We start from the raw sequence: 115,343 nt of genomic DNA, 5'->3' as shown, positions 1-115,343 counted from the left end.
TTTACCGGAATCGGTGCCCAGCAGGATCCTGTCTTCGAAGCCGTCCTTTTTGAAAGCTGCGAGTTCAAGGATGCGGTTCGAGTCCGGCTGGTACTTGATGCGGTTCGTGCCGTCTATCTCGAGATAGACACCGAGGTCCAGAATCCGCTCCAGGTAGTAGATATCGGCATTGCGTTGGATGTGGCCGATGGCGATGCGGTCGGCGGGAACGCCCATCGAGATCAGGGTCTTGGCCTGCTCCAGCCCGCAAGTGCCGAAGGTGGTGTGCGTATTGATCGGGCATCCGGTTTGCAGCGAGGCTTTTGCGGCCGCTTCCATGCATTTGTGCTCGAATGGCGTTATCGAGCCATAGGCGGTGCCGATTTTGATGATCCCGGCCTTATAGGGGCTTCTTTCCACAATGGGGCCGCTGTAATCGTTCTTGTCGATTCCTTCCTCGATATCCGCCGTGACCAGCTCGGCGATGGTGTCGCTGCTGTACCGGTTGATCCAATGGGATTGTGTTTCCAGGTAGACGTGTTCGCGGTGGAATCCGGTTGCGGCGATGATCTTCAGATTGTCGACGCCTTTGCCGACTTCGGCGAGCTTATACGGGTCGCGGCCGCAATTGATGGGGCACATATCCACCACGGTGCCGCCGTCCTGACTCCAGCGAAGCGAGGCTTTGGTGAAATATCCGGCCTCTTCCTTCGCCTTGTCGACCGAATCGAGCTGGTGGTCCTTGTCCAGATAGACCTCGCCTGCTCCGACTCGGATCAGATGGTCGTGGCTGTTGACGACGCCGAGGGTCTTGGGATCAACATCGCCGAAAATGGTGCGTGCGAATGACATCGGAACTCCTTTGTTGCTTGCTTCCCCACAGCCGGTATGCGTTGTGGGCTATGTCACTGTCGAAAGTAGGGTCGGCGTGGTCTTGCTGCAATGAGACCGGTGAACAATTGTTCGCGATATATGTGAATATGTCGGAGGCTTCGTCAAGTTTGGCTTGAATATTGGGGTGTCTGAAGAAAAAAACTGAAAGCGCTTCTCGAAAATCTGGAATAAGATGAGCATATGTTTATCAAAGATGATCAACTGATTTCATCCTCTTCCAGGGAACACGTCGATCTGCTGCTCCGTATCGCACGACGGTACTATCTCGATTCGAAGACGCAGACCGAAATCGCCAAGGAGTTCGGGTATTCCCGGGCGAGCATCGCGCGCCTGCTCAAGGAATCCCGGGAGCGGAATATGGTCCATATCACCGTCGACCATCCCTTGGAACGTCTTGAGGAGTTGGAGCAGGGCCTTGTCGAACGCTATGGATTGCATTACGCGCGTGTCGGGGAACCAGCCATCGGGGAGGATCCGATTGCGGTGGTTTCGCAGTGCGCGGCTTCATTATTCGTCGAACACATGCGCCCTGATTCCTTGGTCACCGTTTCCAATGGCAATGCCGTGGCTGCGACGGTGCGCGAAGTGGCGCCGCAGAACTGGGAGAAAACCAACGTCGCGCAGATGATCGGATCCTTGTCTCCCACGAATCCGATGACCGATTCCCCTGAAATATGCATGATGTTGGCGCAGCGTCTGGGCGGCTCATTCACGAAACTGCCTGTTCCGATGATCCTGTCTTCGTCGGGGGTCGCCCAGGCCATGAGGAGGGAGGGGCAGATCGCGGCCACGCTTGCACTTGGCGGAGGGGCGGATATCGCATTGGTGGGTGTCGGGGCGGTGGCGAATATGCGCTCCGGTCACATCTTCGACGCATACGTCGATGCCGATGTGGTGAAGGAAGTGGTCGGCAAAGGAGCGGTGGGGCACATCTGCGGCCACCACATCGACAGCAATGGCAGGCATGTGCATACCAGTCTGTGCGATCGAACGATCTCCATCGATTTTGAAAGACTGCGTAGAATCCCCCTGGTCATAGGGGTGGCCTGGGGATCCACGAAGGTCCCCGCGATCCGTGCCTGTCTGCTTGGAGGGCTGATATCCGCCCTGGCGACCGACAAGGAAACCGCGGAGCGTCTGCTCGACGGCTGAGCCCGGGTCTTTCCGCCGTGCCAGAATACTGTCTGTCGAACGGTCCGATCCGACAAACGGGGGGAGAGGTTGCGGGATGATTCTGGTGAGTTCCTGTCTGGCTGGTTTCGCGGTACGCTACGACGGCGCGGATGCGCGCAATGAGATCGCGCAGTGGCTGGTCGAGCGTGGACAGGCTATATCCGCGTGCCCGGAGATCCTCGGAGGTTTCGGGATTCCCCGTCCGCCTGCGGAAATACGCGGATCGGATCAGAACGTCCAAGGGCGCAGGCGGGTGTTCGAATGCTCCGGAGGCGAAGTCAGCGACGCATACGAGCTCGGAGCTCGTCGCGCTCTGGATATCGTGAAACGCAACGGCATCACAGTGGCTTTTCTGAAGGATCGCAGCCCATCGTGTGGTGTGGATCTCATCTACGACGGAAGTTTCAGAGGCGTGAAAATCGCCGGAATGGGCATAGCCGCCAAGCTTTTCGCCGACAACGGGGTGAAGGTGTTCCCTGACACCCGGCTTGATGTGCGGACGGTGCTGCCGTATGTGGATGCGGAGCTACGAGGGGATCTCGAGCGTTCATTCCCGTACTGAGGTCCGATCCGGGCGGGGCCGCCGGATCAGGCCCGGGTCGTCGAGCGGAGCCTCAGCGATGGTTCCAGCAGGACCGAGCTGTGCACATGCGTTTGCGGATTTTGTATTTCATCCATCAGCAGGTCCATCGCTTTGCGTCCCATCTCCACCCCGGGTGCGTTGATCGTGGTCAGCGGGATCGGGGAGCCTTCCGGTATGAATGAGCCTTCCGTGCCCACTATGGAGATGTCTTCGGGGATGTGCAGTTTGTTCTCATGCGTGATGGCCGTCACGATGCCACCGGCGATCTGATCGGTCCCGGCGATAATGCCATCGGGAAGATCGTCGCGGTCCATGCCGCTGAGTTGCAGGCCGATCTGGTAACCGTCCTGGAACAGTATGCCGTTGGAGTCGATCACATCCAAGGAGATCGGAACATCCGCTGCTCGGACCGCGTTCTGCACACCCTGGAATCGATCCTGGATGGCCTGGTAGTCGAAGGAGTGGGAGGCGAAGGCCAGCTTCCTGCATCCGGTGCGAATCAATTCGTCGGCGGCAAGGCGGCCACTGGAGACATTGTTCTCCAAGGATGAGCACACCGGCGCAGTCGATGGCGGATCACTGTGGTCTATGAGCACGATCGGGATGCCCGCACGCCTTGCCGCCATGATGTCCTCGTGCGAATCATGCACGGTACTGACCAGGATCCCAGACACCCCGAGGCGGATGAATATCTCGACCAGCTCGCTCTGCCGTGCCCTGTCGGAGTATGCGTTCGCGCCGAGTACCTGCATATCCTGGTCCTCACAGGATTCCTGGATGCCTTCGAATACCGCGGTGAATAGGGTGTGTTCGATGTCTGTCATCACGTAACCGACCAGAGCCGGCGAGTCCTGAGCGTCATCACCGCCGTTGCCGCCGGAGGCGATGACCGGAAATCGGCGTCTCTTGGGAATGTAGCCGAGTTCGTCGATGGATGCTTTGATGCGGGTTTTGAGCGCGGCGGATACACGCTCGGGGTAGTTCAGATAATTGGATACCGTGCCGATGGATACGTCGGCCTTCTCGGCGATATCCGCGACGCCGACCTTATGCGAGGTGACGCCGTTGCCTGCGCTCGCGTCCCGACGTTCCGTTTTCTGTGACACTTCCCAGTCCTTCGTTCACTGTTCCTCACTCATTGCCGACCCGTCTGCTGCCGGACCTCTCCGAGCTTACTCGAAGTGCTGTTGCCCAGAACGAACAGAGGGGAGGAAGGGGTTTCGCGAGGGGATGAAGGGCAAGCGAAAACAAGCCATATTGAAATTTTCAAAAGAAATTGAAATTTTCAAAAATGATGCTATCGTCGTAACTACTGGTTGGTGATGACATCGAAAACGGGATTGCACAGGTCGGTTCGCGCACATGCGCAGCCGGTTCCGTCTCCCGTTCCGATGCCCACCGGTATATCCGATCCTTTCGGTGAGGTCACCGTTTGGAACACGATATTTCAATGAGGAAATGTTCTTGGGGGCGCAGACCTTCCAAGATCGGAAAGATGGGTGAGTGGCATGGCTACGCAAACTCCACAGGGCTCCAAAGGGCTGGGGCAGTATCTGCCTTTGGCCTTGGCGGCAGGTGTGGGCTCGATGTTGGGCTCGGGAATAATCGTCGGACTCTCTTCAACAATCACGGTATGGCAGGATGGGCTGGGCCTTGATAACGGTCAGGTCGGGGTGTTGTCCGGTGTGCTGACCTTCGCGATCGCATTCGGTTCATTGTTCGGCGGCCGCATCGCCGAGCGTGTTGGCCGCGTGCCCTTCTTCAACTGGATCAACCTCCTGTATGCGGCAGGCGCGCTGGCATGCGTCTTCACGAACAGCTTCGCGGTGCTGCTGGTCGGGCTGATCATCGCAGGCTTCGCCTCGGGTGCGGATCTTCCCGTGTCGATGACCGTGGTCTCACATGATGCTCCGAATGATGCGATGTCCGCGAGACTCGTATCCGCGACCCAGGTGTTCTGGCAGCTTGGTGTGTTCATCTCCTTCATCTGCGCATTCCTGGTGTCGACGATGAGCGGCGCGACGGGGGGACGCATCGTGTTCGCGATACTCGCCGCCTTCGCGGTGTTCACATGGCTGTGGAGAACGCTCTCACCGAAGCTGCGCGAACTGCACAAAGCCGCCGATGAGCGCGCCGCGATCCGTCATGATGCCTACGCCGGCAAGAAGGTATCTGTATTCCAGGTGCTGTTCGGCAAGGACAAGAAAATCCTGCTGACCTATTTCATCAGCATCCTGGTGTTCTATGTGGGGTGGAATCTCCTGGCGAACACCTGGGGACAGTTCCAGACCTTCATGTTCGTGAAGGCCGATGCCTCGCAGACGCTTGCGACCGGACTGGGCATCGTGCTGAACCTGGTCACGCTGATCATCAACATCGTATTCGCCTCCATCGCGGGCGGCAAATACCGCAACCGGGCTTTCTTCGTCGGCATCGGCATCACCTTCGTGGCGATGGTCTCGCTCGCCCTCGGCGGCACGAATCTGTGGATCATCGTCGGCGCGGTCGCGGTGATGAACCTCGGCAGCCCATTGGCCGGGGAGGCCATCTACAAGGTATGGACGCAGGAATCCTTCCCGATTGAGATCAGAGCCTCGATGCAGGGCTTCATCAACGGATTCTCGCGACTGGTCTGTGGCCTGTTCGCCTTGGTCACACCGGCCCTAGTGCTGCCCGCCACTATCAAAACGACGATGTGGGGTTTCGCGGTGATCGTCATCATCGAAGCCGTGGCCGGAACCATCATGATCAAATCGCAGAAGCGGTACGGAACGGATGAAGAGCGGATCGAGGCCAGCATGTCCGACAAGGCCTTCACCGCCCAAAGCGCTCAGTGACGTAGCGGCGGATTCCGTTGGAGAGCCCTTCGTGAATCCGCCCGAAGGCTGGTCTTGGCAACAAAGACGCTGTGAAAGGACAAGTAATGACTGATATCCGTAACGATGACGCGTATGGGCCTGTCGGAGGCGACCCGGCCGGAACCGGCGTTGCCGATTCCAAGGCTGGGGAGCTGAAGCCCACCCAGGATGAGGCCTTGCTGACACATCTGCGCGCCGAGCATTTTCCCGGCGACGTGCTTGGGATCGGTGAAAGCCGTCCGCGGCTGTCCTGGGTCTATTCACAGCCTCCGAAGGAGGGATCACAGGTACTGATCAGTCTGACGAGACGCGTCCCGGGGCATCGGCCGGTCAAGGAAAGCACCTACGTGCCCACCGAGCAGTCGAATCTGCTGCCATGGCAGTTCATGCCCCTCGTCTCCCGTGAGCAGGCTGAGCTCACCGTGCAACTGGTTTCCGTGGATCATAGGGCCTTGAGCCCGAAATCGGAGATGCTGCACATCGAGGCGGGACTCTTGCTTCCGCATGAGAGACTCGCACGATTCGTCGGGCCATCCTGGACCGAGGCGGAAACCGACCATCGCCATCTTCCCCTCGTGCGATCGGAGTTTCAGCTTGATGACGAGCCGGTGGGCGCAAGGCTGTACCTGACGGCATTGGGTCTGGTGGAGGCGGAGATCAACGGACGCAGAGTCGGCAACGATGCGCTCACCCCCGGCTGGACCGTGTATGACAAGCGTCTGGAATGCTGGACCTACGACATCGGTGATGAGCTGCACCGTGGGGACAACGCCATAGGGTGCTGGCTGGGTGATGGTTGGTACCGTGGCAGGGTCGGCTTCGATGGCGGCCGCGTCAATTTCTATGGGGATCGCCTCGGCGTGTTCGCGCAGATCGAGGTGGAATTCGCCGACGGGACGACGCAGACCATCTATTCCAACCCTTGGGATGGGAAATGGAAGGCCGCCCTGGGGCCGATTGTGAGTTCGGATCTGTATGAGGGCGAACACTACGATGCCCGGCAGGAGATCGCAGCCTGGTCCTCGCCCGGCTTCGATGACAGGCAGTGGAGCGCGGTCGCGGAGAGTTTCTATGATCCCCAGCTGATCGAAAACCACGCGCTTTCGGCCGTGCAGTCACAGGAGGTCAACGCCCCTGCGGCAATCACAAGCATGGCTCAGGGACCGGATGCAGAGGGAAGCTGCTGGATGGTCGATTTCGGACAAAACGCCACCCAGCGGATGCGTCTGCATATGCACGGCCTGGCGGCGGGGGACCGTGTGATCATCCGCCATGCGGAAGTGCTGAACGCGGATGGGACACTCGCTACGAAGATACTGAGGCGCGGCCAGCAGTGCGACACCTTTGTATCCAACGGTGAAGACGCCTGGTGGGAACCACGCTTCGCGATGCATGGATTCCGCTACGCGACCATCGAAGGCTGGCATGGCGAGTTGCGTGCCGAGGATATCGAATGTCGTGTCTACCACAGCACGATGGAGCGGAGCGGATGGTTCGAGAGTTCGAATCCTCTGCTGAACAAGCTGCACAGCAATGTGCTCTGGTCGATGCGATCCAACTTCGTTTCCATCCCGCAGGACTGTCCGCAGCGTGATGAGCGGATGGGCTGGACCGGTGACATCGATCTCTTCGCACCCACGGCCGCATATCTGTATGATGCGCAGGGCTTCCTCTCCAGTTGGCTCAAGGATGTGCGCTTCGAGCAGCAGGCTTGGGGAACCGTGCCCTTCTATGTGCCCTTCGTCCCTTTGGGGGTCTGGGCGAAGCCGGAGGCCATCGCGATCTGGGGTGATGCCGCTGTGGCGGTTCCATGGGCCTTGTATATGGCCGGTGGGGACGAGAGGGTGCTCAGCGAGTCCTATCCGCTGGTCAGCGCCTGGATCGACGAGGTCGCAGCATACATCTCACCGGACGGCGTATGGGATCGCAAGCCGGACTATCTGCTTGGGCAACTCGGTGATTGGCTTGACCCATCGGCGCCGCCGGAGGATCCGACCCAGGCCGTAACCGAGAAAGAGCTGGTCTCCACCGCATTTTATGCGCGCAGCTGCGAGTACGCTGCCAGAATCGCCCACATCCTCGGTCACGATGACGACGCGAAGAGCTTCACGGGTCTCTTCGAACGGGTGCGAAGGGGGTTCCTCAATCGCTTCACCCGTCTGGATGGGACGATGACCTCCGATACCCAATGCGCCTACGCACTGGGCATCACATTCGGCTTGTTCGAAGGGGAAGCGGTCCGTAGGACCAAGGCCGGTAACCGTCTGGCGGAGCTTGTCAGAGAGGCCGGAGGCAAGGTCGACACCGGATTCGCGGGCACGCCCTACGTCCTGCCGGCGTTGAGCATGACCGGACACACGGCGGAGGCGTATGAACTGCTGCTGTCCACGAAATGCCCGAGCTGGTTGTATCAGGTGTCGATGGGAGGCACAACCACCTGGGAGCGTTGGGACTCGATGAAGGCCGATGGAACACTGAACGATGGCGGCATGACCTCCTTCAACCATTACGCCCTCGGATCCGTCATCGACTGGGTCCATTCACATGTGGGCGGTCTGTCTCCTCTGGAGCCGGGCTGGAGCCGGTTCCTGATCGATCCGCAGCCGGGAGGCGGCATCGACCATGCTGCGACATCGCATCTGACACCGTATGGCGAGGCATCGGTGCGATGGGAATGCGGGGAAGGACTGATGACGCTCGATTTCTCCGTTCCGGTGGGAACGACTGCGGTCGTCGCGATACCGAATAGCGACCGGCGCGAATTCGGCCCGGGCGCTCACCATATGCAGTATCAGCGGTGATCCTCCGCTGAGTGGTGTCCTACCCCCATATGGGGGGTAGGACGAAGCAGATGGATGCTTCCGCGCGAGACGAAGCGTGGGGCATCCCGAAATATCGGAAGAAGACATTATGACACTCAATGAAGAGATGGCATCGTCGACCCGTCAGCAGGATCTGGCTCCGGATACCGGGTTACGGATGTCCAGACAGACCAAGATTCGTTTCGGCATAGGATTCGTGCTGTTCTCGCTGCTGTGGATGACCGCCGGGTCGTCGGGATCCCAGGTGCTTTTCCCGCAGCGCTTCACCGAACTCGGCATCGGCGTTCCCGAGGTTATTCTGGGCACGATGAACTCGGTTGGAAGTGTGTTCGCGCTGGTGGCCAACTGGCTGTTCGGTGCGCTGTCCGATATGACGAGAAGCCGCTTCGGCAAGCGTACCCCGTGGATCGTCGCAGGTGGCGTGGTTACCGCGGCGGGATACCTGTTCACTTCGTATGCGCCCAGCGTTGCCCTGATCGTGGCCGGATGGTGCGTGGTGCAGGTAGGTGTGAACATGATGATCGCACCGGCTGTGGCCGTGCTCTCCGATCGCATCCCCGAGTCGCATCGCGGAACCTTTTCGGCTTTGTATGGAGGGGCCGCGATCGTCGGCCAGTCTCTCGGCACGCTCATCGGCGCGCAATTCATTGAGAGCATGCGCAGCGGCTTCATCATCGGAACGGTGCTGTTCCTGATCACGGGAATTACGACGGTTCTGGTGTGGCCGCGCGAAGGTGCCGCATCACCGGCCGTGCCGCAGGGTGAGGGCCAGCATGCCGAGCACTCGTCGAAGCTGACCTGGCGGATGGTCAGGGATTCCTTCTCCCCGCCGAGGAAGGACAGCCGGGACTACTACCTCGCCTTGGTCGGAAGGTTGGCGCTGCTGATCGGTTGGTCGATGATCTCCACATATCAGCTCTATATTCTGCAGAAGTACTGCGGCCTGTCCGTCGGTGAATCCGCGGCCGTGATATCCAGTATGTCGGTTATCTCAATGATCGCGTTGATCGCCACGACGGTGATCTCCGGTCCTGTGTCCGACAAGCTCGGGAAACGTAAGCTGCTGGTGGCGATTGGTGCAGTGGTGATCGCCGTGGGCATGGCGATCCCGTATTTCATGCCCACAGCCACCGGCATGATGCTCTATGCGGGTATTGCGGGCGTGGGCTACGGCATCTACACTGCGGTGGACCAGGCGCTGAATATCGATGTGCTGCCCAATAAGCAGGAGGCAGGAAAGGATCTGGGTATCCTCAACCTTGCGAATACGGTCGGACAGGTTCTGGCTCCTGTGCTGGTGTCCGCACTCGTCGTCGAGACCGGTAACTACGGCCTGATATTCCCCGTCGCGATAGCAACCGTGCTTGTCGGCGCCGTCGTCATCATGCTCATCAAGCGGGTCCGTTAGCGGATTCTGCCACTTCGGGGGCGTTGGTCATCTCAAGGGCCAGCGTCCCCTCGTCCTCGTGAGTGATGTGGCCCGTCGAATGGATGCCCATATGTTCGTAGAATCCTATGGCATTCGTGTTGTCGAGGAACACCGACAGAGCCACGCGGGGTTTGGGTATCTGTCTGAGCGCGGCTTCGATGAGCGCACGTCCCACACCCTGATGTTTGGCCTGGTCGAGTACATACAGGGCACCGATTTCGGAAGCATCCGGCGTAAGGATGCCGTCTCGTGACTCGGGCAGGTATTCCAGAAATCCGATGATGGCATCATCCCGTAAGGCCAGCAGCGTGAGGTCGGGGTCATGTCTCCTGGTTACGGCCAGCGCGAATTCCGGGGTGATCTTGTTGACGAAGTCATCATGCAGCATTCCGGAATACGTCTGACGCCAGGTCAGGGCGTGGACCTGCGCCTTCTCCTCGAAACGTGAAGGGTTGAGTCTTTCGATCGTCACATCGGTATTCATAATGTCCAATGCTAGACACGCCCAGAGCCGTGTGTCGCCTGAAGCCCGGGGAGATATTTCAGCCGGAGCGAAGCTAGGGACGAAGCGGATGCCATGTGCGGGGAGAGCCGTGGGCGAATTGTCAAGTCTTGATTGCCGGGAGCAATGCTGCTTTTAATGGGGTCGGCGAAGCGTCACGATGCAGACGATGTCGTGAGCATTCAAGGAGGGGCGCGTCATGGGGGATTCAGCGGCGGATAGCAGAAGCATCACGATTCTGGTGGCTTCGGAAACGGGGAACTCGCTGGAGGTCGGCGAGGATCTGCAGGCCGCGGTTGCAAGCGTATGCGGCCGCGTGCGCCTCATTGAGGCTTTCGACTACGACCTGGATGATCTGGAGCATGAGGACATCCTGCTTATGGTGACCTCGACGCAGGGCGAGGGAGAACCGCCATATGGTGCCGAGGATCTCTACGATGCGGTGGTGCTCGCCAAGCGTACGTTCTCGCTTCAGGGTGTGGCATTCGCTGTTCTGGGACTCGGGGATAGCGCATATGCGGAGAACTACAATCTGATGGCCCGTCAATTCGATGCCCGCTACGAGCAACTGGGCGCACGAAGACTGTTCCCGCACGGGGAGTGTGATTTCGACTATGAAGAAGCGGCATCCCATTGGATAGCGGAAATCATGCCGGTGCTGCGACGCGAGCTGGCAGACGGCGAGGTGATGGAACAACGCGTTGATCAGGAGCAATCCACTCCGGCTCCTGCTGCTGGCATCGCCACGCCCAAGACCGCAGGATCCGACGCCGAACCCCATGCGGCGAAGAGATCGGCAGCCAATGCCGGCGCTCCCAACACGGCGACCCTCATCGAGCGGGTATTGCTGACCACACCTGAATCGGATAAAGAGGTGTACCGCATCCGTTTGGATCTCGGCGAGGGCAGCGAGTATCACCCGGGCGATCTGCTTTCCATCCGATACATCAATGGGGACGACACCGTCCGCCGTTTCCTGGACGACGTTTTTGGTGAGGGTGGCGGTGAAGCCCACGAGAAGTTGTTCGCGACCCTCAAACACACCAGGGACATCACCCGGCTCACGCCCGCCTTGATCGGAAGATACGCCGAGCGCTATGGGAATGCGGAGTTGCTGAGGCTTGTGGATGATGAAGCGTGGTTGGGGCGGTACCTCGCCGGGCATCGGCCTTCCGCGCTCTTCCGGGACTACCCGCCGGAGAGCGTCGGCCTTACGGATGATTCCGTGCTGAGCGTATTCACATCCCAGAACAGACGTATGTACTCCATCTCGAATGCGCAATGCGATTCAGGGACCCTTGTCGACCTGACGCTGACCAAGGTCGAATACGACGGCTGGTATGACGCTGCCCATGACTGCGGCTCTGACGGTATGCAGGAGGCTGTGCATGGTGCTCACCATGTGGGCGAATGCTCACGGTATATGACCACCGCCGCGATCGGCTCACGGATCGAATTCGCCTTGCTCTCCAATGAACGCTTCCGCCTGCCGAAGGATGCGAGCCGGCCCATCGTCATGATCGCCTTGGGATCGGCCATCGCTCCATACCGGGCGTTTCTGCAGGAGCGCTCACAGAACAGGAAGTCGTATGGGAAGAACTGGCTGATGGTGGGCAACAGAAGCCCGAGTGAGGATTTTCTCTACGGTCAGGAGCTTGAGGCGTATGCGAACTCGGGGCTGCTGAGCAAATTCGACACCGCCTGGTCGAGGTATGGCGATATCCACGAGCATGTCCAGGATGTGATGCTCAGACGTGGCCTGGAACTGTGGCATTGGATCGCAGCAGGTGCATGCGTGTATTTGTGCGGGCATGGCAGATCCGCCATCGATTCGATTCAGCAGGCTCTCGTCCAGGTGATCGGGGAGCACGCCGGTTTCACCGAAGAGCAGGCGGAGGAGTATGTGAAAAGCCTGAAATCCTCAAGCCGTCTGCAATATTGATCCTCCGATGCCGCAACCAGCACTTCCGCGTGAAAGCGGGGGAAGGACCTTGGTCAGACACTCGTCATACGGATGCCACGCACGACGATCCACCCTCATGTGTCCAGTCTGTTCAGTCTCTGCAGGGCGAGGTTGCGGTAGGCCAGATCGTCGCGAAGACTGAATCCCTGCCGCTCCCAGAAGCTGTTGCCCGCAAGGTTCGAGCTGAATGCCACCAGGGCGACTTTTGAGATGCCCAGGTCTTTGAACGCCGAACAGGCATGCTGTACGAGAAGGCTTGCTATTCCTTGGTGCCTGTGGTCGGGGGCGACCGCGGTGTGGTAGATATACCCCCTTCGCCCGTCATTCCCGGCCATGATGACACCGGTGATGTCTCCTGTGGGAGCTTGTCCTGATTCATCCAAGGAAACGAAGCAGGTCTCAGGATTACGTTCCAGAAAGCGCCTTACACCTGATTCGCTGTCGTCCACATCGTTGAGGCCCATGCCGGCGCAGGCCATCCACAGATCGTAGACCTGCCGGTAATCGGCGATGGCCATCTTGCGTATGATCATGCTGTCCTCCTTATTACATGGTGCGTGCATGGATGTGCATGCGAGTTTCGGTGACTACCCGATGATCTCAGGACAGGAATGCATCCACAAGCGATTGTTCCACCGGCCGGTCAGCATAGATGCAACGCTCCGCATTGGCCGCCGAACCATCCTCATCCCTGGCGACCAAGAGCAGACCAAGGTGTGCGGCCACTCTTACCGAGGCCGTATTGCGTTCGAGCACATTGATGATGACCGGCATGTTCGGATGGAGTGAATGGGCCGTGCTGAGAGCTTTCCGGGCGATTTCCGTCGCATAGCCGTGGTGCCACTGTTCAGGGGCGAGCCGGTAATAGATATTCCAGCAACCGTGGCGCATCCGGATGCCTCCGACACCGACGAAAGCTTCGTTGAGGTCCCGGATGATCCAGTATCCGATGCCTTCGTGATCCCAATCCGTGATCCAACCCTTGAGCATGCTGCGTGATTCCTCAAGTGAGGTGTGCCTTCCCTGAGGGAGATGCGTCCAAACCCTCGGATCGGCGTGCAGCTTGTGGACCACGTCCAGATCATCGACCGTCGGCCGACTCAAGAGAAGGCGTTCCGTGCGATTGCTTCCCATATCCGTCCTATCTGCTGAGTGTGACTTTTCCGATCATATGACCACTTTCCACCATATGATGCGCCTGCCTGAGGGTCCGTGCATCGATGGGGCTGAGATGTTGGGTGACCGTGCTGCGGATAACGCCCTGATTGGCCAGGTCGGCGAGTGATTCGAGGATCCGGTGCTGACGGATCATGTCGGGTGCATGATGCTTCGCACGGGCGAACATGAACTCCCAGTGCCAGGACAATGCCTTGTCTTTGAGCGAGTACCAGTCCAGATCACGCTCGTCATCGATGGCGACGATCTCCCCGAACGGCCGCATGACGGCATTGAATAATGCGATGTTGCCTTTGCTGTAGGCGCTGAAGGTCCAGTCGACACCATCCGGTGCCTCTTGACGGATGGAGCGTAGCGCGTCCTTGCCGTGATAGTCGATGACACTGTCTGCACCAAGATCATTAACCCAACGCCGTGATTCCTCCTGCGATGCCAATGCGATAACGCGCACCTGGGTGAGCTGCTTGGCCAGCTGTATGATCATCGAGCCGACGCCCCCTGCCGCGCCCACGACCAGAAGCGTTCCCCTGCTCCCCTCATGCAGCTTGAGCTTATCGAATAAGGCCTCCCAAGCCGTTAACCCAGTCAAGGGGAGTGCGGCAGCAGAGGCATCGTCCAGGGATGACGGAGCATGCCCAACGATTCGTTCATCCACAAGCTGGTACTGCGCATAGGACCCTGGGTGCGTGATATCACCGGCGTACCAGACGCGCTCGCCTGCTTTGAAGAGCGTGACATCCGGTCCTGTTGCGATGACCTCGCCGACCGCATCCCATCCGAGTATGCGTTCTTTGCCGGAACGATTGCCGCCGGCCCGGATTTTCACATCCACCGGGTTGACGGAGATGGCCTTGACGGCCACCAGCAGATCGTGCCCCTTCGGGCGATCGGGCATGGCGACAACGGCGTCGGTCAGCGCGTCCGGGTTGTCGAGCGAACCCCCTGCTCGTGACACTACCGCGGTCATGGTCTCGGGGCTGTGGCTATCGATGTTGTTCATATTCCTCCTCCGTTTTCCTGTATCTTCGGTGGCATCCTAGAACGGACTCCCCGCTTACCCGCAAGGGGCCCTGCTTACCTTGAGGTAAGGGCACGGCGTCCCCCGCAGGCCATGCTTATCTTGCGGATCCTGCCGTAAGGGCGAGGGCCTGGTCATAATGCGATTCCGCCCATACGCGCAGTCCTCGCAACGGTTCAACGGCGCTGAGGCCTTCCGGGGTCAGCGAGTATTCCACGCGTACCGGTACCTCGGCGAATACCTGACGGCTGATGAGTCCGGCGCATTCGAGACGACGAAGATTCGCTGTCAGCACTTTGGCCGAGATGCCTTCCATGCGCCGTTGCAGTTCGCCGAAACGCATCGGCCCGGCCTGCAGGGATTCGATGAGGAGCACCGACCACCTGCCGGATATGACATCAAGCAGTTCCCTGCACGGGCAGTCGCGGGAATAGACATCACCGTGCAGGCTTTGACCGGATTGGCTCCGATGGCCGTCGGATTGCGGAGGATGACTCTGAGGATTCTGTTCCCGACCACTGCGCTTTCGAATATTCATAACAACCCCTAAGAAAGTAACTTACTTAAGGTTAGCGCGGTGTTCGACATACGCCAAAGTCTGATGCCGGACGCCTGCATCGACCGGGGATGCCGACGGTGTGCACCCGGTATCTCATGAAGCGGTTTATGATTGCTGTGACATCGAGGGATGGAACGGGGCGGCAGGGTATTCGGATGACCCGGGGTCCCGGCATCCGGTCCCGAAATCGCTTGGGCATACGATACGACATGAAATCGGCGGGAAAATGGATTCCACATACCTTACGGATATCTTCAACCAGTATATGGAGAAGTCGAGCCTGCTGTATCAGACGTGGTTCATCCACAGCGAGGAACGACTGCACGCCTTCGGTCAGGTGCGTAAGGGCTCCAAACGGGTTGTGGACACCATACGAGACGGCACCTTTCCACGTGACCTTCATGGTTCGGCATTGGAATCCGTTATGGATGTAATCGCCGCACAGACCGAGATCTTCAAAGGCGCCAAGCATGCATTCATGTGGAAGCCCAAGCTGCGCATACCCGATATCTACGAGAACCGGGACAACCAGGCCGCCTTCGCCGATATGCTTGCGGCCGTTCTTCAGAACGGTGACGGCATGAAGAAACTGATGGCGGTCAATGATCTTGCCAATCGGAAGATCAAAGGATTGGGGCCGTCCGTCTCCAATATCCTCTATTTCCTGGAACCCACCATCTTCCCGCCCTTCAATACAAAAATCGTCGCTGGATACAAGCTGCTCACCCACGAGAACATACGTCTGGGCAATTGGGATGATTATTTCAAACTCCGTGACGGGATCATCAGGCTCAACGAACAGGGCGGTCTTTTCTCCAAGGATCTGGGTGCCATCAGCGCATTCCTGTTCGACATCGGTGCCCTTCGCTATGTGATCCCGGAGAATTCGGAGGAGTATCTCATCGCTGAGGAACAGCACTCGACGAAGGCCCAGCTTGAGGAGCTGGGCAGACAGCAGCGACAGAAGGATCTGCACTATCGGATCCAGTACATGCTGGCCGACATCGGGAACAGCCTGGGGTACAGGTCCTGGATCGCAAGCAACGATCACAATCGGACCGCAGGCGGTAAGCGGCTTGGGAATATTTCAATACCCAAATTGCCGGCATCCATCGGGGCCCTCTCCGAGCACGATCGGAAAATCGTCGGCTTGATTGATGTGCTGTGGTTCACTCCGGACGGCAGACCCGTATGCGCCTTCGAGGTGGAAAAATCGACGTCGATCATGTCCGGGATGAACCGTATGGATGATCTGTACGAGTCCCTGAAGACGGACATGATGCTCTATATCGTTGCACCAGACAATCGCGAGCAGGAGGTCCTGGCACAGTTCAACAGACCTCATTACATGCATCAGCATGACCTGCACGATCATATCTGCTACATACTCTTCGAGGATCTGAGAGAGAACTACGAATCACTGAAGCGTTTCGGCCACGATTTCTCGATTCTGGGACCCATTTCCCATTTCGCCGATGGCCGTCTGGTCTCATGAGCCGATCCCTCTGGCCGGGGGAGTGGCGACCTGATGACCGTTGTTTCGGCGGTATCCGTATGCCTCAGGGCGTGATTATCGATTCATATGAGGCATCGTTCCAGAAAGCACAAAACCCGCCGGATATCAGCGGGTTTCAGGATGGCGGAGGATACGAGATTCGAACTCGTGAGGCTGTTACACCAACACGCTTTCCAAGCGTGCGCCATAGACCACTAGGCGAATCCTCCATGCATATGCCGCCTGCCTGGGACGAAACTCAGGCGATGCGATTTATGCAACCTCAATAAGATAACACGAGTCATGGATGAATGATTAATGGTTGGGCGTGTGCCGTGGTTCCGTGGTCCGGGATGGGTGAGGAAAGCTTTCTCCGAGCGCACGGGAAGCGCTTGATGGGCCGGCCCGTCGATCAGGTGCTAAGCCGATTTCAGTTCAATGATGTTTTGAAATCGTAGGTCGAACTTGCTGCGTCGAACACGGTCGGTGGGTTGTATGTTGCATTGGGCGTATATCCGGTGCCTTTGGTGGCCTCGTCAAGGGCCTTCTTCCATGACCCATCGTCCACCATCTTCTTCAGCGCCGCGTTGACCTTCTTGACGGTCTCCGTTTGGCCTTTCGGGATCCCTACGCCGTAGCGTTCCTGTGAGAACGGCTTGCCGACCACCTTGAGCTGTCCATCGCCCTTCGCGGCCGCCAGGCCCGCAAGAATGATGTCGTCGGTGGTGACCGCGTCCACGGTTCCGGAGATCAGCGCCGTGGTGCATTCCGCGAAACCGCTCTGTTCCATGAGCTGTACCTTATCCGCGTAGTGATCCTTGATGATCTGTGCGGAGGTCGATCCTGTGACCGAGCATAGTTTCTTGCCATCGAGAGAGTCCGGGCCGGTGATCGACTTGTCGGTGCTCCGGATGAGCAGATCCTGTCCGGCAACGAAGTATGGGCCGCCGAATTCGACGACTTTCTTGCGGTCGTCGGTGATGGAGTAGGTCGCGAACACCAGATCGACATCGCCGTTCTCCAAGAGGGTCTCACGCTGTTTCGACGGTGCTTCCTTCCATACGATCTCGTCGGAGGAATACCCCAGTTCCTTGGCTACATACTTGGCCACGCTGACGTCGAAGCCGGAGTAGTCGTTGCCGTTCTTGTACCCGAGTCCGGGCTGATCGAATTTGATGCCGATGTTGATGGTGTGTTCGGATGTCGCATCCGAAGAGGCGCTCCCACAGCCCGCAAGGGGCGCGATGGTGAGAGCCACGGTTGCCATGGCGATGAGTTTGGTGCTCGTTTTCAATGATCTCTCCTGTTGTTCCGATGCTTCGAATTCGTGTGGCACGGTTCGATGCGGTTTCCATTCGTGGGCGATCTGCTGGCTGTGCGGGTGCAAGAGCGGTTTGAGCAGTCTTCAGACAGTATAAAAATGAAATGTAAAGAATGCATTAACGAAAATATATGAATAAAAAAGTATGCATTGTGGTGTAGCGTGTATGCCGAAGGCTTGATGCGGAGCTCGTCCGATGATTCGCAGCACTTCCGTCAAGAAGCTTCGACACACAGGCATCAGATGAGGGACAGGGGTTGGATATGGTGACGAAATCCGCGACGTTGGTGATGAATGAGATGATGCAGCACGCTGCTGAACAGGGACGTCCAGTGATCAATCTGGGGTTCGGGGAATCCGGTCTGCCGGTGCTGCCGGTACTGCGGGGGATATTGTCTGATGACTCGGCGCGCAACGCCTATCCCGCTGTCGAAGGTTCGGCGGCTGTTCGTACCGCACTCTCCTCGTATTTCACCAGACGAGGCATCCCCGCCGATCCCGGCCACTGTCTGATGGCTCCTGGCAGCAAGGCCCTGTTATTCGCGCTGATGCAGGCGCTCAAAGGCGATATCGTATTGCCCAGGCCATCATGGGTCACCTATGCGGCCCAAAGCACCATGCTCGACAAGCGCATCATCTGGGTTGACGCACCGGAAAGCGCAGGCGGCGTACCCGATCCTGCGCTGCTGCCCGCCGCACTCGAGAATGCGCGTCGACGGGGGCTGAATCCCACAACCTTGCTGCTCACCTCTCCGGATAATCCGAGCGGTACGGTGGCTGGCCGGTCGGTTATCGAAGCGTTGCTTCGTATCGCCCGGGAGCAGAAGCTCTTCATCATCTCCGATGAGATCTATCGTGATCTCGCATACGACCACATTCATTTCACCAGCCCGGCCGAACTCGCACCTGAACGCACCTTCGTGACCACCGGACTCTCGAAGTCGATGGCTTTGGGAGGATGGCGCATCGGTGCGGCGCGTTTTCCCCAGAACGACCTGGGTGACCGGATCATGCGGGAGGTCATAGGCACCGCCTCTGAAATATGGTCAGGCATGCCCATCTTCCTGGAACCGGTGGCGGAGTACTGCTTCTCGGAACCTGCTGATGTGCTCAAACGCGTTGCCGCAAGCAGGCTCCTGCACCAACGCGTCTCAACCGAGATGCATCGCATCATGGTGGAAGCCGGGGCGTCCTGCAGAGCGCCATCAGGAGCCTTCTACATCTATCCGACCTTCCAAGGCTCCTCCTTTGCGCGCTCCCTGGACGTGACCGATGACACTTCGCTCAGCCGCGTGCTCTTCGAGCACTTCGGCATAGCGGTGCTCCCCGGCAGCGCATTCGGTGATCTGCCGGAGCGCATGGGGCTGCGGGTCGTCACCTCGATGATCTACGGCGACAGCGATGAGGAGCGTTTGGACACCTTGTACTCCTCTGATCCGCTGGAATCCGACAGCGTCAGGAATGGCTTGGAGCGTGTCAGGGATGTATTCCTCGGCGTACCATCAAAGGGATGAAACAGCAGACGAAGCACAGCGATGCACGCCGTCCCCTGATGGCCGCGGATCAGTCCGGCCAAGGCGCCAGGCAGGATGAGGATGCGTCCAAGCGGTCCTGGGGCTCTGAGCAGTTGGCTGCCTTCGAGGATCGGCTGCGCCATCTGCGTCTGACGCCATCGCAGCAGTCCCTGGCATCCGTCGTATTGGATAATCCGCAGCAGGTGGCCATGTCGACGATCCACGCCCTTGCCGGGGAACTCGGCGTGAACGAATCGACGATATCCCGTTTCACCGCGGCCCTGGATCTCAGTGGATACGCCGAATTGAGAAGCGTCTGCCGGGCTTTGGCCAATAGGTATTCCGGCATGCTGTGGCGCTTCATGCGCGCGGACCATGGTGCTGAGGCTGATTCCGAGAGCGGAGCGAATCGTTCTCAGGGTGATGGGAAGGACCTTGCCGGGAAGAACGGCACCTCCGGGCAGCGCGAACGCAGGGATATCCTTGCCGCGCAGGACAGTTCCTCAATAGCGGCGAGCTTCGCGAGGATCGATGGAGTCCTATGGGACGAAGTGGTCACACGCCTTGGCCATGCCGAGCATATCGCCGTTATCGGTCTGAGACAGTCGCAGGCCGTGGCCGCGATGTTCGCCTATCTGCTGGGGCTCGTGCGATCGCAGGTCAGTGAGCTGTCCGCAGGCGGTGCGCGATATCTCGATGCCTTGCGAGACCTTGGCCCTCACGACTGTCTTTTTGCGATAGCCACACAGCCGTGCAGCAAGGATACCGTCAATGTCGCGCAGTGGGCGAAGTCTCATGGGGTGCCGGTGATCGCGCTTACCGACGAGGTGCTGGGGCCTCTGGCCGAGCTGGCCGATCAGGTCCTGATAGCAGGCACGGAGAGTGATTCGGTGCTCTCATCCATGACAGCACCGGTTTCAATGGTGCAGGCTCTGGCCAATGATGTCGCCGCCGTCGATGCCGCAGGCACACGAGCGCATCTGGAGCGGCAGGAAGCACTGTTGAAATCATTCGGCGCGTATGCCGACAAAGACCTCTGATATTCCCGGTTGCCGAGAGGGGAGGGCGGGAATCCCCCGATGCACTGATGTCCGGAACTGCCATCATCCCAGGCGCATCAGGTGATTCCCGTCGGTCGATCATTCGCCTCCGCCGTATCGGCAGGGAGTGGGATCCTCCTAGAGTGTGCGCCCAAGCTCGTCGGCAGCGCGCAGCGCGGAGGCGACATCATGCGGAGTCACCTCAAATGGCATGTTGCCCATCGTATCCGCCGCGTCGCAGGCCAGTTCTCCGACCTTGAGCAGATCCTCGTCACTCGCATCGGAAACGCCTATGTCCTCAAGGGATACAGGCAGACCGACCTCGCGGAAGAAACCGTATACTTCGCGCAGCTCCTCCACATCGCTGTCCTCCAACACCATCTGGGCCAGGGTGCCATAGGCGACCTTCTCGCCGTGCAGCATGGCATGGGTGCCTTCAAGCGCGGTCAAGCCATTGTGGATCGCGTGGGCTGCGGCAAGTCCGCTGCTTTCAAAACCGAGTCCGCTCAGGAGCGTATTGGCCTCGATGATGTTCTCCAAGGCCGGGGTGCGGACGCCTCGACGGGCTGCGGCAACGGCCTTCACTCCATCCGCCAGCAGAGTGTCATGGCAGAGTTGCGCCAAAGCGAATGCGGCATTCGTCGCGTGCCCTCCTGCCATCGTCATCGCATTCGACTGCACGCATGCCGCGGCCTCGTAATAGGTCGCGAAGGCGTCGCCCAATCCGGAAACAAGGAAGCGTACAGGAGCCTTGGCGATTAGTTCCGTATCCATGATCACGGCCTCAGGGTTCTTGGGCAGAGGCAGATAGTGATCGAAAGTGCCGTCGGAGGTGTATACCACCGAAAGACGCGAGCAGGGCGCGTCGGATGATGCTGCGGTCGGCACGATCATGACGGGTTTCCCGGCGAAGTGTGCCGAAGCCTTGGCCGTATCCAACGTTTTGCCGCCGCCTATGCCGATCAGCGCATCGTAATCGTCGGACTGCTCACGGTGTTTGTCGATTTCCTCGGTGGAGCATTCCCCTCCGAACACCTCCAGACGGTAGGCGGTTCCCGACTCCTCGAAACTGGAGATGATGGCGTCGTGATAATGCTCGTCGATGAAGGGGTCGACCAGCAGGTACGCGCCTGCCGTTCCGATGCCTTCATACTCCTTGGATAGGGAGAACAGCGCATTCTCCTGTTGAATATAGCTTCCTGGTGAGCAAAGTACTTTTCGCATGTGTGACTCTCCTTCGAATCGCGTGTGTGCAGGCGGGCAGACGTGGATAAACCGTCCTATGACGACCCCCATGTCCCCTTGCCACCAAGTATAGAGGAGCGGATGCCGCCCGATGAAGAAGGTGAGTCCCGTGCGGTATTCCCTCCCTGCGCACTATGCGTTCCGTGGGGAAGGCTCCGGCGGTATGGCCCCTCGGCGGTTGCCGGATGCGTGAAATGAACCACGGATGAACACCAGGCGACGATTCGCCAACTGTCGATGAAATCTGTATGGACGCTGACGTGTACCGATTCGCCTCCCCATAGGGTGAACTCGGTCCAACAGGCGATGTGAGCCTTGGTGGAGAAGAGAGACAGTTTGCATAATCGCGGGGGGATTTGCATGGACGTGAAGCGAAGAAGATTCATCAGTCGAACGGCAGCGGTGCTGGTTGCGGCGGCGATGACGATGACGGCGGGCCTGGTGACCACTTCGGCACAGGCCGCGACGGGCAGTGATGCGAGCATCACCGGCGGGATGCCGGTGGTTATCACGGAGCTCGCTGTGAAAACGAGTAATGGAACATATACGGATGCCACCGGCAGTCCCACGCAGGTCAACATCGGTGAGTACATCGAGCTGAGCAATGTGAGTGACAAGGCAGTCAGCATCAGTGATCTGAGCTTGAAATACAACAATGTGGACTGGACACCCGAAGCGTTTGACGAGGCTGCGCAGGATTCGAGCAAGGATGTGCAGATACCTTCACGCGGATCCATCGTGCTTTGGGACAACTACGCTTACGCGAGCATGGAGGGCATCACTCCGAGGCTGAGCACCGCCGATGATTTCAACGCGTTCTGGAAAGACAAATCCCAGAGTGCGCCACAGCTTGCTCTTGGCTCGACGTTGTTCACGATCTCCAAGGGTGCCGGGATGGCGAACTCCTCCGCACGCAGCCTGGTGCTGACTCAGAAATCCACCAGTGCCACCAATACCGTGAGCTACAAAAGCAGCGGCGACACGGATACCACGATCAACTATGCCTATGATGCACAGGGTGCAGGCAGTCTGAGCAGTGGAAATGTGGCCACACCAGGAACCCTCGTCGAAGGGCAGCTTCCGGATTCATGGCCTCAGGCCAGCGGCCGCACCGTCACGGTGACGGATGCCTCCGATGCGCCGGCGAGTGCCTATGATGATCAGGCGATTCATCTGAAGGCCAAGGTCGCTTCGTCGGACGGCTTGAAATCCATAGCTTCGGTCAGGCTGTTCACCAAAACGAATGTGGATGGGAATTATGCCGATTCCACCTTTGATGGCACCAAAAGCGATGACGTATGGTCATTCACCATTCCAGCAGGCAAGCTGATAGGAAAGACCAGTCTTTCCTATGCCTTTGTCGCCACCGATGTGGATGGTCTGACGACAACGGGCAGCGGTGCCACCATCGCCCTGTCCCCACAGGAGCACAGCGGGTACGCGCAGGCAACGGTGCCGCTGGCGATCACCGAGATAGCCCCGGATACCAAGAATGTCGGCGGATCCGACGGATACGAGTTCATCGAGGTCACCAATACCTCGAACAAGACCATTGACTTCTCCGATAACTACACGCTGTATTACAACTATCCTTCGCAGGGAGACAGCGGGGATGTGGAATGGCCGGCGAAGCAAAGTGGCATCACGATTCCTGTGGGCTCATCGATCGTATTCTGGATCAAGAACGGCCCCAATGATGATCTCGGTGCATCAGACTTCAACCAGGCATTCGGCCTCAGCGGCGATCAGGCCCTTGAGATGGGTGTGAATCTCTTCGAGATCAGTTCCGGTGGCATGGCCAATAATTCGGCACGTGGCATCAAAATCGAGACCAAGACCAAAACCCTGATCTCCAGCGCATCCTATCCGGATAATGCTTCAAGCAATCTGACCGGCGACAGCCATTCGCTGCAATACCTGTATTCGGCGGGTGAAAGCGAGTCCAAACTGGTGCGTAGCGATCAGGCCCCGACTCCCGGGTCGGTCCAGAGCGATGACATCCGCGCCACCCCATATGTTTTCCCCACCACCGCGGCGAACCCTGATGTGAAGGACAACACACCCACATCCTTCGCAGCGGATCAGGATCTGAAATACTCCTTTGACATCACATCCACCGCGACGATCAACCGGGTGACGCTGTACACCAGGCATGCCGGGGATGAGACTTTCAGCGCCCATAACCTGACCAAAACGGCCGGAAGCGATAACTACGCATACACGGAAAACAAAATAGACCTGCTACGGGTGAAAGCCGTCGAATACTATCTGGAAGTCTCGGACGGCATCAATCCGGTGCTGAAAGAGGATCAGAAATCCGTAGTCAACTCGGATTACACCGATTCCAATGTGCGCCTGAATGTCAAGGATGGCCAGTTCCTACGCGGCAGCGTTACCCTCCGAGGCACCGGTACCGATGCTGCGGATATCCCATCGCTGGCCGTTGACGGTAAGGATGTGGAATCATCGAAGCTCACGAGCTCCCTGGAATCCGAGCCCTATATCGCTGCGGAGGTCACGCAGACCGATATCTTCTTCTTCAACTCCTTCACCACGAAGACGACGATCACCGGAACCCCCACCGAAGACGATTGGAAGAACAACGTCATCGGCAGTTTCGACGATGGCACCTACGGTGACACGCAAACGGTCTCATTCCCGGTGCCACTTGAGCAGATCCATGGCAACACGCTGTCCCTGTATATGAATGCGGGCACCAAATCAAGCGCCACGGACATTCTGGATGATGCGGGCACCGTCAACACTGAGAACGCCGACAACTACCTGGCCTCGAATATCCGACTCGTACTGCCCGACGGCACGCATCTCAAGGTGAGCAAGGCTGTTGCTGCGGTGAGCCCGGGTGCCTCCGGCACGGTGAGCGAGAAGGATGTGACCGCTGAGGTCGCGAATGGCAACAACCAGATCAAGATCGGTGATTCATCCGGGCAGTATGAGTACATCCGCCTGGACTTCACCATCGACGACGCCTCGATCACTTCGAATCAGTACGTCTGGGACACCAAGGAGGCAGAGGATGGGCAGCACACGATCACGGCGACATCGAAGGACGACTCCGCGAAGGCCGATGTGATCGTCGATAACACCAAGCCGGTCATCACGCCGCGGATCACGGCCCAAGGTGGCGACACCAACACCCTGCGCGGCAATGTGACGATTGATGCCAGCGCATCGGATGCCACATCGGGCATACCGGAGTCAGGTACATCCGGTGCCCTGAGCGCGACCTTGGCGAATGGTGAGGATGAGCCGAAATCCATTACGCTGCCATACGACACATCCTCAGCGGCCCTGTCTCCCGGATTGCATACCGTGACCTTCTCCGTGAGCGATAAAGCGGGGAACGAAAGCACCAAGACGGTTGCCTTCACCACATATGCGGAGAATCCGACCATCCTCTCGATGAATTCAACAGATGGCAGCTCCTCGCTTGACCCAACGCTCAGCGTCACCGCAAAAGGCAATCCTGATGATGATCTGACGGTGAAGTTCTACGCCGGTGATGAATACAAACCCGGTAATCCGGGACAGGTGAGCGTTTCGGCGGGAACGACGAAACAATCCGGTCTTGCGGACGGGGTATCCGGCGATCGGATCTCCGATAGCGACGCGGCCAAACTCGATGCCGATAATGACGGTAAGGTCGTCGAGACCACGGCAAGCGATAGTGCCTTCCCCTTCCAGTCCTTCACCGTGACGGTCCCCGCGAAGATAGCCGCCGATCAGCACGCGACCACGACCCTGCGTTGGAACGGTTCCTCGCAAGCCGACGCCGATATCTACGCATTCGTCAAGAACACCGCGACCGGTGCTTGGGACCAGGTGGCACGAGTGAGCGCCGATGCCGACGGCAAGGTGTCAATCGCCCAGAACGTCAGCAACAAGGATCATGTCGCTGACGGCAAGATGACGGTGGTGGTCCAGAACGGTTCAGGATTCGCACCCGGCAACCTCAGTGGGAACTCGACAGGAAGCACGAATCCGGAGGGCCTGAAGAGCGCCGATTCGTCGACCACCTCCACGATCAACGGTGCTGACGGCAAACCGGTGGTCACCATGAACGATGACGCCATCTCACAGGACGACACCAAACGAAGTGATTATGACTTCACCTTCGCTTGGGAGTCGGATACCCAGTATTACAACGCCAACTATGACGATGACGGGTATTACCAGCATCAGGCCAATATCCATGATTGGCTGCTGAAGACCAAGGATGCGATGAACATCCAATACATGTTCCATACCGGCGACATCGTTGACAACGCTGAAATACCGGAGCAGTGGGAACGCGCCGACGAACAGTACAAGAAACTGGACGATGCGAAGTTCCCCTACGGCGTGCTCGCGGGCAACCATGATGTGGACCACAAAAGCGAGGACTATGTGAACTACTCGCAGCACTTCGGTGCGAGCCGATATGCGTCCAACCCCTGGTATGGGGGAAGCTTCGAAGACAACCGCGGCCACTACGATCTGATTTCGGCCGGAGGAGTCGACTTCATCGTGGTTTCCGTCGGCTGGGGCGTTGAGGATGACGAGATCAATTGGATGAATCAGGTGTTGGCCCAGTATCCGGATCGCGTGGCGATTCTGAACTTCCACGAGTACCTGCTCGCATCAGGTGGCCTCGGTCTCATTCCGCAGGACATCTACAAGCGTGTGGTCGTTCCGAACGACAACGTGAAGATGGTGTTCTCAGGGCATTATCACAGTGCGCAGAAGACCGTCTCGCAGATCGATTCCGACGGTGACGGCAAGGCGGACCGCAACGTGCTCAACCTGCTCTTCGACTATCAGGCTTTGGAGGAGGGCGGTATGGGCTTCCTCAGACTGATGCATGTGAATATGGAGAATGCGACGATGGAGGTCCGGACCTACTCGCCTTCGATCCAAAAGTATGGTTCGCAGACCGTCTCCTCGTCAAGCTTCACTCCGTCCGATGAGGAGTTCACCGTCGACCTGACCGAGCTGGGCATCCAGCCTCGCACGGCGCAGTCATCGGCGAAGAGCCTCTCGACCGACTCATTCGCAGCCGATCTGCAAAGCAGCACGCTGATCGGCACCGCCAAGGCCGTATCCGTCACCGGTAAGGCCACGCAGGACAAATTCGGTCTTGCCCGTGGTCTCGCCGACGGTGTGCAGACCTTGGCTTCCGAAAGCGAATCCGGAGTCACGGCGGCCGTGGCGTGGAAGGGTGCGACGGCAGGCACACACGGCTGGTATGCGGTGGTGAGCAACCAGTACGGTGGATCGACCACGACCCCGGTCTCATACGTTTCCGCAACGGGCAGGAGCTCGGATAACGGTAACGGTGGGAATAACGGTGGTAACAATGGTGGCAACAACGGCGGCAGCAATGCCGGTAACGGGAAGGGGTCAGGACAGGGCGCAGGCAGCACCGATGGCACCGACAATGGCGCATCGGGCGACAACAGGAGCTCGGCGCTGTCGGGGGAGCTGGGCCGGACCGGAGTGAACTCGGTGCTGCTGGCCATCGCGGTCGCCGTGCTTGCGGCCGCCGGTGTCGGACTGCGCTGGCTGAAGGCCAGCAGGAAGTAACGCGGCAGCGGTGTGTGAGAGAGCTCACTGAGCGTTCACCAATCATCGGTATGTGACCATGACCGGATGAATCTACGGATGCGATCGGGATGGCGGTTTTGACCGTCATCCCGATCCTTCTGTTTCATCGCTTGCTGCTGTGGTCTTCACGCCGCTTCTCCCAGCGGGCTTTCCAGCTGTGGTCTTAGTATGATGGCTATAGTTTCTTCGCGGAAACGTGTTTGGGACGACGGTTGCACCCGCCGTTGATCGAGGACAACAGAAATGAAGACAGGACGGATTGATGAAGATCGCAGTTGCTGGTACGGGATATGTCGGATTGTCGGTGGCGCTGCTGCTGGCGCAACACAATAGTGTGCATGCCTTGGATATCATCCCGGAAAAGGTCGAGATGCTGAACAATGGGAAGAGCCCCATCGTCGATAAGGAGATCACGGCTTTCCTCGACGCGAAGCAGTCGGGCGACAAAGCCCTGGACTTCACGGCGACGCTGGATTCCCATGAGGCTTATACGGATGCCGATTTCGCCGTTGTGGCGACGCCGACCAATTATGATTCGCAGAAGAACTATTTCGACACGTCGAGCGTGGAAGCCGCGATCGGGGCCATCCGCGAGGTCAATCCGGATGCATGGATCGTCATCAAATCGACCATCCCCGTGGGATATACCGAACATCTGCGGGCTCGTCTCAGCGATCAGCGAATCCTGTTCTCCCCGGAATTCCTGCGTGAAGGCCACGCCTTGTACGACAACCTCCACCCCTCACGAATCGTGCTGGGGGCGCCCAATGACGATTCCCGGGCGGTCGAGGCCGCGCATACCTTCGTGGAGCTCCTGGCGAACGGCGCCGATCCTGCCGAGCGTGGACGCAGGAACGAGGATGGCAGCGAGGGGATCCCCAGACTGGTTGTGGGAACCACGGAAGCCGAAGCCATCAAACTCTTCGCCAACACCTATCTGGCACTTCGGGTCGCTTACTTCAACGAGCTCGACACCTACGCCGAAAGCCGCGGTCTGTCCACCCGTGAGATCGTCAACGGCGTATGCCTGGATCCCCGCATCCGTTCCGATTACAACAACCCAAGCTTCGGTTACGGTGGTTACTGCCTGCCGAAGGACACCAAGCAGCTGCTGGCCAACTATTCCGAAGTCCCGCAGAACCTCATCTCCGCAATCGTGGACGCCAATCGCACGCGCAAGGATTTCATCGCCGCGGAGATCGAGGATCGCATCCAAGGCGTCGAGAACCCGGTGGTCGGGGTGTACAGGCTGACGATGAAATCGGGATCGGACAACTTCCGCCAATCCGCCATCCAGGGTGTGATGAAGCGCATCAAGGCGCGCGGCATCACGGTGCTGGTCTACGAACCCACCCTGAAGGATGCTGAGTTCTTCGGCAGCGAGGTCACGCATGATCTGGAGGATTTCAAGCGTCGTAGCAGCGTCATCGTCGCCAACCGCTGGAACGCCGATCTTGACGGTGCCGAGGAGAAAATCTATACCAGGGACCTTTTCAAGCGGGACTGAGGAGGTTCCGTGAGGTGCTCTCACCTAGTTGAGATGGTGAAGCTTCACTGTCTCTGCCGGTCAAGTCGTCAACCAGCCCCTTTTCGAATTCCTGCTCCGGTGGGTGTCTCATACATCTTGCCGTTATGAGGCACTGTGCTGCTGAGTTTCTGGTTGAGCGTTATATACGAAAACCAAAATTGCTCAGAAACTAGGTATGCAGGACAAGCTATCCTGATATTGTGAGGAAGAAGCAGAAACTACTGGTAACAGGTATCGCAGCACTCTTGTCAGTGCTGTGCATTGTGGGACTCATCTGGTGGGCTGAGAGTTCATGGGAGACGGCCCGTGAGAAGTTAGAAGCAAGCACAGCATCCTCTTCAAGTTCTAGCGAATCTTCGTCTTCCAGTACTTCGAAGACCGTACAAAGCACGGATACCGAAACTAGTTCCATCGCGAGCTCCACAGCCAGCACCGCCAATTCGAATTCTGGTTCTCAGTCTGGCAGCAATGCAAACAACCCCAGCAATGGTGTTGCCACGGATACGGCATCGGCAACGAAAAGTACGGGTCAAGACGGCAAGATCGCAGCCCAGGTTCTGCTGAGTTGGTGGGATGCCGGAGATGAAGGCATATCCGCGAATGGCAGCGTAAACAACGTCATTGAGAACGGAGGGACATGCAGTTTGACTGCGTCCAAGGGGACCACTGTCAAGTCGGTTTCGAAACAGTCAATTGCTAATGCAACGACCACCGCATGTGGAGAGATGACAATTCCGATCAGTCAATTGAGTTCTGGTGACTGGGTCATCGAATTGAAGTACACTTCGAATACGGCATCTGGTTCTTCCGCCACTCAGAATGTGCATATAAGCTGAAACAAATGTAATGAGGACGATCGGAATTATGAGCAGCAAAAAACATTACGGGCGCGACTCGTCTATTTGCGAGCAAGCGATTCCAAAGAAGCATGACGTTTCATCAAGACATCGTACATATCTTCTGCGGGCCGCACTGGTGAGCTTAACTGTACTGCTCACGTTCTTGGTATTGTCAGTTCAGTCACTTGTCATGCCGGCTTCCGCAGCAATGAATGCGAAGAACTTTAATGCCGGTTACATTATTTCAGATTCGCGCTTCTATGATTCGGATGCCATGACGGCCACACAGGTGCAGACCTTTCTCAATAGCGAAGTTCCTACATGCCACCCAGAATATGATTCTGATCCTTCCTCGATCGTTTGTTTGAAAAGCTACAAGACTACAACCGTGTCGAAAACGAAAGATTCATACTGTGCTGGGTACACAGGAGGTAAGACGCAGACAGCAGCACAAATCATCGACGGTGTTGCACGGAGCTGTGGTGTAAGCCAAGAGGTGCTGTTGGTCCTGCTTCAGAAAGAGAATGGGCTGGTTACTCATGATTATCCCAGCCCTTGGAGATACAAGACAGCAATGGGATATGGTTGCCCGGATACTGCCGCATGTGACAGCCAGTATTATGGATTTTTCAATCAAGTATATAATGCCGCAAGACAATATAAGCTATACAAGGCGAATCCTACGAGTTATCAGTATCGTGTCGGAAGCAACAGTATTTACTGGCATCCGAATGCTTCGTGCGGGACTTCCACTGTGACGATTAAGAATCAAGCTACGGCCGGGTTGTACAACTACACACCATACCGGCCTAATCAGGCAGCATTGGACGCTGGTTATAAGAGCGGAAACAGCTGTTCCTCGTATGGTAATCGCAATTTCTATCTATACTACGGTGATTGGTTTGGCGACCCGACAACCGAGGCCTCGTCGGATTCCAAGACTACGTCGATTACTGTAATTCCGGGTGTCACATATTTCTTTTCTAACTCGTTATCGAGCAGTGTTGCGGATTCCGCCATATATTATGGCAAGGCCAGTGACAGCACCATGGTGGGTGATTGGGATGGGGATGGTAAGGATACCTTGGCTGTGCGCCGAGGAGGAACTTATTACTTCAAGAATTCCTTAACCGGAGGTGTCGCTGATTCGGTGTTGGTGTATGGCAAGCCGACGGATGAAGTGTTGGTGGGTGATTGGGATGGGGATGGTAAGGATACCTTGGCTGTGCGCCGAGGCAACTCATACTATTTCTCTAATTCTTTGACAAGCAGTTCCGCTGATTCCGTCGTGGTGTATGGGAAGGCTACCGACACGGTGTTGGTGGGTGATTGGAACGGGGATGGTAAGGATACCTTGGCTGTGCGCCGAGGAGGAACTTATTACTTCTCCAATTCTCTTACTGGCGGTGAGGCTGATTCCGTCGTGGTGTATGGCAAGCCGACGGATGCTGTGTTGGTGGGTGATTGGAACGGGGATGGTAAGGATACCTTGGCTGTGCGCCGAGGAGGAACTTATTACTTCTCCAACTCGCTGAGCAATAGTGTGGCTGATTCGGTGTTGGTGTATGGCAAGCCGACGGATGCAGTGTTGGTGGGTGATTGGAATGGGGATAAGGTCGATACCTTAGCGGTCAGACGCTGAAATCTGAATAAATAATAGACACCTCTGACTGTAGAGTTTCGGAGTATATCTGGATAAGTCTCTCCGAAGAGACACAGGGCTGGGTTACATTTGCGGCCGGGTGTTTTGCGTTCCAGGTGATTTAATTGTTGGGGAGATTGTTATGCGACGAGGCTTGGTGCTGAATCTTGTCAGCAATGTTGTGTTCTTTGTTGCTGGATATGCCATCCATTTTTTCCTGGGTAACACCATGCCCGCAGCCAGCTACGGCATTGTCGGGACCATTATGACGGTTTTGGACTTCGAATACATGTTCCTTTCGAACGGGGCACGGCAGTCGTTGGCCAAGGAAATTTCAATGCGTCGCTATGACGTCGGTGATGTGATCAGGAAGAGCATACTGTTCCAGCTTGTTCTGGTTGCCGTGTTTTTCTGTATCAACTTTTTCGGCGCTCCATTGTTCGGAGTAGTACTCAACGATCCTTCTCTTGCCATCTATTTTCGGATTGCAGCATTCCTGGTCCCTGCGAATGGGATGTTTGTCCTGCTTTTGGGAATCAACGACGGCATACAGCGTTTCAGTACCAGTGCCTTGCTCAATACTATTTATCCGATTGCGAAACTGTCGGTGATTCCACTGATTCTCTTCGTTTTCCAGAATGATCCGGTCGCGGGTATGGAAATTGGATACCTGCTGGCATTGTTGTTCTCCATCGCTTTGGGATGCATATCCTTGATCAGGCATCGTAAGGAACTAATATTCAAAGGAAACGCAACAATTCCATTCAGAACCATAGCGCACAATACCCTAAGCTTCTCTATTTTCTTCATTATGGTGTCACTGGTGCTCAGCATGGACACGCTGATCGTGAAATCCGTCGTAGAGCCTGCCGCAATGGCAGGGTATTACACGGGTGCTGTTAACTTCGGCAAACTTTCATACTATCTGATGACAGCTTTCTTCACGATAATACTGCCCGTCGTGGCAAATGCGATCGGGCGCAATGACGTGCACAAGGCTATTGAGCGTGTGAAGCAATTCATCACCATGATCGTCTCCTTGATTCTTCCGATACCCGTTGTGGTTTCGGCCTCAAGTGCTTCGCTGCTAGTATCCTTCTATCACCCTGCGTATGCTGTAGCGGCCGATACCCTGAGTTTTCTGTCCTTGTCGAGTTTTTTCATGGGTATGACGGTTCTACTCAATATGGTTCATACATCCTTCAGTTCAAACAGATTCTCGGATTTCCTGTCCATATGCTCTTTGGTCGTGGTCATCCCTATTTTCATTGTTACTGCAAAATTCGGTGGAATCACGCATATTGCTCTAGCTAGTATGATGTGCACAGCGGTCACGATGGTGATCTCCTATCTTGTGGTGATGAGAAAAACAGGTAATGTGATCACTCGGAAGGCTTTGATAGCCATAGTGTCGAACATCATTCTCTGGGTTGTGGTCAGAATACTATTTAAGGTCTTCGGCATAGAGGAGCTGGCAGAGATTGCCCTTGTCTATGCCGTAATTTATGCGGTGTATGTGGCTCTGATGCTGTCCACGCATGTGGTGTCCATTCCAAAGGACCTGTTGCCTGGATTCAGGAAACAGGCTGATAGTCGCGATACGCATGGGACTTTAGACTGATGACTATGTCTGAACTCAAACCGCTGGTGAGCGTCATCGTACCTGTGTATAATTCCCATCGCTACTTGAGATACTGCATTGACTCGATAGTGCAACAAAGCTATAGCAGACTCCAGATCCTTCTGGTTGATGATGGGTCCACGGATTCATCGCCCCGTATATGTGATGAGTATGCGGCGCACGATGAACGTATCCGTGTGATTCATCAGGTAAATAGTGGCATCGCAGGAGCTCAGAATACCGGATTGGACGCCGCGGAGGGCGATTACATCGCTTTTTGTGACAACGACGACATTATGCATCGCAACAACATCGAGATCTTGCTCCATGCTCTTGAGATCGCCGGTGCCGACATGTCCAAAGGCCGGTGGAAGCAGATAGGCGTCTCATCACTTTCTGCAACAGCTAGATGTTCGGCCCACCAATCAGTGGAGAATCCTAATCTAAGCGTCATTACGGATTCTTTGCATGCATACCAAACGGTTTTTTGCAAGTCACTACGTCTCCTCGGAGGCAGCAGAGTTGAAGCGCGCTATTTTAACGAAGCCAACTGGTGTAGGTTATATAAGAAGGAGATATGGGACGGTCTGCGTTTCGTCACAGGCCACTACGCTCAGGATATCCGTATGGCCGGTCCATTATATGCGCGCATGAGCAGGGTTGTTGATGTTGACAAAATCCTATACTACTGGTTACAGGAGCCGGAATCAGTCACACATTCAAAAAGGGATTTCTCGTTTTGGCATGATAATGTAACCGCTGCGATCGCGAATTATCGTTTCACCCTTTCCATGGGGCTGGTACCGTACCGGAATTACTTCGGCATGGTATCGAGCATGAAAGATGAGCGAACAGGCATGGCGGGGAAGGCAACGGAAGATCCCTTTATCCGGGCTCAGATCGAAGATGATGCCGCTGATGTGAGCGCTTTGACTCGTGAGCTTGGCATTTTCCACCGTTGCCTCTGCAATATGCTGGTTGCTCTAAGACGTTTAGAGAACAAATTTTATGACTCTCATGTGCATTCCCTTAATTGAAATTTTCTGTATCAGTGTGTAAATCCTTGAATAGCCGGGGCTTGGTACAGTACTGAATATATGAACCCGTCAAAAAGAAGTAGCAGGCTGAAACATACGCAAATCAGCGTCCCCTTTCGGGTCAGTGAGTATCCAACCCCCGATGAGGCTTCAATGTCTCTGCTGATGTCTTGATTTCCGCTAAGCGTTTCATTACCAGACTTTTGCGAATGCTGAGTGATGAGGAAGCGAGTGCAAATCATCCACATAATGGACAGGGCAAATACGCCTATCATGCATAGGTAATATCTACTGGAATAACCGCCGAAACGGCCATCGTCCATGGTGCTCCTGTAAGTGCTTTGCGTCTGAATCGCAAAGGCTACCAAGATGCCTAAAAGCATGCACCGCAAATATATATGTTGAAGTTTACCTCTCGTCTTCATGAAGAAGAGGACGAAGGGTAGTAGCAGCACTAAGATGACAGCAATTCGATCGATGCTGTATATGGGATTTGCCATATCCCGCGGAACAGCTGTGTGTCCAGAAAGATTAAACCACGTGTTAATGAAATACTGTTGGTAGCTGGTTACAAAGTCCCACATTCCCATTTCTGGCCGAGTAGAAATATCAGCGTAGAACGAGCTATGCATGTATTCGCTGTATGCAAGTGCCTGGTAACTGGGCTGAATGGTGTGATACCTGAGTCTGATATATGCGAAATATACAGGGACTATAGCGTAAATCGGAAGTGTCAACCAGAAACCAGGTTGGAACAATTCTTTGTATGCTCTGATCTTCCAGAGGAAGTATCCGAGTATGAGCACCGCTGCGATACCGACCATAAGGCCCGCAGTCAACTTTGTGAGGAAACTTGCGACAATTCCTATTGAAATAAGAGCATACGTAGAGAAGAGGTACCGTCCTTCAAGGAAGCGGATGATGCCCAGAATGAATATTGAGACAGTGAGTAGACTGAGTCCATCATTATTGAGTCCGGATAACACATAAATAAGATTTGGAGGGCTGATGATGATTAGGCCGTACAGCAGGTGCAGCAAAGGAATTTTAGGAATACGAGAGTACCCGATGTAAAAAAGCAAAGCCACACCCAGTAGCCCTATACAGAAAGATTTGAATCGAAGGGATTGCAGGTCGTAATATGCTGTACTTCCATTCGTGGTTATCCCGCCGATGAAACGCATAATCTGGTAATACAGTGGTGGATGGCCAAGGTAATTGAACCCCTGCCCGTCCGATAAATTCATTGTCTGGGTCGCGGCATCAACAGCGTATATCTGCATTGATTTGAAATTGGGGACTATACCACCAAATTTACTGAGGTAGGCGATGTATGAAAGATGAGCCTGCTCATCTGGGAATCCCTGAACATATTTGGTGTATATCGGAAACTGGGCTATAGCATAGAGCAGGAGTCCACCGTAATTCAAAGTGCAAACCGCTGTTGTGAAGTGTTTCGAGAGGCTGTGTTTGCGCATAGCAATCATATTGATGATAAGAGCGATGCAGAATACCAGAAGTATTGCAATGATGGCGGTTTGGTAGTTGAATCCACGATAGTTGGGTAAAACATTGAGATAACGGTGCGTATTTTCCGATAGGCCAATCGATGTAGCAGTTAAGTAGTTTGGACGGATGGTATCTGGATAGCTTTGAAAGCGCAGAGTAGGGTCTGAGTCGCCTTCGTTCTTAACGATTTGAATGACTATAGGCGTGGAAGACTGATATAGGTGCAGGGGAATGGTGATATTTGACGCAGTGCCATCCAACATCGACGGGGTTATGCGTCCCTTGAACAGCAGTTTCTGAAGGCCATTCTCAGTAATCGTGATGGAATACTGGTCTCGGAATTCAGAATCGCTCTTGTAAACTTTCCCGTATGCTGGGTTATCGGTATCCGAGGGCAGGATACTGTCATCTATAGTTACGGGAAGCGTAATTGTTGCTATATCGTCCACGGTGGTGAGTGGTTGACGGATCGTAAAAGCAGCTTTCTGATCAATGTCCGCGGAAGTTGCATTGGATACCGTCTGTTGCATCAGCAGTGGTTGCTTGATGAATATGGTATTGGCCGCAAAGCCAAGTATCAGCAACCCAATCAATGCACCGATAGAGAAATATTTCATATCAGCAGCTGGGAAAATGGTAATTCTCAGCATGACGATGAGGTACAGCAGGGTTATAACAGCTAACAGGAACAATTTCGCAACTGATTTTCGCTGTGCTTGGGACTGGATGCGCTGGAGTTGCTGCTCGGTCAGGGAAATCGTAGCTGATTCGGAATCGGACGTTTTTAACAGATCTGCGCCCTGTATCGTCATCACGGTATACAGAGTTTTGTCATTCAAGCGCACAACAACGTCAAAAGACTTGATTTCTGTTGAAGAGCCGGGGAGCCGGATGCTTAATGTTCGTGAATCCTTGTTCAAGGGATCGACGCGCAAAGTCGTTATTGGAGATGGGGCATATTGAATGTCAGCGTGCTGCGTTGAGCTTTTCTTATAACCAGGGTTGTTGTCAAATTTGAAAGTTGCGCTTTGTGATATGGGTACGGTATCTGAAAGATGCGCTTGATAATACAAATTGATCGATTGCATGGGTATCAGAGATAGGAACAAAATCGCGAATGCAAAAATGGCAGTGACACCAATAACTGTATGGCGTCCTAATGCGACGAGTACATTATTGCCAACCGTTATCGGGGAATTGCCTTTAGCCTTCTTTGTGCGCACCAGTCAATCCTACATGCTCTGAGTGGTGAGGCCGAAGGTCGGCACGATCCCATGGACTGAGCGTTGCATTTATTCCACAAAGAGTCGATGAGCAACGATGAGGAGGGCCAATTTCTGGTAATTGGATGGTAAAACTATGAAAGATAACAGACTGTTAACTGTAAGTCAGGCGTACTCTCTCGATGAGAGAGATGTGCATTGGGAAGGTTGAAATAGAAGAAGGAAACGTGATGGAGAGCTCGGTTGGCTTGGAAAACAGGATAAGAGAAGACCACCTGCTGCGTGGAAACAGAAATACCGGTAACGCTGTGCGCGTCGTGTGTACGGTGATGGTTGTTGGTCTGATTTTCGCGCTCACCGTTATGCGTGCAGTGATGTCGTTTACCTTACATATGTGGTTTGCATGGAATCAAGGTGCTGATGATTATCTGTTGATGAGCCAGGCGCTGAAGGGCTACGGTTCAAGCGACAACAGCATGACGTTAGCCAAGAATCCAGGATACGGCTATTGGCTTCGATTTGTTTCGAAAATGGGTATGTCCGCGGATTCAGCATATTTCTTGATTTGGTTACTTGCTGCTGTTGCTATGAGTGTCGCCCTCTGGAGATTGTTCCACAACCTCTTTGTGATGGTACTGACATACCTCTACGTCCTGTGGAATCCTCTAGCTTTTGAGAATTGGTTAGGGACACGGTTATACAGAAATTCGCTTATTGCTCCACTGACCTTTATTGTTCTTGGGTTGCTGATACTGTACCTCCAATCCGTAGTGCCTATGCGAAGTACTCGAATCGACACCGATGAGTCGGCTAGCTCTACTTGTAGAAGAACGAAGGACCAAAGTAGGCTTCGCCCTTGGAATTATCTGGCATTCGTTGGGATTGGTGTGCTTACTGGGATCTCGATGTCTTTGTTATACCTCCTTAAAGAGGATTCAATTTGGTTGCTGCCTATGTTTGTCTTCGGCGTCCTGCTCAAAATAGGGCTTGCACTCCGCAACGGAACTGGTTTGGGAGAAAAGATCGTTGTGTCGATTCTTTCTTTGATGCCGGTATTGGTATTCCTGGGTGGAGTGTCTGCAAGTGTGGAACATAACGATAAACGTTTCGGCGTAGCTATGTTGAACACACGAACAGAGGGAGAACTGGCGGGGTTTGTCAGCCGCGTGTATCAGGTTGACAGCGATGCGCAGACAACAACGATCTGGGCTCCGCCATCGTCTATACGTCAAGTAGTTGATGCTTCACCTACATTGAAGAGCGAGCCTGATCTGATTGATCATCTGTATCATTCGGGGTTTTCGGCGCCTGATATAGATCAGAAACCGTTACGGGCAGACTTTCTGACTTGGCAGATACGGCTGGCAGTGCAGAATTCTATAGGTTGGACTAATGAAAGCGATATCCAACACTTCTTCGGACGTGCCAATGGTGAAATTGATAAAGCCTTCAAAGAAGGAAAACTCAAAAAGACTGATAAATTTTTCCTGTCGCCCAACATGCTGCCACGTTCTCCCGAACAAATCGGAGAATTGTTCGGGCCGTCAATCAAGGCTTTTCGCTGGAACTTTAATGTCGTGTCTGTATACAATCCGACAACAGGGGAGAACCAGACCGATGCTGATCCGAAAAACGTCGAAGGGCTTCAAAAAGCCGGGATTAATGTGCACGATCCGAATCCCTCATATTTTAGATTCTTCACTGTGGAAAGGGCGAGAAGTGTAAGTGTCGCGTTGACGAAAATCTACGCCTGTCTGAATGTCGGGCTGGTCTTGGTGATGCTAGCATCGGTGGCGCTTGCAGCGCTTAGAATGAATAAGCGAAGAAGCGGTGAGGGAATGGTGATTCTGCTCGGTATTCTTTTGCTTGTCTATGCTTTTGTCTACGGATTCTCGGTAGCTTGGTTCACTCAGTTTATAGAGAACGATCACATAAAATTCTTCTACACAACAGGTTCTACGGCTCCCCTAGTGTGCACAGCCTTGTTGCTTACACTCGGGGCGTTTGCAGCCAATATCAGGAAGTCACAGACCAGCCATATGGAGGAGTAAAGAAGCTTCAGGTAGGCAGGGACGATTCTCCTCTTCGAACGCTAGGATAGGGTTTATGACTGAAGCATTCTCACCGAAGAACATAATCGTGACTGGCGGCGCCGGTTTCATCGGATCGAATTTCGTGCATTATGTGGTGGACAATCACCCTGAAACGCATGTGACAGTTCTGGATGCGCTCACCTATGCCGGCAACCTTGACAACCTCAAGGGCATTCCCGAAGACCGGCTGACATTCGTGCACGGCAATATATGTGATGCCGAACTGTTGGATGAGCTGGTCCCCGGACACGATGCGATAGTCCATTATGCCGCTGAATCGCATAACGACAATTCGATCGCTGACCCCGAACCATTCCTCCGCACCAACGTCGAGGGCACGTTCCGTCTATTGGGGGCGGTACGGAAATACGGGATCCGATACCATCACATCAGCACCGATGAGGTCTATGGCGACCTGGCTCTGGATGATCCGGCCCGGTTCACCGAGGACACGCCCTATCACCCATCGAGCCCCTACTCATCGACCAAGGCGGCCTCCGATTTGCTGGTGCGGGCTTGGACGCGAACCTATGGCCTGCAGACCACGCTGTCGAACTGCAGCAATAACTATGGCCCTTACCAGCATGTGGAGAAGTTCATCCCACGTCAGATCACCAATATCCTTTCCGGGATCCGTCCCAAGCTGTATGGGGATGGTCTGAACGTCCGCGACTGGATCCACACGGATGATCACTCTTCGGCGGTTTGGACGATTCTGACCAAGGGCCGCATCGGCGAGACCTATCTGATCGGTGCCGATGGTGAGAAGAACAACATCGATGTACTCAAATTGATTCTTACGCATATGGGCCAGGACGAGGATGCATTCGATCATGTGAAGGATCGTCCCGGGCATGACAGGCGTTACGCCATAGACTCCACCAAGTTGCGTCGTGAACTCGGCTGGCAGCCGGAACATACCAATTTCCAATCAGGTCTCGATAAGACGATCGCATGGTACACCCAGCACCAGGAATGGTGGGAGCAGACCAAAGCCGCCACAGAGGCAAGATACAAGTCCCAGGGGCAATGAGCGGTGGGTGCGGCGGATATAGCCGCACCGTGCCGTGTCCGTTCCGGCACTTCCCGTGGGCTTCAGAGCGGTCGCTTGTCTGATAAGCAATAAGAACGATGATGTGCATGTTGGTGAAAGGGAATTCATGGAATTCGAAAAAGAGTTGAAGGTCACGGAAACGAACATCCCGGGCTTGCTGGTGTTCGAGCTTCCTGTGCATGGTGATAACCGCGGTTGGTTCAAGGAGAACTGGCAGCGCGAGAAACTGACGGCTCTCGGTCTTCCCGACTTCGGTCCCGTTCAGAACAACATCAGTTTCAACACCAAGCGTGGCGTCACACGCGGCATTCATGCGGAGCCTTGGGATAAGTACATCTCAATCGCCACCGGGGAGATCTTCGGGGCCTGGGTCGACCTGCGGCCCGGCGAAACATTCGGTGAGGTATTCACCACGAGGCTTGACCCCTCCCGCGCGATATTCGTCCCCCGAGGTGTGGGGAACAGCTTCCAGACACTGGTCGATGGAACCGCATACACCTATCTGGTCAACGCGCATTGGAGCCTTGAACAGAAGAAGACCTACACCTTCGTGAATCTTTCCGATCCCGAACTCAATATCCAGTGGCCGATTCCGATGGAAGAGGCCGAGCGCAGCGAAGCCGACCTGCATCATCCGATGCTCAAGGATGCCAAGCCGATGGGGCCGCGACGCACCTTGGTGACGGGATCGAACGGTCAACTGGGCCATGCGATTCGCGCCTACGCACAGGAACATCATCTCGAGGGATTCGAATACACGGATATCGACACCTTCGATTTCTCTGATCCGAAGGCCTACGACCGTTTCGACTGGGCCTTGTACGGCACGATCATCAATGCCGGAGCCTATACTGCGGTGGATAAGGCGGAGACACCGGAGGGTCGTGCGGTGGCCTGGAAGGCCAATGCGCAAGGTCCGGCCTTGCTGGCCAAGGTGGCTCAGGAGCACAAGATAACCTTGGTGCATATTTCGAGTGACTATGTCTTCGACGGCACGCGTGAGGAGCACACTGAAACGGAGTCCTTTGCGCCAGAGAGCGTGTACGGGCAGTCCAAGACCGCGGGCGACATCGCGGTGGCCAATGTGCCGCGGCACTATATCGTGCGTTCCAGTTGGGTGATCGGCGAAGGCCATAACTTCGTCAAGACGATGATGATGCTGGCTAAAAAGGTCACCGAGAATGACGGTTCGATAACCGTGGTCGATGATCAGTATGGACGTCTCACCTTCACCAGAGATATGGCGGAGGCGATATTCCACCTGCTGGATAGCCAAGCAGCCTATGGAAGCTACAATCTCACCGGATCAGGCCGAATCGCATCATGGCATGAGATTGCGCAGGATGTGTTCTCCCTTACCGGTGCGGATAAGGACCGGGTCAAGCCGGTGAGCACCGAGGACTATATGAGCAATGCCTCCGGTCCCGTCGCGCCACGTCCGGTTCACAGTGCCCTGGACCTGCAGAAGATCACTGCAAGTGGTTATACTCCCGCGGATTGGGAGGAGTCGCTAGCGACATATGTGCACAGGGAGCTGAACAATTCGCGTCAGTGATTAAGGTCCTGTTTCGATGACAGTCTTAGAAGGTCGTTCGCCACACGGATCCGGTGACGGACGACGGAGTTTACTTAAAAAAGCAAAGTTCCCTCTGGTGTATTTTCTGGTGCTTTGCTCGCTTCAAACCGTCTGGTTTATCGCCCGTGTTGGCCCACTGACAATGCCGGATCCTGATATCCATGCCCTAGCCACTTACGCGCTGGCTACCGGACAATCCATGAATAAGACCACCCAGGAAAAGGATCGGTTCGGGAATCTCGTCAAGGTTCAACAGGTCACAGGTGATTCACGGTATCTGCATATTGATGGGAGACGGGGTATTCTCGCGACTGCGGCAGTCGAGTCATCCAGAGTTGGTGATTTCGGTCGGCAGGGTCAGGAGAAAGGCGCTGAAAGAGCTGCCTCGATTGTAACGATACCAAATTCAAAACATCCGAACAGATCCAATCAGTATTTTCCTCTGTTGTATTTGCCTCAAGCCACAGGAATGCGTGTGGCGCTATGGATACATCTGCCTGCTTATGACGGATGGCAGCTCTCCAGGGTCAGTAATTTCTTGGCATTTGCCCTAATATGGGGTTTTGCGATCGTGCTTGCTCCAAGAGGCAGGATGTTACTCGCGTTTATCGGAGCCCTGCCTCTCACGGTGTTCATGGCATCAAGCTTGATGATCGATGGGACCGTCATGGCTTTGAGTGCACTGTTCGCGGCAATGCTGGTGAGATGCACATGGGAAGGTCATCGCCTCAGTAATGCGCAATTGGCAGGATTCGCGGTAGTGGGCATGTTGTTGGTATGCGCGAAAACGGTATATTCCCCAATACTCCTCGTTGTCCTCGCACTGCCGAGGTGTACGTTGACAAAACATCGTAAGGCTTGGCTTTCTGCGATATGGGTGATGATGGCTCTGCTGATTTTTGTGCCTTGGTATACGAATTACAGCGGCACCTTGGCTATTGCCAATATAGGTGACAATCTCCGATTCACAGCAACACACCCCTTACGTGTGATTGCGGTTATTCTCAATAATGCATTCAGGGTCTTCGCTCATCTTCCTCAGCCGGTCATGGCTCAGGTCATTGCGGTATCGCTTATCTGGCTTGCGATGTTGGCATTCTACAGATCCTCAACAAACACCAGAGGTTTTAGATCATTGATGCCGGAGCCTCGGTACACTGCGATTGCTGTTATGTCTGGATTCATCACGATCAGTGCAATGATGCTGTTCCTGTGTCTGACATGGAATAATCTGTACACACTTCAAGGCTATTTAATCAGCGGTTTCCAAGAGCGTTACCTATTCCCCCTGCTGTCGCTTATGGTCCTGTCTTTTGCGAGGAGCCCCCAAAGGACCCGGAGCCTACAGGAAGCCTAGCATCTGCCGCTGTATTATAGTTGCTGCAACCATGATGCAAGAGGTCGGGATACCTCGGATGCGGTGAAACGTACAGCGGATCCTGAAGATTTTTGTTCCGCTTCCAACAACGCTGACCTGTCAGTTATCAGATTTTTCAAAGTGTCTGCCAAGGACCGTGCATCGCCAGGGGGGACCAATGTGACACCATCACTGACAGCACGGCGCTGCGGAGGAGTGTCACTTGTAACGACGGCACAGCCGGCGGCCATTGATTGGTAGACCTTGTTAGGCACAACGCGTAGTCCCTTCGGGGTTGTAGAGAAAATTCCCAATGAGATAGCGTGTGACGCAACCATACCGGGCAACTCTTCAGGTTCAACCCATTCAATGAACTTCACATTATCGAGTTGCTCTAAGCGGCTACGAACCTTTGGATAATCCTGGCCTGTACCGATCATAGTGATTCTGGGGCGGATTCCTTCTTTGGCGAGCAGAACCAGCGCCTCCGCGATGACAGTTGTGCCTTGTAGGGGAGTATAGAGCCCAAAGAAAATAACACCTTCCTGTTCCCCGGTATTGGAATGCTGCGCCTGGAACCATTCATCTGTTGCCCCCACGGGCACAACGAGGCTTTGATCGTCGTGCTGCAACATTGCCTGGTGTTCTTCGGTATCCACCAATACGAGCGTCGCCGCATCAATCGCCATACGGTCAAGTTTGTTAAGCAGTCGCACTTTAACGCCATCTGCTCCTCTGTCCTTTGCGGTATCGCCCGCAAAGATGAGATGGTCGAGTATAAGGGGGGTGCTATGAAATATGTGGTGAGCGAGCAAAACATCAAAATGCCCCATATAACCTATGAGTACGGCATCAGGACGTCCATTCTCACGTACCCAAATCCTGGCGTCCTTTGATAGCTGTCTCCATAAACTCAACAGGGTTCGGGCAAATCCGAACAGCTTCCAAGGGTGTTTCAGCACTTCAACCCTGCCTGCGGTAGAGATATTCAGAGGCCTGTTGATTTCAGTGACCTCACAACCGTTTCGTCGCAACCCGTCTATTAATATACCTACTCGCGGATGCTTGCGTGAGTTGTATGTACCGAACGCGAGAATATGGGTCATCTAGTTGGTTCTTTCTTCATTAAAAGGTACCTGGGCGGTATAACGTAGCGCATCGAATTTCTCGGCTGTGTCCTCCTGCGTCCACGTTGCGCGAAATGGCTTGGAATACATGATTTCCTTGGTTCTTTCGAGCTGATCCTCGACAAGTTTACGTTGTATCCGTTGGACCTCGGAGATGATTAGGAGCGCCAAGGAAATCACTGCACAGATAAGCAGCGCTATGCCCGCGAGTAGGGACTGAATATGCCCAGAACTCTGACCGGCAGACAGAAAATAGAGGAATCGTATGAATGGGAACAAGCCGAGAACACCGAAAATAAGTGTTCCCCAAAGAAATATCGTATGGGCCTTGAACATCAGGAAGCTGCGAATGATGGCCCCGCCTGATTTCGCCATATGCTCGAATATGTTGGTGAACAGGCGGGATTCGCGGGTCTTCGGATTGGTGGTTATCGAGTAGCTCGTGATAGCTATTCGTTTGTTTCCTGCCTGGATAATGGTCTCCATGCAGTAACTGAATTCAGTGACGATGTTGAGTTGAATCAATGCCCTGCGGGAATAGGCACGAAAACCACTTGCCGCATCAGGGATATTGGTTCCCGCCGCCTTATTTACCACCCAGGATCCAAACCGTTGCATGAGTTTCTTAAATGCCGAGAACTCGCTAATCTTAGAGGTTTGTCTGTCCCCGACGACAATATCGGCATCATGTCGAAGAATCGGTTGCACCAAGTCACCGATTTTATCGCTCGGGTATTGGTTATCTCCATCGGTGTTTACCACGATGTCTGCACCGTGTTTCAGCGCATAGTCAATGCCGTCGCGGAACGCCCTGGCTAATCCCATAGGTTTTGTGTGCTGGACGACATGTTTCACACCAAGTCGTCGAGCCACCTCTACGGTGTTGTCGGAACAACCATCATCAACAATCATTAGCTCAATTGAATCCACACCGGGGATGGAGTGAGGTATTTTTTCCAGGACCTGGGGAAGGGTCTCCTCCTCGTTGAGGCAGGGTATTTGTATGAAGAGGCGCATGATGGTCCTTAGTGCTGTTTTTGACGCTACTGAATTCGGATTTTAGAATAAGGTCTGAACTTATGAGACAGGAATAGAGAAACTCCGCATAGTGTACTGAGGATGGCTAAGAGCAATGCTGCATATATCCCAATTCGAGCAAGATCTCCCGCTTGCTCGAGTGTTCCGCCTGCTGTAAGCGGCCACGTGAGCTTTGCTTCATACAGGAAAGCTCCTAGATGGATAAGCAGCCATACGGAGACTATCCAGGGGGTGATCCGTTTGAATCTACAAAAGCCGCTGGCAATGGTGAAAGCGAAAATAATGTTGATCAAACTGAAATAGACGGCATTATCAGAACCCCCCTGCTTTGAATACAATAGTTGCTGTGCTGTTGTGCCAAACAGAGCGAGCAGACACATGACCAGTATGAGTGAATCGTTCCGTACCTCATCATGGTTTCCAGCCCTATGCATATTACCCAACAGGTTCCACGCAAACACGGCAAGGCCCAGAACAAGAGGAATTAGCGACAGCGAAACTACAAAAAACCAGCCGAAGTGTGTGCTGTTAATCGAACTCATATTGTGATACTGGGAGAACGAGTTCTTATAGAAGTTGGATCTCATCAAAGCCTCAGTGAAAGTCATGTCAGTGGTTCTGGAGAGGTGTTCTGCGGACCACGCAGGCTGGGATCCTGTGAAGCTTCCCGATAATGCATACAGTCTTAGATAAAACCAAGCAGACGATGCAATGGATATGACTGCGGGAAGCGCCACCAAGGTAAGCCACTCCTTGTGCAAAGGTTTGGAGTGCAACTTTCTTGATATGAGGGAAACGGTGATGATTGAAAGGCATAGCGCCATAATAGGGACTGTTGAAAGACGTGTCAGAGGGGCCAGGCCAACCGTCACGGTCCATAGAAGTATTGTTGAACATGATTGTTTGTCAGAAGAGGTACGTAACAATTTGGCTGTCATCCCTATCAAGAGGGTGACCCAAAGGGATGCGAGCGTGTAGTTGAACACTACCGAGGGCAAACACCTGTTGCAGGCGATCAGTAGAGGCACCAGATAAACGACGGAGTTCTTATGTCCGACTAACCACCGAGCCGCCCAGAAAGAACTCACGATAAGCAGCAGACCTAATATGTACACGAAACCACGCATGATCCATATGCCGATAAAAGGATGGCTTATAGTGTCGCCTAATAAGAAGAAAGGGATTTCAAGTATATAGAACAGTGGTGGGTGTTGATATCTCCACTGGACGTCGTATGGGTATTGGAGATTGAGGGGGTTGAAGGTGACCCCACCCCAAAAGGTTGGCAAGTGGCCTTGCGTCAATTGATACACATAGTCAATTTCTGCGGTTTCATCGAAGCTGTGAAAAGGTGGCCAAGTCAGCGTTTGCCACATGTCGATGCTTGTATACATAAGTGCTGCGATGACCAATACCTGGATTGCTAAACGATCGCAAGAAATTCGATGCCGACTTTGCATACACGCTCTTTTCATCTTCGCCAACCTCACTGATCCAAGTTAGCAGATTATACGGTGACAGCGCGTTTGTGAGGGAACAGGTACAATTTAGATGCCCTCGGATAAGTTCGTTTCAATTTACCTAGACTGAGCGCATTGGTTAGTGTTAATGATAATAAGGAGCTTGTGTATGAAAGGCATCATTCTTGCCGGTGGTTCGGGCACGAGGCTGTACCCGTTGACTACTGTCACCTCGAAGCAGTTGCTGCCGGTATATGACAAGCCGATGATCTACTACCCGCTTTCCGTGTTGATGATGGCTGGAATACGGGATATCCTCATTATTTCCACCCCGCATGACCTGCCGAACTTCAAGAAACTTCTGGGGACGGGTGAGCAGTTCGGAGTGCACTTCTCGTATGTCGAGCAGCCCACGCCCGATGGGCTCGCCCAGGCCTTCATCCTGGGTGAGGAGTTCATTGATGGCGAACCTTGCGCATTGGTGCTGGGGGACAACATCTTCTATGGCAACGGCCTGGGGAATGTTCTGAGAAAGGCCGGGTCCGCGGACTGCGGGGCCACCGTGTTCGGCTATTACGTAGATGATCCCGAGCGTTACGGCGTCGTCGAATTCGATGAGGACAACAAGGTCGTTTCGATCAACGAGAAACCGGAGCATCCCGCATCGAATTACGCGATCACAGGTCTGTACTTCTATGACTCACGGGTTACGGAGTTTGCCAAGCAGGTTGAGCCTTCGCCACGTGGGGAGCTTGAGATCACCGATCTCAACCGTCTGTATCTCGAAGACGGTTCCCTGAACGTCACGACACTTGGTCGTGGCTATGCATGGTTAGATACCGGCACCATGGACAGTCTTTACGAAGCCGGCGAATTCGTGCGCACCGTTCAGCGCGCCCAAGGCCTTCCGATTTCCGTGATCGAGGAAATCGCGTACGAGAATGGTTGGATCAATCGGGCGCAGCTCTTCGAAGCGGCACTGAAATACGGCAAGTCCCCGTATGGACAGCATCTGCAGCAGGTTGCTGAAAACCGTATTATTTCTCGACCGAATGACTGACCCTGCCTATGCCCATTCCTTGGGTATATGCTTGGAGGTCTTGTCCGCTGTGGCGGATGTGAACTGCAAGGAGTCGTAGTTGCGCATTTTTGAGATATTCACGGAAAAAAATCGCGTGTTGCTGAAGGCAATGGTCAGCACGGATTTCAAACTCCGGTACCAGCAATCATTCCTCGGATACATATGGTCCGTGTTGAAACCGCTGCTGCTGTTCAGCGTGATGTACATGGTGTTCGTCCGCTTTTTGAAATTCGGCGCAGACGTTCCCCACTTCTCGGTCGGCCTGTTGCTCGGCATCACGATGTGGAACTTTTTCGCTGAAACCACCGCTGGTGCAATGGGATCGGTGGTTTCTCACGGGGATCTGATGAGGAAAATCAACTTTTCGAAGTTCGTCGTGGTCATTTCCTCGGCCCTGAGCGCCCTGATCAATTTCGCAATCAACTTCGTCGTCGTACTCATCTTCGCATTGATCAACGGGGTTCAGATCTCCTGGAGCGCTTTGCTCATCATTCCCCTTACGCTGGAATTGTTCGTCATTTCGCTCGGAGTCGGCTTCTTCCTGGGCGCTCTGTATGTGACGTTCCGCGATCTGTCGCCTATCTGGGAGGTGGTGATGCAGGCTGGCTTCTATGCCACACCAATCATCTACCCGGTCTCCTTGGTGGCGACCAACCTTGGACCTCACTATGGACCCTTGCTGAGCCGTTTGATCCTGCTGAACCCACTTGCGCAAATCGTGCAGGACGCCAGGCATGTTCTTATCGCACCTGAGAACCCTACGATATGGGAGTCATTCAGTAATCCTCTCATCAGTATGATTCCGGTGTTGCTGTGCATCCTGATCTTCATCGGTGGCGTATCGTACTTTTCTTCGAAATCGAAGAACTTCGCGGAGTTGGTGTGAATATGACGGATACTGTGCAGAACAACAGGAACGCTGCCGATGATGTGGCACTCAGCGTTCGGAATGTTTCAAAAAGCTTTAAGCTCCCCACTGATCGCACGAACAGTCTCAAGGTCTCGATACTGAACTGGATACATGGGATACGTGGATACCGAGTGCAGGAAGTCCTGAAGGATATCTCCTTCGATGTGCATAAGGGTGATTTCTTCGGCATCGTCGGCAAGAACGGCTCGGGCAAATCCACCTTGTTGAAAATCGTCTCCCAGATTTATTCCCCGGATTCCGGAAGCGTCGAATCCGATGGGAAGTTGGTCCCCTTCATCGAGCTTGGTGTGGGATTCAACCCGGAGCTCACCGGTAGGGAGAACGTATATCTGAACGGTGCGATGCTCGGTTTCACCAACGACGAGATCGATGCGATGTACGATGACATCGTTGATTTCGCTGAACTGCACGATTTCATGGAGCAGAAACTGAAGAACTATTCCAGTGGCATGCAGGTCAGATTGGCTTTCTCCGTGGCAATCAAATCCCAGGGTGACATTCTGGTGCTCGACGAGGTGCTCGCCGTAGGAGACGAGGCCTTCCAGAAAAAGTGCCAGGATTACTTCTTCGAGGCCAAACGACAGAAGAAGACGATTATCCTGGTGACCCATTCGATGGGTGATGTGCGACGATACTGCAACCGCGCGATGTTCATCCAGGATGGCCACGTGGCTCAGATCGGTGATCCTGATGAAATCGCTGATGCATACTCCAACTCATTCCTTGGAACCGTTCGTTCCGACAACGAGCATCCCGAGGGTGCCAGTGAAACGGCGATCAAACTCGACAGCATCAAGGTCCTGGCCGATGGCGAGGAGCAGAAGTACCTCGATAAGTACGAGGATTTCGACATCGAGGTTGTGTTCAGCAATGATCAACCGGTGGAGAGCTCTGCCCTGCGAGTGGATGTTGTGGACGGACGCGGTTGGCTTGCTTTCTCACTTCCCGAAAGAGGCACCGCCGCGCAGGTCCTACAGCCGGGACAGCATCGCATCGTCTATCGTGTGCAGAACACCTTGGCTTTTGGTGATTTTCACGTTGACGTGGCATTCGACAACGGTGTGAAGCGTTTCATCATCGCTCCCGGGGCATACCAATTCCACATGCGCGGCTATGCGGTGGCAGCAATGCCCCTGACCGTTCCTCCCACGACGGTTGTGATCGACGGCGTGTGAAAATCGTTACCCATCTCTGTTGAGTACCGTAGATTCAAAGGAATAAGGACGGCACTGTGAAAGCTCTGTTCGAAAATCAAAATTATAAGGCTGTCATTGACTCCATGCGGGAATCGGTTGCCGACGGTGGTGATAGTTGGGAGATTCGTGGCTGGGCGATTGACCGCCTGCGCAAGCAGGAGCTTGAGATCAGTGTGGATGCCGCGGATATATCGATCCGGCGCTTCAGCAGGGTCGATATCGCTGCGCTGATCGGTGCAAGTCCTGAAAAGAAGATCGGTTTTGTGCTGAAGGTGCCGAAGCGAAGCAAGAGCTTTTCGATGACTTTCTCCAGTCCCGGCACGCAACGGCAGGTCACATTGGATATGTTCTCCCTGCGTGCCCGCTTCATGGGGGAGCATGTGCAGGCCTACGCCCAGCGCTTCTCCCACGCCGTCGCATATGTCTTCACTCCCAAGAAATGGGATGTCTTCGCCTCACGGGTGAAAATGTATCTGCACCTCAACGAGATGTACTACAGGAAGTGGCAGCGCGAGCACAGAATCACCGAGGCCGAGGCCACGACGACGATGCGTGGCATGAAGAGCCAGCCTCTGATCTCCATTATCACTCCTGTATATAACGTGGATGAGCGTTGGCTCAGATGCTTCATCGATTCGGTTCGCTCCCAGTGGTATACCAACTGGGAGTTGTGCATTGCTGATGATTGCTCCAGCGCGCAGCACATCCGCCCGGTGCTGACCGAGTATCAGAAGCTGGATAAACGCATCAAAGTCACATTCCGTGAGCAGAATGGCGGGATATCCGAAGCCACGAATTCAGCCATGGAGTTGGCTACTGGCGATTTCATCGCTTTCATGGATAATGACGATGAGCTGTTGCCGCAGACGCTGTTCAGGATCGCCCAGACCATCGATAAGCACCACGATGTCGATTTCATCTATACGGATGAGGACAAGATCGGCGAGGTTGGCGAGCCTTTCGACCCCTTCTTCAAACCGGGCTTTTCCCAAACACTGCTGTGGAGCCACAATTACATCACTCACTTCGTATGCGTGAGCCGGGGGATTGTGGATGATATCGGCCTGCTTCGTCCTGAATACAGCGGTTCGCAGGACTATGACTTTGTGCTGCGGGCGACACAGCGAGCGAAGAAAATCATACACATCCCCGAAGTGCTGTATCACTGGAGGACACTGGATACCTCGGTCGCAGGCGATCCGCGCAGCAAGATGTACGCCTATGAGGCAGGGCGTAAAGCCGTCGCCGATACCTATCAGCGTGCAGGTGTGGATGCCGAGGTCGTGCAACTCGATAATCTTGGTACATACAAGGCGAATGTGCATTTGAAGGCACTCCCGACGGTGCTGGTGGTCACCACTCGCCTGAATGACGAGCAGGTCGCATTGCTGCAACACACCACTGAGTATCCGTCATTCCATGTGCTGAACATCGAGAACTTCAACGATCAGGACAGGATCATAGCCGAAGCTGACGCTCTCAAGGCACAGTCGATCGTATTCGTCGATGGTGTTCTGCCTACCCATCCTTCATGGATCAACGAGATGGTGAACTTCACGTGGCGCAAGGATGTGGGGGTAATCGGAGGTCGCATCGTCGACGGTCATCATCGTGTTCTTGATGCCGGCGTTACGCTTGAATCCCTGCGGAACGGCCAGGTGTTCGAGGGAGCCGGTGAGCTGGATGGTGATGTCAGCTACTACTTCCGTACCTCACTGCCACGGGACATCTTCGCGGTCACGGAACAATGTATGCTCATCAAGTTGTCGGATTTCCGTAAACTGCAGGGCTTTGATGCGTCTTTGCCGCAGGGTCTGCAAGGGGTGGATCTGTGCGCTCGCATGCAGCAACAGCTTGGGCATACGACGATCTGGGAGCCCTTCTCGATGATGAGGAATGTGAAACCCTCTCCTCTTGCCATTCCTCGGGATGCTGTCAATCGGTACCTTGCCAAGCAGTCTCAGATGACCGACCCCTTCAGATCGGCGATGTATCCTCCGCGGCATCCCGAGAAAACACCTGTGATCGGCCTGACCATCGATTCGGTGAGCCCGGTTCCGGGAACGCCTGACCGCTATGTTGTCAAGGGCTGGGCTGCGGATGTGTATCGTCATCGTGTTGCGGCGGTCACCGTGCCGAAGCAATATGCGGACAGGGTTACCACGGTCGGTATAGAACGATTCGAGAGGTTGGATGTCAGCAGGATGTTCCTGCTCAATGAGCGGGATCAACCCGGCTTCGTACTGACGATCCAAACGAAACTCGGTATCGTGCCCGTCATGGCCAGCAGTCCCGATGGCGCGAAGATTGCCAAGGTCAAGGTCTCCAAGGCGCTGCTGATGCTCAACAGGATGCAACGTCTGATGAAGATGACACTCCACCCGCGCACGCTCGCGCACCGTCTCAAAGAGCGTTTCATCGCTCCGCGGGATCGGAGGGAATCCTATGAGAAGTTCATCGCCAATGTTGAATCCTCCCAGACACCGCCCGTTCCCGATGGTTTCTCCTATCGTCCACTGATATCCATTATTATGCCGGTCTATAACGTGGATCCGAAGTGGCTTTCCCGGGCCGTCGAATCGGTAAGACAACAGACCTATCAGCATTGGGAGCTTTGCCTGGCCGACGACCACTCGAGCGACCCCCGGGTGAGGCCGGCTCTCGAAGGTCTGCAGGCCAAGGACTCACGGATTCGTGTGGTGTTCCGCGAAGAGAACGGAAGAATCTCCGAGGCCACGAATTCCGCATTGCATATGGCCAAAGGTGAATTCGTCGCCCTGATGGACAATGACGATGAGATTCCGCCGGATGCACTCGCCTATGTGGTGCAGGCTTTGAACGAGAACAGATCCCTGGATGTGATCTACACCGACGAGGACAAGATCGACGAAGGCGGCAAGCGTTCCGATCCCGCATTCAAGCCGGACTATTCACCGGATCTCCTGCTGAGCACCAACTACATCAGTCATCTCGGTGTGTATCGCAGATCGTTGGCTCTGGAACTGAATGGGTTCCGAAGCGAGTTCGATGGCGCTCAGGACTACGACTTCGTGCTGCGAGCCATCGAATCCACCAAGCCGGAGAACATCAAGCATATCGCCCGAGTGCTCTATCACTGGCGCACACTGCCTACATCGACAGCGGGCAATCAGTCTTCGAAGGACTACGCCTTTGCGGCCGGTCAGCGTGCGGTGCAGGCCGCCCTGGATAGGCGCGGTATAGCGGCGAAAGCACAGCGAAGCCCGCTCAACGGCATTTACGATATCGAATATGAAGTTCCCGGTGACGATCTGGTTTCGGTCATCATTCCGACGAAGGATGGATACGACAATATCGAACGTTGCGTCAGCTCCATCCTGGAAAAAACAAGCTACCCCCATTACGAGATCGTGATCGCCGACAATGGCAGCACGAATGCGGCGATGTTCGATCTCTACGATCAGCTTTCCGCGCGATCGAAGGTACCGATCAAAGTCCTGAATATCGATATCCCATTCAATTTTTCGAGAATCAATAATCTTGCCGCGCAGCAGGCCTCGGGCCGCTATCTGCTGTTCCTGAATGACGACACGAAGGTCATCGCCCCTGCTTGGATGTCCACGATGGTCGGTTATGCCCAACAGGACAGGGTAGGGGTCGTTGGAGCGAAGCTCTATTATCCCAATGAGCGGATTCAGCATGCCGGAGTCGTACTCGGACTCGGAGGAGTGGCAGGGCACATCATGGTGGGCACGCCACGAAGCCATGTCGGATATTTCGGTCGTTTGATGGAGAATGCCAACTACTATGCGGTCACGGCCGCGTGCTGCATGATCAGGGCCGAGAACTTCAAGGCCGTCGGAGGATTTGACGAAAGCTATTCCGTTGCCTACAACGATGTGGATCTGTGCATCAGGATTCATGATCGGCTTGGAAAAGACAATGTGTGGGCCCACGAGGCAGAGCTGTATCACTTTGAATCGGTGACCCGCGGATACGATACGGCTGCGAAGCAGAAGATGGAGAGGCTCGAAAGGGAATCGGAGAAAATGCGCGGGCAATACGCTTCACTGATCGCCGACGACCCCTACTACAACGAGAACCTCACACGTCAAGGTGGAGATTGCACTCCTCGGACGAGCTGATGAATTCCGGCGCTCCGCCAACGAGCGCACGTCTGGATCAGTAGCCCGGCAGCAGGGCGGTCCCGCACGCGGTGTATCATTGAACAGTTGCTTTGCGACGGGATCCCCATGGATCCGCGTCGTACGCACGCGCTACACCCTCCTGTCGTGGAAAGTCCACGGCCGATAAGTCCGAAGGAGGTGGGTGATGTCTGCGCATAAATATGAATTGATGTTCATTGCCGATCCAGAACTCGACGAACGAGGCTTGAAAAAGCTGACCGAGCAGTATCTTGAGATCGTCACCAAGGAAGGTGGCTCAGTCGAGAAAACCGATTTCTGGGGTCGCCGCAAGCTTGCTTACGAAATCGAAGGCAAAAAAGAGGGCAACTACACGGTGGTCAATTACACCGCAGAGCCGGCAACGAGCGATGAGCTCGACCGCGTGCTCAACCTCAATGAGTCGGTCCTCCGTACCAAGATCCTCCGTAAGGATGCCAAGTAAACTGGAACCCAACGTTCTGGTTTTGCTAGCACAACGCGTCTAAGAAGGGCAGGAACATGGCAGGAGAAACGGTCATCACCGTAGTGGGTAATCTCACTGCGGATCCAGAGGTACGTACCACGTCAAACGGCGGTACGGTCGCAAACTTCACCATCGCATCCACTGTGAGGCAGTTCAACCGCAACTCGCAGCAGTGGGAGGACGGCGATGCCCTGTTCATGCGTTGTTCGGCATGGGACTCCAACTACAATCCGATGGCTTCCAACATCCAGGCGAGCCTGGCCAAGGGCATGCGCGTCATTGCGCAAGGTCGTCTGGTCCAGCGCTCGTATCAGGATCGCGAAGGCAATAACCGCACGGTCGTGGAGCTGAGGGTCGATGAAATCGGTCCTGCTCTGTCCAGGAACACCGCACAGGTCACCCGCAATTCGAATTCAGGGAATTCGGACGGAGGACGTGGCGGCTTCGCTGGTAACAACGCTGGAAATGGCGGTAACGGTGGGTATCAGGGTGGCGCAGGCTACCAGTCCGGCGGTGGGTATCAGGGTGGCGCTTCAGCCGCTCAGACATCCGCACCACGCCAGAACACGGCACCTGCCGATCCTTGGAGCGCCGATCAAGGCAGCAAGGGCGGATCGTTCGGATCATTCGGTTCCTCCGATGACTTCGGGGGCTCGGGTGACGAGCCGGAGTTCTAGTTTCCCCAGGTGCTCAGTCCGCTGAGTTCCTGACAACGATAGATTTCACACAGTATTCAAGGAGTGCAAACAGATGTCACGCAAAAGGCCGCAACCACCGGTCAAGCCGTTTAAGAAAAAGCCGAATCCACTGACGGCTGCCAAGATCACCACAATCGATTACAAGGATGTTGCCTTGCTCCGCAAGTTCATCTCCGATCGTGGCAAGATCCGTTCACGTCGTATCACCGGCGTGACCGTGCAGGAACAGCGCAAGATCGCTACCGCCATCAAGAACGCCCGCGAAATGGCCCTGCTGCCATACGCGACGACCGGCCGCTGAGGGGAGCGCTAATCATGGCAAAGGAAACCAAGGTTATTCTCACCACCAGCGTCGCCGATCTGGGTCACTCCGGTGACGTGATCGAGGTAAAGTCGGGCTTTGCTCGCAATTACCTCATCCCGCAGGGGCTTGCCTTCGCGTGGAGCAAGGGCGCCGCAGGCCAGATCGAGACCATGCAGCGTGCACGCCGTGCACAGGCACTCGCCACCCGCGAGGACGCCGTCGCAGCGAAGAACGCCATTGAAGGCACCGTCGTCGAGATCCCTGCAAAGGTATCCGAGTCGGGCAAGCTCTTCGGCAGCATCTCCAACGAGGTCATCGCCGCAGCGCTCAAGCCGCAGGCCACCGTTCAGGCAAAGTCCATCCACGTGGATGCCATCAAGACCACTGGCGACTTCTCCGCAACGGTTGCTCTGCATCCGGAGATTTCCGCGAACTTCACCGTCAAGGTGATCGCCGAGTAGTCCAGTCGTGTGTTACGCGCCGAGGGGTGCGGGACTCGATTCATCGAGTATCCCGCACCCCTTTGCTATGCCACGTCAGTTCGCCATTCCGGGCGCGGCTGCGGCGCAGGCCTGCCCGGAATGGGTGTCGGTGATCAGAAGTTGCCTCCGTTCCAACCCCAATCTCCTGTGGCGGTGTAACGGATGTAGGTTCTGTCCTCAGGTATGCCCAGCTCCGAGCTGAGGGCCTTCATGATGGATTTGGTGAGCTGCTCCCAGGCGGATCCGGGAACGCTGCTGCCGAAGACGTTGACCTCGACGTAGGCTGCGGGCTTGCTATCGTCGCCGCCGAAATAGATCGGCATATTGTCCTCGAAGGGGCACATCAGCCAGCCTTCGGATTTGCCGGGGACCGCGGTGATTGCCTTGCCGTAGGCGGTTTTCAGGTGTTCGCGCTGCTCCTGTGTGGTCGATGTGCTCACATGGGTATGAATGACTGGCATGATTCTCCTTCTCGGCTGGCGTCGTATGCGGATGCATACCTGGCGATAATGCCTACCTCCGATACTATCGCCGCTTGCCGAGCTGCACGGCCCGTGGAATCATGCTGAAACGATGGCTATGGATCTAAACGCGGTCGAACGGGTTGTGGCTCAGTGACCAGTGACCAAGGCGATGCGCGAATGAGCGCGTGTTGACCGGTTTCCCGGGAGTGGGGGCGTCGAGCAGCCACTTGCGGATGATGAAATTCCAGATCGAGACAATGACGGTGGCCACGATTTTCGCGATATTGGTGTACAGGACATAGGTGCCGTGCATGCTGTCTATGGCATCGGCGGGCAGTGAAGCCGTGCCTGTCCAGATGACGACGTCATTGATCAGAAGCCCCACGGCGGCTGATATGAAGAAGATCGTTATCTCCATCCATCGCGCCATGTCGTCACGGTGTTTGAACACCATCTTCATGCTGAGCAGATAGTTGACGGCCAGGGATACGAGGAATGAGATCGTGCCTGCGGTCACGTTGTTCATATGGGCATAGCGGACCAGGATGTTCAGTATGCCGAAATCGAGGAGAAAGGCAATGACCCCGACCACGCCGAACTTGGCTATCTGAGCGATGAGTTTTTTCACAATTGTCCATTCAACCATATGATCATCGGAATGATGCCGATTGCCTGGCTTATGCGCAAATCCGCCCCACTTGGCATCCTGCCTGAGCTGGCCAGCAGAATATCGCGGCGATGATGCCGCAACGATGATGCCGCAAGGAACACTCGCGGTCGAGTGACGGACGCCTGATCCGGCCGTCATCCGACTATCCGCACCCTCAGATCTGGACCTGTGTCAGCGTCGGTTTTTCGGTGCTGCTGCGGATCTGACGCAAGCCGATGAAGGCTATGAGCAGCGAGGCCAAGGCCAGTGCGGTGACCACGGCGAAGCCTCCGTGCGAGCCGAATCGATCGATGAACTGCCCGGCGATGGCCGACCCCACGGAGGCGCCGACGGCGTTCATCGCGCCCATCCAGGCCACACCCTCGGTGAAGCGGGTGGGTGGCACCAAGTGCAGGATCAGCTGGTTGCCGTTGATCCATGTGGGGGCCTGGCAGACGCCGATGATCAGATAGATAATCATGATCACCCACAGGTGCCTGGCGAACATGAAGGTGCCGATGCCGAGATTCACCACCAGCAGGCAGAAGTAAAACCGTTTCCACAGCGGGATGACCCAGTTCTTTGCGCCATACATGATCGCGCCGATCAACGAGCTGAGGGAGAAGCAGGCGAAGACGAAGCCGGTGTACTGCTCCATGCTCTGTTCGCGCGCGAAGGCGACGATCGAGATGGAGGCTGCGCTCTGGAACGCGCCAAGACCGAACCAAGTGACACAGACCGCGATCAGTCCCGGTCCCCAGATCGACTGCTTGCCGACCTCACCTTGGAGCTCGGCGGCCTTGGCGGCCTCCTTTGCCCGGTATTCCTTACGGGTCATTCCCGCCTGCCTGGCCAACTGGGTCTGTGAAGGAGGCTCGGTGCTCAACTCGGTGAGTATCATGATCGCACCGACGATCACGCAGACGCCGGTGAAGGAGAAGGCGAGGATTCCGGAGATCACCGCGAGAATGGAGGCGAGCGGATTGCCGATCACCCACATGCATTCGTCGAACACGCCTGAAAGGGACAGGGCTCGATCGGTGCGCACACGATCACCCTTGAGCAGATGCGTCCACCGGCCACGGCTCATCGCACCCCACGGTGGGATGGCAGCCAGGAAGGGTGTGATGCAATACAGTACCCACTCAGGTGATCTCGCGGTGATGCAGCTGATCAGAGCGGTCGAGGCGATGATCCAGACGATGACCGTAGGAATGGAAACCTGCCGTTGCCCGAATTTGTCGACGAGCTTTCCCAGCAGCGGACCCACCAGCGCCAGCGCCACGGCCTGCACGGCGGTCAAGGCGCCCGCCAGTGCGTAGCTGCCGTAGTAGTGCTGCACCGAGATCGTGATCGTCATGCCAATCATCGGGAAGGGCATCGAGGCAATCACCGAACCCACGGCGAATCGGGCCGTGTGCGGCATGCGCAACAGTTCCGCGTATCCTCCGAAAACGCGGTTGCCTATGTCTCTGAGTGCGAGACCCACCTGATTAGCCATGACGTTCAAAAGCCTTTCTTTGCCGTTCCTGATGTGTGTTGCTGCGACGCGCCTCGACAAGACGCAGATGTACTGTGCCCTGTGGTGTTGGTGTGGTGGTTTCGCACATACGAATATGCCCTGTTCCAAGGTGCCGAGGTAAGTGCAGCACTGCGATTGTGTTATATGCAGATTGTGTTGTATGCACGGCATACTCTATATGTCCGCTGTGCACGACACGCTGTGCATCGTTACGAGAATATTCGTGCTGCGATATCTGCGGGAAGAGCGCCCCGGGTATTGGTTAGCCTTGATGTATACAGTGTTCATGAGGACGAATTTCCCGCTGAACGAGAATCGAATATATGGAGGACTGGTCACATGACGACAACGAAGGTGAGTTTGGTCCGGCATGGGGAAGTATTCAATCCAGAGCACGTATTATATGAGCGCCTTCCGGGATTCCATCTCTCGGACCGAGGCCAGCGCATGGCCAGGGCGACGGCGCGGTACATCGCGCAGCAGCCCTCGTTGAACAAAGCAGTAGCGGTGTTCTCATCTCCTTTGGACCGCACACGTGAGACATCGCAGGCGATTCTTGAGGCCTTGAACGAGAAGCGTGCGGAGAGGGACGCGAAGCCCCTGAACGTGGTGTTTGATGATCGCATCATCGAGGCGGGGAATGAGTTCAGAGGCAAGCGCATCGGCCACGGGGACGGAGCCGTGTGGCGTAAAGGCAATATCCATCTGCTGCGTAATCTTTGGAAACCGAGCTGGGGCGAGACCTACCAGCAGATAGCGCAACGGGTGGGTGACTTCGTCTATGAAAAGGTGGATGAGTATCCGGGGGAGCACATCATCGTCGTCAGCCATGAGTCTCCGATCTGGACCTTCCGGCATCTGCTTGAAAAGGGACGTGCGGAGCACAATATGATGATGCGGCATACGGGGCTGGCCTCGGTGACGACGATCACCTTCGATGACGCCACAAAACTACCGATCGCCATAGAGTATGCGGATCCTGCAGCCAGCGTGATCTAGTCCGGCATGCCGATCCCATGGCCCACCCGGGCGGATCGAAGGTCTTGGTGACCGGAGGCGCGGTCCTGGGCATGGATGTGCCCGCCCGCCACGGCATGATGCGGTGCTTTCGGCGCTTATGATGGAGCAAGGTCATGCAATGCGGAATACGACGATGTGGTGACGCACAGCATGGGGTGCATGCCGGAGCGAGGAAAAGGGGTACTTATGACCACGGTTATCAAGACGAACGACATCGGCCGGGTGGCGATGCTGCCGCAACTGCGCGACGCCGCGGCCGCCGGATCCGAACTGGTCGAACTCTGGCCCCTGACCGAAGCCTCGCAGATGGATAATGACGCGAAGTATGCCGAGAACCTCCAGGTGCGCGTGACGCAGACCATAGCCAGGCTGCTCACCAGCGAGGACGTCACCATTCCCGACGCGGAATTCGTGTATGAAGGTGCCAGTGAGATTCCAGGGAGGCCGCAGACGATCGTCGAGGCCCTGATGCGTGCCAATGAGGCATACGACATGATTTCCGGATATTCCGAGAGCGGCGACGCGAAACTGGTGATGGCGGCTTCCGGGATTCTGGGCGTCGACTGGGATCAGGACACCGTGAATGAGGTCGCCCAGGCCCTTGAGAACATCGGCTCTTCGCTGGGCGCATCCGATCAGGCCCTGCAGGCCACCCTGGATCCGGAGGGCATAGCCCAGCGCTTCGCCCTGTCGATTGTCGCGATCAACGTGATGCTGGATGCGATAGGCGCCGACGATCCCCACCAGCCGCAGCGTGCCCTGCCCGCCTTGCTGTTCATCAATGAGCTGCACGAGCGCCTCGCCATACCGAGGTTGTTCCTCAGCGACCACGAATTCACCGGGATGCTCAGCGCACGGGTCGACGGTTCGGCCAAACTCAACGATCTGGCCGAGTTCCTGTCTCCCTTGGCGGAGCATGAATGGAAACGGCATCTGGAGGATGTGCTGTGGGATCCCGATCAGGCGAAGAAGCAGGCCAAAGCCGAGGATGAGCGTAAAAACAAGGAGGCCCTCGCCGCGAAATTCGCGCATGTGAACCACGATGAGGGCAAGGAGCATGTGGAGCTTTGAACGGAGCCCGTATGCACCGTCTGCCTTAGAATGCGACGATGATATGCATCTGCCCCGTACCTTTCCCGGTACGGGGCAGATGCATATCCATATGCGATGGTTGTCGGTTGATCAGCCGGCCTGTCGGAAATTCGGCTGCTGGTAATCGCCACCGGGATTGTTGGGCATCGTCTGATCGCCTGATGCGTGACCCTGATCCTGGAAGTTCTGCTGTGGAGCCTTGTCGAAGCGTGCACCGGCCGCCTTGCTGGGCAGGCACATGAACACCAGCCAGAGAATGGAGCCGACCAGCATCAGCACGCCGAATATGGCGGTGATGCCGAGTGTTGTGCTGATGTCTCCCGGATAACCGTCGGGCGTGCTGTTGGCCTGCACATAGGCGGCGAAGCGTTGGATGTCATCCATCGCGAAAAGCTGTATGCAGATGTTGCCGCCGTACGTCAATACGCTGGGAATCACGATAAGCCAACCATTGAGGTTGGCGTCATGCAGACGGCGCACGCCGAGTGCGAGCATCGGAACGAGAATCGCCAGATCCCATCCGTAGCTCACCCATGTGTGCAGATTCGCTGAGAACAAGGAGAGGAAGGAGAGTGCGATCGCCACCAGGAAGTTGAAGAGTATGAACCACCAGAACTCGCCGCGCGAAGCCCTTCCCGAGAACACGGCATACTTCTTGAAGAAGCGCTGGATCGCCGGGCCGAAGCCGATGCCGTACCAGGGCTTGTCAAGAGGGGGTTCCTGACCGAACTGGTTGCCGTTCGCATCGTACTGCGGGGCCATCTGAGGTATTGGGGAGAATGGGTATGCCTGTTGCTGCCCATATTGGGGGTTCTGATTGTACTGGGGTGTCTGATCGTAGCCAGGTGTCTGGCCTGGTTGTGGAGTCCCACCGGCCTGTGCCTGCTGACCGTACTGCGGGGTCTGGCCGTATTGCGGCGTCTGGCCATTCTGGCCGTTCTGCTCATACTGTGGCAGACGTTGCCCGAACTCCGGAGCCGGTTGTCCGGATGTGGGCTCCTGCTGCGGATCCCCGGTTGTGTTGGGGTCAGTCATTGCTCTCTCCTGTCTTCGGAAACATCCTTCTTCTCCTCATTGATAACACACTTTGGCCGCTTCCCGAACTCGGCGTCCCGGCCGTCACCGCCACGCACCGGACCATGCGGTCACTCGTTCTCCTCGCCGGGGCCGATCATCAGCCGCTCGCACAGCGATATCGCAGCCAGCAGCAGAGCGGTGAGCACGACGATGACCAGAGTCGCCGAAAAGATAAGCGGGGTGCGGAATGAGTTGAACGCCGCCTGGAGCCAGATGCCCAGGCCGTTTCTCGCACCCAGGTATTCGGCGGTGGCCGCCGTGGCGAAGACATATGCGGCGCTTACCCTGAGTCCGGTGAATATCTGCCTGGCCGCCACGCGCAGGGTGACATGCCACAGCGTCCAGAATCTGGTGGCACCGCAGGTGAGCGCCACATCCGCATAGAAGCGTGGAACGGACCGCATGCCCCTGAGCGTCTGTATCGCAATCGGGAACACGGCGAACACCGCTGTGATCACTATTTTGCCCCGTGGTTCGAAGCCGAACCAGATGACGAACAGCGGGGCGATCGTGATCAAAGGGATGGTCTGTGCGGCCGCAAGCAGAGGATAGGTGCTGTTGCGGAGCGTCTTCCAGCGGTACATGCATACGCCTGCCAATATGCCGATGACGACAGCAATCAGAAAACCGACGAGTCCTTCATAGGCGGTGACTGCGCTCGCCTGCATCAATTCGGGCCAGTTCTCGATTGTGGCGCTGGCGATCGCACTGGGCGCGGGCAACGTGCGTGGCGATATGCCGCCGAAGCGCGCGAAGGCCTCCCACAGTGCCAACAGCACGAGGATCAGAAGGATCGCAGGCGATGCATGGAGAATCGCTGCACGCCGCGACCGGGAAGAAGCTCCCCTTCCTTCAGCAATCACTGGGTGGTCTGCTGCCATCAGTGCTCCACGTACGCATTGGTCGCCAATGAAGAGGCCTGGGGGGCGGTTTGCGCGTTCTTGTTGTCGGAGTCCTTGTATGTTCCGGCCTGGTATTGGAAGTCCAGATACGACTGGCCCTGGGCCATATTGAGTTTGCCGGTGAGCGAGGTCTTATTCGCTTCGCCGGTCCAGTAGCCGCCTTTGACGATTTCCTCCATCGAGGATTTGGCCAGCTTGGGGTCCAGATTGGCCTCCTTGGTCTGCTTGACCAGAAGCGTGGCAGCCTCATCCGGGTGGGAAAGCGCGTAGTCATAGCCCTTGATGGTGGCCGTGATGAATGTTTGCAGTGTCTTTTTGTTCTTCGCATCCTTGAGCCAGGAGGAGTTCACGGCGAAGCCCAACTGGTCGGGATTGCCGGGGACCCCCCAGTCCGATGCGACGAAGCAGTTCAAGGCCGGGCCGTTCAGTTTGCTTTCGACATTCTCCCAAGTGACGTAGAAACCACCGAAGTCGCCTTTGCCGCTGCTGAGTGTCTGGAAGGTGTTGGTACCTGCGGTGGCGGTCTGGAAATCGCCTTTGCCGCCCGCGGATTTAATCATCTGCCTGATGACCGCCGTCTGTTCGGCGGAGCCGAAGCTGACGAAGGTCTTGCCATCGAAATCCTTCGGAGTCCGTATGTCGCTGCGGGAGGCGAGCGCACACCAGCGGGCCACCGGTTTCTGCGTCAGATCGAAGACATAGCGGAGCGAGGCGCCTTGAGCGTTGAATGCCGCCACATTGCTCAATGTGGTGAATCCCACGTCGGCGACGCCGTTCTCCACGGAGGTCTCCGCTCCCGCCTGGGCCGTCGGCAGCACGTTGACGTTGATTCCCGCATCCTTGTAGTATCCGAGTGCCTGGGCTGCGTACACGCCCACGTGATTGGTATTCGGCGTCCAGTCAAGCATGAATGAGATGGACGGTGTCGTATCGGAGTCGGCATCGTTCGAAGCACCGCATGCCGCAGACGTCGCGACAAGCGACAGGCCGCATAGCGCGGCGATGACCCTACCGGACAGTTTCCCTCTTGTGAATCTTCCCAACTGCGTTTCACCTTACCTTCTGCGCGCGAGCGCATGCCCGGCCCGGCGGTCGGCAACGAGAAGGTGATGAGCTCGCGCGACGCACCAGACCGCCGCAATACCCGAGTGGTCGGGAGGACTGCGGTTGCTGATAGACCTAGGGCACGGCTGCTGCCACCAACCGCGCGAACCTGACCATTATATGCGTGGCGGCGACGTTATGGGAAGCTCGTCGATATGCTCCACCCATGCGCGGAAACTGCCGGATGGCGGCCTCCAGTCCTCTCGTGACGACCCCGCCTGGCGCTGCGCAGGTCCATCGGACGGTCAGGGGATTGTTCGTGAACGGGTTCACGTATGGTTGGAGGGTCGATATACCTGTGTCAGGGGAGTGGGCGTGATGAATAAGGTCGGTAGCATGTATCGGGCAGTGCTGACTGCCGACAAGAAGGACGGCCCCCTGCCCTTGCTGTTGGCCATGCTCACCTTTGTCACCGGGCTCGTTGATGCTTTCAGCTATCTGCTCCTGGGTCGGGTCTTCGTCGCGAATATCACGGGGAGCCTGATGTTCCTCGGCTTCGCTCTCGGTGGTGCTCCGGGTTTCTTCTGGAAGTCCTATGTGCTGGCCCTTATCCCCTTTCTGTTGGCGGCGGCGTCAGGTGGTCTGCTCATCAAGGCCTTCGGCAGGCATCGTGGACGCCATCTGCTCTCGTCCCTGTTGCTGCAGGACGCTGTGGTGTGCCTCGCCCTGATCGTCGCACTGATGATGCCTCTCGATCGGCCTTATGCGACGGAAGTGCTCACCGTGTTGTTGGCGGTGGCCTTCGGATTGCAGAACTCGACCGTTCGCGCTTTGCGCGTCCCGGATATGACGACGACGGTGCTGACGCTGACCATGACAGGCATCGCATCGGATTGGAGCTCCACCGGATCGGGACGTGCTCAATTGGGACGCAGATCGGCCTCCATCGTGAGCATGTTCGCCGGCGCGATCATCGGGGCGGTGATCATCAGGTATACCCACTATCAACTGGTGCTCATCATCGCGGTGGTCGTTATCTCCCTATGCGCTATTCTTGCTATTCGGCTCAGAAATTCCACGGCTCCCTGGACGCGGCGCAGACCGGCCTGAGGGCCTTGTCCCGGTGCCGCCAAGGAGCATGCGCGGCTCGGAATCCGTGATTCCTCGAAGTCGGAATACGGAGGTGTGGCGTGTCGTCCGGCGTGTCTGTTTTCGAGATGTCGAGGAAAGGCCGTGTGGTGCGGATTCGCCGACTTCGGATTATGCGCGACAGTGGTAATTCCTGTAAAATACCCTATATATAGGAATTGTTTATCTGCTTGACCCTACATATGGTGTCTTCGGTGGTATCGTTACGTATGCCAAATAAATGACAAATATGTAATTCCGTCATTGTGAAGTGGAAGAGGATCTATGGAAAGCCAGCTGCTAGATAGCACCGCGAATGTCGCTGAAGAGGGAACCGCATCCGGTCGGAGGACCGGCGGGATCCTTGTTGAGAAGAGGGACGGACGAGTCGTTGATTTCGACGCCGTCAACATCATCAATGCCGTTGAATCCGCTTATCAGGATGCCGGAGAGGCGGTCGGCCCACAGGAGAGCCAGACCATCCATGCCATCGCCGAGCAGGTTGAGGGTGAGGTGCGTGACCGTTACACGAAGCCCGTCAAAATCGAGGACATCCAGAATCTCGTCGAGCATGCCCTGATCAACGCCCATCACTACGAGATCGCGCGTTCCTACACCACGTACCGTCTGAGCCGCGACATCGACCGCGCGAAGGCCACCGACGTCAACGAGGCGGTCAAGCGCCTGACCAGCAAGGACGAATCCCTGGTTCGCGAGAACGCGAACAAGGACAGCAACGTCTACGCCACCCAGCGCGATCTTCTGGCAGGAGCCGTCAGCAAGGCCTCCGCGCTGAAGATGATGCCCAAGGAAGTGGCGAATGCCCATCTGAAGGGCGACATCCACTTCCATGACGCCGATTACTCACCGTTCACCCCGATGACGAACTGCTCGCTTCCCGACTTCGGGGACATGCTGCAGCATGGTTTTGCCCTGGGCAACGCCATGATGGATTCGCCGAAGTCCATCGGCACCGCCTCCACTCAGATCACCCAGATCATCAAGGACATCGCAGGATGTCAGTACGGCGGCCAGACCGTCAACCGCTGTGACGAGATGCTCGAACCCTATGCCATGCTGGATTATCGCAAGAACCTCGATATGGCGGAGGCCGTCATTCCCGACAATGCGCCGATCGAAGTCGCACGTCAGAGCGTGGAGAACCTCAAGGGCAAGGAGCCGGGCTGGCTGCATTTCGAGAATCGCGAGCCGCTTCCCGCGGACACCCCATTCGACGAGAATGCACCCGAGCTTGAGCAGGTCCGTCAGGAGTACGCCAAGATCCTTACGCGCAAGAACATCTACGACGCGATGCAGACCATGGAATACCAGATCAACTCGAATCGTGTGAGCAACGGGCAGACGCCTTTCGTCACGGTGGGATTCGGCTTGGGAACCTCGTGGTTCTCCAGGGAGATCCAGCGTGCCATCCTGTTGATCCGCATCCGCGGCCTCGGCAAGGAACGCCACACGGCCATCTTCCCGAAGCTGGTCTTCACCATCAAGCACGGGATCAACGCCGACCAGGGCGACCCGAACTACGACATCAAGGAGCTCGCGCTCGAATGCGCGACCAAGCGCATGTATCCCGACGTGGTCTTCTACGAGAACATCGTCAAGATCACCGGATCCTTCAAAGCCCCGATGGGCTGCCGAAGCTTCCTGCAAGGATGGATCGACCCCGAAACCGGCAAGGACGTTGAAGACGGCCGCATGAACCTTGGCGTGGTCACCGTCAACATCCCACGTATCGCTCTGGAATCCCGAGGGGACACCGATCGTTTCTGGAAGATCTTCGACCAGCGCATGGATGTGGCGCATCACGCGATGCAGTTCAGGATTATGCGCTGCAAGCAGGCCACTCCGATCAACGCACCGACCCTGTTCCAGTACGGTGCCTTCGGACGTCTCGATCCAAGCGAGAAGGTGGACTCCCTGTTCCGCGACGAGCGTTCGACCATCTCCCTGGGTTACATCGGCCTGTATGAGGCCACCGCGGTCTTCTTCGGCAAGGATTGGATGAAGGATCATTCCTGGGATGAGGAGGGCAAGGAATTCGCGCTCAGCATCGTGCGCAGGATGAACCAACTCTGCTCGCAGTGGGCCAAAACCGAGCGTTACCACTACTCCGTGTACTCCACGCCTGCCGAAAGCCTCACCGATCGCTTCGCACGCATGGATAAGGAGAAGTTCGGTTCGGTGGAGGGCGTCACGGATCACGACTTCTACACCAACAGCTTCCACTACCCGGTGTGGCTGCGCCCGACGCCCATGGAGAAGCTCACCTATGAGCGTGACTTCCCGTACCTCGCCAGCGGCGGCTTCATCAACTACTGCGAGTTCCCGACCCTGCAGCAGAACCCGAAGGCGCTTGAGGCGGTTTGGGACTTCGCATACGGCATCGGCATCGGATACCTGGGTACGAACACCCCGATCGATCACTGCTTCGAATGCGGTTTCGAAGGTGACTTCGAGCCCACCGAAGAAGGATTCAAATGCCCGGAGTGCGGTAACAGCGACCCCGCGAAGTGCAACGTGACCAAGCGCACCTGCGGTTATCTCGGCAATCCCGTGCAACGTCCCATGGTCCATGGAAGGCATGAGGAGATCGCTCATCGCGTCAAGCACATGGCCGGGGAAACCGGACACGTGGTACTCAAAGACGGCAGCACCAAGGAATGGTGGGATGACGCCGAATAGATCAAGGATCGGGGGTGATGTGCGATGAGTGGCGCATTCATTGCGACCGCCCCCGGACGGCGTGATTTCGCTCATGGGGAGCCTGGTCGCGGCCCGGGTGTGCCGTCCGGTCTGACCAACAATCCCAAAGCGGGACAGTGGGACGGCAGAAAACTCAGCAGGGGGATCGTCGCCGACTACAAGCGTTTCGTGGTCACCGACGGCGAAGGCATTCGCTGCTCGATTTACGTGAGCGGCTGCCCCTTCCATTGCAAGGGCTGCTGGAATGCTTCGATTTGGAATTTCCGTGCCGGGCACCCATACACGCAGGAATTGGAAGACAGAATACTTGACGATATGGCCCTGCCATATGTTCAGGGTCTGACTCTGCTCGGGGGAGAGCCGCTGCTCAACACCCCGATGCTCAACCCACTGATCAACAAGATCCGGGAACGTTTCGGCCACAGCAAGGACATCTGGTGCTGGACGGGCTACACCTGGGAGGAATTGATGCGGGAGGGGGAGACCCCCGATAAGGCTGAGCTGCTGGCCAACGTCGATGTGCTCGTTGACGGCCGTTTCCTCGAATCCGAGAAGAACAGCCTGCTGCAGTTCAGGGGATCATCGAACCAGCGCGTCATCGATGTGCCGAAGTCCTTAGCTGCCGGGCATCCGGTCATCTGGGCGAAATTGCACGATCAGGAACGCTTCATACCGGAGCTCTACGGCAAGGACCGTGACGAGGAGCAGAAGGCCTAATCTGGCGTGTACCGCCGGAACCGTGCGAGGCGGCATGCAAGGCGTCGATATTCGGCGCCGATCGCATGCCGCCTCGCACGGTTTCTGTTTTGTGCCCCTGCGGCGTCGCGATGGCGCAGCCGTCCCGTTGCCGCGGCACAATAGGGGTATGACCCAAGAGACTCCTCAACAAGATTCAGCCGCGACTGCCGCGGACAATACATCAGATCATTCAGGCAAAGTCGACCTCCCCGCCAAGGTGCGCGTGCGTTTCTGCCCGTCACCTACCGGCACGCCACATGTGGGGATGGTCCGCACCGCATTGTTCAACTGGGCCGAGGCCCGCCACACCAAGGGGACATTCGTGTTCCGCATCGAGGATACCGATGCCGCACGCGATTCCCAGGAAAGCTATGAGCAGATCATCGAAGCGCTGCGTTGGCTTGGTCTCGACTGGGACGAGGGCATCGAGGTAGGCGGTCCCGACGGACCGTACCGCCAGTCCGAACGCACCCAGATCTACAAGGACGTTGCCGCGAAGCTGCTGGAGGCGGGCTATGCCTATGAGTCATACTCCACATCCGAGGAGATCGAGGCACGTAACCTGGCCGCCGGCAGGCCCAAGGCTTTCGGCTATGACGGCTATGACCGGACGCTGAGCGAGGAGCAGAAGCAGGCCTTCCGTGACGAAGGCAGGAAGCCCGCGCTGCGCATCCGCATGCCCGAGGATGATGTGGCCTTCGACGATCTGATCCGAGGAGAGATCGTCTTCAAGGCCGGTTCGGTGCCTGACTACGTGATCGTGAGACCGAACGGGGATCCGCTCTACACCCTCACCAACCCGGTGGATGACGCGCTGATGCGCATCAATGTGGTGCTGCGCGGCGAGGACCTGCTGAGCTCCACCCCCAGGCAGATCGTGCTGTACAGAGCCCTGATCGAGCTTGGTGTGGCCAAGGAGATGCCTCTGTTCGGCCATATGCCCTACGTCATGGGAGAGGGCAAGAAGAAACTCTCCAAACGAGACCCTGAGTCGAATCTGTTCCTGCACAGGGAGAACGGTTTCATTCCGGAAGGCCTCCTGAACTATCTGGCGCTGCTGGGATGGTCGATCGGTCCTGACCGTGACGTCTTCAGCATGCAGGAGCTCGCCGAGCATTTCGATATTCGCGATGTGAAGGCGAATCCGGCTCATTTTGACATCGACAAAGCCATCGCCATCAACGCCGAGCATATCCGTCTGCTCGATCCCGCTGACTTCCTCCGACGCTCGATTGCGTATCTCCATCGCGATGGAACGGTTTCCGCCCCGACGTGGGATGATCTGACCGATCGTGAGCGCACCATCCTCGAGGCCGCAGCGCCCCTGATACAGCCCCGTGTGAGGCTGCTGGGTGAAGTATCCGGTATGGCGGGCAGCCTGCTCAGCACGGCCGAATACATCGAGCCTGAGCCCGATGCGCGCAAGCAGCTCAAGGCCACGGCGGCTGAGGTTCTGGAGAAGGCCATCGCCGCTCTGGATGAGGTGCCCGAGGACGAGTGGCATGGGGATTCGCTTCATGAGCTGCTGAGCAAGGTTCTCGTCGAGGATGGTGGATACAAGCCGAGACTGGCTTTCGGGCCGATTCGTGTCGCCGTTTCGGGACGGCGTGTCTCCCCGCCATTATTCGAATCCATGGAGATAATCGGCAAAGCGGTGACACTCGCAAGACTGCGCGGCTTGCAAAACAATCTATAAGCATGTATATTCTGTATCCGCTGCGTTTTTTCCTCGGAAGCAACGCTGCGGATAATTAAAAGGCCCCCATCGTCTAGCGGCCTAGGACATCGCCCTCTCACGGCGGTAACACCGGTTCAAATCCGGTTGGGGGTACGACGGACGCGGCAGTCGTTCTGCGATTGTTACGCCGGCCATTGGGGTATGGTGTAATTGGCAACACGGCTGATTCTGGTTCAGTTGTTCTTGGTTCGAGTCCAGGTACCCCAGCCAATACGAAACACAACAGGCAGAAGCCCTCGCAGCCACACGGCGCGAGGGCTTCACTGTTTGGGGTACCCCATAGGTACCCCAAACAAAGCTGTCCCGTCTCCTGCGAAGGTTGCGGGACTTTTGTGTTATGGCTCTAAGAGTCGTGGACAATCAGTAGTCAGTATCGCAGGTATCCGCTGTGGTCGGGGGAGAGTAGCTTGACGTCCTCGCCGTTGCGCTGCCTCTGTGCGATCTGGGCCTCGCCCCATTCGGACATGGTGAGAAGCACCGTGCGCAGGCTCTTACCTGTCGCGGTGATCGAATACTCGACTTTGGGAGGAACCACGGGGAATACGGTTCGTTCCACGATTCCGTCCCGCTCCAATTCCCTGAGCTGCTGGGTGAGCATCTTCTGCGTGATTCCGGATATCTTCCGGCATAGTTCGCCTGGGCGTTGGGGGCCGTTGCCCAGATGACACAGGATCAGCGGTTTCCATTTTCCGCCGATGGCTTCAAGCGTCGCCTCTATGCCCAAACGATATTGTTCCGCCATAATCCCCTCCATAGAGCAAAACTGTTGCGATGGGTGCTTACGCACCAAAAAGTAGGTACTATCCAAATCTTCGCTAATCGACCATGATACTGAATCGCGACCGCCTGCGATAGGGCGGCTGCCAACATACATGTGGAAGGATCGCGATGACGAACGATGTGTTGCAAGGGTACACCTTCAAATCAGGATTGCGGCTACGCAACCGGGTGGTGATGAGCCCGATGACCACCATGGCCAGTTTCTATAACGGCATGGTCACCAAGGACGAGATTGAATACTACGCCGCGCGCAGCGGCGGGCCTGGAATGGTCATCACCGCGGTGGCGAATGTGAGCGGAAGAGGGAAGGGATTCGAAGGCGAGCTTTCGGCGGGTGACGATCTGATGATTCCCGGATTGACGAGACTCGCCAACGCCATCACATCCAACGGTGCACGGGCGGTTCTGCAGATCTTCCATGCCGGTCGTAAATCGAATAGCGGCATCCTCAGGGGTGAACGGACGCAGAGTGCGAGCGCCGTGGCCGCCGAGTATCCTTCCGATGCCGAGATTCCGGAAGCGATGAGCGAGAGGGAGATAGAGGAGACCATCGAAGACTTCGCCGATGCCACCCGCCGTGCGATAGAAGCCGGATTCGATGGCGTTGAATTGCACGGGGCGAACACCTACCTGCTTCAGCAGTTCTTCTCGCCTCATTCGAACAGGAGGACCGACCAGTGGGGAGGCGGACGAGACGAGAGGATGCGTTTCGCGCTCTCGGTGATCGAGCGCGTACGTGCCGTGATCGATCGCCGTGCCGACTCATCCTTTATCCTGGGCTATCGCCTGTCCCCGGAGGAGATCGAGACACCCGGCATCCGTCTGGATGATTCGCTCTATTTCGCCGAGAAGATCCGTGACAGTGTCGATTACATCCATCTGTCGATGGGAAGTTACCAACGGACCTCATTGAATGATGCAAGCGATGAGGAGCCGCTGCTGGCGCAGTTCGCCAGGGTGACCGCCGGGCATGCCCCGCTGATCGGTGTCGGTTCCATAGAGCTCCCCGAGGATGCGGAGGCCGCGCTGAAGGGTGGAGCCGATTTGGTTGCCATCGGCAGGGAGCTTCTGCGCGAGCCGCAGTGGGTGCAGAAAGTCCAATCGGGTGATTACGCCAGCATCCGCACCACGCTGAACCGTGCGGATATGACCGAGTTGGCCATACCTCCGGTCACACAGCAGTATCTGGCGACGTCATTCAGAACGGTGATGCACTTCTCCGATGATGAGGGGCAGCGGGGCTCTGCAACGGAACAGAGTGCCACTCGGCAGAGTGAGTACAGGAATCATATGGCTCCGATGGAGGGGTTTGAGAAAAAACTCTAGCCTGCATGGACGAAGCCGTCGTACCGGCACAGCAATCCGGGGACTGAAGTCCTGGTGCCGTACAGCGGCGACCATGTGCTGGCCGCTGTCTTCAAACATCAGCATCAGCGCCCGGAAGGGCGCGCAGACTCCTTCGGATCGTCTGAGGACCCGGCATCCTGTCCTTACAGCAATCTGAAGGAGGATTGCTCCCGCGTATTGACGACGATGCAACGGCTCCGGGTATGTCGCGGCAATATGTGCGTAGAAGCGGGCGCGTTTACGAGAGCGTCCCCTGCAGAGCAGCCACCATACGTCAACATCGTGCCTGATGCCCCGAATGCGTCAGGGCTTCGGCGTTGTTGGACGGACACGCTCGGGATGGAGGTGGCGGGCTCAGGGTCGCTTTCTAGGATGCGACCCAATACAGGTGGTAGAGGACAGGCACGAAGATGGCGAGTCCGATGACCGACACGGCCAGTCCCCAGCGCAGCAAGGGCCTGGTCGCTCCGTCCCAGGCCGGAAGATTCCGATAGGCCCGCCAGCGGAAGCAGATGCCACCTGCCCAGAGCAGCAGGAAGCCCAATCCGGTGATGACGAGGCCGATCCAGAACGCAATGTGAGAATAATCCATGACGCCCAGAATATGGTAGCGATCCGGTCGTTTGAATCCTTCTGGAGGCTGATTATCACTCATCCCTGTGGCTGAGTACTGACTACTGAGTACTGAGGGCTGTGTGCTGTGTGGTGCGCTGCGTATGAGCATCCAGCGGGCATGGGCACGGTGAATCCGCGATACGGCGACAGCTGCGAGGCAGGGCCTATCGCAGCAGGGTGATGATCTTCTCGACGAGCATCCGCTGATCGGGGTTCAGACCCGTTTTGGGCGTCAGGGCGTAGAAGTGGCGTATGAAGGAATCACCCAGGTCGACCGTGGCGATGCCCTCAGGGACGGAGTCCTGGGAGAGGATGGTGCATCCGACGCCCGATGCGAGCACCGAACGGATCTTCTCATTGCTATCGAGTTCCACAACCCTGCTGGGGGACAGGCCGACGGTCCGGAAAAACAGGTCGGTGAAATACCGCACCCCTGAGCCGGCCTCCCTCACCAGCCAGAGGGCATCCGGCGATACCTCACCCTCGCCGGGGAAGGCTGAGGATGTGGTGGAAGACGCCCCGGAGTCGCTCCGCGCGGGGTGGCCGTGCTCTCCCATGCCTCGATGCTGCCTGTAATCGCCGGCCAGAACCAGCCGGTCCTCGCGCAGGACATCGAGTCGAAGCACATCCGTGCTCATCGGTTTCTCGACGATGCCCATATGCGCATGCTTTTTCACGATGCTTTCCAGTATCTGCTCGGAGTTCATCGTATGCGCTGAAAAGTCGGTGGTGTCCAGTGAGCTCTGCATGCCCTGAATCACCTGTGGGAGCAGGGTGCTCGATGCGGTGTGGGAGAGGAGGAGCGAGAAGGGTGTTTTCTGGAAATTATTCGCGGACATGTGGTACACTGCATCGGACCACTGTTGCAGGAGTCCTGCGGCCGAGCTGTAGAGACGGCGTCCTGCGGGGGTCGGCAGCAGCTCGCTTTTGGATCTTCTGACGAATAGCGACAGACCGAAGACATCCTCCAAGGTGGCGATTCTTTTCGAAACGGTGGATTGCGCGATACCCAGTTCGTCCGCTGCGGCGGTGAATTCACGTGTTTCGTAAACGGCGACGAGGGTGTTAAGCAGTGTGAAACTGATGTCATCTATGCGGGCCATGGTGTTCCTCGGGATTCGTCGCTATATCGCTTCAATCCCTATGATATTCCAATATGGAATAAATAATATATCTTTGAGTAATTTGCAGAATGGATGATTGCTTTGCACACTGGTGGTATGAGCAGCATGAACACCACGGTGGAGGCACCTGATATCGCGTCGAATCAATCAAGTCTGGACAAGGAACGGAATGAAGGCCATGAATCACGGATGGTCAGCTATCACCGTTCGGTCCCTCTGCCCAAAGGCGGCCTCACCCTTGGCGTCCTGGCACTTGGTGCCTTGCTGGGCACGCTGTTTCCTACGGCCAGCGCATGGATCCATCTGCTGTTCGCGCTACTGGCCTTATCGTTTTTCGTGACGATTATCGCCAAATGCCTGATCCACCCCGCAATCGTGTTGAGCGAGGACATGTCCAACCCGGTCGTCGCGCCGGTTTCCGCAACCGTGCTGATGTCCTTGATGCAGTACGCGAGCTATCTGGCGCCACTGGGTACAGGCGCCCATATGATCGCTGTGGCGTTGTGGTATTTTGCAGTCAGCTGCAACATCGTGCTGATGGTCCATATCACCAGTCGTTTTGTCATCAGGGCCTTCACTCTGAGCAATGTGTATCCCACCTGGTTCGTCGGTTTCGTCGGGATCGTCGTGGCCTCATCGACCTCTCAGGCCGTGGGGCAGCAGCCTTTTGGACTGCTGATCTTCTGGTGCGGTTTCGTACTGTACGCACTTACATTCGTGGTGGTGACCCTGAGGATGTTTCGTCTCGAGCTGCCGGAGGCCGCGAAGCCATCGTTCTGCATCTACGCGGCACCGATGAGCCTCTCGATAGCCGGATACACCACAGCTGCAAGCAATCCGAACACGATGCTGGTGCTGGTGATGCTGGTATGCGCCCAACTGCTGTTCGTCATGGTGCTGCTTCACCTGCCGAAGCTGCTGCGCACGCCTTTCGTCCCCTCATACGCCGCCATGACATTCCCCTTCGTCATTACGGCCACCGCCCTGTATAAGGCGTTGACGCTGTTTCGCAGTGCCGGTTGGGCCGTGCCTTCCTGGCTGTTCGTCCTCCAGGGCGTGGAAACCGTATTCGCCGCGGTCATGGTGCTCTACGTCCTGTCGCTGTTCGCAGGATATGCGGTCCGTCAATGGAGGAACAGCGGCGAAGCCTTGGCGTGACCGCATCCCGGGCATCCGCCTGGCCCCGATGAACCCCACCCATCGCGTGATAGGTGTGCTCTGAATCACAGATGAGATGCTGTGGGCTATTTACATGCCCGAAGCGCATCCTTAGAATCGGGAGCATCCATCCGCATCGGATGGATGCGCATTCGCGTAATACGCACTGATGCAATGAGCGATGAAGAGACTTGCATGCAGGATATGGGCGCTCGACAGATGAGCGCCGAACGGGGGAATGCTGTGGGAAGAGGTTTCCAAGGGGCCGTGCTTGATTTGTTGGGTGCCAGGCAATTCGATCTCAAGGTCGTACAGACGCAGGATGTATATGGCGGGGTGATGCGCAGGGTCAGCTTTTCGAGCGACAGCCCCTTGCCCGCGTCCTTGCATGAGGCCGCGGCCTGGCTCCGTCTGTGGTTCCCTCTGGAAGGCGGACGCGAGGTGCAGCGTGGATACACGATCTCTTCGATTGCGCCGGATTCGGATGGGTGCGATATCGACTTCTTCGTGCATGACGGTGGCGGCCCGGCCGCGCATTGGGCCACACACGCGAAGGTCGGTGACCATCTGCATGCACAGGTCATGGGTTCCAGGCCCTTCCAACAGGATGAAGCCCTGCAGGGCGTGGTGCTGTTCGCAGATGAATCCGCTTTCCCGGCCGTGTGCTCGATACTGCGCGTGCTGCCAATCAATGTGCATGCCGAGGTGATTGTGGGTGGTGATCACGATCTGACCGCTTTCCTGCCGGAGAGGAGGAACAAGCTCACCACTGCACGCTTCGTCGACGGCGCTTCGCCTGTGAGTTGCGTGGAATCCGTTCTGCAGAGTGTGATGCGTGATGGGCCGGGATTGGAGAACTGGCAGTTCTGGGCGGCCGGTGAACGTTCGGCTTTGCGGGATATACGCGTGCTGATCGCCAGGGGACGTCATTTCCCCCGATCGGCGGTCCATATTCAGGCATACTGGATCGCAGAGCGTTCCTTTACGCTCGAGCGGTGAACTTCGCATTCATGATGAGGTGGTGACGTATCACCAGTCCATCAGTTGCGCGATGCGGTTCGAGAACTCGGTCTCATCAATGACGCCTAATTCGAACAGATCGCGCAGCTCGATCATTTCCTGCAAAGTCTCGTTGTCATAATCCCCAGCCAATACATAGTCATCCATGTGCAGATTATTGCATGCCGAGCTGTTGGCCGCCTCCATGCCCCTCTCAGCTTTGAGCGTTACCTTCGCATGCAACAGGTGTATAGTCATCATCGAATACAAAGTCAATATGAGGCCGGAAGGACCGGCCGTAGATGAGATGTGTTTAGGAATAAGTGAATAATATGCATAAAGGAATGCGAATCCACTCTGACAAAAATCAAAAGTGGGATATGGCGCGCAACGTGAGCGCGGAAGACAAAAAGCTTCGGGAAACAAGCAATGAGGCGATGCCTCACACATTGAGGAGCAAGGCAGCACAAGGATTTCGCTCCATTGGAGTGAATTTCACGAAATCCGATTTGGATGATTATGTGTCCAGTGTCCTTGATGGTCGTGACTATCGTTTCATCATCACGTTCTAGGGTGTGAACCCTATCGGGTGTGCAGCCTGCTGCCGGATGGAGATGACCGGGTGTTGTCGTGCTGAATGATCAGCATGTTCGGCGCCATCGGTCATCGCGATTCCCTCAGTCGGCTGCATGCGCCGTTTTGTATCACCGACTTAACGGATGAAGGGCCCGGCCGCATATATGCGGCCGGGCCCTTCATCCGTGTGCACCCCTCGCGTCATGCGAAGGCCTCGACTGATCGACCGGCGCATCCCAGCCACCGGCTGCGGATGCGCCGGTATCCGTTCACTGGAATTGCATGCCGCCATCGATGATCAAAGTCTGTCCGGTCATGTAATCGGAATCATGACCAGCCAGGAATGAAACCCCGCCAGCGACTTCGCTCGCCTCGCTCAGGCGTCCCAGGGTGATGTCCTTGGAGAAGGTGCTCATGCCCCACTCGTCGTCCTTCCCGGCATTGACGGCGACCTGATGCGCGATATCCATCATCATCGGCGTTTTGACGATTCCCGGTGCGAAGGCGTTCGCCGTGATCCCATCCTTCGCCAGATCCTTGGCTGCCACCTGCGTGAGCCCTCTGATCGCGAACTTCGTCGAACTGTAGAGCATCAGGTTCGCATTGCCGACCACACCGGCCTGGCTTGCCGCGTTGATGATCTTCCCTCCGTGGCCCATCTCCTTGAAGACCGAGACGGCCGCCTGCATGCCCCAGATGCATGAGGCGACATTGACGTGATAGACCTTGTCGAATAATTCCGGCGTTATGGTGTCGATCGGCGTGGTCGGTGCAATGCCTGCATTGTTGACGAGAACGGTCAGGTCGCCGAGCTCGCGCGCTGCCTGTCTGACAGCCGATTCAAAGCCTTCACGGTCGGAGACGTCGAGTTTCACGGCCGTCGCCTCGCCGCCGCTTTCCCTGATGGATGCCGCCACCTGTTCCGCCAGTTCCAAGTTGAGATCTGCTATCGCCACGGCGAATCCATCAGAGACCAATCGACGGGCGATCGCCTCGCCGATGCCCTGCGCCGATCCTGTTATGAATGCCACTTCTTTTGTCATGATGCAAACCCCCTTGTTGCCTCACCAGTGATACAGCCCCCACACCATACAGGCGCGTGACATGCACCAGTATATGCTCGAAAGCTATCGTGTCCTCACAGGTGAATCGAGATCTGGCTCCTTCGTGGTCATTTTCCTTATGTGGTCGGTCGTAGCAGGGGAAGGCCGGCGTATCTGGAAGCTCGGGTGGAGATATTGCCTTATGCGTAAGGGGCTTTGATGATTGAGAATCTTCGGATTGGTGAAGTAGTGTGGAATCATGATTGAAGCTCGCACTTCACGCAATGCCCGTCCTGATTCCGAGGGGCGCCCGCATGCCGATCAGGTCTCGGTCTCTGCCCGCTTGGGACGCCTGCAATTCCATAACTCCGGGAAATTCAGGGTGTTGCAGCTGAGCGATATCCAGGACGGGCCCAAAGTGTCACCGGATACCATCAGCCTGATCGCCGCGGCCTGTGATGCTTCACGCCCCGATCTGGTGGTGTTCTCCGGTGACCAGATCGCGGGTTACGATGCCGCATACGCCAGGACCTTTCGCAAACGTCGCTGGGGGACAGGTTGGGATGGTGTCTATGCCGCGGGCCGCAGCGTCAGCAACTGGGTTGGTAACGCTCTTCAGGGCATGAGCGGCAATCAGCCTGCGATCCCCGAGGATGGCCTTGCCGAGATCGAAGGATTGAACGCCAACCCGGCCTATGAGGATGCCGAAGGTGAGCGTGAGCATGACTATGCCCGCACCCGGGATATGGTGCGCCACAGCATCGCGCAGTTCCTTGAACCGGTGATCGCGCGGGGCATCCCCTTTGCGGTGACCTATGGCAACCACGACTTCCAGTGTGGCCTGGATACTGCGCAGATGGACGCCATCTACCGGGAATTCCCCGGCTGCCTGAATCCCGAATCCACGGCCGCCAGACCTGACCAGCCCCGTAGCCAGCCGGGTTCCGGTCTTGCCGATCAGGTCATTTACGCATGCGAACCGGGTACCTTCGCCCTGCCGGTTGCCGATGTCAGTGGGAGCAGGAATGTGTTCGGCCTGGTCATATTGGATTCGGGGGATTACGCGAAAACGGGCGGGTACGGTGTGCCGTCGCGCGCCGGTCTCGCGTTCCTTGCGCAGCTGCCCCGTCTGCTGCACACCAAATCCATCGTGTTCCAGCACATTCCATTGCCGCAGTTCTATGATCTGCTCAGGGTCGTGCCTGCCACCACCCCTTACGCGATTCAGGGGTACCGGGCTTACGACTCGCAGTGCTATGTGCTTGATGAGACCAAGACGCTGCCGGGAAGCTACCTCGGCGAGGGGATCAGTTGCCCGGATACGGACTGCGGCGAATTCGAGATCCTCAGAAGAAGCGAGGGATACTTCGCCGTGTTCGCGGGGCATGACCACCGCAACGGTTTCGTCGGCACCCATGAGGGCATGATGCTCGGGGTCACGCCCACCTGCGGCTTCGGCTCATACGGACCGGTGCCACGCAAGCGCGCGGCACGCATGTTCGAATTCGATATCCGCCATCCGCACAACCCGAGAACGCAGCTGCTGGAATTCGGCGATCTGGTGGGCAAGCCTAAATCCCATAAGGCCTACACCTTCGCGATGAGCCATATGCCCAGCTCGACCGGGGATGCGGCGAATCTCCTGCGCAAACCCGGCGTGCTGGCCGGAGGGGTGGCGACGCTCGCGGCCATATTCGCCTCACTGAGGGCTTCCCGTAGAAAGCGCTGAGTCATCAGGCGGCGCCTGCGGATTTCAGAGGTTGCCGGCCAGCGGCGCCGCCTTGACGATTGCGTCGGATAGGTATTTACCGGCAGCCATCACCAGGGGCGCGTAGTGACGGCCTGGTGATGTTCCCATGCGATCGGTCGGGCCCGATATCGATATGGCGGCGATCACGCTTCCCGAAGCGTTCCTGATCGGGGCGGAGATCGATGAGACACCCGCCTCCCTCTCGTTCGATGATTCGGCCCATCCGCGTTTGCGAACGGCGGCGAGTTTGCTGGCCGTGAATTTCGCGTGCCGCAGACCGCGGTGCAGGCGTTCCGAATCCTCCCATGCCAGCAGTATCTGGGCCGCGGAACCGGCCTCCATCGAGAGCATCGCTCCGACCGGTATCGAGTCGCGCAGGCCACTGCTGCGCTCCACTGATGCGATGCACACCCTCTGGTCGCCCTGGCGGCGGAAGATCTGCGCGGATTCCCCGGTGCGATCGAGCAGGGTCTGGAGTATCGGCCCCGCCGCGGTGAGCAGCCGGTCTTCGCCTGCTGCGGCGGCGAGTTCGGCGAAGCGGGAGCCAAGAACGAAACGACCGTGGGCGTCGCGCAGAACGAAGCGGTGCCGTTCCAGGGCGATGGCCAGACGATGGGCGGTCGGGCGTGCGAGTCCGGTGGCCGCGACGAGCTGGCCGAGCGTCGAAGGCCCTGATTCCAGGGCATCCAGTATCTTGACGGTTTTGTCAAGCACTCCGACGCCCGAATGTATTTCCGAGTCGTCTATGGCTGGTGCGGAATCGGCGCCGCCGCTGCGGGCAAGAACAGCGTTATCGTGCCGTTCCTGACTTATTTCTGAAAGGGGTTCGGTGAAGGTCATATATGGGATTATGCCATCTCATATTGTGAAATGCAAAAGTCCAGAAATTGGTATACGTTCCATACTCGATTTAAGGCACTACGAATGTTGTCCGCTGCTGAACACGGCAACGGAATTGATGAATGAGGTGGATGATGGGAACAACACTGGCCGAGAAGGTCTGGGCCGACCATTTGGTGCGCCAGGGGCAAGACGGCGCGCCCGATTTGATCTACATAGACCTGCAGCTGATGCATGAGGTGACCAGTCCGCAGGCCTTCGAGGGGTTGCGCGCGGCGCACAGACAGCTGCGCCGGCCTGAGCTGACCATAGCCACCGAAGACCACAACACACCAACCGTGAATATCGACATGCCCATCGCGGACAAGACCTCCGCACTGCAGATCTCGACGTTGGAGAGCAACTGCAAGGAGTTCGGCGTCCGTCTGCATGCATTGGGGGATGCCGATCAGGGCATCGTCCACCAGGTGGGACCGCAGCTCGGACTCACCCAACCGGGTATGACCGTGGTCTGCGGCGATTCCCATACGTCCACACACGGCGCTTTCGGCGCGCTCGCCTTCGGTATCGGCACCTCCGAGGTCGAACACGTCATGGCGACGCAGACGCTGAGCCTCAAACCCTTCAAGACCATGGCCATCAATGTGGAGGGCGATCTCCCCGCGGGAGTGACCGCCAAGGACATCGTATTGGCCATCATCGCGAAAATCGGTACGGGCGGTGGCCAGGGCCATGTGATCGAATACCGGGGCAAGGCCATTCATCAGCTTTCGATGGAAGCCAGGATGACGATCTGCAATATGTCGATCGAGGCGGGCGCCAGGGCCGGGATGATCTCCCCGGACCAGATCACCTATGACTACCTCAAGGGTCGTCCCCATGCACCTGAAGGCGAGATGTGGGATCGTGCGGTCGAGTATTGGAAGACCCTGCAAACCGACGACGATGCCGTATTCGACAAGGAAGTGACTCTGAACGCCGAGGAGTTGGCTCCATTCGTCACCTGGGGGACCAACCCTGGGCAGGGGCTGCCGATCAACGCTCAGGTCCCTGTTCCGGAGCGCATCACCGATGAGAGCAAACGGCGTGCCGCGGCAAGCGCGATCGCGTATATGGGACTTCAGCCAGGGATGTCGATCAAGGACATTCCCGTGGACACGGTCTTCATAGGATCCTGCACGAATGGCAGGATCGAGGATCTTCGGGCCGCCGCCTCGGTGATGAAGGGCAGGCATAAGGCGAAGAGCATACATCGTGTTCTGGTCGTCCCGGCATCGTCCCGTGTGAGGTTGCAGGCGGAAAGCGAGGGGCTTGACAAGGTCTTCGAGGCTTTCGGTGCCGAATGGCGCAATGCCGGATGCTCGATGTGCCTGGGTATGAATCCAGACAAGATGGTTCCTGGCGAAAGGGCCATATCGACTTCCAACAGAAACTTTGAAGGACGGCAGGGCAAGGGGAGCAGGACCCATCTGGCCTCCCCGCTGGTCGCCGCGGCCACGGCGGTGCGTGGGACCATCAGCAGCCCCACCGACCTGTGAACGTCATCGGATCAGATGCGCGAGGCGCAATATGTGTGAGTTCGCGGCAACAGCGGCTCAGTCAGTGTCGCAGTGCGGGCAGCGCTGCGGCGAAGGGAGTGTAACGGGCATGGAAAAGCTCAATGTGATCACCGGAGTGGGGGTTCCCCTCCGACGTTCCAATGTGGATACCGATCAGATCATCCCGGCGGTGTTCCTCAAGAGGGTCAGCAAATCCGGCTTCGAAGACGCGCTCTTCTATGCCTGGCGACGCGACCCGGCCTTCGCGCTGAACCAGAAGGAGTATGCCTCCGGCCAGATTCTGGTTACCGGATCCGATTTCGGCATCGGCTCGTCTCGCGAGCATGCGGTGTGGGCACTGCACGACTATGGTTTCCGTGTGGTCATCGCCCCCCGTTTCGCGGACATCTTCTACGGCAATGCCGCGAAGAACGGAGTGCTTGCGGCGATCATGCCTCAGGAGTCGATCGAGTTGCTCTGGAAGCTGCTTGAGGAGGAGCCCGGACGCAGCATCACCGTCGATCTGCAGGAGAGGACAGCGACCTGTGGCGATGTGACGCTTCCCTTTGACGTCGACGACTATACGCGGTGGCGTTTGATGAACGGATTCGATGACATCGATCTGACCCTGCAGCATGAAGAGGACATCACCGCATTCGAGAAACGCAGGGCCGAGCGATTCCCCTTCAAACCAAAGACGATTCCGGCCAGGCACCTGCCATCCGAGCCCATAACCTCCGCCCGCGAGGAACAAGACAATTGGCCCGGACCTCTCAGTGCAAGAGCCTGAGGCTCTTGCACGGTCCGGGCAGCGTGGGCGTTCCCTACGGAACGCCCGAGCAGTAAGGCTGTCCGGCATCGCGCTGTTTCGGGGGAGCGGATACAGTGTTGCCGATAGCATGGCGTTATGCGGCGCGATAGCGTGCTCGGAAACAGCTGTGCGAGGGAGAGTGTATGAGCATCCAAAGCGGTGGGGTCAATCAACAATCTGACGAAGGTGCTGCGGATCAGCCATTCTATGATGTGAAACGCAGCTATGAGCGGAACTATGCGGAGGGTCCTTTCGGTGCATTCGCGCAGGCCGACGCATCATCGCGGCAGACGGTCACCCCTTCGGGGGGTGCGGTGGATACGCCCTTCTCCTTCCTGGGCCAGCCACTGAGGACACCCTTCGGTATCCCTGCGGGACCGCTGCTCAACAGCGCGTTCACGGATGCCGCCTTCCGGATGGGCTTCGACATCTGCGTCTACAAAACGGTGCGTTCCAGGGCCTGGGCATGCAACCCCTTCCCCAACGTGCTCGCCGTTCATCCCGCTGCCGAGGATGGTTTTCTCGAACCGGGAGGTACCGAAAGCGACGAGGGTGTGCTGGCCGACGACCGTTACGGCAGGCCCATATCCATCTCGAATTCATTCGGAGTGCCCTCGCGTGATCCCGATGTCTGGCAGCCGGACATGCAGCAGGCCATAGCCCACGCGGGTCCGGGGCAATTGCTTATCGGCAGCTTCCAGGGCTCCCGCGTATCCGGAATGGATACCGCAGCGTATATCCGTGACCATGTTGACACGGCCGCCTTGCTTCAGGAAACAGGTGCCAAGGTGATCGAGATGAACACCAGTTGCCCGAATGAGGGCAAACACCGTCTGCTGTGCGATGACCCTCAGTTGGTGGGGCGGATATGCGAAGCCGTGAAGAATGAGATAGGGGACATCCCGCTGATCGTCAAGCTGGCGTACATACCCGATGACCGGGCCCTTGACCGCATCATCGAAGCCACGGTGGCCCACGGTGTGGTCCAGGGTCTGGCGGCCATCAACACGATTTCCGCAAAGCTCGTGGATGCCCGAGGCAATCAGGCTCTTCCGGGCGAGGGGCGCGACCGCAGCGGTGTATGCGGCAATGCCATACGTCCTTCCGGTCTCGATATGGTCAGGAGACTCGACGGGATGCGCTCCCGGCGTGATCTGGATTTCTCGATCGTGGGCGTCGGGGGTGTGCTTGATGCGCAGGATTTCGCCGAGTACCGCCAGGCCGGAGCGGATGCGGTGATGAGTGCGACCGGCGCGATGTGGGATCCCGATCTCGGCTCGAAAATCGCGCGTTCTCTTCGATGAGGAAACGAGGTGTGGAGGCTGGGTTCGGCTTCGCGCACATTTCACGCTGTCCCCACATGCCATGTGGCAGACTATTTGAAGTTGTAGGGAGAATCAGTCGTGTAAGGACCGCATTCGGATAAAGAGGAGTCTGCCGTGGCCAGTGTTGAACCTGAGAGAGATGTATTGCATGTCGTGGGGGGTAAACCTCTTGAGGGCACGATCAGGGTGCGTGGTGCGAAGAACTTCGTGAGCAAGGCCATGGTCGCGGCACTGCTCGCGCCAGGTGTATCCACATTGAAGAACGTTCCGGAGATCAGGGATGTGCAGGTCGTTTCCGATCTGCTGCGCCTGCACGGCGTCGGCGTCGACGTCCAGGCGAAGGACGGTGTGGTCACCATTGACGCAACACATGTCGAACTGGCCGACGTCGCCGATGTGGACACGCTTTCGGGCTCTTCCCGTATTCCGATCCTGTTCTCCGGCCCGCTCCTGCACCGTCTGGGAGAGGCCTTCATACCGGCGCTGGGCGGATGCCGCATCGGCAGCCGTCCCATCGACTTCCATCTGGAGACCTTGCGGCGTCTGGGTGCGCAGGTCGATAAGGAGCATGAGGCGGGCATCCATATCACCGCACCGGATGGTTTGCATGGCGCCAAGATTCATCTGCCTTACCCTTCTGTAGGCGCCACCGAGCAGACTCTGCTCGCGGCCGTCCTGGCGGAAGGGAAGACCGAGCTTTCCGGAGCCGCCACCGAACCGGAGATCATGGATCTGGTCGCGGTCCTGCAGAAGATGGGGGCTCAGATCTCCGTCGATGTCGACCGGACGATACGCATCGAAGGCGTCAAGGCCCTCAAAGGCTATACGCACACCTCGCTGCCCGACCGCATCGAGGGCGCGAGCTGGGCCTCCGCGGCACTCGCCACACATGGCGACATCTTCGTTGAGGGTGCGGATCAGCCTTCGATGATGACCTTCCTCAATGTGTTCCGCAAAATCGGCGGGGAATTCGACGTTCGCGACAACGGCATACGCTTCTGGCATCCGGGCGGCGATCTGAAGCCTGTGGCCATCGAAACCGATGTGCATCCCGGCTTCATGACCGACTGGCAGCAGCCCCTGGTTGTGGCATTGACGCAGGCCAAAGGGCTGAGCATCGTGCATGAGACCGTGTACGAGAACCGTTTCGGCTTCACCAAGCCCCTGATTTCGATGGGGGCGACGATCCAGTTGTACCGCGAGTGCCTCGGTTCGCTCCCATGCCGCTTCCAGCAGCAGAACTTCGAACATTCCGCAGTGATCTTCGGACCCACTCCGCTGACCGGCCAGGATATCGATGTGCCTGATCTGCGCGGGGGGTTCAGCCACCTGATCGCCGCACTGACGGCTGAGGGCCCGTCCACCGTGCACGGCATCTCACTCATCGATCGTGGATATGAGGATTTCCGTGAGAAACTGAGCGCCTTGGGAGCTGATATTTCCTGAGCGCGAGGGATTGATCCACGGCAATTCGGGGGCATCTGCACCGGAGGGCCACGATGTAGGGCACAATAGAGGCTATGGTATCCAAAGGAAAACCGTCTCCACGCTCGGCAGTGGAGCCACTTTCGGATGTGCAGGTGGATCTGCTGCGCGAGAAACATCACCTCGTGGACCCCACCCAGTATTACCCCACCGGAGTGCATCGACCCAATGCCGCGGAGATAGCGGCACAGAACCCGAAGGCCACGGACAGGCTGCTCGCCGGAGCCACTTGGGTGGTTCGTAACCGCTGCAAGGTGCTGGCCTGGGGCTTGGAGAACGTTCCCGAAACCGGCACCTTCATTACGGCCGCGACGCATGTGACGCAGTTCGATGTCTTCATCCCCATGATGTCGATATTCCATATGGGGCGTAGGCCGCGTTACATGGCGAAGGCCGAGATGGCGGGATGGCCGATCATCGGCAAATGGTTCCGTTTGGTCGGGATGCAGCCCGTACCTCGTCGCACCGGCCAGGCCAGGGTGATCGAGGAAGAATCGATCAACATCATCACCGGTGGCCGTCCCCTCACCGTCTGGCCCGAGGGCACGGTCACCCGTGATCCTCTGAAATGGCCGATGTCACTGAAACCGGGCATCGGATACATCGCGTTGGAATCCTCACGTCGTCTCGGCAAGCAGGTGCCCTTGTTCCCCGCTGTGACCTGGGGAGCCGCATCCATCAACCACTGGTGGCCGTGGCCGCGAAAGAACGTCGTGCTCTGCTACGACACCGCACTGGACTATGCCGACCTGCTCGCCGATGTGGACACGTGGGGGGATAAGCCGCCTGCGGACGCCGTCAATGAGTTGACTGAACGCGTGCGGGCGCGCATGGAAGCGCTGATGTCCGAGATCCGCGGCGAGGAGCCACCTCCCGAAGGATTGTGGGATTACCCGACGATGACACGTAAGGCGCGCCAATAGCGCGAGAGTTTGATATCAATACAGAATGGGGAAGGCGCCGGGCGAGGTGCCTTCCGTTTGGAGTAGCAAAGATGAACGTAAGTGTGTTGGGCGCAGGAGCCTGGGGGACCACATTCGGCCAGGTGCTGGCGGACGCGGGCAACAAGGTCACGATGTGGGGGCTGGAACCCGAAATCGTGGAGGACATCAACGTCAATCACCGCAACGGATCGCGGCTGCCGAGCGTGGACCGTCTTCCTGAATCGATGACGGCCAGCAACGACAGGGCGCAAGCCGTCCGCGATGCCGAAATCGTCGTGGTGGCGATAGCAGCCCAATATGCGCGCGAAGCCCTTGCCGCTTTCGCCGAGGCCATTCCCGACGATGCGATTGTCGTTTCCTTGATGAAGGGCATCGAGCGCAGCACCGGGGCACGTATGGATCAGGTCGTCCGAGAGGCCCTGCAGTTGCCCGCACAACGCTTCGCCGCCGTTTCCGGCCCTAATCTGAGCAAGGAAGTCGCCGCCAGGCAGCCCAGCGCCACGGTGGTCGCATCCTCGGATCCCGTGGTCGCGAAAACCGTCGCGCAGGCATGCACCACCTCGTATTTCAAGGCCTATACATCCCCGGATGTGGTCGGACTCGAGTTGTGCGGCTCATTGAAGAACGTGGTGGCGCTCGCCGTCGGCATGTGCCGTGGAGCGGGATATGGGGAGAACACGGCTGCGATGGTGCAGACGCGCGGACTTGCCGAACTCATCGCCCTTGGCGTCGCATCCGGCGCACAGGAGCACACCTTCGCCGGTCTGGCCGGTGTGGGCGATCTCGTCGCCACATGCGGATCGCCTTTGAGCAGGAATTACACATTCGGCGCGAATCTGGGGAAGGGGCTATCACCCGAGGAGGCGTCACGGGTGAGCAACGGTGTTGCCGAAGGTGTGCCGACCACAGAGGCGATGGCGGCTCTGGGGAAGGCGCTTGGCGTCGAAACCCCCCTTGCCACCGCAATGGGCCGTGTGCTCAACGAAGGTCTGTCCTGTGGAGAGATGCTTCAGGAGCTTTTCGCATCCGACGTTTCGGAGGAGTGAGTGTTGTGGGTCATCCGCCGCCGCGCTACGTGCCGAAGTTGTGGATGACCCTTCCAGGACCTCGCCGGTTGATGGGGGAGGGGTAATCTTTTTATCAGCTGGGAGAGGATGATCCGGCACATCTCGTTGGGCGTTACTGATCGATGCCGATGCTGCGTTGATGTGTGCGGGGTCTTCGTCGCGAGTGCGAGCCAGCGGAACATAAGCTGCGGTCACGCGGTTGTCGATGAAGGAGCATCATGCCAAAGAAGAGGATCGTTGTCCTATACGGTGGTCGAGCGGATGAACATCCCATTTCCTGCATATCGGCCGCAGGTGTGCTGAGGGCCATTGATACGGAACGTTTTGACGTGGTGACGATCGGCATCACCCGCTCGGGCCAGTGGATCATAGACGGTGAGGATCCGCGTGCCTGGAATCTCGACGACGGCTCGCTCCCCAGCGTGGAGATCACCCCCTCCTCCAGGCCCGTTTTGCTTGATGTGTCCCGTGGCGCCGATGGATTCGTCATCGGCGATCACGATGAGCTGAAGGACCCTGCCAAGGGTTACGGCACGAATTTCGTGAGCATGGCGGACTCCTCGGATCATGGCGTGGTGACTCCCCTCGGTCATATCGACGGGGTCTTCCCGGTGCTGCACGGTCCCTACGGGGAGGATGGCACCTTGCAGGGTCTGCTCGACATGATGGGTGTGCCCTACGTCGGTTGCGGCGTCTTCGCATCGGCCGCCTGCATGGACAAGCATTTCACCAAAGTGCTGCTGCAGGCGTCGGGTATCGGCGTGGCACCGTGGATCACGGTTGATGCCCGAACGATCCCGGATGATGAGGATGCGAGAATCGAGGCCGGAAAGAGGATTCTCGCCCGGATCGAGGATGCGCATCTGCAATACCCTCTTTTCATCAAGCCTTCGCGCGCCGGATCAAGTTTCGGTGTGACCAAGGTCGAGCATGCTGGGGATTCCAAGGAGCTCATCGGAGCGATACTCGAAGCGGCCGGCCACGACTGGAAGGTGCTGGTCGAGGAAGGCGTCAGTGGACGGGAGATCGAGTGCGCGGTGCTGCGTCCTTCCGACCGCGATGAGGTCGCGACAAGCTGGCCCGGGGAGGTCGTGCTCGACAACCGCGGGCAGAATGACGAGGCCTTCTACGATTTCGACAGCAAATACATGGATGCCGAGGCATCACATGTTGAAGTGCCCGCGAAGCTCCCCGAGGAGACGCTGCAGAAGGTCCGTGACATGGCTGCCAAGGCCTTCGCCGCCGTTGACGGCAGGGGACTGAGCCGTGTGGATACCTTCGTGAGCGAGGATGGCTCGGTTATGGTCAATGAGATCAACACCATGCCCGGCTTCACGCCCATCTCAATGTATTCGAAGGCTTGGGAGGCAACCGGCATCGGCTATACGGAGCTCATCACCACGCTGATCGACGGGGCCTTACGCTGAACCGCCGATAGGGAGGCGGGCCCGCATCGCTGCGAGACCATACCGAACACCGAGCCGCCGCCGTACCGCAAGGTCGCACCCGTCATCGAAGACGGGTGCGACCTTGTATCTGATGGTCCTTGGGCATGCGGAAGCGGGGCGTGAACACGGCTGCGCTTTCCATCCCGCAGAATTCACATACGGATACCGAAACGACGTATTCCGTTCACCTTGCTAACCCCTCTGCTTCACCCTGTGAAACTAAGTTGCTGACATGGAGGAAGAGGGCGCACGATGCGTCCTCGCCCAGGATGCTTGTGCGGGCAACTCATGGTGATTCGATTTCGAACACGGCCTGCCTCATCCTGATGATGAAAGGAATGTCGTGAAATCTTTGCGTAAGATCATGACGGTTTCAGTCGCCGCCATCCTGTCCGTTTCCACGCTTGCCGCGTGTGGATCAGGCTCATCCAGCACATCTTCTGCCGGTGCCTCGTCCACAGCCGATTCCAAATCCGCGTCCGCCACCTCACTCGCTGACTTCGGAAGCATGGATGATCTGGTCAAGGCCGCCAACGAGGAAGGCGAACTGAATGTGATCGCCCTGCCGCATGATTGGTCGAATTACGGTGAGGTGATCTCCACCTTCAAGAAGAAGTACCCGAAGATCAAGGTCAACGAATCCAATCCGAACGCCTCCTCGAAGGAGGAGATCGACGCCATCAAGACCAACGCCGGAACCGATGCGGCCCCCGATGTGGTGGATGTGGGCCTTGCGGTCGCCGCGACGAGCACACAGTATTTCGCGCCGTACAAGGTCAAAGCCTGGGATTCGATTCCCGACAGTCTGAAGGATTCGACGGGTCTGTACCACGCCGGATACACCGGCATCATGTCCGTCGGTTGGAACAAGGACAAATACGGAACGGTGACTTCGCTGGATGATCTGATGGATTCCAAATTCGCTGGAACCGTGGCCTTGAACGGCAAGCCTGCCGAGGCGGGTGCCGCATTCAACGGCTTCCTGATGGCGAACGCGCTTTCAGGCGGCAGCCTCACCAACCTGCAGCCGGGACTCGACTTCTTCAAGAAGCTCAAGGATAAGGGGAACCTGACGCAGGTCGACGTGACCGATGGCACAATCGACTCCGGCCAGACCGGAGTGGTGTTCGACTGGACATACAACCAGGCTTCCTACAAGAAGAGCCTGAAGTCGAAGGGCGTCGATTGGGAGTACAAGACCTTCCCGAAGGCCCAGGTGGTCTCCTATTACAATCAGGCGATCAACAAGCAGGCCCCGCATCCTGCTGCCGCCAGACTCTGGGAGGAGTACCTCTATTCGGCCGATGCCCAGAACCTTTGGCTCAAAGGCGGGGCGACCCCTGTGCTGCTTTCGGCGATGGAGAAGGACGGCACGGTCGACAAGGACATCCTCGCCGATCAGACGCAGTTGGAGGGTGACACGATCTCGTACACCAACGAGGATTCCTCACGGATCACCACCTGGCTGCAAAACAACTGGGATAAGACGATCGGTAACTGAGGTATGACTTCCATTACGGTGGCGAGCGGACGGCCCGGCGAACAGGGCCTCCGCTCGGCCGCTTCCCGTCTCTCGCGACGCAGGAACCTCGGCACGGCTGCGGTCAGTCTGCCTTTTTTCGCTTATGTGGCCGCGTTCCTGATCCTGCCTACCGGCATCGTGGTGGTCGGGGCCTTCCTCTCTCCCACGCAGGCCTTCACCCTCGATAATTTCAAGAGGCTCACGGAAGCGAATACGCTGGCATCCTTCGGCACATCAATCGCCGTTTCGCTCATCTCCGCGTTGATCGGTGCCTGCGTGGGTGGCCTGGCCGCCTACGCCCTGGTTCTGGGTGCCAAGCCTGAAGGCCTGATTCGCCGCATAATCGTGGCGCTCAGTTCGGTCCTGGCCCAGTTCGGTGGAGTCATGCTGGCGTTCGCGTTCATCGCCACCATCGGCATCAACGGCATCGTCACCATGATGCTCCAACAATTCCTCCATTTCACGGTGAATCCGAACTGGCTTTCCAGCCTTTCGGGACTGATCACCGTGTATTGCTATTTCCAGATTCCCTTGATGATCATCACCTTCCTGCCGGCCGTGGATTCGATCCGGCCGCAGTGGAGAGAGGCCTGCGAGTCCTTGGGTGCGAATACCTGGCAATATTGGATCAGGATCGCCTGCCCGATACTGCTGCCACGATTCATCAGCGCGCTTCTGCTGCTGTTCGCCAACAGTTTTTCGGCCTATGCGACCGCCGCAGCCTTGTTCTCGCAGCGTTCGATCATCGTTCCCCTGATGATTCAGGGAGCGATTCGCAATGAGATGGATCCCGGACAACAGGGCTTCGCGCAGGTTCTGGCCTTTGCGATGATCGTGGTCGTGGCGGTCGTTATGATGCTCAGTCATCTCCTGGAGAAGAGGTTCGCACGATGGCAGTGATCGGATTGGAGCAGGAGAGTCAGGGCGTATCCGATACGGTCTCATCCGGGCGCGCGGATGAGTCGCAGCCGGTGCCAGCGACGCCGTCGCATCCTGCGCAGTTGAGGGCCTTGCGGATACGCAGGCAACGCATACTGAAAAGTGTGATACTGCTGGTGGTACTGGCCTTTCTGTTGGTACCACTGATGGCGATGATGTTGTTTACCGTCCGCCAGCCGCTTTCCGGCCAGTGGGGTGTCGATGCGTGGAAGGCCATCTTCACCGGCAGCGGTGATTCCCTTGGAGCCGACATGTCGATACTGTGGCAAGGTCTGGGCATCTCCCTTGGGTTGTGCGTGGTGACCGTCGTACTGGTACTGGCGCTGCTGGTCCCGGTGATGGTGATTACCTACCTGCGCTCTCCCCGCCTGGCCCGCGTGGTCGAATGGGTGAGCACCTTGCCCCTGACGATTCCGGCGATCGTATTGGTTGTGGGACTCGGGCCCATTTACCGTTGGCTCTCAGCCGACGTGCTTTCCACGAATCCGATCTGGCTATGCTTCGCCTACACGATTCTGGTGATGCCGTTTTCATACCGGGCGCTCGCCGTCGGCATGCGGTCGATCGACATGCGCACCCTGGCTGAAGCATCCCGATCCTTGGGGGCATCCTGGCCGGTGCTCTTTGTCAGGGTGCTGCTGCCGAATCTCTGGCAGAGCATATTATCCGCGGCATTCATCGGCATCGCCGTGGTGATGGGCGAATACACCGTGGCATCCCTGCTGGGACGGGTGAACCTCCAAGTGGCCCTGTATCAGCTCGGGCAATCCAATTCCCAGATTTCCACGGCCATGGCCCTGCTTGCGCTGGTCTTCGGCGTGGTGCTTCTGGTGGTTCTGGATCTGGTTGCGGATTCCATAAAACGACGAAGGAACAAGTAGCTTATGGCAATGATCAACAAGCGACAGGACGATGATCGGGCATCCGAGGGCCTTGGCTTTTCGGATCCCATCGAGCGGCATGCGTCGGATGCCGCGTCGAAGGTGCATACCGGGGTGAATGAGCTGATGAACGAATCGGTGAATGAAGCGGTGGAGGTTGCCGGGCATACGGAAGCTGGGCATAGACATGGTGCCGAAACCATACGTGAGGCCCTGAGCGTGCTCCGTGAATCGGACAGCGTAGGTGGCGGCGTCCAACTGCAGCAGGTCCATAAATCCTACGGCGGCGTCAAAGCATTGGAGAATTTCAACCTCGACATCCGACCAGGCGAACTTGTGGTGCTGCTGGGCCGTTCGGGGTGTGGGAAGACGACCGCACTGCGGTCGCTCGCCGGTCTGGAGGACATCGATTCGGGACGCATCGTGGTCGGTGGCCACGATGTGACGGGCCTGCCGACGAACAAGAGGGATATGGCGATGGTGTTTCAGGCCTATTCCTTGTTCCCCCATATGACGGCCCTGCAGAACGTCGCATTCGGATTGCAGATACGTGGGGTGGGCAGATCGGAATGCAGGCGCAGGGCCGGTGAGATGCTGGATCTGGTTGGGCTCGGTGATCAGAACGCCAAGTTCATGCATCAGATGTCCGGTGGACAGCAACAGAGGGTCGCCTTGGCGAGGGCCCTGGCCATTTCACCCAAGGTGCTGCTGCTGGACGAACCGCTTTCCGCGCTGGATGCGAAGGTTCGGGTTTCCCTGCGTGAGGAGATCCGCAGGATCCAATTGGAGACCGGCACAACGACTTTGTTCGTCACGCATGACCAGGAGGAGGCGTTGGCCGTGGCCGACCGCATCGGCGTGATGAATGCCGGTCGTATCGAGCAGATCGATGCCCCTCGGAAGCTGTATCAATCGCCTCGCTCGGAATTCGTGGCGACCTTCATCGGATTGACGAACCGGCTTCCCGGTACGCTGCTGGGCGGGGGAAAGGAGGCTCTGGTGTTCGGCCAACGGGTGCCTCTGGTCGAATCTTCCGTCAATGCCGGTTCATCGGCCGAGGTCAGCGTTTTGGCGAGACCTGAGAGCATATCCCTCGCACTGAGGCAGGAAGGATCGGGCGCGGCTCCGACCGGGGCGAATGCCACAGTGGAGCGCATCCATTTCCTTGGTCCTGTGGCCAGGGTCGAATGTCTGGTGGATGCGGCGGTGTCCGAGCCTCTGCGGGCCGGCGTTAGCGGTGCCACACCAGCAAGCGCTTCGTCTGTTGTGGTCCAGCTCTCCGCTGCCGAGATGCCCGTTGAGCTTCGGCCAGGTGCCGATGTCGTACTCGTTCCCAGGCCTGTTCCGGCCCTGGCCGTGGGCAGATAAGGGCGGCTCCGGGCCGGGCATCATCCCAGCTCGGTCAGTTGGGTGACGGCCGGTGCCATCGTCCCGGGATGGGTCGTGCGGAAACGGCCGGCGGCCAGACCGACACACAGAAAAGCGAAACCGAAGGCCGCTACCAGACCGAGCGCTTGGAACCAGCCCGAGAGACTTGCCCCTGTGTGCGATGCGGTCGAAATCCCCAGCGCCTGATCGACCGAGACCGAGAACCACCATCCTGGTGTGAGCTTTCCCAGGATCACCATGACCTCCGGCATGACCGAGGGGTCGAATGCGGCTCCTGATGTGAACATCAGCACCAATCCGAGGGCCACGGCAATGCCGTTCGCCGCAGAGGTCGATATTCTGAATTGCCCGAGCATGTATCCGAAGGCGATGGCGACCAGTGTGAACACCAGCTGCGTGATGACCGGAAGCGCCACCTCCCCGGGTCTGAGCGCAGAGAATCCCGGGTTGTGAGGCGCGATAAGCGCCAATGTGGCACCGCTGTATAGAACCCAGCAGATCAGACCGATCAGCAGACAGGCCAGCAGCTGCTGCCCGCTGAAGATGAAGGATCGTAACGGCGAGGCCGTGATCCGGCGGCTCGTCTCCCTTGAATTGAAGACACCGATGAGTAGTGACACACATACGGTGAGCGCTGTGAACAGTGGATAAACCGAGAGCTTCATGACCATTCCGAAGCCATTCGAGAGCGATTTGCCGGATTGGCTTTTGGTCTGTACCACGGTGATCCCGGCACGCAGATCCGATCTGGCACCTTGCTGCACGGTGTAGTCCACGGCACTGGTCATATCCGCGCGCAAACCCGAACTCAAGGTGTTCCGCAGCTGTGTGAAGTAGCCGTCCACATCGATTTTCGTGAGGGAGCCCTTGCCGGATGTGTAGCTGACGGCCGTGTTGATGGTCGGCGGCCGTTCGCCGTTCGCCGCGGCCTCTTCGAAGCGTGATGAGTACCCGGCGGGAATCGTGGCGATGAGGTCGACATCGTTGCGGGCCACGGCATCCTGAAGGCTCTGCGCGTCATCGTGTAGCGTGACGATCGTGGAGGTCTGTGCCAGATAATCGCGCAGCCCATCACCCAAAGCCCCTCCATCAGTGTTGATGACGGCGATTCGTGGAGTGGCCACTTGGAAACTGTCGACGCCGCTGCCGCTGCCATCGTTGGAGCTGATGGCCGAGGATCCCATGACGAGCATCAGGGTGCCGAGACCGACCATGTAGATCAGCAGGTAGAGCTTGTGCTGCCAGGCGATGCGTAGTGCCGCTTTACAGGTATTCATAGCGTTGTCTCCTCAAAAGCATTACGGCGGAACCCATGAAGAGAGCGCCCATAAGAATGATGATTCCCGTGGTAAGCAGGAAGGGCCGATAGCTGTCGTAGTACAGCAGGTCGTAGAACAGATCGGACACCTGCTTCACCGGGTTCAGCATATGCAAGGCCGGTACCTTCCTGCTGATGGCGTCATTGACATCCATCGCATACTGGCCGTACAGCCCTGCAAACAGCGCCCCGATGCAGGCGATGGCGGTGCTTATCCCGATTTTGGCTCCCTGGGACAGCCAGGGGAGCGCCCCTATGAGGAGTCCGCAGGATGTGGCGACGAAGGAGGATATCGCGATGGCCACAATTGCCATTCCCTCACGGCCTCCTGCGGAAATGCCGCATACGAATCTGATGTACAGGAAGGCCACGAGCAGGCTGATGAAGGAGACGAGCCAGCTCGCGCAGAAGCTGGCGCTCAGCTGCTTCCACTTGGACAGTGGCGCGATCGATCTCCTGGCACCGAGAGGCGAAAGATTGGCCTGCGAGAGCGTGATCGAAACAATGGCGAAGCTCATCGACATCAGGCACGCCATGCCGAGCAGGGCATAGTAGTACCGTGCGAAAGGGTCTGGCGCGAAGTGGGTGAGCGAATGATCGGTGGTGTATGTGTATGAGTTCCGGGAGGCTGCAGTCCCGTTTGACGATGGATTGCCGAGTCCCCGGGCCGCGTCACCCGCGAGGGTCTTCGCGCTTGCCATGCTTTGGTTGAACTGGTTGATCACGCTGTGCAAAGCCGTGATGGTGATGCTGGCGTTGCTGGCGGATATCGCGTTCGTGGCATCGGCGGCAAGAGTATCCGAAACCGCAATGCCAAGTGTGCCGTTCTCATTGGCATAGAGATATCCGTCAGCCTGTTGCTTCCGTACGAGGGCTTGCGCCGATTGTATGGAATCGACCGCATGAGGCGTGATAAGCGTCTGCTGCGTACCGCGATCGGCATTCGCCTCGTCTTTGCCGGACAAGGTCTTGACCAGCATCCCCGCCTGTTGCACATGGCTCCAGTTGCTGTCCTCGACGATCGCCATGCGTTGGGGCGTGATGCCATCGCCGCCCAGACCGCTGAACATCCCGACGAAGAGAGTCGCCAGGATAATCGGGAAAGCGAACATCCAGAAGACATTGCTTTTCTCTCGCAGATTGACCTTGATGGTGGTCACCAGAGTGGTCCACACGATATATCCTTCCTTGATCGGCTTCGCGCGATTGGCGAGTCGTCAGTCACGCAGCGCCTTGCCGGTCAGCTCCAGAAACACGTCATTCAGTGAGGGCGGTCGGGAGATGAGATGTCCGGTGCTCGTCCCGCTGGCATTGAGCAGATCCAGAAGGTCCGCGAGATTGCGATCACCGTGACGGCAGACCACATTGAGTTCCCGGCCGTCATAGTCCGCTTGCATGACGAAGGGCAGGGCCCTGATCCTGCCGAGCGTGTCTTGTTCCAGATCCAGAGTGCCGACGGTGATGCGCTCACCCAGGTCGATCATGTCCTTGAGTTCATTCGCCGTTCCCAAGGCGATGCGCCGCCCATGGTCCATAATCATGATGCGTGTGCAGATCTGCTCCACCTCCTCCATGTAGTGGCTGGTGTAGAGCACCGTCGCACCGGCATCCCTCAGGCGTTCGATACCCTCAAGGATCGCGTTGCGGCTTTGCGGATCGACGGCGACCGTCGGCTCATCGAAGAGCACCAGATCGGGCTTGTGCACGATGCCGCAGGCGATGTTGAGCCTTCGCGCGAGCCCTCCTGATAGCTTGCCAGGACGGAATCGTGTGAATTCCTCAAGTCCGACGAAGGACACCGCCTCCCGGACCAATCGCGAGCGTTCCTCACGCTTCGGGATGTAGAGGGAGCAGAAGTAGTCGATATTCTCTTCAACGGTGAGCTCATTGAAGAGCGCGACGCTTTGAGGAACCACCCCGATGCGCCGTTTCAAATCGTAGGAGACGGGAGTCATCGGTCTGTCGAAGACCGAGATTGCCCCCGCCTCATAGGTCAGAAGAGCAAGGATGCAGTTGATGACCGTGGTTTTGCCCGAACCGTTCGGGCCCAGCAGGCCGAAGATCTCGCCCCGGTGAACGTCGAGATCGAAGTGATCCAATGCGAGCATGCTGCCGTAGTGCTTCACCAATCCCTTGACTGATATCGCGGTCCGGGAAGCATCTGCGGGGACGCCGCTCCTGGGCGAACTTCCCTGCGCGGCCTCGCCGCTGACCGGCGCCGCCGCCGTCGCTGTGGATGATATTGCTGTGTTCATACCTGTATGCTCGCACATCGGCCCAGTGAAGGACAGTGAGCATAGTCATCGGATCGGATGACCTTTGTCATCCATTCCTCAGGGAATCTCCCCCTGTTGTCATCCCCTCCCGCCACCTGCGCGCTCGGCTGGCCGGATGCGGAGGATGTGCGCTGGTGTGAAGCCTCGGGGTTGCACCCGCGGGCCGTCCTGGACGGTATCGTTGATGGTGGAATAGAGCGGGAAACGATGGAGTCGGTTCCGGGGATGGAGGTGCCATGCTGCGAGCTGTGCTCAAACTCCTGGTATGGCTGATCTGCGTGGTTTTGGGTCTGATGGATGATGGTGGCGCATTCACCCCCGCGCTGGTGGCGGTGATGCTGATGTCTCTTTCAGCCAGCGCACTATCCGAATGGCTGCTGCCTCGATGGCAGGCTGGGCTGGCTCCGATGTGCCTGGCCGCCGCCGCACTGGTCTTCCCAATCCTGATGTGCGCCCTTCCCCTCGCAGCCTGTGATGCAGGACTGGTTTTGGGCCGTGCGGGACGCGATGCGGGTCACGGTGCCGCATATCCCTCCGACGATTCCGGGTATGGACGAGACCCGCACAGCGCGTTCCAAGGCTTTCGTCGCTGCTTGATATGGGTCATGTACGGCAGTTGGGCGATTGTGGCGCTCGTGTTGCTCGTATCGGATGATACGCGCGCGCCGCTCCTTCGCTGGGCCGTGATGCTGTTGGGTGCTTTGGCTTTTCTGTGTGGTCTGGCGGTGTCGTCGCTGCGGGGAATGCGGCTGCGTCTGGTAAGGATCGAGGATGCCCACCGTGATGCGTTGCGTCGGGCCCACTCCGACAAGTTGGAGATGGAGGCTGAACGCAGCCGTTCCATCCATCATGCGACCCTGCTCGAGCGGACCAGGATCGCCAGGGAGATGCACGACAGTGTGGGGCATCTGCTGACCAGAGGCATCATGCAGGCCCATGCCTCGCAGTTTCTCGCCCAATCCTCGGATGACCAGACGGCTCTTCGGGGCTTCGCCGATCTGGAGACCACGATTCGTGATGCGATGACGATGGTTCGCGAATCCGTTCATGATCTTGAGGACCAGGGCAATGATTTCAATGCGCAGATAGAGACCGCCGCCCATAGCCTTGACACACATGATGCTTCCCTCGCCGGGGCCGCGGGCGGGGAGGCCGCTCCTCAGGTGGATCTGGAGAACGGCATATCCGATGCACCCGCAGCCGTGACCCGTTGCTTCGCGATGACGATTCGCGAGTCCCTGAGCAATACGGCGCGGCACAGCGATGCGGGGAGTGTGGTGATCGTGCTCAGGGATATGCCGGCACTATGGCAGTTGGTGGTGCAGGACGATGGAGGACGTGCGGACGCCCCGGGTCTTGGCTCCGGAACGCTCGGACGCCGTACCGCTCTTCATGGCGGCGTCGATCCCCGAGGCATGGGTTTGGCGGATATCGAGGCACGCGCCCAAGGACTTGGTGGATCCGCCTTGTGCGGTCCCTACGGCAAGGGCTGGCGTGTATTCGTCACGATACCGAAGAAGCCCTGGCTGCCTTCGGATGCCGCCGAGGGATATGGGGATGTTGATGATCGTGCTGTTCGCACGGATAGGGGAGGTGCGGCATGAAAGTCGCCATAGTCGATGATGATCCGATCGTATGTTCCTCGCTGTCGACGATTCTGCTGCAAAGCGGAGGCGTCGAGGTGCTCTGGACCGCCACCGATGGCGAACGGGCCGTGGAGGAATATCGATCAAACGCACCCGATGTGTTGCTGATGGATGTGCAGATGCCGGGTGGCAACGGTCTGGATGCCGCACGTCTGATACTCAAGGACGATGCCCAGGCTCGGGTGCTGTTCCTCACCACCTTTTCCGATAGGGCGTACATCGAGGAGGCGCTCGCGATCGGAGGAAAAGGCTATCTCATCAAGCAGGATGTGTCCTCGGTGCTGCCCGCCGTTCGGGCTGTGATGGCAGGGCAGATCGTACTTGGGGCTCAGGCGCTCTCGCAGCTTCCGCTCTCCGGCAACGAGCGGGGGTCGGCGCCTGCCTCAGCGGAGCCCGATCGATTTGCCGCGCTCAGCCAACGGGAACGCGATATTGCGGGGCTGATCGCCGAAGGGCTCGATAACCATGAGATCGCTGCGCGCTTGTTCCTGAGCGAAGGCACCGTGCGCAACCGGATCAGTGACATGCTGTCCAAGCTGGGTATGACGAACCGCACGCAGCTGGCCATCATGTGGATCCGTGCGCAACAGGCCTGAGGGCGGATTCATCTGCTGGGGGATTGAGGGCATGGTATGTCTGCAATGTGACGGAGAGCGGCTTCGCAGGCTCCGCATCGTGGCGAAGCCTGCGTCTCTCATGCCCCGGAGGGGATTTCGGGCTTCTCCTGCACCAGAAAGTCCTGTCCGGCCAGGGCGCGGACAACCGTATCCTGAAGCAGGGCCGGCATCACCTCGGGCTTGGCGAACACCCAGAGTTCCGCGCTGATGCCGAATGCAGTGAAGCCTTGGAATCTGACCACCGATGGGATCGACGGGGTGCTCAGGCCGTTGGATGCCTTTGAGGTGATGGCGAGCACCTGCTGCGCCGTCTGGTCGGGATCGCAGTCCCCTTTGAGCACCAGGGGGATGCGTACCATCGCGTCGCCATTCATGGTGAGTTTCTCCAGAGATACGGTGTTCAGCACGGAATTGGGAATCCACATCTCATTGCCGGAGAGTTCGGTCACGATGGTGTGCCGCCAGGTGACGTCCTTGACCGTTCCGCTGGTTCCCGAAATGGCAATCACATCGCCGGGCTGTATGACTTTGCCGACCATCAGGCCGAATCCTCCGACGATATTCGAGATGGTGTCCTTCAGCCCGAAGGACAGCGCGATGCCGCTGATGCCGAGTGCGGTTGCGAAGGTGGTCGGGTTCACTCCGAAAACAGGTTGCATGACCATCATCGCGGCCATGATCCACAGCACCGCGAGCACGATGTTGACGAATATCGAGGCGCTGGGTATCTGCGAGCGGTCAAGCAGCCCGTTCAATGCCTTGGAGACGATCTTCGTGATGATGATGGTGGCGATCACGGTCACCACCAGGATGATGATGCGCTCGGAGTTGCTGCCGAGCCAAGCCAGAACGCTGTGCAGTATAAGCTCCATGCCCAATCCTTTCCCCTGAATCAGTGGTGTGCCGAGAAACGTCCTCCACGCAGGACAACTGCAATGATATTCCACAAGATGTGGATACTTCGGGGAACCTTCCCGTCTCCGGTCATTGCGGACTGATTGTGGCTCTTCGTATGCGGGGGAATCCCGGGAGTGCCGGACGGAGGGGGGATCCGGTGCCCGGCTGGGATCGTCGTATGCCGATTGCCGTTTCAAACATAGCGTTGTATGATGCATTTAGTACAAAGTTGTACCTCAACAGAATAAACAAAAATAACAACTCAAAATACTTTTTGAGAATATCGTTGTACTAAGTATTTTCCTGATATTTCTGAATGGAGATGTTCATGTCCAGCCAAACACAAGTCTCGGCGCAACTGGCAATTGATGGGGACTTCATGAAGGCAGCGGTTGACAGCAGATTATTCGGTTCCTTCGTCGAGCACCTTGGTCGCTGCGTATACACGGGTATCTATGAACCCGGACATCCGACGGCAGATGCGGATGGCTTTCGACAGGATGTGATCGACCTGGTCAAGGAGCTTGGGGCGACGACGATACGGTACCCGGGAGGGAATTTCGTCTCAGGTTACCGATGGGAGGACGGGGTCGGTAACACGCGTCCCAACAGACTGGATACCGCCTGGCATTCCACGGAAAGCAACGAATTCGGCCTGCACGAGATGGTGAAATGGCTGAGCAGAATCGGCGGCAACGAGCTGATGGAAGCGGTGAATCTGGGCACGCGGGGGACGGAAGAGGCGCTGCAACTGCTCGAATATACGAATATCGCCGAAGGCACCGCGCTCTCCGATGAACGACGTGCGAACGGGGCGGCCGATCCTTTCAACATCAAAATGTGGTGCCTTGGCAATGAGATGGACGGCCCCTGGCAGCTCGGGCACAAAACCGCACATGAATATGCGCGCCTGGCGGCGATCACCGCCGCGGGGATGAGACAGATCGACCCGGATCTTGAATTGGTCGTCTGCGGCTCGTCCTCCCATTCGATGCCGACTTTCGGCGCCTGGGAGCAGACGGTGCTTGAGGAGACCTTCGAGAACGTCGATTTCATTTCCTGCCACGCATACTATCAAGCGGAGCATGGTGATATGGAGAGCTTCCTGGCTTCCGGTGTGGATATGGATTCCTTCATCAAGGAGGTGGCAAGCATCATCGATGCCACCGCGGCCAAGTTGAAATCGAAGCACAGCGTCGCCATATCCTTCGATGAATGGAACGTCTGGTATCAGGATGCCGAACCCTCTCGGAGCCCCGAGGGACTGGGCAACTGGCCGCTTGCGCCGCATCTGCTCGAAGACACGTACACGGCCATCGACGCCGTGGTATTCGGCGATCTGCTGATTACCCTGCTGAAGAATGCCGATCGTGTGCGTGCGGCATCACTGGCGCAGTTGGTCAACGTGATCGCGCCGATCATGACGGAGCCCGGCGGCCCGGCTTGGAAACAGACGATTTTCCATCCCTTCGCGATGACCGCGCGCCTGGCCAAGGACGGTACCGTATTCGACGCCCAGCAGGTCTCGCAGCAGCATGAAACCGCGAAATACGGGCTGGTGGACACCGTCAATGCAGTCTCGGTCTTGGGTCGGGACGGCTCCATATCCGTCTTTGTGGTGAATCGCTCGCTGCATGACGATGCCGAATTCTCTGTGAAGCTGCCCGACGGCGATTTCACGCGAGTCGAGATGAGCACGCTCCACGAGGATGATGTGCTGGCTGCGAACACACGCGAATCGCAGAACCGGGTCGTGCTGCATAACAATACTGATGCGAGGATCAAGGATGGCGTGGTGAAGGTGACTCTGCCACCGGCCTCCTGGTCGGCCATAGTCGTCAAAGCCTAATCAGAAAGGAGGGGGGAGAAGAGCGTTAACGAGGCATCTGCCTCTGAGCCAGATGCCTCGATCAGTCTGGGACAACAAGGAAAGCAGTGAATGATGTTGAAATCAAAGAAGATTTTTGCAGTTCTAGCCGCTGTTGCAGCAAGTTTGAGTCTGGCCGCCTGTGGCGGTTCAAACGCCTCGGATACAGCCACGGCGAACTCGGATAAACATGCTAATGACAATGCATCCTGCACGAACAAAGTGGTTCATGCGGATGCTCAGAAAGTGACCGTCTGGGCATGGTACCCGGGCTTCGAGAAGATTGTCGATCACTTCAACAACAGCCACAGCGATGTTCAGGTGTGCTGGAACAACGGTGGCCAGGGTGGAGCGGAATACACGCGATTCCAGAACACCATCAAGGCGGGCAAGGGCGCGCCGGATATCATCCAGCTTGAATACGAGGCCATGCCGCAGTTCATCGCCGGGCAACAAAAGTATCTGGTCGATCTGGGCAAGTACGGGATGAATTCGTACAAAGCCGACTATACGGATGGTGCATGGAATTCGGTGACCTTCGGCAGCTCCAGCTCCGTTTACGCGGTCCCGGTGGATGCCGGACCGTTTGTGATGTATGTCAATCAGGAGGTATTCGACAAATACCAGGTGAAGGTTCCGACCACGTGGGCGGAATTCGAACAGGCAGGCAAAGACCTGCAGGCCAAAGGCTACACAGGAAAACTGACCAACTGGCAGACGGACGGCACCGCGGTGAATATCGCGTTGTTCGCCCAAAAGGGCGCACAGGTCTACAAATACTCCGCTTCGGATCCCACGAAGGTGGGCATCGATTTTGACCAGCAGGGAGTGAAGGATGTCCTGTCATACTGGCAGAAGCTCTCCAAAGAAGGCCTGATCGACACAGCCGACCAAAGCTCGACCGATACGATGAAGAAATTCGGTGCCGGAGATTACGCCACATATGTTCAGGCGTCATGGTTCATGGGATATTACGTCAAAGGCGCATACAAGACGGCCGCGGATTCCCCCTTCAAAATCTATGAAGCACCCAAGTGGGATGATTCGACGCCTGATGTGAATCAGGGCGGCTCGGCCTTCGCGGTCACATACCAGGCGAAGGATACCAAAGCCGCGGCCGAGGTGGCCCGTGAACTGTATGGCGATGACTATGCCCAAAAGAGCGGGGTGAGCGATGGCGGTCTCTTCCCCACATGGAAGAAGCTGCTGTCCTCCACGGAGTTCATCAACCAGACCTATCCCTACCTGGGTGATCAGAAGGCGAACGAAGTCATAGCCCCCGTTGCCAAGGGGTGGGCCGGAGACCAGTTCCTGCCCTTCCAGACCTATGCATACGATGCCCAGCAAAAGTCCTTTGCGAGCATCGTGAAATCCGGAACATCGGTTGATTCCGGAGTCTCCAAACTCACCTCAACGCTGCAGGACTATGCCAAGCAGCAGGGGTTCACGGTCGAATCGGTCAAATAGCGCTTCATGACAATCAGTGTGTGGAGGGGAGGTGCTTTCCCTCCACACACGAGGAGGTTCTTTTATGAATCAGACAAAGGCTCTCAGAGGCAAGCGGAAGCATTATGGCAAGGAAAATCTGTGGGGTTGGATCTTCACGGCTCCTTTTGCCGTGGTGTTCGTGGTTTTTCTGGTCATTCCTCTTGTGTACGCGTTCTATATGTCGTTGTTCACATACACGCAGATTTCCGGAGAACGGTTCTCCGGCATCGCGAATTACGTCAGGGTGCTTACGGATGAAGCGTTCGGCAAGGGACTCCTGCTGGTGGTGCTGTATACGATCGTGATGGTTCCGATCCAATTGGGTCTGGCACTGGGATTGGCGCTGCTGTTGGATTCCTTCAAGAAGAAATTCGCTTCGGTGTCCCGAGTAGTGATTTTTCTTCCATATGCAATACCTGCGGTGATAGGGGCTCTGATGTGGGGCTTCATGTACTCCAAACTGATGGGGCCGTTCACGACGATCTTCTCGCTGTTCGGCGTACAGGCACCGGATTTCCTCAGTAGCAATGGAATATTCGGATCCCTGGTCAATGTCGTCACCTGGCAATGGACCGGATATTACATGATCATTCTCTATTCGGCGCTCCAATCCATCCCCACTGAACTGTATGAATCCGCCCGTATCGATGGGGCCAGTGAGTTGAAGATTGCGACCCGTATCAAAATTCCCCTGGTCACCGGTTCCTTGATCATGTGTACGATTTTCTCTCTGATCGGCACCTTGCAGTTCTTCACCGAGCCCACGATTCTGCGTAATCAGGCGCCAACGGTGATCCCGTCCGAATACACCCCGAACATGTATGCGCAGGCACTCGCATTCGGGTACAACCAAACGAACTATTCCGCCACTGTCTCATTCTCACTGGGATTGATCGTCGTGATCTTCTCCATCATCTTCATGAGATTGACTCGCCGATCGAATGGATTGGGTGATTGATATGTCAGCAATCGAACATTCAGGCAAGCATGCAGGGAGCCACATTCGGGGAAACCCACGGGTGTTCACCTATGTAGTCCTGATCGTATGCTGCTGCTACTTCCTGCTGCCGGTCTGGTGGCTTGTTGTTGCGTCGACGAAAACCAACGGCGGTCTGTTCAACGGATCGCATGGCTCCATGTGGTTCGACAGCACGATGGCGTTCTGGGACAACATCAAGCAGTTGGGCACCTATCAGGACGGCGTGTATTGGAGATGGATAGCCAACTCCTTGTTGTACGCGCTCGTGGGCGGCTTCGGGGCCACAACGGTGTCCGTGATGGCAGGATATGGTTTTGCCAAGTACCGTTTCCGCGGCAAGAAAACCTACTTCAATATCATTCTCGGGGCCTTGATGATTCCGGCGACGGCTCTGGTCATCCCCACATTCCTGCTGATGTCTGACATCAATATGACGGATACCTATTGGGCGGTTCTGCTGCCGCTGATGCTGAATCCCTTCGGCGTGTATCTGATGCGCATCTATTGTTCGGAGTCACTGCCGGACGAGATGATCGAGGCCGCGAGGGTCGACGGCTCGGGGGAGTTCAGGACATTCTTCCAGGTCTCATTGCCGATTATGACGCCTGCGATAACCACAGTGTTCCTGCTTTCCATCGTCGGTGCCTGGAACAACTTCTTCCTGCCATCCGTCGTGCTGACGAATCCGAATCTGTTTCCGATCACCGTGGGTCTGTCGCAGTGGCAGACCAGAAGTACGGCTGGTTCTGCATCGGAGCAGATATGGAATCTCCTGACGTCGGGATCGCTTATCTCCGTCATTCCGATGGTGCTGGCGTTCATCTTTCTGCAGAGATATTGGGTCGGTGGTCTCGCGGCCGGTTCGGTGAAGGCCTGAGGCGCCGGGTCTGCGGGGCAGATTAAGGGCCGGGCATCATATCCGCGATGAGGTGAGTGGAGGATGGGCTTCGATGGATCGGCGGATACCACTTCCGGTATCCGCCGGTGACCGCGAGGCGTCGCTGTCTTCCGCTTGCCTGGTTACTTGTGTTGTGCGTGCTGTGTTGCAGGGCTCGGAGCGGGGAGGACCACGCGGTGCTTTGTGCGTGACTGTAGGTACACTGACCTCACTACCCCTGTTGGAGCAACAAGGGGTGCTGACCGACTTAGGTGATTGACATGACACGGCGAGTTACGATCAAAGATGTGGCGCGAGAAGCTGGCGTCTCCATCAAAACTGTCTCAAATGTGGTGAACCACACGGGGAGCATGCGTCAACAGACCCGTGAACGTGTTGAGAAATCGATGAGGGAGCTGGGATACAAGGTCAATGTATCCGCTCGCTCGTTGAAAACCGGGGTCTCCAATCTCATCGGGCTCGGAATCTTCGATTTCTCACAGCCCTTCGCCCCGTATTTCGCGGATAAGGTTATCGAGGTCGCCAGGCGTAACGGCTACGGCGTGATCATCAGCACCTATGAGAGCGAAGAGAACGGCATCTCCCGCATCATCACCAGGAATCTCCAGCTCCCTGCGGCCGGATGGATCTATTTCAATGACCAGGCTTTGGATAAGGAAGCCGAAATCCTGGAACAGCCGTATCCGATTGTCGTCGCTGGCGATTTTCTGACATACGACAAAGTGGACTCCGTCACGATGCAGAACTATGAACCCATTAAGTTGCTGACGAAACGACTCCATGACTCCGGCTGCAGGTCAATCGCGGTTTTGGGCAGCCCGGTGGGTAATCCGGACAGAAGCGATTTCGAAGCGGCCAGGGAAGGCACCGTCTGGCTGCGCATGAAAGGGTATATCGACGCTTTGGACGAGCTGGGCGAAACACTCGACTACTCGATGCTCATCCCATGCCGTAAATTGCGTGAACGTGACGGTATTGAGGCCTTGCGCAGTTTCCTGGCCGTCCATGAGTGCCCGGATGCCATAGTGTGCATGAACGACGCATTGGCGCTTGCGGCGATCCACGAGTTGCAACGCAAGGGCCTGCAGGTGCCTCGCGACGTGCAGGTTACCGGATTCGATAACGTCCCCGAGGCCGAATACTCGACCCCTGCGTTGACGACGATCGATCCCGATCTTGACCGTTATGTCGAGGATGTTGTCGGCATGCTCATCGAACGGATCAACGGGTATGACGGCAAGGCACGCAGGGCCGTGGCCGAATGCTCGATAGTCGAGCGCGATTCCGCACAGTTCGTGTATCGACGTTCATCCCCGATGGGGCAGAACTCCATGGCGGGCTCGTCGGATGCCCCGACTGCGGCGGTGCCGGCGGTCACCAGGTAAAAGGCTCATAGCAGATGTCGTCCGCGCGGACGCCTTGGGATACCAGCAGGCGGCGGGTGCTTCTGAGCATCGGTGCAGGCCCGCCAATCAGATAGACGGCGTTGGGCAGCATCGCTGAGCTCAGTTCATCGGGTGTGAACCGTCCCGCCTGCAACATCAGATCACAGTGTTCCTGCAAGGACCAGCGTTCAAGTTCGTCGGCATACAGCAGCTGGTCCTCGGTGCGAGCCGTGTAGAGGAAGCGGATCGGACGCCCGGAGTCTTCGTAGGCCAGGGCCACGGGAACGAGTGGGGTCACGCCTATGCCTCCCGCGAAGATCACAATGGGCCGATTGTCGCCGCGCTCATCGAGAAAGCGTCGGTATCTGCCGAATGGCGGCAGCACTTCGACGACGCTGCCCTCCTTCACCATGTTGACCAAGGATTTCGTGAAATCGCCGTCACCTCGTATGGCGAAGCGAAGCCTGGCGTCACGGTGCGGCAGACTGACGATGGAGAAGGGGTGGTATTCCCTCAGACCTTTGATCTCGGGGAAGCGGATGAAGACGAAATCGCCGACCTCCCAGGAGCCGCGCTGGCTTGGCACATGGATATCGAGCTGAAGGACTCCCGGCGCGATGATCTCACTCGACTCGACTGTGCCTTTGCGCGCCGCGAAAGCCTGCATCAGTTTTGATCTGATATACAACACGGCTGCGAGCAGCGCGAAGGCATCGAAGGCGATCATGAAGGGACGGATCGTATTGACGATGTCTATGAGCTGCACATGTATGAAAATCAGCATCACGGCAAGCAGGTTCAGACGGTGCAGCCAGACTGAGAACTCATGGCGGAAGACCCGTTCCAGGAAGCGTTTGATGCGTCCCAGAAGAGGTACGCGCGTGGTGAGCCATCCGGCCATGAACACCATCGACCAGACGCCGACCCCGACGAAAATCCAGAAGGCGGTATTCCCGGTGAGCGCGATGATGCCGCTTGACGGCAGCACGGTGCGGTGCATGAAGGCGAGTGCTATGGCCCCGAGGCTCAGTATGCCGTGGATCATGTAGATGTTGGGCAAACCGATGAGTCTGTCGAGCCAGTGGGGGCGTGTGCTGAGCACCACGGCGGTAAGCATCCAGGAGTATGCGATCACACCGGCTTGGATGCCGAGCGCCGAACTGGCGTACAACGGCGACAGCCCGTTCGAGAGCAGCACGATCAGCGGCATCGGCACGACGAAGAGCACGGTCAGCCAGGTGAGTGTGAGTGGTATCTGAAGTCTTCTCAGCATGATGGGCCTCGTGTTTCTCTGATCTGTGCTGTGGCGGACTGTGCTGTGGTGGACTGTGCCGTGTTGGACTGTGCCGTGTTGGACGGTGCTGTGGTGACTTTCGGCCCCGGGATATTCGAATCCAGCAGTCTGCCATCCGAGTACCGTATGACTTCGCCATTCCCCCTGACGGCGACCGCCGTGAGTCCCTGCTCCTTGACGAGTGCGCTCCACAGATGCATGCCTCCCGCAATGCCTGCGGTGGCCCACAGATCGGCGTCCTCGACGCTGTCGCTGATTACGGTGAGCTGTGTGAAGACCTCGTCTTCGGTGGTGTGGGCGATGTGGGCGCCGCGCTTGCTGAATCCGGATGTGGCCACGCCACCATCACGGATCTGGCAGCTGCCGAGCAGAGCTTTCGTGTCTTCGGGGTCCTCGATGCCGATATGCCAGATGTAATCGCTGTGCTGGGCGACGGCTGTGCGGATATCCCCTCCGGCGTTGATGGCGACCGCCTCCGCGAGTGCGCGGTGATCGGTGTCCCGTGATGGTTGTGTGGTCCGGTGCGGCACTGGCGCCACGGACGGTTGTAGCAGTGGTCTCAGAAAACGTGCGATCGCCGTTTCGATCGCCCAGCCTTTTACCAGGCCGGTCGGATCGTAATGCCCCTGATAATAGGCGTCGAATGCGCCATGCGTAATCGTGTTGGCCAGCGCCGTCTTCGCATAGATCTCGCGGAATTCCCTATCCCGCAGCATTGCGGACCATTCGCCTCGCCTCGCTGCGGACACTGATGACTCCTGCTTGAAAGGGGAGAATCGCATGTCGACATCCCTGAGGAAAGCGTCGATCTGCGAGACCGCCGCATCCGTGGCGGATGCGATGGCGGTCTGATCCCGGTGGTGATCGCCAGGCACGGCCCCCCACGGCTTGACCATGATGGTGAATGGGATGTTCATCACGTTAAGCACATGCACGAGCATGGGCTTGTCATGACCGGTGCCTGCACCCTGCACTTCGACGTCGTTCCGCGTCATCATGAGCCTCCCTGCTCGGCCTGGTTGATGGCGTCCTGTAGGGAGCCGGTGAATCCGGTGTAGGTTTCCGTCGCCCCGCTGACGAGTTTGATGTCCGCACTTTGGGCGCTCACCGCCTCCTGCTCGTAGGTCGGTATGACCTGCGCGCTGATGGTCTGTGATTGATTCGTCTCGTTGGGGTATTTGATCGCGGTCACCGTGCTGATCGATCCGCCTGAAACGGTGATCTGCACCTGCACGTCACCGCGATTCGTCTGGACGAGTTCGCCGGTATAGGTGCCGTCGGCGAGTCCGGTCGTCGATGTCGACTCCCCGGAGCCTGAAGAGGAGGATGAGCTTGAACTGGCGGAGGATGATGAGCTTGCCTATGCGGAAGGCGATGAACTCGTGCTGGTGCCTGACTGCGCGTTGGCATTCGAATCCTCGGCGACGGCGGCTTGCATGCTCGGTTTGAAGAAGAGTACAAAGACATCCACGATTATGGCGAATGCCGCCAGAATCGTTACGGCTATCCCCATCGCTTTGCGTCGCATCGTCATCCCCCCCCGGTGTGCGCGACAGATTCGCATGGCGAATCTGCATTCCTTGGTATCTACTAACATTAATGCAAGTAGACCAAGCTGGGAGAATCTAGCTAATTCGCTGGGAACAACGCCGGGCTTGATGGATGCGGAAGCCAGACAGCCGGGGCCGTATCGGGGCTATGGCCTCTGCAGGAGTTCGTGATGCATACGTTTCCACTGGGCGAAAGACCCAAGCATCGTCCTGCGTTCCGCATCATCCACGAATGCCGCGTTCAGAGAATTCTCCGCCATGGATGCCAATTCGGGAAGGGTGAAGCCGATCTGCGAGAGGGCATCGAAATTATCGTCGATATATCCACCGAAGTATGCCGGATCGTCCGAATTGATGGTGACCGGAACGCCGCCAGCCATCAATCGGCGTAGCGGCAGCTCCCCGAGGTCGCTCACCACCTGCAGCTTCAGATTCGACAGGGGACAGCAAGTCAGCGGAATCTGACGGTGCTTGAGCAATTCGATCAGATCCTTGTCCTCAACCGAATGGATGCCGTGATCCACCCGCTCCACATGCAGGTCATCAAGGGCCTGCCGGACATATGAGGCCGGGCCTTCCTCCCCTGCGTGCGCGACCAGACGCAGTCCCAGATCGCCGGCTCGCTGGAACACATCCTTGAAGTCCTCAGGAGGATATCCGACCTCCGCGGAATCCAATCCCAGCCCGAGGAGCTCATCCGCTCTCGGGGCCAGCGCCTCGATGGTCTCCAGAGCGGATTCCACAGGCATATCCCTCACGATGCAGGGAATCAGTCCGCTGCTGATCCCATAGCGCTCGCGGGCAAGCACCATCCCGGAGAGCAGACCATCCAGAACCGTATCAAGGTCGATTCCGTTGGCGATATGCACCTGCGGATCGAAGAAAATCTCACTCCTCACCACACCCGCACGGTTCGCCTTGGCCATGTAGGCCAGAACGAGGTCGCGGAAGTCGTCCGCTGTGCGCAAGACCGACATCAGCTGGTAGTAAAGGTCAAGAAATGATTGCAGACTCGTGAAGTGGTAACGCTGCTTCAAATCTTCGAGCCCTGCGAAGGGCAGCTCTATGGCATTGCGTTCCGCGAGCTCATAAGCCAGCTCAGCTTCAAGCGTTCCTTCGATATGCAGATGTAATTCAGCCTTCGGCATCGTTCTGATGGCATCGGACACTATTGGTGAAACCATGAATCCCCGTTTGTTCTTTCTCAACCGACCGTATGTGTTGTCTCAGTGTAGTTCACCCATCGTGGAATCGGTTAAGGAGTCCCTCGCACCTTGGTGTGCCGGTGCTCCGGGGCGCAGAAGCCCTGGCAGCCCTCGAAGTCATTCCTCCCGCAGAGGGTGCCGCGAATGCTGGCTGCCGGTCAGGGCTCAGTTGGCGCTTTTCGCGGTGGGGTCGCGTTGGATGGCGAGCAATACCAGCGCCCCGATCAGCAGCACGCCGATCGAGAGCACGCCCAGGCTGGGGTTGCCGGTGAGGCTGGTGATGGTCGCCACGAGGAAGGTGCCCAGAACGCTGGCGAATTTCCCGAAGATGTCGAAGAAACCAAAGTACTCATTGGCTCGCTTCTTGGGAATCAGCCTGCCGTAGTATGACCTGCTCAAGGCCTGGATGCCACCCTGGAACAGTCCGACCGCAATGGCGAGGATCCAGAAGGCGGTTGCGGTGCGCAGCAGGAAGGCCGCGAAGAAAACAATGGCCATATAGGCGACAACCGCTATGACGATCATTCGTTTCGTTCCGAAGGCCCCGGCGCAGCGACCGTAGATGATGGCGCTGGGGAATGCGACGAACTGGGTCACCAGCAAGGCGATGACCATCTGGGTGGAGTCGATGCCAAGCTGCGTCCCGTAGGAGGTGGACATCGCGATGATCGTGTTCACCGCGTCGATATAGAGGAAGAAGGCCAGCATGAAGAGCATCAGTGGTGTGTTGCGCCTGATGCTTGCGATCGTGCCGCGCAGTTCGGCGAAGCTTCCACGGATCGTTGCGCCCATGTGCTCGGCGGTGGCTCTGAAATGAACCTGTCGGTAGCCGCTCACGAGGGGGATGGTGAACGCGACCCACCATATGGCGGTGATGATGAATGATATGCGTGTGCAGCTGGCCGTGCTGAGCCCGAACAGGCTTGGGCCTGCGAAAATCAAGGCGATGCACAGGATGAAGGGCACCGTGGAGCCAAGATACCCCCAGGCGAAACCGTGTGAGGAGATGCGATCCATGCGCTCATCGCTTGTGGTGTCGATCAGCATCGAGTCATAGAAGGTCAGCGAACCGTTGAGGCCTATGGAGGAGATGACACAGAGCACGAGGAAGGGCAGCCAACCCAGGGGGAGCGCAAGTGCACAGCATGCCACAACCCCTGTTCCGAAGAAGCCGAGGAAGAATTTGATCTTCATACCCCGGATATCGGCTATGGACCCGAGCAGGGGCATCAGCAGGGCGATCACCAGAGCGGCGGCGGTCTGCGCATAACCCCACGTCGAAACGATGTTGCTCTCACCGGCCTGTTTGAGCAGGGAATTCGCATAGATCGGGATGACCGCGGTCGACAGCAGCACGAAGGCGGAATTGCCTACATCGTAGAGGATCCAACGCTTCTCCCGGGCGCTCATAGGGGAATGCGCCGAAACGGGATCGGACCCGGTGGCTTGTGTCAGGACGTCCTCCGGGCGCGTGGCCTCCGGCTGCATGCCGTTGCCCTGCTCGGTCTCCTGTGGCATGTTCGCCATGTCGGATGCTTCTGATGCGACTGGGATGGTGCCCGCCATAACCGTCCTTCTCGATATGTGTCGGGCTGTGCCCGTGCGATCGCGTTCAACCGGAGATGCCCGGTTGCCACTGCATGGCACGCTAACAAATGAGGGTGTCCATGAGGCTGTGAAGGCGTGAACGGAGAGTGAATAGTCCTTGGGAAAAGGCTGAAGAGAAGCTGCTCAAACCTTGCGGTGGTGCGGATGCAACCTCTGGTTGCGGACAACGGGCAGTTGCGTTTTGTCCATGCAACCCGAAGCTGGTGGCGGCAGCGCTTCCATTCCGGGACAATTGAACCATCACGCATACGGAGGGCGAGGAAGCTCCGTCACATGCATCCACGGAGAGAGGAACGATCATGGGTTTCAGCAGCAACTTGCAGAGTCTGCGCTCGCAACGGAATATGACTCAGGAGCAGCTTGCCATGCTGCTCGGTGTCTCGCGGCAGGCAATATCCAAATGGGAATCGGAGAAGGCTTACCCCGAGATGGATAAGCTGCTGATGATCTGTGACCTCTTCGGCTGCACGCTTGATGACCTGGTCCTCGGCGATGTGAACAAGCCTGAATCCGCTCGCGGAGACGGGCGGCGGCAGGAGGGTCATCCGGCCTTTCCCTCCCCGCACCCTGCTGACGGTGCACCATCCGGGACCGCAGCCTCCTTCGCCGCTTCCGCGCCTTTGACCATGCCGTCTCCGGCGACGCATGGCCTCCCGACGGACATCACCGGATACGATGCCCATCGCAAATCCTTTTCGTTGAGAATCGCCGCCGGCGTCGCCGCGATTATCGCGGGTACCGCGTTCGTCCCTCTCTTCGATGGCGGGAAATCGGCGGAAGGCATAGGGGAGCTTGTTGCCGTGGCGGTGTTGTTCATAGGCATTGTGGTCGGGTTGGCACTGATCATCCCGGCAGGGATGAGCCATGCCGAGTTCAGGAGAAAGCATCCCTTCGTCGAGGACTTCTATTCGGATGAGGATCATGCACGGTCGGCCAGGCAGCTGGCTGTCGGCATAGTCACCGGCATCGGCTGCATCCTGGCCGGTGTGGCCATGGTGATGTTCTCGGATGCCATGGATGGCTCGGGATCCGGTGCAGGGAGCTGGTCGAATGCGGCGACCACGGTGTTGCTGCTGGCAGTGAGCATCGGCACCTTCTGCTTCATCATCTTCGGTGTGCGCCACGGCATGCTTGACCTCAACGAGTACAACCGGGAATCCGAGAAAGAGCAGGCGGCGCGCACCGCGCATGGCAAGTACGAGCGCATCAACGGCGCTGTTTGCGGCGTGATCATGATTCTGGCGACGATCGGCGGTCTGATCGCATTGTTCGGCGGAGGCGCCATGAATGTGAGTGTCTTTGGCATGCAATTGCCCTTCTGGATGTTCTGGGTCATCGGGGGACTGTTGTGCGGGATCGCCAGTGTGGTGTTCGGGGCGCTTGATGAGGGGGATGGCAAGAGGCCATAACCTCCTCGTCACCCCTGCCGGTCGAGGATGGCAGGACCGAAGTTGCGCATCTTCGTAAGAGGCGCTATTCTAGTGAAGTTGTGTGTTCGGCCGGTCGCTTGTCGGCAAGACGAATACCAAGACTTGAACGTTAACGATTCTAGGGAGTCAACATGGCAGCTCGTTGCGCAGTGTGCGGCAAGGGACCGCAGACCGGTTTCACCGTTTCGCATTCGCATATCCGCAATAAGCGCACCTTCCGTCCGAATCTTCAGGCGGTTCGCACCACTGTTGAAGGTCAGAACGTGCGCGTGCGCGTATGCGCAAAATGCCTCAAGGCAGGCAAGATTCAGCGCGTAGCAGCCTGATTCGCCTCCTTCGGCATTAGCGTACATCCCCGTGGTTATTAACCACGGGGATGTTTTGTATTCCCCTCACCTCGGGGCCTGACGGGATTCCGGCTTGAGAAGCAGTACATGAAGCCGAACTGTACGTACTGTATGATGTTGAACATATTGTATGGTCGCGTGTCCTCCGGTTGATGCTGTCGCCGGTCACAGGAGGATGGTGTTGAGGCGGGAGTGTTCCTATGGCTTGCTTGCCTGGTGTCGGTCGTTGTGTATCCGGTCGTGTTGGCTCTGTCCCATGTCGCGGGGGGGGGGCAGTAGTTGCCTTCCTGCTGTCCCTGTTGCTGGTCCTGCCTCTTGTGCTGGTGGCGCTGCCGGTCAGGCAGGCCTCCGCTGCTCCTGTTGATCTGGGGCCTGACGGGTATTTCAGTGGTCTGAGTGCGGGTGCGCTTCCTGTGGTGGATAAGGATAATGAGACACCCGGGGTACCTCAGGACGGTTGGGCCAATACGCGTCGGATCGTGTTCGGCAAACAAGGGAATACGGGCACCTATGGCGGTGCAACGGTGTCCGGCGGGTACAAGACACTGGCTGTTGGTGCGGTGGCGAGTGTGCCCGATGCGAATTCGTACAGTCAGTTCGGTAATCTGGCGCACACAAAGTCTGCGACGACGTCGGTCGACGCGGATGAGGCCTTGCTTTGGGCTGATGACACGGTGACCGCTGGTTTCGCGTTTGATACGAATGCCACGTATCGCAATACCTTTGACAGTGCGACAGGTCCTTATCAGTCGAATCTTGCGGCAGTGTCTGATGCGGTAGGTTTGGCGAATTATTCCTCCTTTGAGCAATCCTTGTTGCGTGCTGCCGCGGTGGAGGGGGTGTGCACGGCTGCCCAGCCGGTGGGGTGTCCTTCGGGGAGTTATATGCAGCAGTCCGATTCTGTCAATCCGTATAGAGTGTTTGCATTGTCAGTGGGTGATTTGAATAAGTTTCTTGGGGCTACTAGTGGGTATGTGTCGTCGGATACGAATCTTGTTTGTCTTTCTTCCACTTGTGCCAACAATTCTTCAGGCTTTTGGTTGCGTTCTGCTCGCTGGGACGCTGCGAACGCTGTTTTCTCGGTGAGGAATGGGGGGATTCGTCCGATCGGTGAATTTGCGAATCTTTCATTTGGTTTGCGTCCTGCTGTTCGTTTGAATCTTGATGGCTTGGTGCTCTCGGCTCTCAGCAGCAATCAAAGTCAGGGTGCGTCGGGGGATTTGCGGTTGACCTTCGTAGAGTCGGACAAGCAGTTGCACACC

At 57.2% G+C, this 115,343-nt stretch carries 94 protein-coding genes and 3 tRNA genes (1 of these 97 running past the window's edge); 62 read left to right on the top strand and 35 right to left on the bottom strand.

Annotated elements, in window-relative coordinates:
• Nucleotides 1-831 carry the 5' portion of a phosphotriesterase family protein gene (locus BPSY_RS00875; RefSeq protein ID WP_033495979.1) on the bottom strand. 159 nt of this gene lie to the left of the window's left edge, so only the first 831 of its 990 coding nucleotides appear in the window; it begins with the start codon at nucleotides 829-831; the stop codon falls past the left edge of the window.
• A 222-nt stretch (nucleotides 832-1,053) separates the two neighbouring features.
• Here BPSY_RS00875 and BPSY_RS00870 point away from each other — a divergent pair, with 222 nt between their 5' ends.
• Nucleotides 1,054-2,025 (top strand): sugar-binding transcriptional regulator, encoded by a 972-nt coding sequence (locus BPSY_RS00870; RefSeq protein ID WP_033495981.1) that lies wholly within the window; start codon nucleotides 1,054-1,056, stop codon nucleotides 2,023-2,025.
• Nucleotides 2,026-2,101: 76 nt separating this feature from the next.
• Nucleotides 2,102-2,608: a 2-thiouracil desulfurase family protein gene (locus tag BPSY_RS00865; protein WP_033495983.1), complete on the top strand. Its 507-nt coding sequence runs from the start codon at nucleotides 2,102-2,104 to the stop codon at nucleotides 2,606-2,608.
• Between the two features lie 26 nt (nucleotides 2,609-2,634).
• On the opposite strand, the gene BPSY_RS00860 is transcribed toward BPSY_RS00865, so the two are convergent.
• Complete coding sequence (locus tag BPSY_RS00860) at nucleotides 2,635-3,735, bottom strand: LacI family DNA-binding transcriptional regulator (RefSeq protein ID WP_051921350.1); 1,101 nt, start codon at nucleotides 3,733-3,735, stop codon at nucleotides 2,635-2,637.
• Between the two features lie 402 nt (nucleotides 3,736-4,137).
• On the opposite strand from BPSY_RS00860, the gene BPSY_RS00855 reads away from it, so the two are divergent.
• The 3 genes from BPSY_RS00855 to BPSY_RS00845 all read left to right on the top strand — a co-directional run bounded on the left by BPSY_RS00855 (nucleotide 4,138) and on the right by BPSY_RS00845 (nucleotide 9,717).
• Nucleotides 4,138-5,466, top strand: coding sequence for an MFS transporter (locus BPSY_RS00855; RefSeq protein ID WP_033495984.1), 1,329 nt, complete (start codon nucleotides 4,138-4,140; stop codon nucleotides 5,464-5,466).
• Nucleotides 5,467-5,552: 86 nt separating this feature from the next.
• Nucleotides 5,553-8,288 carry a glycoside hydrolase family 78 protein gene (locus tag BPSY_RS00850; RefSeq protein WP_081884039.1) on the top strand — a complete coding sequence of 912 codons (2,736 nt, stop codon included), beginning with the start codon at nucleotides 5,553-5,555 and terminating at the stop codon, nucleotides 8,286-8,288.
• A gap of 109 nt (nucleotides 8,289-8,397) precedes the next feature.
• On the top strand, nucleotides 8,398-9,717 hold the full coding sequence (locus tag BPSY_RS00845; RefSeq protein WP_081884038.1) for an MFS transporter: 1,320 nt from the start codon (nucleotides 8,398-8,400) through the stop codon (nucleotides 9,715-9,717).
• Here the strand turns inward: BPSY_RS00845 and BPSY_RS00840 are convergent.
• The gene (locus tag BPSY_RS00840) at nucleotides 9,701-10,222 is read right to left on the bottom strand and encodes a GNAT family N-acetyltransferase (protein ID WP_051921348.1); all 522 of its coding nucleotides are present in this window, start codon (nucleotides 10,220-10,222) and stop codon (nucleotides 9,701-9,703) included. The genes BPSY_RS00845 and BPSY_RS00840 overlap by 17 nt on opposite strands.
• Nucleotides 10,223-10,439: 217 nt before the next feature.
• Between BPSY_RS00840 and BPSY_RS00835 the strand changes: the two genes are divergently transcribed.
• Nucleotides 10,440-12,182 carry a diflavin oxidoreductase gene (locus BPSY_RS00835; protein ID WP_033495986.1) on the top strand — a complete coding sequence of 581 codons (1,743 nt, stop codon included), beginning with the start codon at nucleotides 10,440-10,442 and terminating at the stop codon, nucleotides 12,180-12,182.
• Between the two features lie 95 nt (nucleotides 12,183-12,277).
• Here BPSY_RS00835 and BPSY_RS00830 read toward each other — a convergent pair whose 3' ends face one another.
• The 4 genes from BPSY_RS00830 to BPSY_RS00815 form a co-directional block, all read right to left on the bottom strand.
• A complete protein-coding gene (locus BPSY_RS00830; protein WP_100841112.1) occupies nucleotides 12,278-12,721 on the bottom strand; it encodes a GNAT family N-acetyltransferase in 444 nt (147 codons plus the stop codon).
• Nucleotides 12,722-12,803: 82 nt separating this feature from the next.
• On the bottom strand, nucleotides 12,804-13,337 hold the full coding sequence (locus BPSY_RS00825; protein ID WP_033495991.1) for a GNAT family N-acetyltransferase: 534 nt from the start codon (nucleotides 13,335-13,337) through the stop codon (nucleotides 12,804-12,806).
• A 7-nt stretch (nucleotides 13,338-13,344) separates the two neighbouring features.
• Nucleotides 13,345-14,379, bottom strand: a complete 1,035-nt coding sequence (locus tag BPSY_RS00820) for a zinc-binding alcohol dehydrogenase family protein (protein ID WP_033495993.1) — start codon at nucleotides 14,377-14,379, stop codon at nucleotides 13,345-13,347.
• Between the two features lie 115 nt (nucleotides 14,380-14,494).
• Nucleotides 14,495-14,935 carry a winged helix-turn-helix transcriptional regulator gene (locus tag BPSY_RS00815; protein WP_081884037.1) on the bottom strand — a complete coding sequence of 147 codons (441 nt, stop codon included), beginning with the start codon at nucleotides 14,933-14,935 and terminating at the stop codon, nucleotides 14,495-14,497.
• A 247-nt stretch (nucleotides 14,936-15,182) separates the two neighbouring features.
• Between BPSY_RS00815 and BPSY_RS00810 the strand changes: the two genes are divergently transcribed.
• Nucleotides 15,183-16,451, top strand: a complete 1,269-nt coding sequence (locus BPSY_RS00810) for a type II restriction endonuclease (RefSeq protein ID WP_202961748.1) — start codon at nucleotides 15,183-15,185, stop codon at nucleotides 16,449-16,451.
• Nucleotides 16,452-16,593: 142 nt separating this feature from the next.
• Here BPSY_RS00810 and BPSY_RS00805 read toward each other — a convergent pair.
• Together BPSY_RS00805 and BPSY_RS00800 are read right to left on the bottom strand one after the other, a co-directional pair.
• Nucleotides 16,594-16,681 (bottom strand) — tRNA-Ser (locus BPSY_RS00805).
• A 200-nt stretch (nucleotides 16,682-16,881) separates the two neighbouring features.
• The gene (locus tag BPSY_RS00800) at nucleotides 16,882-17,718 is read right to left on the bottom strand and encodes a glutamate ABC transporter substrate-binding protein (protein ID WP_051921388.1); all 837 of its coding nucleotides are present in this window, start codon (nucleotides 17,716-17,718) and stop codon (nucleotides 16,882-16,884) included.
• A gap of 317 nt (nucleotides 17,719-18,035) precedes the next feature.
• Here BPSY_RS00800 and BPSY_RS00795 point away from each other — a divergent pair, with 317 nt between their 5' ends.
• Nucleotides 18,036-19,286, top strand: coding sequence for a pyridoxal phosphate-dependent aminotransferase (locus BPSY_RS00795; protein WP_033495995.1), 1,251 nt, complete (start codon nucleotides 18,036-18,038; stop codon nucleotides 19,284-19,286).
• On the top strand, nucleotides 19,283-20,326 hold the full coding sequence (locus tag BPSY_RS10840; RefSeq protein WP_051921346.1) for a MurR/RpiR family transcriptional regulator: 1,044 nt from the start codon (nucleotides 19,283-19,285) through the stop codon (nucleotides 20,324-20,326). The genes BPSY_RS00795 and BPSY_RS10840 overlap by 4 nt, the downstream gene beginning before the upstream one ends.
• Nucleotides 20,327-20,464: 138 nt before the next feature.
• On the opposite strand, the gene BPSY_RS00780 is transcribed toward BPSY_RS10840, so the two are convergent.
• Nucleotides 20,465-21,550 carry a glycerol dehydrogenase gene (locus BPSY_RS00780; protein WP_033496001.1) on the bottom strand — a complete coding sequence of 362 codons (1,086 nt, stop codon included), beginning with the start codon at nucleotides 21,548-21,550 and terminating at the stop codon, nucleotides 20,465-20,467.
• A gap of 381 nt (nucleotides 21,551-21,931) precedes the next feature.
• On the opposite strand from BPSY_RS00780, the gene BPSY_RS00775 reads away from it, so the two are divergent.
• The 6 genes from BPSY_RS00775 to BPSY_RS00755 all read left to right on the top strand — a co-directional run bounded on the left by BPSY_RS00775 (nucleotide 21,932) and on the right by BPSY_RS00755 (nucleotide 33,842).
• Nucleotides 21,932-27,154: a metallophosphoesterase gene (locus BPSY_RS00775; protein WP_033496003.1), complete on the top strand. Its 5,223-nt coding sequence runs from the start codon at nucleotides 21,932-21,934 to the stop codon at nucleotides 27,152-27,154.
• 283 nt (nucleotides 27,155-27,437) lie between these two features.
• Nucleotides 27,438-28,682 carry a nucleotide sugar dehydrogenase gene (locus BPSY_RS00770; protein WP_033496005.1) on the top strand — a complete coding sequence of 415 codons (1,245 nt, stop codon included), beginning with the start codon at nucleotides 27,438-27,440 and terminating at the stop codon, nucleotides 28,680-28,682.
• A gap of 221 nt (nucleotides 28,683-28,903) precedes the next feature.
• Complete coding sequence (locus tag BPSY_RS11520; protein WP_156099229.1) at nucleotides 28,904-29,539, top strand: hypothetical protein; 636 nt, start codon at nucleotides 28,904-28,906, stop codon at nucleotides 29,537-29,539.
• 28 nt (nucleotides 29,540-29,567) lie between these two features.
• Nucleotides 29,568-31,184 (top strand): hypothetical protein, encoded by a 1,617-nt coding sequence (locus BPSY_RS11515; RefSeq protein ID WP_152596806.1) that lies wholly within the window; start codon nucleotides 29,568-29,570, stop codon nucleotides 31,182-31,184.
• Between the two features lie 157 nt (nucleotides 31,185-31,341).
• Nucleotides 31,342-32,805, top strand: a complete 1,464-nt coding sequence (locus BPSY_RS00760; protein WP_238556765.1) for a lipopolysaccharide biosynthesis protein — start codon at nucleotides 31,342-31,344, stop codon at nucleotides 32,803-32,805.
• A gap of 5 nt (nucleotides 32,806-32,810) precedes the next feature.
• Complete coding sequence (locus BPSY_RS00755; RefSeq protein WP_033496163.1) at nucleotides 32,811-33,842, top strand: glycosyltransferase; 1,032 nt, start codon at nucleotides 32,811-32,813, stop codon at nucleotides 33,840-33,842.
• An 11-nt stretch (nucleotides 33,843-33,853) separates the two neighbouring features.
• Here the strand turns inward: BPSY_RS00755 and BPSY_RS00750 are convergent, their stop codons facing one another.
• Nucleotides 33,854-36,574 (bottom strand): ArnT family glycosyltransferase, encoded by a 2,721-nt coding sequence (locus BPSY_RS00750; protein ID WP_152596808.1) that lies wholly within the window; start codon nucleotides 36,572-36,574, stop codon nucleotides 33,854-33,856.
• A gap of 230 nt (nucleotides 36,575-36,804) precedes the next feature.
• Here BPSY_RS00750 and BPSY_RS00745 point away from each other — a divergent pair, with 230 nt between their 5' ends.
• The 4 genes from BPSY_RS00745 (at nucleotide 36,805) to BPSY_RS00730 (ending at nucleotide 42,654) form a co-directional block, all read left to right on the top strand.
• A complete protein-coding gene (locus BPSY_RS00745) occupies nucleotides 36,805-38,625 on the top strand; it encodes a hypothetical protein (RefSeq protein ID WP_152596809.1) in 1,821 nt (606 codons plus the stop codon).
• A gap of 55 nt (nucleotides 38,626-38,680) precedes the next feature.
• Nucleotides 38,681-39,700, top strand: a complete 1,020-nt coding sequence (rfbB, locus tag BPSY_RS00740; RefSeq protein ID WP_033496019.1) for a dTDP-glucose 4,6-dehydratase — start codon at nucleotides 38,681-38,683, stop codon at nucleotides 39,698-39,700.
• Between the two features lie 127 nt (nucleotides 39,701-39,827).
• Entirely contained in the window at nucleotides 39,828-41,276 is a 1,449-nt protein-coding gene (locus BPSY_RS00735) for a sugar nucleotide-binding protein (protein ID WP_033496165.1), read from the top strand.
• A 16-nt stretch (nucleotides 41,277-41,292) separates the two neighbouring features.
• Nucleotides 41,293-42,654 carry a DUF2142 domain-containing protein gene (locus tag BPSY_RS00730; protein ID WP_081884036.1) on the top strand — a complete coding sequence of 454 codons (1,362 nt, stop codon included), beginning with the start codon at nucleotides 41,293-41,295 and terminating at the stop codon, nucleotides 42,652-42,654.
• A gap of 14 nt (nucleotides 42,655-42,668) precedes the next feature.
• Here BPSY_RS00730 and BPSY_RS00725 read toward each other — a convergent pair whose 3' ends face one another.
• From BPSY_RS00725 to BPSY_RS00715, 3 genes are read right to left on the bottom strand one after another with little or no spacing between them, the layout of a single operon-like run.
• Nucleotides 42,669-43,760 carry a glycosyltransferase gene (locus BPSY_RS00725; RefSeq protein WP_033496023.1) on the bottom strand — a complete coding sequence of 364 codons (1,092 nt, stop codon included), beginning with the start codon at nucleotides 43,758-43,760 and terminating at the stop codon, nucleotides 42,669-42,671.
• On the bottom strand, nucleotides 43,761-44,798 hold the full coding sequence (locus BPSY_RS00720) for a glycosyltransferase family 2 protein (protein WP_081884034.1): 1,038 nt from the start codon (nucleotides 44,796-44,798) through the stop codon (nucleotides 43,761-43,763).
• Between the two features lie 26 nt (nucleotides 44,799-44,824).
• The gene (locus tag BPSY_RS00715) at nucleotides 44,825-46,279 is read right to left on the bottom strand and encodes a hypothetical protein (protein ID WP_034886534.1); all 1,455 of its coding nucleotides are present in this window, start codon (nucleotides 46,277-46,279) and stop codon (nucleotides 44,825-44,827) included.
• A gap of 169 nt (nucleotides 46,280-46,448) precedes the next feature.
• On the opposite strand from BPSY_RS00715, the gene rfbA reads away from it, so the two are divergent.
• The 8 genes from rfbA (at nucleotide 46,449) to rplI (ending at nucleotide 55,579) form a co-directional block, all read left to right on the top strand.
• Nucleotides 46,449-47,339 (top strand): glucose-1-phosphate thymidylyltransferase RfbA, encoded by an 891-nt coding sequence (gene rfbA, locus BPSY_RS00710; protein WP_033496026.1) that lies wholly within the window; start codon nucleotides 46,449-46,451, stop codon nucleotides 47,337-47,339.
• 79 nt (nucleotides 47,340-47,418) lie between these two features.
• Nucleotides 47,419-48,246 (top strand): ABC transporter permease, encoded by an 828-nt coding sequence (locus tag BPSY_RS00705; RefSeq protein ID WP_033496028.1) that lies wholly within the window; start codon nucleotides 47,419-47,421, stop codon nucleotides 48,244-48,246.
• 2 nt (nucleotides 48,247-48,248) lie between these two features.
• Nucleotides 48,249-49,466, top strand: a complete 1,218-nt coding sequence (locus BPSY_RS00700) for an ABC transporter ATP-binding protein (protein ID WP_051921344.1) — start codon at nucleotides 48,249-48,251, stop codon at nucleotides 49,464-49,466.
• A gap of 104 nt (nucleotides 49,467-49,570) precedes the next feature.
• Nucleotides 49,571-53,611, top strand: a complete 4,041-nt coding sequence (locus BPSY_RS11265) for a glycosyltransferase family 2 protein (protein ID WP_081884053.1) — start codon at nucleotides 49,571-49,573, stop codon at nucleotides 53,609-53,611.
• Between the two features lie 187 nt (nucleotides 53,612-53,798).
• Complete coding sequence (rpsF, locus tag BPSY_RS00690; RefSeq protein WP_033496032.1) at nucleotides 53,799-54,095, top strand: 30S ribosomal protein S6; 297 nt, start codon at nucleotides 53,799-53,801, stop codon at nucleotides 54,093-54,095.
• 56 nt (nucleotides 54,096-54,151) lie between these two features.
• Nucleotides 54,152-54,793, top strand: a complete 642-nt coding sequence (locus BPSY_RS00685; protein WP_033496034.1) for a single-stranded DNA-binding protein — start codon at nucleotides 54,152-54,154, stop codon at nucleotides 54,791-54,793.
• A 73-nt stretch (nucleotides 54,794-54,866) separates the two neighbouring features.
• Nucleotides 54,867-55,115: a 30S ribosomal protein S18 gene (rpsR, locus tag BPSY_RS00680; RefSeq protein ID WP_033496036.1), complete on the top strand. Its 249-nt coding sequence runs from the start codon at nucleotides 54,867-54,869 to the stop codon at nucleotides 55,113-55,115.
• Nucleotides 55,116-55,129: 14 nt separating this feature from the next.
• Nucleotides 55,130-55,579, top strand: coding sequence for a 50S ribosomal protein L9 (gene rplI / locus BPSY_RS00675; RefSeq protein WP_033496038.1), 450 nt, complete (start codon nucleotides 55,130-55,132; stop codon nucleotides 55,577-55,579).
• 134 nt (nucleotides 55,580-55,713) lie between these two features.
• Here rplI and BPSY_RS00670 read toward each other — a convergent pair whose 3' ends face one another.
• From BPSY_RS00670 to BPSY_RS00660, 3 genes are all read right to left on the bottom strand, one after another.
• Complete coding sequence (locus tag BPSY_RS00670; protein WP_033496040.1) at nucleotides 55,714-56,061, bottom strand: phenylpyruvate tautomerase MIF-related protein; 348 nt, start codon at nucleotides 56,059-56,061, stop codon at nucleotides 55,714-55,716.
• Between the two features lie 124 nt (nucleotides 56,062-56,185).
• A complete protein-coding gene (locus tag BPSY_RS00665) occupies nucleotides 56,186-56,710 on the bottom strand; it encodes a GtrA family protein (RefSeq protein WP_051921383.1) in 525 nt (174 codons plus the stop codon).
• A gap of 178 nt (nucleotides 56,711-56,888) precedes the next feature.
• Complete coding sequence (locus BPSY_RS00660) at nucleotides 56,889-58,214, bottom strand: MFS transporter (protein ID WP_033496042.1); 1,326 nt, start codon at nucleotides 58,212-58,214, stop codon at nucleotides 56,889-56,891.
• A gap of 360 nt (nucleotides 58,215-58,574) precedes the next feature.
• Here BPSY_RS00660 and BPSY_RS00650 point away from each other — a divergent pair, with 360 nt between their 5' ends.
• Both BPSY_RS00650 and BPSY_RS00645 read left to right on the top strand, forming a co-directional pair.
• Nucleotides 58,575-59,234 carry a histidine phosphatase family protein gene (locus BPSY_RS00650; protein ID WP_033496046.1) on the top strand — a complete coding sequence of 220 codons (660 nt, stop codon included), beginning with the start codon at nucleotides 58,575-58,577 and terminating at the stop codon, nucleotides 59,232-59,234.
• 207 nt (nucleotides 59,235-59,441) lie between these two features.
• Entirely contained in the window at nucleotides 59,442-60,326 is an 885-nt protein-coding gene (locus BPSY_RS00645) for a hypothetical protein (RefSeq protein WP_033496048.1), read from the top strand.
• A gap of 111 nt (nucleotides 60,327-60,437) precedes the next feature.
• Here the strand turns inward: BPSY_RS00645 and BPSY_RS10830 are convergent, their stop codons facing one another.
• The 3 genes from BPSY_RS10830 to BPSY_RS00625 form a co-directional block, all read right to left on the bottom strand.
• Nucleotides 60,438-61,382: a DUF805 domain-containing protein gene (locus BPSY_RS10830; protein ID WP_051921342.1), complete on the bottom strand. Its 945-nt coding sequence runs from the start codon at nucleotides 61,380-61,382 to the stop codon at nucleotides 60,438-60,440.
• A 110-nt stretch (nucleotides 61,383-61,492) separates the two neighbouring features.
• Complete coding sequence (locus tag BPSY_RS00630) at nucleotides 61,493-62,284, bottom strand: ABC transporter permease (RefSeq protein ID WP_420796618.1); 792 nt, start codon at nucleotides 62,282-62,284, stop codon at nucleotides 61,493-61,495.
• 20 nt (nucleotides 62,285-62,304) lie between these two features.
• On the bottom strand, nucleotides 62,305-63,345 hold the full coding sequence (locus BPSY_RS00625) for an ABC transporter substrate-binding protein (protein ID WP_051921381.1): 1,041 nt from the start codon (nucleotides 63,343-63,345) through the stop codon (nucleotides 62,305-62,307).
• 403 nt (nucleotides 63,346-63,748) lie between these two features.
• Between BPSY_RS00625 and BPSY_RS00620 the strand changes: the two genes are divergently transcribed.
• The 6 genes from BPSY_RS00620 (at nucleotide 63,749) to BPSY_RS00595 (ending at nucleotide 69,905) form a co-directional block, all read left to right on the top strand.
• Nucleotides 63,749-64,480 carry a YoaK family protein gene (locus BPSY_RS00620; RefSeq protein WP_202961747.1) on the top strand — a complete coding sequence of 244 codons (732 nt, stop codon included), beginning with the start codon at nucleotides 63,749-63,751 and terminating at the stop codon, nucleotides 64,478-64,480.
• 303 nt (nucleotides 64,481-64,783) lie between these two features.
• Nucleotides 64,784-67,198, top strand: coding sequence for an anaerobic ribonucleoside-triphosphate reductase (nrdD, locus tag BPSY_RS00615; protein WP_033496056.1), 2,415 nt, complete (start codon nucleotides 64,784-64,786; stop codon nucleotides 67,196-67,198).
• Nucleotides 67,199-67,222: 24 nt separating this feature from the next.
• A complete protein-coding gene (gene nrdG / locus BPSY_RS00610; protein ID WP_081884032.1) occupies nucleotides 67,223-67,936 on the top strand; it encodes an anaerobic ribonucleoside-triphosphate reductase activating protein in 714 nt (237 codons plus the stop codon).
• Between the two features lie 148 nt (nucleotides 67,937-68,084).
• Nucleotides 68,085-69,653 (top strand): glutamate--tRNA ligase, encoded by a 1,569-nt coding sequence (gene gltX, locus BPSY_RS00605; RefSeq protein WP_051921337.1) that lies wholly within the window; start codon nucleotides 68,085-68,087, stop codon nucleotides 69,651-69,653.
• Between the two features lie 62 nt (nucleotides 69,654-69,715).
• Nucleotides 69,716-69,788, top strand: a tRNA-Glu gene (locus BPSY_RS00600).
• A 42-nt stretch (nucleotides 69,789-69,830) separates the two neighbouring features.
• Nucleotides 69,831-69,905: transfer RNA gene (locus tag BPSY_RS00595), tRNA-Gln, on the top strand.
• A gap of 157 nt (nucleotides 69,906-70,062) precedes the next feature.
• Here BPSY_RS00595 and BPSY_RS00590 read toward each other — a convergent pair.
• Complete coding sequence (locus BPSY_RS00590) at nucleotides 70,063-70,437, bottom strand: winged helix-turn-helix transcriptional regulator (RefSeq protein ID WP_033496058.1); 375 nt, start codon at nucleotides 70,435-70,437, stop codon at nucleotides 70,063-70,065.
• A gap of 146 nt (nucleotides 70,438-70,583) precedes the next feature.
• Here BPSY_RS00590 and BPSY_RS00585 point away from each other — a divergent pair, with 146 nt between their 5' ends.
• A complete protein-coding gene (locus BPSY_RS00585; protein WP_033496060.1) occupies nucleotides 70,584-71,801 on the top strand; it encodes an NADH-dependent flavin oxidoreductase in 1,218 nt (405 codons plus the stop codon).
• Between the two features lie 388 nt (nucleotides 71,802-72,189).
• On the opposite strand, the gene BPSY_RS00580 is transcribed toward BPSY_RS00585, so the two are convergent.
• Complete coding sequence (locus BPSY_RS00580; protein WP_051921335.1) at nucleotides 72,190-72,477, bottom strand: hypothetical protein; 288 nt, start codon at nucleotides 72,475-72,477, stop codon at nucleotides 72,190-72,192.
• A 124-nt stretch (nucleotides 72,478-72,601) separates the two neighbouring features.
• Nucleotides 72,602-73,540 carry a LysR family transcriptional regulator gene (locus BPSY_RS00575; RefSeq protein ID WP_034886530.1) on the bottom strand — a complete coding sequence of 313 codons (939 nt, stop codon included), beginning with the start codon at nucleotides 73,538-73,540 and terminating at the stop codon, nucleotides 72,602-72,604.
• A 117-nt stretch (nucleotides 73,541-73,657) separates the two neighbouring features.
• Here BPSY_RS00575 and BPSY_RS00570 point away from each other — a divergent pair, with 117 nt between their 5' ends.
• Together BPSY_RS00570 and BPSY_RS00565 are read left to right on the top strand one after the other, a co-directional pair.
• On the top strand, nucleotides 73,658-74,719 hold the full coding sequence (locus BPSY_RS00570) for a TDT family transporter (protein WP_051921334.1): 1,062 nt from the start codon (nucleotides 73,658-73,660) through the stop codon (nucleotides 74,717-74,719).
• 174 nt (nucleotides 74,720-74,893) lie between these two features.
• Nucleotides 74,894-75,718, top strand: coding sequence for a siderophore-interacting protein (locus BPSY_RS00565; protein WP_033496062.1), 825 nt, complete (start codon nucleotides 74,894-74,896; stop codon nucleotides 75,716-75,718).
• A gap of 30 nt (nucleotides 75,719-75,748) precedes the next feature.
• Here BPSY_RS00565 and BPSY_RS11670 read toward each other — a convergent pair whose 3' ends face one another.
• Nucleotides 75,749-75,979: a hypothetical protein gene (locus BPSY_RS11670; RefSeq protein ID WP_162178426.1), complete on the bottom strand. Its 231-nt coding sequence runs from the start codon at nucleotides 75,977-75,979 to the stop codon at nucleotides 75,749-75,751.
• Between the two features lie 71 nt (nucleotides 75,980-76,050).
• Here BPSY_RS11670 and BPSY_RS00560 point away from each other — a divergent pair, with 71 nt between their 5' ends.
• Nucleotides 76,051-76,290: a hypothetical protein gene (locus tag BPSY_RS00560; protein WP_152596810.1), complete on the top strand. Its 240-nt coding sequence runs from the start codon at nucleotides 76,051-76,053 to the stop codon at nucleotides 76,288-76,290.
• Between the two features lie 273 nt (nucleotides 76,291-76,563).
• On the opposite strand, the gene BPSY_RS00555 is transcribed toward BPSY_RS00560, so the two are convergent.
• Nucleotides 76,564-77,337, bottom strand: coding sequence for a (S)-acetoin forming diacetyl reductase (locus tag BPSY_RS00555; RefSeq protein WP_033496067.1), 774 nt, complete (start codon nucleotides 77,335-77,337; stop codon nucleotides 76,564-76,566).
• Between the two features lie 259 nt (nucleotides 77,338-77,596).
• Between BPSY_RS00555 and BPSY_RS11855 the strand changes: the two genes are divergently transcribed.
• Complete coding sequence (locus BPSY_RS11855) at nucleotides 77,597-79,066, top strand: metallophosphoesterase family protein (RefSeq protein WP_033496070.1); 1,470 nt, start codon at nucleotides 77,597-77,599, stop codon at nucleotides 79,064-79,066.
• 24 nt (nucleotides 79,067-79,090) lie between these two features.
• Here BPSY_RS11855 and BPSY_RS00545 read toward each other — a convergent pair whose 3' ends face one another.
• A complete protein-coding gene (locus BPSY_RS00545; RefSeq protein WP_033496072.1) occupies nucleotides 79,091-79,927 on the bottom strand; it encodes an IclR family transcriptional regulator in 837 nt (278 codons plus the stop codon).
• 134 nt (nucleotides 79,928-80,061) lie between these two features.
• On the opposite strand from BPSY_RS00545, the gene leuC reads away from it, so the two are divergent.
• The 11 genes from leuC (at nucleotide 80,062) to BPSY_RS00490 (ending at nucleotide 93,255) form a co-directional block, all read left to right on the top strand.
• Nucleotides 80,062-81,465: a 3-isopropylmalate dehydratase large subunit gene (gene leuC, locus BPSY_RS00540; RefSeq protein ID WP_033496188.1), complete on the top strand. Its 1,404-nt coding sequence runs from the start codon at nucleotides 80,062-80,064 to the stop codon at nucleotides 81,463-81,465.
• A gap of 109 nt (nucleotides 81,466-81,574) precedes the next feature.
• Nucleotides 81,575-82,255, top strand: coding sequence for a 3-isopropylmalate dehydratase small subunit (leuD, locus tag BPSY_RS00535; RefSeq protein ID WP_033496074.1), 681 nt, complete (start codon nucleotides 81,575-81,577; stop codon nucleotides 82,253-82,255).
• 164 nt (nucleotides 82,256-82,419) lie between these two features.
• The gene (locus BPSY_RS00530; protein WP_051921332.1) at nucleotides 82,420-83,580 is read left to right on the top strand and encodes a beta/alpha barrel domain-containing protein; all 1,161 of its coding nucleotides are present in this window, start codon (nucleotides 82,420-82,422) and stop codon (nucleotides 83,578-83,580) included.
• A 135-nt stretch (nucleotides 83,581-83,715) separates the two neighbouring features.
• Nucleotides 83,716-85,047, top strand: coding sequence for a UDP-N-acetylglucosamine 1-carboxyvinyltransferase (gene murA / locus BPSY_RS00525; protein WP_033496076.1), 1,332 nt, complete (start codon nucleotides 83,716-83,718; stop codon nucleotides 85,045-85,047).
• Between the two features lie 74 nt (nucleotides 85,048-85,121).
• Nucleotides 85,122-86,009, top strand: coding sequence for a lysophospholipid acyltransferase family protein (locus tag BPSY_RS00520; RefSeq protein WP_033496078.1), 888 nt, complete (start codon nucleotides 85,122-85,124; stop codon nucleotides 86,007-86,009).
• Nucleotides 86,010-86,080: 71 nt separating this feature from the next.
• Complete coding sequence (locus BPSY_RS00515; protein WP_033496080.1) at nucleotides 86,081-87,076, top strand: NAD(P)H-dependent glycerol-3-phosphate dehydrogenase; 996 nt, start codon at nucleotides 86,081-86,083, stop codon at nucleotides 87,074-87,076.
• Between the two features lie 239 nt (nucleotides 87,077-87,315).
• The gene (locus tag BPSY_RS00510; RefSeq protein ID WP_033496082.1) at nucleotides 87,316-88,524 is read left to right on the top strand and encodes a D-alanine--D-alanine ligase family protein; all 1,209 of its coding nucleotides are present in this window, start codon (nucleotides 87,316-87,318) and stop codon (nucleotides 88,522-88,524) included.
• A 364-nt stretch (nucleotides 88,525-88,888) separates the two neighbouring features.
• Nucleotides 88,889-90,046, top strand: a complete 1,158-nt coding sequence (locus BPSY_RS00505; protein WP_033496083.1) for an ABC transporter substrate-binding protein — start codon at nucleotides 88,889-88,891, stop codon at nucleotides 90,044-90,046.
• A 3-nt stretch (nucleotides 90,047-90,049) separates the two neighbouring features.
• Nucleotides 90,050-90,967: an ABC transporter permease gene (locus BPSY_RS00500; RefSeq protein ID WP_033496085.1), complete on the top strand. Its 918-nt coding sequence runs from the start codon at nucleotides 90,050-90,052 to the stop codon at nucleotides 90,965-90,967.
• Nucleotides 90,958-91,887, top strand: a complete 930-nt coding sequence (locus BPSY_RS00495; protein WP_081884027.1) for an ABC transporter permease subunit — start codon at nucleotides 90,958-90,960, stop codon at nucleotides 91,885-91,887. Before BPSY_RS00500 ends, BPSY_RS00495 begins: the two co-directional genes overlap by 10 nt.
• A 3-nt stretch (nucleotides 91,888-91,890) precedes the next feature.
• On the top strand, nucleotides 91,891-93,255 hold the full coding sequence (locus BPSY_RS00490) for an ABC transporter ATP-binding protein (RefSeq protein WP_238556756.1): 1,365 nt from the start codon (nucleotides 91,891-91,893) through the stop codon (nucleotides 93,253-93,255).
• A gap of 20 nt (nucleotides 93,256-93,275) precedes the next feature.
• Here the strand turns inward: BPSY_RS00490 and BPSY_RS00485 are convergent, their stop codons facing one another.
• The 3 genes from BPSY_RS00485 to BPSY_RS00475 are packed head-to-tail and all read right to left on the bottom strand — an operon-like array spanning nucleotide 93,276 to nucleotide 96,849.
• Nucleotides 93,276-94,553 (bottom strand): ABC transporter permease, encoded by a 1,278-nt coding sequence (locus BPSY_RS00485; RefSeq protein ID WP_033496087.1) that lies wholly within the window; start codon nucleotides 94,551-94,553, stop codon nucleotides 93,276-93,278.
• Nucleotides 94,540-95,769: an ABC transporter permease gene (locus BPSY_RS00480; protein ID WP_033496089.1), complete on the bottom strand. Its 1,230-nt coding sequence runs from the start codon at nucleotides 95,767-95,769 to the stop codon at nucleotides 94,540-94,542. The genes BPSY_RS00485 and BPSY_RS00480 overlap by 14 nt, the downstream gene beginning before the upstream one ends.
• 42 nt (nucleotides 95,770-95,811) lie before the next feature.
• Nucleotides 95,812-96,849: an ABC transporter ATP-binding protein gene (locus BPSY_RS00475; RefSeq protein ID WP_081884026.1), complete on the bottom strand. Its 1,038-nt coding sequence runs from the start codon at nucleotides 96,847-96,849 to the stop codon at nucleotides 95,812-95,814.
• A gap of 257 nt (nucleotides 96,850-97,106) precedes the next feature.
• Here BPSY_RS00475 and BPSY_RS00470 point away from each other — a divergent pair, with 257 nt between their 5' ends.
• A complete protein-coding gene (locus BPSY_RS00470) occupies nucleotides 97,107-98,474 on the top strand; it encodes a sensor histidine kinase (RefSeq protein WP_051921329.1) in 1,368 nt (455 codons plus the stop codon).
• Nucleotides 98,471-99,112: a response regulator transcription factor gene (locus BPSY_RS00465; RefSeq protein ID WP_033496090.1), complete on the top strand. Its 642-nt coding sequence runs from the start codon at nucleotides 98,471-98,473 to the stop codon at nucleotides 99,110-99,112. Before BPSY_RS00470 ends, BPSY_RS00465 begins: the two co-directional genes overlap by 4 nt.
• A gap of 98 nt (nucleotides 99,113-99,210) precedes the next feature.
• Here BPSY_RS00465 and BPSY_RS00460 read toward each other — a convergent pair whose 3' ends face one another.
• The gene (locus BPSY_RS00460; RefSeq protein ID WP_033496092.1) at nucleotides 99,211-100,005 is read right to left on the bottom strand and encodes a mechanosensitive ion channel family protein; all 795 of its coding nucleotides are present in this window, start codon (nucleotides 100,003-100,005) and stop codon (nucleotides 99,211-99,213) included.
• Between the two features lie 353 nt (nucleotides 100,006-100,358).
• Here BPSY_RS00460 and arfA point away from each other — a divergent pair, with 353 nt between their 5' ends.
• The 5 genes from arfA to BPSY_RS00435 all read left to right on the top strand — a co-directional run bounded on the left by arfA (nucleotide 100,359) and on the right by BPSY_RS00435 (nucleotide 106,647).
• Nucleotides 100,359-101,879, top strand: coding sequence for an arabinosylfuranosidase ArfA (arfA, locus tag BPSY_RS00455; protein ID WP_081884050.1), 1,521 nt, complete (start codon nucleotides 100,359-100,361; stop codon nucleotides 101,877-101,879).
• A 90-nt stretch (nucleotides 101,880-101,969) separates the two neighbouring features.
• Nucleotides 101,970-103,364, top strand: coding sequence for an ABC transporter substrate-binding protein (locus BPSY_RS00450; RefSeq protein ID WP_033496095.1), 1,395 nt, complete (start codon nucleotides 101,970-101,972; stop codon nucleotides 103,362-103,364).
• A 64-nt stretch (nucleotides 103,365-103,428) separates the two neighbouring features.
• Entirely contained in the window at nucleotides 103,429-104,343 is a 915-nt protein-coding gene (locus tag BPSY_RS00445) for a carbohydrate ABC transporter permease (RefSeq protein WP_033496097.1), read from the top strand.
• Between the two features lies 1 nt (nucleotide 104,344).
• Nucleotides 104,345-105,241 carry a carbohydrate ABC transporter permease gene (locus BPSY_RS00440; RefSeq protein ID WP_051921377.1) on the top strand — a complete coding sequence of 299 codons (897 nt, stop codon included), beginning with the start codon at nucleotides 104,345-104,347 and terminating at the stop codon, nucleotides 105,239-105,241.
• A gap of 281 nt (nucleotides 105,242-105,522) precedes the next feature.
• Nucleotides 105,523-106,647, top strand: a complete 1,125-nt coding sequence (locus BPSY_RS00435) for a LacI family DNA-binding transcriptional regulator (protein ID WP_081884024.1) — start codon at nucleotides 105,523-105,525, stop codon at nucleotides 106,645-106,647.
• Here the strand turns inward: BPSY_RS00435 and BPSY_RS00430 are convergent.
• The 3 genes from BPSY_RS00430 to BPSY_RS11750 are packed head-to-tail and all read right to left on the bottom strand — an operon-like array spanning nucleotide 106,637 to nucleotide 109,169.
• The gene (locus tag BPSY_RS00430; protein ID WP_033496099.1) at nucleotides 106,637-107,920 is read right to left on the bottom strand and encodes a ferric reductase-like transmembrane domain-containing protein; all 1,284 of its coding nucleotides are present in this window, start codon (nucleotides 107,918-107,920) and stop codon (nucleotides 106,637-106,639) included. The two genes, BPSY_RS00435 and BPSY_RS00430, sit on opposite strands and share 11 nt — an antisense overlap.
• Complete coding sequence (locus tag BPSY_RS10825; RefSeq protein ID WP_051921327.1) at nucleotides 107,914-108,939, bottom strand: FAD:protein FMN transferase; 1,026 nt, start codon at nucleotides 108,937-108,939, stop codon at nucleotides 107,914-107,916. Before BPSY_RS10825 ends, BPSY_RS00430 begins: the two co-directional genes overlap by 7 nt.
• Entirely contained in the window at nucleotides 108,936-109,169 is a 234-nt protein-coding gene (locus BPSY_RS11750) for an FMN-binding protein (RefSeq protein ID WP_202961746.1), read from the bottom strand. Before BPSY_RS11750 ends, BPSY_RS10825 begins: the two co-directional genes overlap by 4 nt.
• A 43-nt stretch (nucleotides 109,170-109,212) precedes the next feature.
• Between BPSY_RS11750 and BPSY_RS11745 the strand changes: the two genes are divergently transcribed.
• Nucleotides 109,213-109,662: a hypothetical protein gene (locus BPSY_RS11745; protein WP_202961745.1), complete on the top strand. Its 450-nt coding sequence runs from the start codon at nucleotides 109,213-109,215 to the stop codon at nucleotides 109,660-109,662.
• Here BPSY_RS11745 and BPSY_RS00415 read toward each other — a convergent pair.
• Both BPSY_RS00415 and BPSY_RS00410 read right to left on the bottom strand, forming a co-directional pair.
• Entirely contained in the window at nucleotides 109,638-110,675 is a 1,038-nt protein-coding gene (locus BPSY_RS00415; RefSeq protein WP_033496101.1) for an adenosine deaminase, read from the bottom strand. The two genes, BPSY_RS11745 and BPSY_RS00415, sit on opposite strands and share 25 nt — an antisense overlap.
• A gap of 186 nt (nucleotides 110,676-110,861) precedes the next feature.
• On the bottom strand, nucleotides 110,862-112,106 hold the full coding sequence (locus BPSY_RS00410; protein WP_238556762.1) for an MFS transporter: 1,245 nt from the start codon (nucleotides 112,104-112,106) through the stop codon (nucleotides 110,862-110,864).
• A 497-nt stretch (nucleotides 112,107-112,603) separates the two neighbouring features.
• Here BPSY_RS00410 and BPSY_RS00405 point away from each other — a divergent pair, with 497 nt between their 5' ends.
• The 3 genes from BPSY_RS00405 to BPSY_RS00395 form a co-directional block, all read left to right on the top strand.
• Complete coding sequence (locus tag BPSY_RS00405) at nucleotides 112,604-113,713, top strand: helix-turn-helix transcriptional regulator (RefSeq protein ID WP_033496103.1); 1,110 nt, start codon at nucleotides 112,604-112,606, stop codon at nucleotides 113,711-113,713.
• A gap of 152 nt (nucleotides 113,714-113,865) precedes the next feature.
• Nucleotides 113,866-114,060: a 50S ribosomal protein L28 gene (gene rpmB, locus BPSY_RS00400; RefSeq protein ID WP_033496105.1), complete on the top strand. Its 195-nt coding sequence runs from the start codon at nucleotides 113,866-113,868 to the stop codon at nucleotides 114,058-114,060.
• A gap of 338 nt (nucleotides 114,061-114,398) precedes the next feature.
• Nucleotides 114,399-115,343: hypothetical protein (locus BPSY_RS00395; RefSeq protein ID WP_162178425.1), on the top strand; the 945-nt coding region annotated here is incomplete at its 3' end.

The sequence above is a fragment of the Bifidobacterium psychraerophilum genome (genome assembly GCF_000741705.1).
Lineage (GTDB): Bacteria > Actinomycetota > Actinomycetes > Actinomycetales > Bifidobacteriaceae > Bombiscardovia > Bombiscardovia psychraerophila.
This window is presented reverse-complemented; position numbering and strand designations above follow the sequence as displayed.

What these genes read in the sequence shown, in the direction of transcription:
- BPSY_RS00870 (WP_033495981.1), top strand. Translation starts at nt 1,054, where the DNA reads ATGTTTATCAAAGATGATCAACTGATTTCATCCTCTTCCAGGGAACAC.
- BPSY_RS00865 (WP_033495983.1), top strand. Translation starts at nt 2,102, where the DNA reads ATGATTCTGGTGAGTTCCTGTCTGGCTGGTTTCGCGGTACGCTACGAC.
- BPSY_RS00855 (WP_033495984.1), top strand. Translation starts at nt 4,138, where the DNA reads ATGGCTACGCAAACTCCACAGGGCTCCAAAGGGCTGGGGCAGTATCTG.
- BPSY_RS00850 (WP_081884039.1), top strand. Translation starts at nt 5,553, where the DNA reads ATGACTGATATCCGTAACGATGACGCGTATGGGCCTGTCGGAGGCGAC.
- BPSY_RS00845 (WP_081884038.1), top strand. Translation starts at nt 8,398, where the DNA reads ATGACACTCAATGAAGAGATGGCATCGTCGACCCGTCAGCAGGATCTG.
- BPSY_RS00840 (WP_051921348.1), bottom strand. Translation starts at nt 10,222, where the DNA reads ATGAATACCGATGTGACGATCGAAAGACTCAACCCTTCACGTTTCGAG.
- BPSY_RS00835 (WP_033495986.1), top strand. Translation starts at nt 10,440, where the DNA reads ATGGGGGATTCAGCGGCGGATAGCAGAAGCATCACGATTCTGGTGGCT.
- BPSY_RS00830 (WP_100841112.1), bottom strand. Translation starts at nt 12,721, where the DNA reads ATGGCCATCGCCGATTACCGGCAGGTCTACGATCTGTGGATGGCCTGC.
- BPSY_RS00825 (WP_033495991.1), bottom strand. Translation starts at nt 13,337, where the DNA reads ATGGGAAGCAATCGCACGGAACGCCTTCTCTTGAGTCGGCCGACGGTC.
- BPSY_RS00820 (WP_033495993.1), bottom strand. Translation starts at nt 14,379, where the DNA reads ATGAACAACATCGATAGCCACAGCCCCGAGACCATGACCGCGGTAGTG.
- BPSY_RS00815 (WP_081884037.1), bottom strand. Translation starts at nt 14,935, where the DNA reads ATGAATATTCGAAAGCGCAGTGGTCGGGAACAGAATCCTCAGAGTCAT.
- BPSY_RS00810 (WP_202961748.1), top strand. Translation starts at nt 15,183, where the DNA reads ATGGATTCCACATACCTTACGGATATCTTCAACCAGTATATGGAGAAG.
- BPSY_RS00800 (WP_051921388.1), bottom strand. Translation starts at nt 17,718, where the DNA reads ATGGCAACCGTGGCTCTCACCATCGCGCCCCTTGCGGGCTGTGGGAGC.
- BPSY_RS00795 (WP_033495995.1), top strand. Translation starts at nt 18,036, where the DNA reads ATGGTGACGAAATCCGCGACGTTGGTGATGAATGAGATGATGCAGCAC.
- BPSY_RS10840 (WP_051921346.1), top strand. Translation starts at nt 19,283, where the DNA reads ATGAAACAGCAGACGAAGCACAGCGATGCACGCCGTCCCCTGATGGCC.
- BPSY_RS00780 (WP_033496001.1), bottom strand. Translation starts at nt 21,550, where the DNA reads ATGCGAAAAGTACTTTGCTCACCAGGAAGCTATATTCAACAGGAGAAT.
- BPSY_RS00775 (WP_033496003.1), top strand. Translation starts at nt 21,932, where the DNA reads ATGGACGTGAAGCGAAGAAGATTCATCAGTCGAACGGCAGCGGTGCTG.
- BPSY_RS00770 (WP_033496005.1), top strand. Translation starts at nt 27,438, where the DNA reads ATGAAGATCGCAGTTGCTGGTACGGGATATGTCGGATTGTCGGTGGCG.
- BPSY_RS11515 (WP_152596806.1), top strand. Translation starts at nt 29,568, where the DNA reads ATGAGCAGCAAAAAACATTACGGGCGCGACTCGTCTATTTGCGAGCAA.
- BPSY_RS00755 (WP_033496163.1), top strand. Translation starts at nt 32,811, where the DNA reads ATGTCTGAACTCAAACCGCTGGTGAGCGTCATCGTACCTGTGTATAAT.
- BPSY_RS00745 (WP_152596809.1), top strand. Translation starts at nt 36,805, where the DNA reads ATGGAGAGCTCGGTTGGCTTGGAAAACAGGATAAGAGAAGACCACCTG.
- rfbB (WP_033496019.1), top strand. Translation starts at nt 38,681, where the DNA reads ATGACTGAAGCATTCTCACCGAAGAACATAATCGTGACTGGCGGCGCC.
- BPSY_RS00735 (WP_033496165.1), top strand. Translation starts at nt 39,828, where the DNA reads ATGGAATTCGAAAAAGAGTTGAAGGTCACGGAAACGAACATCCCGGGC.
- BPSY_RS00730 (WP_081884036.1), top strand. Translation starts at nt 41,293, where the DNA reads ATGACAGTCTTAGAAGGTCGTTCGCCACACGGATCCGGTGACGGACGA.
- BPSY_RS00725 (WP_033496023.1), bottom strand. Translation starts at nt 43,760, where the DNA reads ATGACCCATATTCTCGCGTTCGGTACATACAACTCACGCAAGCATCCG.
- BPSY_RS00720 (WP_081884034.1), bottom strand. Translation starts at nt 44,798, where the DNA reads ATGCGCCTCTTCATACAAATACCCTGCCTCAACGAGGAGGAGACCCTT.
- BPSY_RS00715 (WP_034886534.1), bottom strand. Translation starts at nt 46,279, where the DNA reads ATGCAAAGTCGGCATCGAATTTCTTGCGATCGTTTAGCAATCCAGGTA.
- rfbA (WP_033496026.1), top strand. Translation starts at nt 46,449, where the DNA reads ATGAAAGGCATCATTCTTGCCGGTGGTTCGGGCACGAGGCTGTACCCG.
- BPSY_RS00700 (WP_051921344.1), top strand. Translation starts at nt 48,249, where the DNA reads ATGACGGATACTGTGCAGAACAACAGGAACGCTGCCGATGATGTGGCA.
- BPSY_RS11265 (WP_081884053.1), top strand. Translation starts at nt 49,571, where the DNA reads ATGCGGGAATCGGTTGCCGACGGTGGTGATAGTTGGGAGATTCGTGGC.
- rpsF (WP_033496032.1), top strand. Translation starts at nt 53,799, where the DNA reads ATGTCTGCGCATAAATATGAATTGATGTTCATTGCCGATCCAGAACTC.
- BPSY_RS00685 (WP_033496034.1), top strand. Translation starts at nt 54,152, where the DNA reads ATGGCAGGAGAAACGGTCATCACCGTAGTGGGTAATCTCACTGCGGAT.
- rpsR (WP_033496036.1), top strand. Translation starts at nt 54,867, where the DNA reads ATGTCACGCAAAAGGCCGCAACCACCGGTCAAGCCGTTTAAGAAAAAG.
- rplI (WP_033496038.1), top strand. Translation starts at nt 55,130, where the DNA reads ATGGCAAAGGAAACCAAGGTTATTCTCACCACCAGCGTCGCCGATCTG.
- BPSY_RS00670 (WP_033496040.1), bottom strand. Translation starts at nt 56,061, where the DNA reads ATGCCAGTCATTCATACCCATGTGAGCACATCGACCACACAGGAGCAG.
- BPSY_RS00665 (WP_051921383.1), bottom strand. Translation starts at nt 56,710, where the DNA reads ATGGTTGAATGGACAATTGTGAAAAAACTCATCGCTCAGATAGCCAAG.
- BPSY_RS00660 (WP_033496042.1), bottom strand. Translation starts at nt 58,214, where the DNA reads ATGGCTAATCAGGTGGGTCTCGCACTCAGAGACATAGGCAACCGCGTT.
- BPSY_RS00650 (WP_033496046.1), top strand. Translation starts at nt 58,575, where the DNA reads ATGACGACAACGAAGGTGAGTTTGGTCCGGCATGGGGAAGTATTCAAT.
- BPSY_RS00645 (WP_033496048.1), top strand. Translation starts at nt 59,442, where the DNA reads ATGACCACGGTTATCAAGACGAACGACATCGGCCGGGTGGCGATGCTG.
- BPSY_RS10830 (WP_051921342.1), bottom strand. Translation starts at nt 61,382, where the DNA reads ATGACTGACCCCAACACAACCGGGGATCCGCAGCAGGAGCCCACATCC.
- BPSY_RS00620 (WP_202961747.1), top strand. Translation starts at nt 63,749, where the DNA reads ATGAATAAGGTCGGTAGCATGTATCGGGCAGTGCTGACTGCCGACAAG.
- nrdD (WP_033496056.1), top strand. Translation starts at nt 64,784, where the DNA reads ATGGAAAGCCAGCTGCTAGATAGCACCGCGAATGTCGCTGAAGAGGGA.
- nrdG (WP_081884032.1), top strand. Translation starts at nt 67,223, where the DNA reads ATGAGTGGCGCATTCATTGCGACCGCCCCCGGACGGCGTGATTTCGCT.
- gltX (WP_051921337.1), top strand. Translation starts at nt 68,085, where the DNA reads ATGACCCAAGAGACTCCTCAACAAGATTCAGCCGCGACTGCCGCGGAC.
- BPSY_RS00590 (WP_033496058.1), bottom strand. Translation starts at nt 70,437, where the DNA reads ATGGCGGAACAATATCGTTTGGGCATAGAGGCGACGCTTGAAGCCATC.
- BPSY_RS00585 (WP_033496060.1), top strand. Translation starts at nt 70,584, where the DNA reads ATGACGAACGATGTGTTGCAAGGGTACACCTTCAAATCAGGATTGCGG.
- BPSY_RS00580 (WP_051921335.1), bottom strand. Translation starts at nt 72,477, where the DNA reads ATGAGTGATAATCAGCCTCCAGAAGGATTCAAACGACCGGATCGCTAC.
- BPSY_RS00575 (WP_034886530.1), bottom strand. Translation starts at nt 73,540, where the DNA reads ATGGCCCGCATAGATGACATCAGTTTCACACTGCTTAACACCCTCGTC.
- BPSY_RS00570 (WP_051921334.1), top strand. Translation starts at nt 73,658, where the DNA reads ATGAGCAGCATGAACACCACGGTGGAGGCACCTGATATCGCGTCGAAT.
- BPSY_RS00565 (WP_033496062.1), top strand. Translation starts at nt 74,894, where the DNA reads ATGAGCGATGAAGAGACTTGCATGCAGGATATGGGCGCTCGACAGATG.
- BPSY_RS11670 (WP_162178426.1), bottom strand. Translation starts at nt 75,979, where the DNA reads ATGATGACTATACACCTGTTGCATGCGAAGGTAACGCTCAAAGCTGAG.
- BPSY_RS00560 (WP_152596810.1), top strand. Translation starts at nt 76,051, where the DNA reads ATGCATAAAGGAATGCGAATCCACTCTGACAAAAATCAAAAGTGGGAT.
- BPSY_RS00555 (WP_033496067.1), bottom strand. Translation starts at nt 77,337, where the DNA reads ATGACAAAAGAAGTGGCATTCATAACAGGATCGGCGCAGGGCATCGGC.
- BPSY_RS11855 (WP_033496070.1), top strand. Translation starts at nt 77,597, where the DNA reads ATGATTGAAGCTCGCACTTCACGCAATGCCCGTCCTGATTCCGAGGGG.
- BPSY_RS00545 (WP_033496072.1), bottom strand. Translation starts at nt 79,927, where the DNA reads ATGACCTTCACCGAACCCCTTTCAGAAATAAGTCAGGAACGGCACGAT.
- leuC (WP_033496188.1), top strand. Translation starts at nt 80,062, where the DNA reads ATGGGAACAACACTGGCCGAGAAGGTCTGGGCCGACCATTTGGTGCGC.
- leuD (WP_033496074.1), top strand. Translation starts at nt 81,575, where the DNA reads ATGGAAAAGCTCAATGTGATCACCGGAGTGGGGGTTCCCCTCCGACGT.
- BPSY_RS00530 (WP_051921332.1), top strand. Translation starts at nt 82,420, where the DNA reads ATGAGCATCCAAAGCGGTGGGGTCAATCAACAATCTGACGAAGGTGCT.
- BPSY_RS00520 (WP_033496078.1), top strand. Translation starts at nt 85,122, where the DNA reads ATGGTATCCAAAGGAAAACCGTCTCCACGCTCGGCAGTGGAGCCACTT.
- BPSY_RS00515 (WP_033496080.1), top strand. Translation starts at nt 86,081, where the DNA reads ATGAACGTAAGTGTGTTGGGCGCAGGAGCCTGGGGGACCACATTCGGC.
- BPSY_RS00510 (WP_033496082.1), top strand. Translation starts at nt 87,316, where the DNA reads ATGCCAAAGAAGAGGATCGTTGTCCTATACGGTGGTCGAGCGGATGAA.
- BPSY_RS00500 (WP_033496085.1), top strand. Translation starts at nt 90,050, where the DNA reads ATGACTTCCATTACGGTGGCGAGCGGACGGCCCGGCGAACAGGGCCTC.
- BPSY_RS00495 (WP_081884027.1), top strand. Translation starts at nt 90,958, where the DNA reads ATGGCAGTGATCGGATTGGAGCAGGAGAGTCAGGGCGTATCCGATACG.
- BPSY_RS00490 (WP_238556756.1), top strand. Translation starts at nt 91,891, where the DNA reads ATGGCAATGATCAACAAGCGACAGGACGATGATCGGGCATCCGAGGGC.
- BPSY_RS00485 (WP_033496087.1), bottom strand. Translation starts at nt 94,553, where the DNA reads ATGAATACCTGTAAAGCGGCACTACGCATCGCCTGGCAGCACAAGCTC.
- BPSY_RS00475 (WP_081884026.1), bottom strand. Translation starts at nt 96,849, where the DNA reads ATGAACACAGCAATATCATCCACAGCGACGGCGGCGGCGCCGGTCAGC.
- BPSY_RS00470 (WP_051921329.1), top strand. Translation starts at nt 97,107, where the DNA reads ATGCTGCGAGCTGTGCTCAAACTCCTGGTATGGCTGATCTGCGTGGTT.
- BPSY_RS00465 (WP_033496090.1), top strand. Translation starts at nt 98,471, where the DNA reads ATGAAAGTCGCCATAGTCGATGATGATCCGATCGTATGTTCCTCGCTG.
- BPSY_RS00460 (WP_033496092.1), bottom strand. Translation starts at nt 100,005, where the DNA reads ATGGAGCTTATACTGCACAGCGTTCTGGCTTGGCTCGGCAGCAACTCC.
- arfA (WP_081884050.1), top strand. Translation starts at nt 100,359, where the DNA reads ATGTCCAGCCAAACACAAGTCTCGGCGCAACTGGCAATTGATGGGGAC.
- BPSY_RS00450 (WP_033496095.1), top strand. Translation starts at nt 101,970, where the DNA reads ATGATGTTGAAATCAAAGAAGATTTTTGCAGTTCTAGCCGCTGTTGCA.
- BPSY_RS00445 (WP_033496097.1), top strand. Translation starts at nt 103,429, where the DNA reads ATGAATCAGACAAAGGCTCTCAGAGGCAAGCGGAAGCATTATGGCAAG.
- BPSY_RS00440 (WP_051921377.1), top strand. Translation starts at nt 104,345, where the DNA reads ATGTCAGCAATCGAACATTCAGGCAAGCATGCAGGGAGCCACATTCGG.
- BPSY_RS00435 (WP_081884024.1), top strand. Translation starts at nt 105,523, where the DNA reads ATGACACGGCGAGTTACGATCAAAGATGTGGCGCGAGAAGCTGGCGTC.
- BPSY_RS00430 (WP_033496099.1), bottom strand. Translation starts at nt 107,920, where the DNA reads ATGCTGAGAAGACTTCAGATACCACTCACACTCACCTGGCTGACCGTG.
- BPSY_RS10825 (WP_051921327.1), bottom strand. Translation starts at nt 108,939, where the DNA reads ATGATGACGCGGAACGACGTCGAAGTGCAGGGTGCAGGCACCGGTCAT.
- BPSY_RS00415 (WP_033496101.1), bottom strand. Translation starts at nt 110,675, where the DNA reads ATGGTTTCACCAATAGTGTCCGATGCCATCAGAACGATGCCGAAGGCT.
- BPSY_RS00410 (WP_238556762.1), bottom strand. Translation starts at nt 112,106, where the DNA reads ATGAGCGCCCGGGAGAAGCGTTGGATCCTCTACGATGTAGGCAATTCC.
- BPSY_RS00405 (WP_033496103.1), top strand. Translation starts at nt 112,604, where the DNA reads ATGGGTTTCAGCAGCAACTTGCAGAGTCTGCGCTCGCAACGGAATATG.
- rpmB (WP_033496105.1), top strand. Translation starts at nt 113,866, where the DNA reads ATGGCAGCTCGTTGCGCAGTGTGCGGCAAGGGACCGCAGACCGGTTTC.